Origin of the sequence: Leifsonia shinshuensis (genome assembly GCF_022606355.1) — a bacterium.
In the GTDB taxonomy this organism is placed as follows: Bacteria; Actinomycetota; Actinomycetes; order Actinomycetales; family Microbacteriaceae; genus Leifsonia; species Leifsonia shinshuensis_B.
In genome coordinates this window covers 1303336-1395438 of record NZ_JAHHZQ010000001.1, presented here as the reverse complement: position 1 = coordinate 1395438, position 92103 = coordinate 1303336, and the positions used below count along the sequence as shown (strand labels likewise).

The following is a 92103-nucleotide window of genomic DNA, read 5'->3' as shown; positions in this document are numbered from 1 at the left end:
CGGGGTCGGCTCCGCCTCGATCAGGTACCCATCCGAGTCCTGCGACAGGAGCGCAGTAACCCGCCACGGCTGCCGAATGTCCGGAAGATCGAAGGCTTCGAACTCGTATGACCGCACACAGGACAAGCTTCCGCGCAGCGTCATCCGGTCGCCCACTTCGGGAAGACGACCCTCAGCCGCGTACTGAGTCAGAGCCTTGAATGTCGACGTAGCAAGCACGGTCTCGAATAGCTGATTGAGCTCGCCACCCCTGGACCACTCCACAACTCCGTCATACGATTCATCGCGCCCGTCGGCTGTCCACATCCAACCCAGCCGAACCGCCATGAGAGGTATGTCTACACCTGGCAATGGGTGGGGAATCTCGGCGTCGATGACCACGTCATCCGGAATATGGATCCTCACGCTCACAGGCTCAACTATGTCGGATCAGTAGTGGTAGCGAGTCTGCAGGATGATCACGCAGGCGTCGTCGACCAAGTACACGAGACGGTTCGCTTCGTCGATGCGACGCGACCAGGCTCCGGCCAGCGCATGTTTCAGCGGCTCCGGCTTGCCGACTCCATCGAAAGGATCGTCACGCAGGATGTCTTCGATCAGAAGGTTGATCCGCTTGAGCGTTCGCCGGTCCTGGCCCTGCCAGTAGAGGTAGTCCTCCCAGCCGCCGGCGGTCCAGGCGAGCTTGCGGTCACTCACTGGTCAAGTCGTGCTCGGTGATGTCTCCGGAGCGGGCACTCTCGACGGCGTCGATGAGGCGGCGCGCGTTCTTGGGGGAGCGCAGGAGGTAGGTGGTCTCGAGCAGCGAGTCGTACTCGTCCTTGGACATCAGCACGGCCGAGCCGCGCTTGGAGGTAATCTCGACCTCGGTCTGGTCGAGGTTGACGCGTTCGATCAGGCGGAACAGATCGGCGCGAGCCTCGCTTGCTGTGATGGCCATGATTCCTCCAAGTGGTACAAGATATCGTACCACTGATCAGGGCCGGCGGTCAGGCGGCCGGGCTGCCTGGTGGAGGGTTAGTCACGGGGCTTGGCTGCCCGGGGTTGATGTCGAGACTTGTCCTAGTGCTGCCGACATCCGCTGGCACTCCGCGGCGTTCCGTGCTTCAGTCAGGAACAGTGGCCAGACGCTGGCGAATCGAAAGAGATGAAACGAGAGAGTCAGCAGTTGCCCTGATACGCGACAGTTGACATCAACAGACGGAACGCTCCGCATTTGGTATTGCCCCACCCTCGTCGCCGATTCCTCTAGCCTCTCGATCGCGTCGATCGGAACCGCTGCCCTCCTTCGATAGTTCGTGCTTCCGTCAAACAACTGGATCCCCGTGCGATCGACGACGAGTGTTCGTGTGCCTCGCGACGGAAACCGCACGTGCTTTCCATCGAGTCGGCGCACGAGTTGATGGAGTTGCACCGACAGTCCCGGATCATTTGCGATCTGAGTGATGTATGCCGTGGGATAGGCCCGGCTCAACGCGATGGTTCGGCGTCTGGTGCGAAGTTCCCAGATCGTCAGAACCGCACACAGGAACAGAACGATGATGCCCACGGACCAGAGGAGTGTGGACACGACGAACCACACGTCTCTGTGCTGCGATTCGAGCTTCAGAACGGTCGAGGCTGTCATCAGAGCGACGAAAGCAATCGACCCGGTAAGGGGCAACCAGTTCGTACGACCGTTTCGGGCATCCTTCGGCGCATCGGTCAATCTGGCTCCTTGTCACGAAGTCCTGCCTATGTCTCGGTGACGAGGCTAATCGACGGTAAGGGCCAATGGACGGATTGGCGCTATGGCCGAGACTTCGCTCATCGGACGTGAGTGACTTGAGCTCCTGCCTACTGCTGATCACGCGGTGGACCTAGTGCGGATTGTATGAAGTCGAGCGCAGCTTCAAGTGAGTCACTGTCAAACGACTCGTCCCGGACGTCTCGCAACACGAGCCAGAGTCCTCCGAGGATCTCGCCAGAAGTGCTTCCGCCGTAGAGCGCAGAGTCGAGGGACTGAGCCAGTTTGTCGCGACCAGCCAGACGGAGCTCCTCTCGAAGCGCTCTCACGAATGCGTATAGCTCTTCTAGGCTTTTCATCTTGGGCCGATCCTAGGTGCCGATGGTTGAACGGGTTCTCGGCTGCGTATGCTGACAGCTTGTCCGTTCGGGCCGCGGGCGAGATCCAAAACTCAAACTCCTGCCTGGCTCGTCCTACCGCTGTGCGACAGACAACCCGAGACGAGCCATCGCCTCGTCGTTCTTCCGCGCGCTGCCGAGGCCGACGCGTGCTCTCGTCAGAGTCGGATGGGCAGCCAGGGCTGCGACGTCTTCGGGGTGGAGATGTGGCATGTCGACGAGCCATAGTTCCTCCAAGGCCGGCGCCGTGAGCAACGGGCGAAGGTCAGTTAGTCCCTTCATGGTCTCAAGGTGGATCTTCGTGAGCTTCGTCATCCTGCTGAGATCGGGCAGCGTGCGTACGTTCTTCAGAGCTTGAAGGAACAAGTTCTGGAGGGAGGGTACCTCGGTGATCGGATCAAGATCAGTGAATCCGCGGATCATCCAGAGCTCCAGGTACTGAAGGTTCAGGAACGCCGAAATGCCATCGAGGCTCTTCGTTCCGCCGAGCTTGACCGCAAGAGTTTCCAGCTTGGTCAGCGGGCGGAACAGCGACAGGTCGGTGAGAGTGATGCTGCGAAGACTGAGTTTCGTGACCTCGGTGAGCCCGGCGACGACGGAGAGATCCTTCGAGTGACGTTCTAGATGAAGCCGAACGAGCGACGTGAACCTAGCAAGCGGCTGGAGCGAAAACTGACGCTTCGTCTGTCCTAGCGACAGGCTCGCGAGCTCCGTAGGGAGAAAGTTCAGTCCGTCGATGCTTTCGAGGTTGTAGACGTCCGCCTGGAAGCTGCGCACTGTAGGAAAGTGCTGCAGGAAATCGAGGTCAGTGATGCTGCCGTCGTAAGACCCGTATGCGCGCAAAGTGACTTCCGGATAGCGTCGCAGGAAAGCTGCGAGACGTTTGAATTCGCGGTCGGACAGCAGCGAGTCGAACTGCACGAACTGGCATTCTGGCTTGAGCGGCCGAAGCATCTCGCGCGTCAAGGGAGACGACACTTGGCGGATCGATGGCGAGTCGACGAGGCGCTTCATGTCAGCAGTCTCGTGTGGAACTCGAGCATTTCGTGCCAGCCACGCTCAAGCGGTTGGGCTGAGCTCGTCATCCACGGGCTGGCTTGGTTTCGAGCTGGTTGGCTGAGCAGTGCAATTCGCGTTTGCTAAGCGCTTGCCGGCTCAGGCCCGTCAGTGCCGCGAGCGAATTCCACGCTTCACCGATCTCCCGTAGCTGTGCAATCAAGGTGTCACGCTCCCTGAGGGCCAGGTCCTGTTCATTGCGGAGTCGCTCGATAGCAAGCGAGATCTCGCGCAGTCGTTTGAGGGCGTCGGCGCGCGTGCCCCACTTAGCCTCGAACTCCAACATCGCGTCGGCGGCGTGCCGCTTCGCGGCCTCCCGATCGCGGTCTTCGGCGTGCCGAACGGCGGCGGCGTCGTGTGCTTTCCGCTGCCGAGCGTAAGACGACTCGCGCCGGCTTGCCTTGCCTGATCTACCCCGATTTGCCATGCAACCTGGTTTACACGCGACCCCGGTCATTCATTGGGCTGCCGAACGGCTCCACTTAAAGTGCCTACGTGCATTGCTCTTGGCTTCTATCCTTCTTGCATTGCTCTTGGCTTCTATCCTTCTTGCCCTTGGGTCTCTCTCTTCTATCTCGCCTTGGCTTGTATCTCCGTTTGTTCTTGATCCTGGTCTCTTCTTGGTTCTGGTTTCTCTTCGTTGCCTCGTCGCTCTATTCAGTAGCTTGTGTTCAGATCGCTCGACCCGTCCGATCGAACGCCACCAGGATGTTCGTCAATCGCGCTGCTTCCGAGTTGCTGTGAAGCTGTCGTCGCGATGGGTGTGGCTGATGCCGGCCGAATCGACCTGTTCAGACCAAAGGCGCTTTATTGATCCAGCCGGTCGGCGGTGCGCCACTCGCGCGGATTCCACTCCGGCGAGTAGCCGCCGATGGGACCTGGTTCCAGCCACGGATCATCTGAGCGGATCAAGCACAGAACCCGGTTGCCGAGCAACGCACCCCGCAAAGCGGCACCGCTGATGATGTCCAGAACTGTGACCGCGAGGTCGGGCATCGCTGAATGGAACTGATCGAAGTTGTCGATCACGATGACCAGGCCCGTTTCGTTCTCTGCCCATCCGTAGTCGAGCTCGGCGACGTCGCCGAGACAATCGACCAACGCGTTTAGGTTTCGTCCGTAGTAGTCCGGGAAATGGAGCGCCGTCGAGAACGACTGGTGCATTGCAGCTTCGTCAGCCCACGATCCGGCGTCCAGTCGGACGATCCGATAGCCAGCCGCTTGGAGCGTCCAGGTTGCGTCATCGAGGACGTTCCGCGATCGAAACTTCGAGACGAAACCGTTTTGCACCAGGTTGAACCCGGGCTCCTGGTTGTCCGCTTTCCACACAGCCACGTGAAGAAACGTAGCGCTCGAATGGTCTGACTTCGGGTCTGCCCCGCCCAAGGCATTCTCGCGCGCTGAGAGACCGAGTCAAGGGTGCAGCTCCGCTGCATCGCGGAGCGACACGCAGCGCCCTTGACACGGCCTCTCAACTCGCCATCATCGGGCGTCGGGGCGGACCACGGCTCGGAATCGAGACTCGATGGTGATCAGCGGGATCAGCCGTGCATCAGTAGTGAACCGCCGATGATCATGCTAATGCAGAGCACTACCAGGATCCACGGAGGCACTATCGACCTCGGCTTACCTTGTGCCTCTCGGCGGTCGGCCATCTTGCGGTCGAATTCGTGGGCCCACGGCATCACGAACGCCCACGCGACGAACACAGCAACAATGACGAGTACCCCGATAACCACCGATAGATCCACTCAGACGCCTTTGCCCACTCGTGGTCGCTCAGAACGACCGATCCTTCTCTAGTGGAGGGCAAGCGTGGCAACTCGCTTTCAGCTCCAGCATCAAGGTAGCGGCTGGATTGCCCCGCACACATTTCGAACCGCCCAATGAATCCCATCGAGCGAGGTCTCAAAGCTGCGAGATTCCTCCCAAGGGTCTGGTCTGTGCGCCGAATCCATTGCGTAGCGACAACTTGTAAGTGAAGGGAGCGCGTTCCGACTGGCTCCTCACGCGAGCCTTGCAGTGTCGGCGCGCAGTTGGAGACTCGAGTCTGGGGTGAGGTCGATGGGGAGCATCAGCGCATACGAGACCGTCGCAGGACGGCGCTACCGAGTCCGCTACCGGACGCCGGGACACCAGCAGACCGACAAGCGCGGCTTCCGCACCAAACGCGACGCCGAGCTGTACCTTGCATCGCTGGAACTCGCCAAGGCCCGCGGCGACTATGTACCGGCTGCGCGCGCCGGCGTGAACTTCCAGTCCTGGAGCGAGAAGTGGATCGACTCCCTCGTGCAGGTGAAGCCGAGCACCCTGCAGGGCTACGTCTCGATCACCCGCGGCCGCCTTCAACCGCGATGGGGCTCGACTCCGTTGAATGCGATCACCCACTCGGACATCCAGTCGTGGATCTCGGACGAGAACAGCCGCGTCGGCGCGCGCACCGTCGGCTCATACCATCGCGTCTTCTCGATGATCCTGAAGTACGCGGTCCGGGACGGCCGCCTCGGCCGTAATCCCGCCGACGGCATCCGGCTGCCCCGTATCCGGCCGAAGAAGCACCCGTACCTCACCCATGCCCAGTTGCACGAGCTGGCCGCTCTGTGCGGCTCAGAGGGCCTTGTGGTGCTGTTCCTGGGCTACACCGGCTTGCGCTGGGGAGAGCTCGCGGCGTTGGAGTGCCGGAACGTCGACTTCACCCGTCGACGCGTCCAGGTCGATCGGGCCGTGGTCGAGCTCACTGATGGGCAGCTGGTCTACGGCTCGCCGAAGAACCATCAGCAGCGGAGTGTGCCGTTCCCAAGCTTCCCGTGCGATCAACTGCGGGCGCTCGTCGCATCGAAGAAGTCACGCGACCTGCTCTTCACGTCTCCCTACGGCCGCCTGCTTCGCGTGAACAACTGGAAGCGAAAAGCCTTCGACAAAGCTGCCGACAACCACCCCGACCTGCTGCGCCCGACAGTCCACGACCTTCGCCACACCGCCGCAAGCTTGGCCATCTCGGCCGGCGCGAACGTCAAGGCCGTCCAGCGGATGCTCGGCCACGCCTCCGCAGCGATGACCCTCGATGTCTACGCAGACCTCTTCGACGATGACCTGGATGCCGTTGGGGACGCATTGAGCCGTCTTGGCTCTCCAGAAGTTGTGAGCAAAGTGTGGGCAAATCCCGAAAACGCGGCTTCAGAACCCACCGCCGATGGGCTTGGATCCCTCCGACGCACTGGGTGGGCCCCGTGGGGCTCGAACCCACGACCCGCGGATTAAAAGTCCGATGCTCTACCGACTGAGCTAGAGGCCCTCGCCCTCTAATCTAGCGTGGATTCCGTACCTCCCCGTGCCGGGGCAGAATGGGGGGATGTCTGACCGCTATCACAAGCCGACGCTGTTTCCCGGGGGGATGTTCGAGGCCTTCCTCGGTGGGGATGATCCGGCGCAGATCAGCAAGGTCGCCCACGAGACCGCGCAGGCGCTGCTGGCGCGGGTGCGGGAGGATCCCGATCCGGACATCGTGGATCGGCTGGTCGCCTACACCGACGAGCATGGCATCGACGCGATCGCCGAGCTGTGGTCGCGGTCGAACGCCAAGAGCCTGCCCGGCGCGCTCTGGCGAATCTACCTGCTGCGCTTGCTGATCCGGCAGGACGCGGACGGCACAGCGCTGCTCTACCAGCGCGGCACCGAGGTGATCGCGTCGATCGACCCGGTGGTCGCCGGGGCACCGACGCCCGCGGGGCCGGGGGAGGTCACCGAGCTCGCCGACCGCATCCTCCGCGGGGTGTTCGAGGGGGATTTCGCCGTCGCGCTCGATCGCGCGGCCGCGTTCTGCCGGGTGACCGCCGCCGGTTGCCTCTCCATCGCCGACGATCGCGACCCGCTCGACCCGGAGCGCGCGAGCGAGCTCACCACGCGCGCGCTGCGCTTCACCCGCACCGCGGAGGAGCTGACGGCGTGCGCCCGGCTCTGGCGCAGCGACTCGCTCGACTGAGCCGGTATTCCCCGTTGGCGTTCTCGCGCCGCGAACGCCACGCCGTGAACGCGACCCGCGCCTCCTGTACTATGGACGAAGCCGGACCGCAGTAACCCCGGGCTCCAATACTTGCCGCTTCGAGCGGCCTCGCGCCGAGAGGCGTTCTGCGGTCCGGCTCTTTCGTGCCCGAAGGCACGAGACTCCGCGAAGAGTGGTCTACTGTCGAACTCGACAGCGCCCGACACCAACGCAGCACCGGAGCGGAGAAACAGCACGTGGACGACACCTCGGGCGACGGCTCGCCACCCGACCTCGACGCGCTTCTGCTCGCGACTGCGCGCGGCGACCAGCGTGCGTTCTCGGACTTCTACGACCTGACGGCCCCGCGTGTGCTCGGCCTGGTGCGCCGGCTCGTGATCGACGCCGCGCAGTCGGAGGAGGTCTCCCAGGAGGTCTTCCTCGAAGCGTGGCAATCCGCGGCGCGGTTCGATCCGAATAAGGGACGAGCACTCACCTGGATCCTCACGATGGCCCACCGGCGAGCGGTCGATCGCATCCGGGCGTCCCAGTCCGCCCACGACCGGGACACCGCCGTCGGTATCCGCGACCTGCCGACGGATTTCGACGTGGTGGCCGAAACGGTCGAGGTGCGGGTGGAGCACGAGAGGGTGGAGGTGGCCATGACGAGACTGAGCGACGCGCAACGACAGGCCATCGGACTCGCGTACTACGGAGGCCTGAGCCAGAGCGAGATCGCTGCCGAGCTCGGCATCCCCCTCGGCACAGCCAAAACCCGGTTGCGGGATGCGATGATACGGCTGCGAGACGAGCTGGGGGTGACACGATGACCGACGACGACCGTGGACTCGTCGACCCCGAACGCCTCGGTGCACGCCTCGGCGCCCACAACGAGCAGGAGGCCCGCGAGTTCGAGGAGGTCGCAGCCCAGCTCGCGGCCGCCGCAGAGCCCGTGCAGCCGCCGGCCGAGCTGAAGGCAGCCCTCTTCGCCAAGCTCGACTCCACCCCGCAGCTGCCGGCAGACACCGTTCAGGAGGCCTCAGACCGGCCCCAGAAGCCCGCGCCGGCGCCTGCCGAGCACGTGCCTGCCGAGCACGTGCCCCAGCTGCCGGCCGAACGTCAGACGTCTGCCGAACGTCGCGCCGACCGCCGCTGGTTCCAGCGCCCCGCTGTGATCCTCGCAGCGGCGGCCGCGGCGGTCATCCTCTTCGTCGCCGGCACGTTCTTCGGCGTCGGCCTGGCCGGAACCGACACCTACCAGCACGAACAGGCCACGGCGCTCGCCGCGATCAACGCCGCCCCCGACGCGCAGCGCGCGTCCTCCGCCGTCAGCGGCGGCGGCACGGCGACCCTGGTGTGGTCCGCTCAGCTGGGCCGGTCCGCCGTGATCGCCACCGACCTCCCGAAGCTCGCTGACGACAAGACGTACGAGCTCTGGTACATCAAAGACGGTGCGGCCACTCCGGCCGGCACCATGGACTCGTCCGGCACCGCAGCCTCCTGGCGGGTGCTCGACGGAGCCATGACAGCGGGCGTCACGGTCGGCATGACCGTCGAGCCCGACGGGGGCTCCCCGAAGCCGACGACGCAGCCGATCCTCGCCATCACCCCCACCTGATCGTCCCGACACGGCCTGATCGCCCTGACACGGCCTGATCGCCCTGATACGACGAGAGGCCCACGGGATATCCCGTGGGCCTCTCGTCGTATCAGGGCGATCGATCAACCGAAGCGGCCGGACACGTAGTCCTCGGTGGCCTGGACGGTCGGGTTCGAGAAGATCATGTTGGTGTCGTTGTACTCGATGAGCTTGCCGGGCTTGCCCGTGCCCGCGATGTTGAAGAACGCGGTGCGGTCGGAGACGCGGGAGGCCTGCTGCATGTTGTGGGTGACGATCACGATCGTGTAATCGTTCTTGAGCTCTTCGATGAGGTCCTCGATCGCCAGGGTGGAGATCGGGTCGAGCGCCGAGCAGGGCTCGTCCATCAGCAGCACGTCGGGGGAGACCGCGATGGCGCGCGCGATGCACAGACGCTGCTGCTGGCCGCCGGACAGCCCGGAGCCGGGGAGGTTCAGCCGGTCCTTGACCTCGTTCCAGAGGTTGGCGCCCTGCAGCGACTTCTCGACCAGGTCGTCGCTCTCGCTCTTCGACATCCGGCGGTTGTTGAGCTTGACCCCGGCGAGCACGTTGTCACGGATGCTCATGGTGGGGAACGGGTTGGGCCGCTGGAACACCATCCCGACCTGGCGGCGCACGAGCACCGGGTCGACGCCGCTGCCGTACAGGTTGTTGCCGTCGATCAGCACCTCACCGTCGACGTACGCGCCGGGGATGACCTCGTGCATGCGGTTGAGGGTGCGGAGGAAGGTGGACTTGCCGCAGCCCGACGGCCCGATGAACGCGGTCACGGTGCGGGGCTCGATGGTGAGCGACACACCCTCCACGGCGAGGAACTTGCCGTAGTAGACGTTCAGGTCGTTGACTTCGATGCGCTTGGACACGTTTTTCCTTGTCTGCGTTCTTCGGGTGAGGCGGAGGGGGTCGCGATCAGCGGCCGTACTTGGGGGCGAACGCCTTGGCGATGATGCGCCCGATCAGGTTCAGCAGCATGACGATGATGATCAGGGCGAGCGCACCCGTCCAGGCGCGGTCGATGGAGGCCTGGGCGTGGAGGCCGGCCGCCTGCGTGTACTGCGTGTACACGAACACCGGCAGCGCCATCATCCGGTCCTCGAACGGGTTGTAGTTCATGCTCGTCGTGAAGCCGGCAACGATGAGCAACGGGGCGGTCTCGCCGATCACGCGGGCGATCGCGAGCATCACACCGGTGACGAGTCCGGCGATCGACGTCGGCAGGACGACCTTCACCACGGTCAGCCACTTCGGAACGCCGAGGGCGAGGGAGGCCTCGCGCAGCTCGTTGGGGACGATCCGCAGGATCTCCTCGCTCGAACGCACGACCACCGGGATCATCAGCACCGACAGGGCGATGGCGCCCATGAAGCCGTTGCGGATGGCCGGGCCGAAGATCAGCGCGAACAGGGCGTAGGCGAACAGGCCGGCGACGATCGAGGGAATGCCCGTCATCACGTCCACCAGGAAGGTGATGGCGCGGGCGAGCGGACCACGACCGTATTCGACCAGGTAGATGGAGGTCAGCAGGCCGATCGGCACGGAGATGATCGCGGTGAGTGCGGTGATGATCAGCGTACCGATGATCGCGTGCAGCGCCCCGCCGCCGTCGCCGATCACGTTGCGCATCGACTCGGAGAAGAATGCGACGTCGAAGCGAGCGAGACCCTGGGCGATCACGGTCCAGCCCAGCGAGATCAGCGGCAGCAGCGCGACGATGAAGGCGGTGGCCACGAGCGAGGTGACCAGACGGTCCTTGGCCTTGCGGGCGCCTTCGACCAGGAGCGAGGTCGAGTAGATGGCGACGTCGAAGAGCACCGTGCCGAAGAAGATCGCGCCGACGATGTTGAAGCCCTTGGTGGCTCCGCTGGCGGCGAGCATGGCGAAGACGGCGCAGAGGATGACCCAGGAGACGACGAGCATCACCCACGGGGTCCAGCGCGGCAGCTTGCCAGCGGTGTAGGAGTTGGCGAGCGGGCGGGGTGCCGCGGTCGCGGTCGTGGTGGCGGCCATCAGTTCGCTCCAGAGAAGGCCGCACGGCGGCTGACGATGTAACGGGCGAGCATGTTGATCAGGAGAGTCACCACGAACAGCACCAGGCCCGAGGCGATGAGGGCGTTCACGCCGACGCCGGTGGCCTCCGGGAACTGCAGCGCGATGTTCGCGGCGATCGTGTTGGGGCTCTGCGCCTGCAGTACGGCCCACTTGACGATCAGCGCCGGCGACAGCACCATCGCGATCGCCAGGGTCTCGCCGAGGGCGCGGCCGAGGCCGAGCATCATGGCCGAGACGATGCCGCTGCGGGCGAACGGGAGGACGGCCATGCGGACCATCTCCCACTTGGTCGCGCCGAGCGCGAGCGCGGCCTCCTCGTGGAGGCGCGGGGTCTGCAGGAAGATCTCGCGGCAGATGGCCGTCATGATCGGAATGACCATGACCGCGAGCACGATCGCCGCGGTCAGGATGGTGCGGCCGGTGCCCGAGACCGGCGGCGCGAAGAAGGGGATCCAGCCGAGGTACTGGCCGAGCCAGACGTAGAAGGGCTGCACGAACGACGACAGGGTCGCGATGCCCCAGAGGCCGAAGACGACCGACGGGACGGCCGCGAGGAGGTCGATGATATAGCCGAGGGTCTGCGCCACCCGCCGGGGGGCGTAGTGGGAGATGAAGAGCGCGATCCCGATCGACAGGGGTGTCGCGATGAGGAGCGCGATGATCGCCGCCCAGATGGTGCCGAAGACGAGCGGCCACACCCAGGACCAGAAGTTGGTCGCGTTGTTGGGCAGCTGGCCCGCGCCGGCGAACAGGGCCGGGATGCTCTGGATGATGAGGAACAGCGCCACGGCGGCGAGGGTGGCGAGGATCAGCGACCCGGCGACGACGGTGCTGGTGGAGAAGACGCGGTCGCCGAGGCGGACCTTCGCCTTCGGCCTGATGGCTCCTGCGGTTCCGGCGGTCATTCGTTGCTTTCTCTCATCGGGTTCCCCGGAGGGTGAGGGTGATGCGCCGCTCGGCCCGGACCGTCGTGCGGTCCAGGCCGAGCGGCCGGGGCGTTACTTGATGCTGGCGGCGGCCTTGCTGACCTTCGAGGCCAGGTCGCTCGAGAGCGGAGCCGAGCCGGCCTGGTCGGAAGCGGCCTTCTGGGCGTCGCTGCTGATGATGTAGTCGACGTAGCCCTTGACGAGGTCGGCCTTGGCGGCGTCCTTGTACTCCTGGCACGCGATCACGTACGAGACCAGGACCAGCGGCCAGGCACCCTTGGTGGTGTCCTTGCGGTTGATCTGGATGGCCAGGTCGTTGGTCTCGCGGCCCGAGGCGATCGGCGAGGCGGCGACCACAGCGGCCGCGCCGTCGGCGCTGATCTTCTCGAAGTTGTCGCCCACCTTGAGCTGAGCGATCGAGAGGCCGGCCGAGCCGGACTCGTCGATGTAGGTGATCGAGTTCTTCGCGTTCTTGGTGGCGTCCGCGACACCCGAGGTGCCCTTGGCGGCGTCACCGACCTGGAACGGGAAGGTCTGCGAGGCCGGAGCGGTCCAGACGGTCGGCGCGTTCGCGGCGAGGTAGTCGGTGAAGTTCTGCGTGGTGCCCGAGTCGTCGGAGCGGTGCACGACGGTGATCGGGGCCGACGGGAGCGTCGCGCCCGAGTTCAGGGCCTTGATCTTGGCGTCGTCCCAGGTGGTGATCTTGCCCGAGAAGATGCCGGCGATCGTGTCGGCGTCGAGCTTGAGGTCCTTCACGCCGTCGACGTTGTACGCGATCGCGATCGGGGAGATGTAGACAGGGAGGTCGATGCCCTTGGCGCCCGCGGCGCAGCCCGCGAAGGTGCCGGCGAGCTCTTCGGCCTTCAGAGCGGCGTCGGAGCCGGCGAAGTCCGCCGCGCCCGAGATGAAGCTCTTGCGGCCGGCGCCGGAGCCCTGCGGGTCGTAGTTGACGGTGACCTTCGGGTTGGCCTCCTGGAAGCCCGCGATCCAGACGGTCTGAGCGGCGCCCTGCGCGGACGAGCCGATGCCGTTGAGCGTGCCGGACAGGTTCGACGGCTTGGCCGTGGTGGTCGCCGGGGTGCTGCCCTCGTTCGACGCACAAGCGGTGAGGGAGATGGCGGCGGCGGCGAGGAGTGCCACGGGAACGCCAAGACGCTTCAGTTTCACAGTTGTCCCTTCCGGGGATCAGTAACAACAGGACGGGGTCGGTGCGACCCGCGTGAGACGCTATTCCCGGTGTCTGTCCAGAGTCCCCCGCAGTGGTAAACGGAAGGTAAACAAGGGTTGGCTAGCTGGTATGCCGGCCACTGGCCCTGCGTCACTCGGCGATGCTGATGGGCGTGCCGAGGGGGAGGCCGTCGACGGCCGCGAGTGCCGCCGCGCTCAGCCGGATGCAGCCGTGCGATACCGCTCCGGAGGCGACCTCTTCGTAGTGCACGCCGATGAGCCCGCCGTCTGAGCCGCCGTAGGGCTCGTCTGCTGCGGTGGAGTGCAGCGACGTGAGCTGGATGCGATGGGTCGTCTGCCCCTGGGCGGGGTCGAAATAGCGCGCCTGCAGGTACCCGGTCGTGCCCGTGGGCGTCGGAGTGCCGGGAGCGCCGACTCCGGCGGGAAAGCTCTGCAGCGTCGCACCGCTCGCATCGGTGATCGTGAGGGTCTGCGCTGACAGCGAGAGGACGATGCGGGCAGGAAGGTCGTTCAGCGGCCTCAGCGCCGAGGTCGGCAGCCACGCCGCCGTCTGGGCCGGGGCGACGGTTCCCGCCGGCGCGTGCGACGGGAGCACCTGTCGGCTGGCGGTGAGCACCAGCGACCAGCCGCCTTTCGCGGCGACGGGCACGACGACGGTCGGAGCGCCGAGGAAGTCTCGCGCGGGCACCCGGGCGACCGGCGTGCTGAAGTCGGCGCCGTAGAGGGGTGCATCGGCCGACACCGTGTCGGCGGCGGTGAACCGGAGTTCGGCGGGAGCGGCGAGGAGGCCGGGGATGACCGCGTTGTAGACGGCGGCGGGAAGAGCTGCGATCGCCGCGGGGCCGAGTGCCGGAGGGAGCGGTGGGACCGCTTCCGCGGCGCTCGTCGCGGCCGGCGCGGCCGTTCTGGGCGTCGTCGACGTCGGCGCGGGCTCGGCCGCTGTGCACCCGCTGAGCGTGAGGCCGCCGATCAGGCAGGCTGCGAGCAGGGTTCCGATCACGGACCGCTGTCGGGTGGCGGAGTGCATTGTCCCTCGGAGTGACGGAGTGGGTAGCGGACGGGGAACGGGCATCGGGCGGGCGCGTCGGCGCCCGCCCGATGAGGTGCGCGCCGCGCTCAGCCGGCGACGACCGGCAGGGTGCCGGTCGTGCCAGGAGCCGGAGCCGGGGCGGGCGCGGTGCCGCTGCCGGCGGCGAAGCGAGGCGTGACACCGCCTCCGGCTGCGGCGATGTCGGGGCCGGTGACCGTCACCGAGGTGGTCAGGACCACGCCGGACGTCGCACCGGTGAATGTGAAGGTGATGGTGCCTGCGGTGGCGACCCCTCCGGCGAGGTAGTAGTAGTCGGTGGTGAGGATGCCGCGCACGCCGGCCCGGAGATCGGTGAGGCCGCTCACGGCCGTACCGTTGTACGTGGCGGCCGCGGTCACGACCTCGTTGTCGTCCAACCCCGTGAGACTGAAGGCGAACCCGCTGCCCGGGTCGACCAGGGACGAAGTCGGGAGCGACAGGACGTTGGCGGTGATGCTCGGTGCCCACCGCACGTCGAGAGCGGCCGACGCGGACGCTCCCGCGCCATCGGTGGCCGTGACGTAGTGGTTGTCGTTCACTCCCGCGGCGAACGGGGCCGTCGTGGGTGTGAAGGTGAAGTTCGAGAATGCACCGGCGGCATCGGTGGTCGTGGTCGCCGTACCGAGCGACTGGGTGTGGTTGTAGGTCACGTCGAGCGTGATGGTGGAGCTCGCAGCGAAGCCGCTGCCGCTCACCGTGATGCCGCTGCCCCAGCTGCCCGGATGGTAGACGGCCGGCTGCACCGTGAGCTGCGCGGTCGGAGCAGCGACAGCAGGCGAGGCGCCGACGGCCGCAGCCGCGACGATGCCGATTGTTGCGATGAGCGCGCCGATGCGCGCAGAAAGCTGGCCTTTCATGATTCCCCCCGGAATGACTGGCGTTGATATCGAAGCTCTGGGCTTCGTGGATCTCACCGTAGTGCATCCGGAGCCCGGATCGCATCACGGTTCGGCGTCGTGTCCTGTGGCCCGCTGGGCGGCTCGCGGGGCGGCCGTCAGTCCACGGCCGGGGCGTAGGTCTCGATGGAGACGATTCCGGACGCCGGGTTTGTCGCCGAGAGGTGCACGATCGAGAACCCGCCGGTGTCGAGGTCGGCCGCGTCGCTGAGGTATCCGCCTGGCATGGTGCCGGTGGCGAGGGCGATCTCGCGGAGGATCTCGGGCAGCACCGGCCCGTGGCTGCAGAGCACGGCTGTCTTGCGGGAGCGGACGCGCTTGCCGACCACGCCCCGTACGTCGCCTCTGCCCTCCTCGTAGGCGTCCTGGCTGATGCCGGGCTCTCGGCGCGGCTTGACGCCGGTGGCGGCGGCCAGGGGAGCGACCGTGGCCACGCAGCGCACCGCGTCGCTGGTGATGATGCGTCTCGGCCGCCAGGCGCGCAGGGTGGGCACGTCGCCCGCCGCCTGCTTGACGCCGCGGTCGGTGAGCGGGCGCGACGCGTCGGGACCCTTCCAGCCACCACGCGGTTCTGCTTTGCCGTGGCGCAGCGCGATGAGAGCGAACGTGGAGGTGATTCCCTGCTTCACCAGCGCCTCGAAAGCGTCGAGGATCTCGACGTCGCGCTCGTAGGTGAGGTAGCCGCGTGCCTTCTTGAGCGTGACCCACTCGATCGCCGCGATCTCGGAGTTGGGCACGAACGTCGACTGCGCGATGGCCTGGTCCGTGACCTCCGCGGCCCAGTAGTGGACGATCTTCTCGCGACCGGAGGTCAGCGGGTACGCGGAGATGCCCAGCGGGACTCCGAGGGTGACGGCGAGGCCCGTCTCCTCCAGGATCTCGCGCACAGCGGTCTGTGGGAGCGTTTCGCCCGGGTCGACCTTGCCCTTGGGGATCGTGACGTCGCCGTACTTGGTGCGGTGCACGACCAGCATGACGAGCTTGTCGTCCACGATGCGCCAGCACAGGGCGCCCGCGGCGTAGACGGCGAGGCTCACCGCCTCGTTCCCGTGCGGGTGCTGCGGGGACGGTGGCTGGCTTGCTGCTGCAGCTTGGTCTGGAGGTCGGCGAGCGGCGCGCTGTTCTCGTCGAGGTGGTGCCGGGTCCAGACGCCGTCCTCTGCCAGCGCCCAGGCGGCGGTGCGCTCGTCGAACGCCAGGTCGAAGAGGCGGCCGAGTTCGGCCAGGTGGTCGGGGTCGGCCAGCCGCACCAGGGCCTCCACCCGACGGTCGAGGTTGCGGTGCATCATGTCGGCACTGCCGATGTAGACGTGCGGGTCGCCGTCGTTGACGAACGAGAACACCCGGGAGTGCTCCAGGTAGCGGCCCAGCACCGAGCGGACGCGGATGTTCTCGGACAGACCCGCGCGCCCGGGGACGAGACCGCAGATACCGCGGACCCACAGGTCGACGGGCACACCGGCCTGGCTCGCGCGGTAGAGCGCGTCGATGATCGCCTCGTCGACGATCGAGTTGAGCTTGATCCGGATACCGGACGGCCGGCCGGCCGCAGCATTGGCCGCCTCGGTGTCGATGCGCTTCAGCAGGCCCTTGCGCAGATGCAGCGGGGCGACGAGGAGGCGCTTGAACTTCTTCTCGATCGCGTATCCGGAGAGCTCGTTGAAGAGCCGGGTGAGGTCTTTGCCCACCTGGTCGTCGGCGGTCAGCAGGCCGAGGTCTTCGTAGATGCGCGACGTCTTGGGGTTGTAGTTGCCCGTGCCGATGTGGCTGTAGTGCTTGAGGACGCCCTTCTCTTCCCGGATCACCAGCGCCAGTTTGCAGTGCGTCTTCAGCCCGACCAGCCCGTACACGACGTGGACGCCGGCCTTCTCGAGCTTGCGCGCCCAGGAGATGTTGTTCTGCTCGTCGAACCGCGCTTTGATCTCGACCAGGGCCAGGACCTGCTTGCCGGCTTCGGCCGCGTCGATCAGGGCCTCCACGATGGGGCTGTCGCCCGACGTGCGGTAGAGCGTCTGCTTGATGGCGAGCACGTGCGGATCGGCGGCGGCCTGCTCCAGGAACGCCTGCACGCTCGTCGCGAACGACTCGTAGGGGTGGTGAAGCAGGATGTCTTGGCGCGAGACCGCCGCGAAGACGTCCGGCTTGGCGTTCGGCTCGCTCGGCATCAGCTGCGGCGCCGTGGTGGGGACGTGGTTGGGGTAGTGGAGGTCGGGCCGATCGATCCTGGCGAGGTCGAAGAGGCCGCCGAGGTCGAGAGGGGCGGGGAGGCGGTAGACCTCCTGCTCGGTCACGTCGAGCTCGCGCACCAGCAGGCCGAGGGTCACGTCGTCCATGTCGTCGGTGACCTCGAGCCGGATCGGCGGCCCGAAGCGCCGCCGCAGGAGCTCGCGCTCGAGCGCCTGGATGAGGTTCTCCGTCTCGTCTTCGTCGATCTCGACGTCTTCGTTGCGCGTGACGCGGAAGACGTGGTGGTCGAGGATCTCCATGCCGGGGAAGAGATCGCCCAGGTGGTTGGCGATGAGGTCCTCCAGGCGCAGGAACCGTACCTGCCCGAGACCCTCGCGTGCGTCGATGCGCACGAACCGCGGCAGCATCTGGGGCACCTTGAGGCGGGCGAACTGCTCCTTGCCCGTTCGCGAGTTGCGCACGCGCACCGAGAGGTTGAGCGACAGCCCGGAGATGTACGGGAACGGGTGGGCAGGGTCCACGGCGAGCGGCATGAGCACGGGGAAGATCTGCTGCGAGAAGACTTCGCGCATCTGCACCCTGTCGGCCTCGTCGAGCTCGTCCCACGACGAGACCGTGATGCCGGCCGCTTCGAGAGCGGGCAGCACCAGCTCGCGGTAGGCCTTGGCGTGGCGCACCTGGAGCACGTGCGCCTTCTCGGAGATGTCGGCGAGGACGTCCTGCGGCGCGCGGCCGACGTTCGTGGGGACCGCGAGGCCGGTGGCGATGCGGCGCTTGAGACCGGCGACCCTGACCATGAAGAACTCGTCGAGGTTGCTGGCGAAGATCGCGAGGAAGTTGGCGCGCTCCAGGACCGGCAGCAGCGGGTCCTCCGCCAGCTCGAGCACGCGCTGGTTAAACGCCAGCCAGCTCAGCTCGCGGTCGAGGTAGCGATCGTCGGGCAGCGTCGGATCAGGCTCGTAGATGAAGGGGGCGAAGTCGTCGTCGAAGTCGCTGCCCAGGCTACCGCTCAGCCCGTTGTCGAGTAGGCCGTTCTCCAGTGTGGTGCGCTCGCCGTCCATGCCAACCATCATGGCACCGGACGAGCGGCCGGCGGCACGGGTCTCGGTTAACTGTGGACAAACGGCCATCGCAGCGCACTGTGCAGGACGCTCAGAGACGCGCGTTCATCGCGTCCGTCAGGGATGCACGGACGAGGGAAGCCGATCGTTCTCGTCCTCGTAGACGTTGAAGCGGTAGCCGACGTTGCGCACCGTCCCGATCAGGGACTCGAGGTCGCCGAGCTTCGCGCGCAGCCGCCGAACGTGCACGTCGACCGTGCGCGTTCCGCCGAAGTAGTCGTAGCCCCACACTTCACTCAGGAGCTGTTCGCGGGTGAAGACCCGGGACGGGTGGGTGGCGAAGAAGCGCAGCAGCTCGAACTCCTTGAAGGTCAGGTCGAGCGCCCGTCCGTGCGCCTTCGCCGAATAGCTGGCCTCGTCGATCGTGACGCCGGACGCCTGGATCTTCGTCTGCGAGTGCTCCTGGCTCTGGCGGCCGATCGCCAGCCGGATGCGCGCGTCGACCTCCGCGGGGCCCGCGCTCTCGAGCACGACATCGCTGACCCCCCAATCGGCGCTCACCGCGGTGAGCCCGCCTTCGGTGAGCACGAGCAGCAGCGGAACCGTGACGCCGGTGGTCGTGAGGATCTTGCACAGCGACTTGGCGCTCGCGAGGTCGCGACGGGCGTCGACGAAGATCAGGTCGCACGCGGGAGCGTTGACCAGCGATGCCGGTTCGGCGGGGATCTGACGGGTGCGGTGGCTGAGGAGACCGAGGGCCGGCAGCACCTCCGCGTCGGGCGCGGGGGTGAGGATCAACAGCTGCGCCACCCAGTTCCTCCTCGCCTCTTCGTGCCGCAATGCTACCGGAAACGCTTGCATCCTTCGGATCGAAGACCCTGCGCTGCACCCGGGGGAGCGGGTGACGGCCGGGCAGGGGAGGCGCACGTCTCGACTGCAGGGCACAATGGGGGGATGAGCGAGACGCCGCAGGACCAGGGGTCGCCGGACCCTGGCCCGCTGGGCCCGGCCGCGGCCGCCGGACCGCCGCCGGAGCCGCTGCCGCGGGCCGCCGTCGCGTGGAGCGTCGGATCGGTGTGGGCGCTCGCCCTCGTGCTCGGGATCCTCATCGCGCTGTTGTCGCATCCCGTCCAGTACGCATCGTGGCTCTCACTCGCCCTCGGTGTTTCCGTGATCGCGTCGTTCGGAGCGCAGCTCGCGACGCAGCAGAAGGAGGGCTTCGTCAACCGGCTCGCGACGACGCTCACCGGCAGCTTCGTGATCCTCGGCGTGATCGGCGCGATCCTCGGCGCCATCACGCTCGGGCACTGACACGACCCGGTCGCTGACGAGAACCGACTAGACTGCCGCTATGCTCGTCGCTCTCGAACTCTTCTTCATCGGCCTGCTGGGTCTGGCCACCCTCGCCATCCTCGGTGTCTCGGGCGTGGTGGTCTACAACCTCTTCCGCGGCCAGCGCTAGGCATGATCGAGCTCCCCACCGACCTTCCGGCCGAACTCGTTCCGCTCTCCTGGCTGATCGGGATCTGGGAGGGGAGCGGCGTCGTCGACTATGCCGTCGGCGAGGAGCACACCCAGCTGGAGTTCGGCCAGCGCATCAGCTTCAGCCAGGACGGCCAGGCGTACCTCAACTACTCGGCCACGTCGTGGGTGCTCGACGAGAACCGCACTCCGCTCGCGGCCGAGACCGGTTACTGGCGGCTCAGTCGCACGCTCGTGGAGGGCGACCCGGGCCCCGCGATGCTGCCCGGTCAGGGCGCACGACCCTTCGGCACCCCGCAGGCGGTCGAGACGCTGCGCTCCTCCAGCGGCGGTTTCGACATCGACGTCGCGATCATCCATCCCGACGGCGTCAGCGAGCTCTACCTCGGCCAGGTGAACGGCCCGCGCATCGACCTGGCGACCGACGCCGTCGTGCGCACCGCCGGCGCTAAGGAGTACACCGCAGCGACCCGCCTGTACGGCCTGGTGGAGGGGCATCTGCTCTGGGCCTGGGACATCGCGGCTCTGGGCCAGGAACTCCGCACGCACGCCTCTGCACGTCTCGCCAAGGTCGACTGACGTGTCCGCCTCTCCGTTCCTCGCGCTCCCCGGCGCCGTCGACACCGCAGAGAGCGGCGTTCCCTCGCACTACGGCAGCCCGCTGGCCGAGCAGCGCGCGCTCGTCGACGGCGGAGCGATCGTCGACCTGTCCGACCGTGCGGTCCTCTCGGTCACCGGGCCTGACCGGCTGAGCTGGCTCAACTCGCTGACCAGCCAGTCGCTGCTCGGCCTCCAGCCGGGCGAGTCGTCCGAGACGCTGCTGCTGGACGTCACCGGGCGGGTGGAGCACGCCGTTCGCCTGGTCGAGGACGGCACGGCCGTGTGGCTTCTGGTCGACCGCCCGGAGGCCGCCGGCCTGCTCGCCTGGCTCGACTCGATGCGGTTCATGCTCCGTGTCGAGCTCGCCGACCACACCGAGACGCTGGCGACGATCGGCACCCTCGGCGATCCGCCGCTGCCGCTGGCGGCGCCCCACGGCGTGCCGCTGGTGTGGCACGACCCCTGGCACGCGGTGGCCCCGGGAGGGCACCAGTACGCGACGGGCGATCATCCCGGCGCGGGCTGGAGCTGGAGCGAGCGCGTGGTCCCGCGGGAGGCGCTCGCCTCGATCGTGTCGCGCGTCGAGTCGGGAGAGCTGACGGTCGCGGGCACCCTCGCGGCCGACGCCCTGCGCATCGCCGCCTGGCGGCCGCGTTTCGCGACCGAAGTGGACGAGCGCACGATCCCGCACGAGCTCGACTGGCTGCGCACCGCGGTGCACCTGAGCAAGGGCTGCTACCGGGGGCAGGAGACGGTCGCGAAGGTCCACAACCTCGGGCACCCGCCACGGCGGCTGGTGATGCTGCACCTCGACGGGTCGGAGGGCGTGCATCCCGCTGCGGGCGCGGAGGTCACCCTCGACGGCCGCGTGGTCGGAACCGTCACCTCCTCGGCGCTGCACTACGAGCTCGGCCCGATCGCGCTCGCCGTTGTCAAGCGCGGCACGGACGCGGCCGCCACACTGACCGTCGAGGCCGACGGCACCTTCGTCGCCGCAGCGCAGGAGGTCGTGGTGCCGCCGGAGGCCGGCGCAGAGGCGCACGTCCCGCGGCTGCCGCGGCTGGGCGCCGTCACCCGTACCCCGCGCGCCTGACTGTCGGCAACGGAGGACTCTCGCGCGAGACCCGGGCCGATCTCCTCCGGTAGCTGCCTCGGGCCGGCGTGTCGGGCCGGAAGTGCTCCGCCGGCTACACGGGCGCGACGGCGTCCCACGCGACGGTGAGCTCGCCGAGCCGCCAGCGGGCACGCCCGCCGACGACCGGCCAGCCGGCCTCCCGCATCCCCTGCGCCGCCGCGATCCAGCGCTGCTTCGGGCCGTACGCGCCGAACGGTGCGTGGACGCGCCAGAGCCGGTCGAGGTCCTGGAGGAACACGTGCACGCGTTCGCCGGGCACATTGCGGTGGATGAGCGCCTTGGGCAGCCGCTCGGCCACCACGCTCGGCGCCTCCAGCCCGCGCAACCGGAGCGAGACCGAGAAGGTCTGCGGGCCGGTGGCGTCGAGGGTGACCCAACTGGCGATCCGGCCGATCTCGTCGCACGTGCCCTCGACGAGCGCGCCGCCCAGCTGCAGCCGGCCGAGCATCCGCTCCCAGGCTGCCGCGACCTCCGACTCGTCGTACTGCCGCAGCACGTTGAAGGCGCGGATGACGGCCGCGTGCCGGCCCTCGGGCAGCGGCACCTCGAAGCCGCCGACCCGGAAGTCCACGCGCGCCAGCGGGTCGAAGCCGGTGGCTCCGGCGCGCACGGCGTCGAGCTGGGCGAGCGCGGTCCGCACCCGGCCGGGGTCGATCTCGAGCCCGAGCACCTCGACGTCCCGGCGCACGCGCGCCAGCCGGTGCTGGAGCTCGAACGCCGTCACGCCGCTCGCCCCGTAGCCGAGGTCGACGACGAGCGGATCGCCGGTTCGGCGCAGTGCGGGGAGGGAGGCGATCCAACGATCGACCCGGCGCAGCCGGTTCGTGTTGGTGGTGCCGCGAGTGACCGTGCCGACGGCGCGGGAGGACGTGGGCGGCATATGACAAGATTAATCGCATGCCCGCTCCCTACACTCTGATCCTCCTCCGCCACGGCAACAGCGAGTGGAACCAGCAGAACCTGTTCACCGGCTGGGTCGACGTCCGGCTCAGCGAGCAGGGCGTCGCCGAGGCCAAGCGCGCCGGCGAGCTGCTGGCCGAGTCGGGCCTCGCACCCGACATCCTGTACACGTCGGTCCTCACGCGTGCCATCCAGACCGCCAATTACGCGCTCGACGTGTCGGACCGGCTCTGGATCCCCGTCGAGCGGTCGTGGCGGCTGAACGAGCGCCACTACGGCGCCCTCCAGGGCCTCGACAAGGCCGAGACGCTCGAGAAGTACGGGCCGGAGCAGTTCCAGCTCTGGCGCCGGTCGTTCGACGTGCCGCCGCCGCCGCTGGCCGACGACAGCCAGTGGTCGCAGGCGCACGACCCGCGCTACGCCGGTCTCGGCGACGACCTCCCGCGCACCGAGTGCCTCAAAGACGTCATCGCGCGCATGCTGCCCTATTGGGAGTCCGACATCACGACCAGCCTGGCCGAGGGCAAGACGGTGCTCGTCACCGCACACGGCAACTCGCTGCGCGCGCTGGTGAAGCACCTCGACGGCATCTCGGACGACGAGATCGCCGAGCTCAACATCCCAACCGGCATCCCGCTGGTCTACAAGCTCGACGAGACGTTCGCCCCGATCGAGCCCGCCGTCTACCTCGACCCGGAGGCCGCGGCGGCGGGAGCAGCGGCCGTCGCCGCCCAGGGCAAGAAGTAACGGTCACGACCGACCATTCCTACGTCGTCGTCGCGTTCCTGCCGGAACGCGGCGGCGACGTCGTCGTTCCGGGGGAGTTCGCAGCGGGCGACTGGCCCCTGCACGTCACGATCGTGCCGCCGTTCGAGACCGGCCTCGGCGTGGAGGCCGTGGCCGCCCGCCTGCCGCACGGCCCGCGCGTCCCGATCGTCGCCGGTGCGCGCGCCTCGTTCGGCCATCGCCGCGCCGTGCCCGTGACGCTGATCCGACCGTCGCCCGCGCTGCTCGCGCTGCATCTCGCGTGCGTGGAGGCGCTGGAGGCCGCAGGCGCGGTCATCGCCGATCAGCGGCACATCCGGTCCGGCTATCGCCCGCACGCCTCCGACCAGCGCCTGGGCGCGCTCGCACCCGGCGATCACGCCGCACTGGCCGAGCTCGCGCTCGTCGAGCGCACTCCCGGCGCGCACCGCCGCGTGGCCGCGCGCATCCCACTCAGCTGAACCGTCGAGACGGCGCGAACCCATACGAAAACCGCCGAGGCGGCAGAGAATCTGCCGCCTCGGCGGTCGACGAGAAGCGGGCGAGGGTCAGACGGCGACCTCGGGGGCCCAGTCGCCCGTCGCGAGGTACTGAACCTTCTTGGCGATCGAGACCGCGTGGTCGGCGAAGCGCTCGTGGTACCGGCTCGCGAGGGTCGCGTCGACCGTGTCGACGGCCTGGCCCTTCCAAGTCTCGCCGAGCACCTTGTCGAACACGCTGGCGTGCAGCTCGTCGATGTCGTCGTCGTCGTTGCGGATCTCGTCGGCCAGGCGGATGTCCTGGGTGCGCAGCAGCTCGGCGAGCTTCTCGGCGATCTGCACGTCGAGGCGCCCCATCTCGGCGAACGTCGAGCGGAGGCTCTTGGGCACGACCTTGTCCGGGAAGCGGTAGCGCGCGAGCTGTGCGATGTGCTCGGCCATGTCGCCCATCCGCTCGAGCGAGGCACTGATGCGCAGCGCGCTGACCACGATGCGCAGGTCGCGGGCGACGGGCTGCTGACGGGCGAGGATCTGAATCGACAGCTCGTCCAGCACCACCGTCAGCTCGTCGATGCGGTGGTCGTTGGCGATGACCTCTTCGGCGAGGGACACGTCGGACTCGTTGAACGCCTGCGTAGCGCTGCGGATCGAGCGGACGACCAGCTCGGCGATCTCGACCAGCCGGTCCTGGACTTCGGCCAGCTCCTGCTGGAAAACTTCGCGCATGGGATGGATCCTTCCTGGGCGTGCGCGGGCACGCGGGATACGAGGGTCGGACGACCCCGTGAGCATGCTCGCCTCGGGAGGTTAACGGTTGGTGCCGTCAACCTGAACACTGTCTAACGTACCCGCGAAAACACGCGGTGGAGAGGCGGATCGGTCACGGCGCTCCCGATGTGATCACCTACGCTTTGGGTATGGACTCCGCCTGGTTGGTGCTGCTCTCGCTGGGGCTGGGGCTGGCCGTCGGCGCGGGGTTCGTCTGGATCCTCCACATCGCCGCCCGGCGCGGTGATCACGCGGCCGCGGTCTCCAATCCCGCGGTGCCGGACGGCGTCGACCAAGTGCTCGACGCGATGGAGTCGGCCGGCGTCGTCCTCGACCCGTCCAACAACGTGATCAAGGCTTCTCCCGGGGCGCACGCCATCGGCCTGGTCTGGAACGGGCTGCTGGTGCATCCGCACCTCGTGGAGCTCGTCGACCGCGTGCGGCGCACGGGCGAGCCGGTGACCGAGGAGTGCGAACTCGCGCGCGGACCGTTCGGCGACGCCAACATCCACCTGAGCGTGCGTGTGGCGCGACTGGGCTCGCGTTACATCCTGCTGCTGGCGGAGGACCGCACGGAGTCCTTCCGGCTCGAGTCGGTGCGACGCGACTTCGTCGCCAACATCAGTCACGAGCTGAAGACGCCGATCGGTGCGGTGTCCCTGCTCGCCGAGGCGCTCGACGACGCGTCGGACGACCCGGAGCAGGTGCGACGGTTCGCGCTCCGCCTCAGCGAGGAGGCCTCCCGGCTGGCCCGCATCACGCAGGACATCATCGAGTTGAGCCGGCTGCAGGCCGCCGACGCGCTCGGCGACGCCGAGCAGCTCTCGGCCAAGAAGGTCGTCAGGGCCGCGATCGACCAGAACCGCGTCGCAGCGGAGGCGCGGCAGATCGAGATCGCGATGCGCGGCGAGAAGGATGCCAGCGTCATCGGCAACGAAGCCCTCCTCGTCACCGCCGTGCACAACCTCATCTCGAACGCCATCCAGTACTCGCCGGAGGATTCCCGCGTCGGCATCGGCGTACGCACCGTCGACGGCGTCGTCGAGATCGCGGTGACCGACCAGGGCGAGGGCATTCCGGAGGACGACCTCGACCGCGTCTTCGAACGGTTCTTCCGCGTGGACCAGGCCCGCTCCCGCAACACCGGGGGCACTGGGCTCGGCCTCGCGATCGTCAAGCACGCCGTGCAGAACCACGGCGGCGAGGTCCGGGTCTGGTCCCAGCCCGGGCGTGGCTCCACCTTCACCATCCGGCTGCCGGAGGCGGCCACCGTGCGTCCCCCGATTGGAGAGAACCTGTGACAGCCATCCTGCTCGTCGAGGACGAGGCCGCCCTCAGCGAGCCCCTCGCGTATCTGCTCAAGCGCGAGGGATACGAGGTGACGGTCGCCGAGGACGGACCGACGGCGCTCGCCGAGTTCGACCGCATCGGAGCAGACCTGATCCTGCTCGACCTTATGCTCCCCGGCATCCCCGGAACCGAGGTCTGCCGCGAGATCCGCACGCGGTCGACCGTCCCGATCATCATGCTGACCGCCAAGGACTCGGAAGTCGACATCGTCGTGGGGCTCGAGCTCGGCGCCGACGACTACGTCACCAAGCCGTACTCGTCGCGCGAGCTGCTCGCGCGCATCCGCGCCGTGCTGCGCCGCCGGGTGGACGAGGCCGAATTGGCGGACGACGGCATCCTGGAGGCCGGCACCGTGCGCATGGACGTCGATCGGCACACCGTCGCCGTGAACGGCGGCGAGATCTCCATGCCGCTGAAGGAATTCGAGCTGCTGGAGCTGCTGCTGCGCAACGCGGGGCGGGTGCTGACGCGCGGCCAGCTCATCGATCGCGTCTGGGGCAGCGATTACTTCGGCGACACCAAGACGCTCGACGTGCACATCAAGCGCATCCGGTCGCGCATCGAGGAGAGCCCGTCCGACCCGCAGATGCTGGTCACGGTGCGCGGGCTCGGCTACCGCTTCAACGCCTGACCTGCGGGAACGACGAAGCCGCCCTCGCGATTCGCGAGGGCGGCTTTCGACGTGTTGAGCTCGGTGATCAGCCCTGGCCGGGCAGGATCGCCGGCGGCACCAGCTTCTTGTAGTCGGGGAGCCCGCCGTCGAGGACGGGGACCTGCAGCTTGACGCCCGTCGCGTCGCCGTACTGGAAGTAGACCGGGTAGAGGCTGCCGGGCAGTGCGTCGAACGGCGTCAGGAAGACATTGTTCGACGACGCCGTCTTGGGGTCTTTGCCGACGACCTTGACCTGGCCGGGCTCGACGGTGATCTCGGCCGCGGCGCCGGAGGAACCGGAGGTGATGGCCACCCGGTGGCTCTTGGTGTCGGTGTTGACCAGCGAGACGACGAGGTTGCCCACGGTGCCGCCGGTGCCGTCGGTCACGATGAAGGCGTTGCGCACGTCGATCGCGCCGACGCTGCCGCCGACGCCGTCGCTCGGGTCGTAGTGCTTCGTGGTCGCCTGCGGGGCGATGAGGCCGCACCCGGCCGTGCCGACTGCGACCGCCAGGGCGAGGACGATGGACGCCGCGACGCGAGCTTTCACTGGAATGACCCTCCGAATCGTTCCGCTCGACGGCGCGCTGATGCCCTGTTACGAAGCGGATTTCAGCACGAGTTTACCGTATGCCGACAGGCGTTCCGGCGCCTGCCGGAGGTGCGAGGGCGAACCTTAGCATGTGCCTCGTGTGGTATCCTATTCGTTGCTGAAGGGACAACATATCTATGCTTTTCGAGGTTGGCGAAACCGTCGTTTACCCCCATCACGGTGCTGCAACGATCACCGAGGTCAAGAAAAGAATCATCAAGGGTGAAGAGAAGCTGTACCTCAAGCTCAACGTCACGCAGGGCGATCTGACCATCGAGGTCCCCGCCGAGAACGTCGACCTGGTCGGCGTGCGCGACGTGATCGGCAAGGAGGGCCTCGACCGCGTCTTCGAGGTGCTGCGCGCTCCCTTCACCGAGGAGCCGACCAACTGGTCGCGCCGCTACAAGGCGAACCTCGAGAAGCTGGCGTCGGGCGACGTCATCAAGGTCTCCGAGGTCGTCCGAGACCTGTGGCGCCGCGATCAGGACCGCGGCCTTTCCGCCGGCGAGAAGCGCATGCTGGCCAAGGCCCGGCAGATTCTCATCTCCGAGCTCGCCCTGGCCGAGAAGACCGACGACGAGAAGGCGTCGAGCCTCCTCGACGAGGTGCTCGCCTCGTAGCCCGCGATTCACCCGCTCCGCGATGCATTCGCGTTCGACGGCCCCGCTGCTCCGGCAGCGGGGCCGTCGGCGTAGGGCCGGGCGGTAGTCTCGGGGCATGAGCACCCACAGCGGGCCGCGCGTCGCGGTCGTCGTCGTTGCGGCCGGGTCGGGCACGCGGCTCGGAGCCGAGCTGCCGAAGGCGTTCGTGCGTCTCGACGGCCCGACGCTTCTGGAGCGTTCCCTCTATGCCGTGCGGGGCATGCGACACGCAGCGGACGCGGTGCTGGTCGTGCCCGCCGGCCGCGTCGAGGAGGCATCGGCGATCGCAGTGGCGGTGTTCGGCCGACCCGTGAGCGTCGTGCCGGGCGGAGCGACCAGACAGCAGTCTGTGGCGGCGGGACTCGCGGCGCTCGCCGATGACGTGGAGGTCGTCCTGGTCCACGATGCGGCCCGCGCCCTCACCCCCAGCCGGCTGTTCGACGCGGTCGTGGCCGCCGTGGCCGAGACGGGTCACGGCGTCATTCCGGGCCTCCCGGTGAGCGACACCATCAAGCGCGTCGCCGCCGACGGCACGGTGCACGAGACGGTGGACCGTTCGGCGCTCGCGGCGGTGCAGACGCCGCAAGGCTTCCCCCGCGATCAGCTCCTCGCGGCCTATGCGGCCGCGACGACCGATGAGACCGATGACGCCGGCCTGATCGCGGCCGCCGGCTTCGCGGTCACGGTGGTGCCGGGGGAGGCGCTGGCGTTCAAGATAACGACGCCGCACGACCTCCAGCGCGCACACGACCTCATCGCGCCTCCGTCGCAGCCGACGACGCTGCCGCGTATCGGGCTCGGCACCGACACGCACGCGTTCGACCCGTCTGCAGAGCTCTGGCTCGCCGGCCTGCACTGGCCGGACGAGCCGGGCCTCTCCGGCCACAGCGACGGGGACGCCGCCTGTCACGCCATCGTGGACGCCCTGCTCGGCGCCGCAGGGCTCGGCGACATCGGCGGGATCTTCGGGACGGGCGACCCGCGGTTCGCCGGCGCGCACGGCGAGGTGTTCCTGACCGAGTCGCGTCGGCTGGTCGAGGCGGCAGGCCTCCACATCGGCAATGTGTCCGTGCAGATCATCGGGCAGCGCCCGAAGTTCGCGCCGCGGAGGCGCGAGGCTGAGGAACTCCTGTCCGGCATCCTCGGCGCCCCCGTCTCGATCGCCGCGACCACCACCGACGGCCTCGGCTTCACCGGCCGGAGCGAGGGGATCGCGGTCTTCGCCACCGCACTGCTGCGCTGACGGCGCCCACTCACTACCCTGGCCGGTGGAAGGGATCGCCATGACGCGGGAACAGCAGAGCGCCGCCATCGCGCGGCAGTACATCGAAGCGGTCGGCGCCCACGACCTCGAGACGGTCGGCGGCCTGCTCGCTGATGACCTGTCCGCGATCTTCGCGGGCGCGGCGTTCGGCAGGGACGAGTGGCTGGGCGCGCTGAACCGGCTGCTTCCCGCCCTGGTCCGCAACGACCTCCGCGAGGTCTTCGCCGACGGCGACCGTGCATGCGTGGTCTACGACTTCGTCACGGACACGGCGGCCGGGGCGGTGCCGTGCGTCGAGCTGGTGACCGTGGCGGGCGATGCCATCACGCGGATCGAGCTGATCTTCGACCGGGTGGCGTTCGCGCCGGTCAACGAGGCGCTCGCTCGACGCGCGGCCCCGTAGGCTTAGGCCGTGACTCTGCGACTCTTCGACACCAAGGCCGGGGCCCTCCGCGACTTCATCCCGCTGCGCCCTGGCGCGGTGGGAATGTACGTCTGCGGCCCGACGGTGCAGTCGTCGCCGCACATCGGCCACCTGCGTTCGGCGCTGGTCTACGACCAGCTGCGGCGCTGGCTGGCCTACCGCGGGCTCGACGTGACCCTCGTGCGCAATGTCACCGACATCGACGACAAGATCCTCGTCAACGCGGTCACCGCTCAGGCGCAGGGCGGTTCGGAGGAGTGGTGGGCGCTCGCCTACCGGTTCGAGCTCGAGTTCACGGCCGGCTACACCGCGCTCGGCGTTCAGCCTCCCACCTACGAGCCGCGCGCGACCGCGAGCATCCCGCAGATGCAGGAGCTGATCGGCCGCCTGATCGAGCGCGGCCACGCTTACGTGGCGGGCGACGGCTCCGGTGACGTCTATTTCGATGTGAAGAGCTGGCCCGCGTACGGCGAGCTGACCAGGCAGAGCATCGACAACATGGAGGCCGCGGCCGACGCCGACCCGCGCGCCAAGCGCGACCCGCGCGACTTCGCGCTCTGGAAGGGGCGCAAGAGCGACGAGCCCTCGTCCGCCGCGTTCCCCTCGCCGTGGGGCGAGGGACGCCCGGGCTGGCACATCGAGTGCTCCGCGATGTCGCGCCGCTATCTCGGGCCGGCGTTCGACATCCACGGCGGCGGCCTCGATCTGCGGTTCCCGCACCACGAGAACGAGCTCGCACAGTCCACCGCCGCAGGTGACGGCTTCGCGTCGTACTGGGTGCACAACGGGCTCGTGCATGTCAACGGGCAGAAGATGAGCAAGTCGCTCGGCAACTCCGTCTACGCGGCCGACCTGCTGGGGGCGGCGCGTCCGCTCGTCGTGCGCTACTACCTCGGCTCGGCCCATTACAGGTCGACGATCGACTACCACGACGGGTCGCTCAGCGAGGCGGAGGCGGCGCTGGAGCGCATCTCCGGCTTCTTCGAGCGCGTCGACCGCCGGCTCGCCGGAACCAGGTTCGCCGGCAGCGGCGTGGAGACCGTGCCGGGCGCGTTCGCCGAGGCCATGGACGACGACCTCGCCGTGCCCCAGGCTCTCGCCGTCCTCCACGACACCGTGCGTTCAGGAAACGCGGCGCTGGATGCGGAAGACTTGGAGGCCGCCGCGAGCGCGCGCGGCCACGTGCTGGCGATGACCGAGGTGCTCGGCATCAACCCGTTGTCGCCCCAGTGGCACTCGGCGGGCTCGAGTGCGGCGGAGCACGCGCTCGCAACCCTCGTCGGGCGGCTGCTCGACGACCGGCAGGAGGCGCGCCAGACGCGCGACTTCGCCGCCGCAGACCGCATCCGCGACGAGCTGACCGCCGCGGGAATCAGTATCGAGGACACCCCGACGGGGTCGCATTGGAGTATCGAAGCATGAAGAACTCGGGTGGCAAGCCCCGCGCGGGCGCTGTGAGGAAGAGCAAGAAGGGCGCGCAGGTCGGCACCGGCGGACACGGCCGCAAGGCGCTCGAGGGCCGCGGACCGACGCCGAAGGCGGAGGACCGCGAGTACCACGTCGCCTACAAGAACAAGCAGCTGCGCGAGCGCGCGGCGGCCAAAGCGGAGCAGCGCGGCGGCCGTGACGGCGCACCGCGCGGGGCCTCCGGTGCCGCCCGCCGCGCCAAGAGCGGCGACGAGAGCGAGATCGTCACCGGCCGCAACTCGGTGCTGGAGGCGCTGCGCGCGGCCATCCCGGCCTCCACGCTCTACATCGCGGCCCGGGTCGAGATGGACGACCGGATGAGGGAGATCCTGTCGATCGCCACCGGCCGCGCCATCCCGGTGCTCGAAGTGATGCGTCCGGAGCTCGACCGTCTGGCCGGCCGCGACGCCGTGCACCAGGGCGTCGCGCTCAAGGTGCCGCCGTACGAGTACGCCCACCCGGGCGAGCTGCTCGACCTGACGCTCCGCAAGGGCCAGACCCCGCTGTTCGTCGCCCTGGACGGGATCACCGACCCGCGCAACCTCGGCGCGATCATCCGCTCGACCGCGGCGTTCGGCGGGCAGGGCGTGATCGTCCCGCAGCGCCGCTCGGTCGGGATGACGGCCGCGGCCTGGAAGACTTCCGCGGGCGCTGCTGCACGCACTCCCGTCGCGATGGCCTCCAACCTGACGGCGACGCTCAAGGAGTTCAAGAAGGCCGGTGTCTTCGTGCTCGGCCTCGACGGCGGAGGCGACACGTCGCTCCCGGGGCTGTCGTTCGCCGACCGTCCGGTCGTGATCGTGGTCGGCAGCGAGGGCAAGGGCCTGTCGCGGCTCGTGACCGAGACCTGCGACGCCGTGGTGTCGATCCCGATCTCGGCCACCACCGAGTCGCTGAACGCCGGCATCGCCGCGAGCGTCACGCTCTACGAGATCGCGAAGCTGCGGTCCGAGTCCCAGGCCAGCCGATAGCCCGCGCCCGCCGATAGCCCCCGCCCGCCGATAGCCGCGCGGGAACGCGGGAGGTCGTCCGAGAACCGCCGAGTCCGCAGAGTGTCTGCGGACTCGGCGTTCTGCGTCAGAGCACGTGCGAGAGGAACGTGCGGGTGCGCTGGTGCTGGGGGTCGGCGATCATCCGACGCGGGTCGCCCGACTCGACCACCACACCGCCGTCCATGAAGACGAGCGTGTCGCCGACCTCCCGGGCGAAGCCGATCTCGTGCGTGACGACGACCATGGTCATGCCTGACTGCGCGAGCCCCTTCATCACGTCGAGCACCTCGCCGACCAGCTCGGGGTCGAGCGCGGAGGTCGGCTCGTCGAAGAGCATCAGCTTCGGGTCCATCGCGAGGGCGCGGGCGATCGCCACCCGCTGCTGCTGGCCGCCGGAGAGCTGACCGGGGAAGGCGTTCGCCTTGGCGCCCAAGCCGACCCGGTCGAGCAGTTCGCGGGCGCGGGCGGCGGCCTGCTCCGGCTTCTGCCCGCCCACCATGATCGGGGCGGTGGTCACGTTCTCGAGCACCGAGAGGTGCGGGAACAGGTTGAACCGCTGGAACACCATCCCGATGTCGCGGCGCTGGGCGGCGGCCTCCGCCGGCTTGAGGTCGTGCAGGCGGTCGCCGACCTGGCGGTAGCCGATGAGGGAGCCGTCCACGAGGATGCGGCCGCCGTCGATGCCCTCCAGATGGTTGATGCAGCGCAGGAACGTCGATTTGCCGGAGCCGGACGGTCCGATCACGCACACCACCTCGCCCTGCTGCACGTCGAGGGACACGCCGCGCAGCACATGGTGGTCCCCGTAGGCCTTGTGCACGTCCTCCGCGCGGACCATCGGCCGCGCGGACGCCGTCGTCGCGCTCATCGGTCTGCTCCTTCGGTCGGGGTGGAGGAGGGGGCATCGGCGGCGCCGATCGCGACCGTCTCCGGCATCGGCTCCGGCACGTGGCCTCCGCCGCGCTGGTCGAAGCCGCGGGCGAACCGCCGCTCCAGGAAGTGCTGGCCGATCATCATCAGCGAGGTGAACGCGAGGTACCACACCGAGGCGACGAGCAGCAGCGGGATGGGGTTCAGCGTCTCGGCCGAGATATCGCGCGAGCGGGTGTAGAGGTCGAGGCTGAACGGCACCGCGGTGACCAGCGAGGTGGTCTTGAGCATGGAGATGACCTCGTTGCCGGTCGGCGGGATGATCACGCGCATCGCCTGCGGGAGCACGATCTTGCGCATCATCTGCGACCGGGTGAGGCCGAGCGCCGTCGACGCCTCCTTCTGGCCCTGGTCGACCGAGAGCAGGCCGGCGCGCACGATCTCGGCCATGTACGCCGCCTCGTTGAGGGCGAGGCCGAAGACCGCGATCCAGAACACGTCGAACAGGTCGATGCTCTCGAACACCAGCCAGGGCTGCTGGAACGGGATGCCGATCTCGATGGTCTTGTAGATCGTCGAGAGCAGGCCCCAGAACACGAGCTGCACGTAGACCGGCGTGCCGCGGAAGATCCAGATGAAGACGCCGGAGGCCCACCGCAGGATCGGGTTGGGACTCTGCCGCATGACCGCCAGGAGCACGCCGAGAAGCACCGCGATCGCCATCGAGAGCACTGTGAGGAGCAGGGTGACCCCCGCGGCCTGCACGATGCGGGGATCGAGGAGGTACTGGGCGAACGCCGCCCAGTCGTACGCCTCACGCCGGCCGGCGTCGATGACGAACAGCACGATGGCGAGGACGATCACCACGCCCGCCACCGCCCGCCAGGGGTGCCGGACCGGCGTCGAGCGGATGGCGGGGGCACCGGTCACCGGGTGGAGGCCCGGATCACCGGATCGCCGGCGGCCGGCACCGCGCGTGGCTGTGCCGGCCCCGGGCGCGCTACTCGGTCGCGCCATTGATCTGCATGGTGTCGAGCGCGCCGTTCTCGACGCCCCAGTAGCTGAGGATCTTCGTGTAGCTGCCGTCCTTCTGCAGGGACTGCAGGGCCGCGAGGATCGCCTGGGCGAACTGTCCGCGGTCCTTCTTCACCGGAGTGCCGGAGAGGAGCGAGTCGTAGATCGGCGACGTGACGAGCTTGCCCTTGCTGAGCTTGGCGGCGTAGCCGATGACGGGGGAGTCGGCGACCATCGCGTCGGCGCGGCCGAGCGTGACGGCGGCGGTGGCGTCGTCCTGGGTGTCGTAGCCGAGCTGGTTCGTCTTCGGCTTGCCGGCCGCCTCGCACTTCTTGTCGACCTCCGGCAGGTACACCAGCGGTGCCGAGCCGCCGTTCTGCACGGCGATCTTGAGGCCGCAGACGTCCAGCTCGTTCGTGATCGGCTTCGCGGCGGGCGAGGCGAACTGGTTGCCCGCCGTGAAGAAGTCGACCATGTCGAGCGTCTCCTCGCGCTTCTTCGTGTCGTAGTAGCCGCCGAGGCCCATGTCGTACTTCTGGCCCAGGATGCTCGGGACGATGTTGTCGAACTTCGCGACCCGGTAGTCGGTCTTCACCCCGAGCTTGGCGGCGACGGCGTCGATCAGGTCGATCTCCCAGCCGATGGGGGCGCCGTCCTTGTCCTTGAACTCGTTGGGCGCGTACGTCGGGTCGACGCCGACGACCAGCTTGCCGGCCTTCTGGATGTCGGAGGGCAGCATCGCGGCGGCGGAGCTGTCCGTGCCCAGCTTCAGGTCCGTCAGCGCGGTCTGCCGGTCCGCGCTGCCTGCGGCGCCGCTGGAGCAGCCGGTGAGCACGGCGGCGACGGCGGCCACGGCGAGGACGGTGAGGGTGCGGTTTCTCATGGTGCGTCTCCTTGGGGGTGTGCTGTGCGGGGGAGCGACCGTCAGCTCGCGACGGGGGCGGCCGTGTACACGGACTCCCCGGCGACGAAGGTCTCGATGGTGCGGGTGTCGGCGATGGTGTCCGCGGGGTGGGCGAACGGGTCGCGGTCGACGACGGCCAGGTCGGCCCAGGCGCCCACCGCGATCGACCCGGTCAGGTCGTCGCGGCCGTTGATGCGTGCGGCGCCGCTGGTGTAGGCGCGCAGAGCGTCGGCGAGGCGGAGGCTCTCACTGGGGAGGAATGCCTCCGGGTTGTGGTCGGGGTGCCACTCCGGCAGCCGGCGGTTGACCGCCACATGGATGCCGAGCCACGGGTCGGGGCTCGTGACGGGCCAGTCCGACCCGGCGCAGAGGTGGGCGCCGCTCGCCAGGAGCGAGCCGAACGGGTACTGGGTGGTCGTTCGCTCGGCTCCCAGCAGCGGGACGTTCAGCTCGACCATCTGAGGGTCGTAGCAGGCCCACAGCGCCTGGATGTTCGCGGCGACGCCGAGCGCGGCGAACCGCGGGTGGTCGTCGGGATGCACCACCTGGAGGTGGGCGATGTGGTGGGTGATCCCGCTCGCGCCGTTGGCCGTGCGGGCGGCGGCGACCGCGTCGAGCGCCTCACGCACCCCGCGGTCGCCGATCGCGTGGAAGTGCACCTGGAAGCCGAGGGCGTCGAGCCGGGCCACGTAGTCGGCCAGCAGGTCGGGGTCGACGAACGAGATGCCGTCGTCGTGGGTCTCGCCCGGGCCGCAGCGGTGCACGTACGGCTCGATCATGGCCGCGGTGCGGTTCTCGACGATCCCGTCCTGCATCACCTTGACGGTGCCGACCCGGAACCACTCGCCCTGGAACCGCTCGCGGAGCTCCTGGATGCGCGCGATCTGCTCGGCGCCGCGCTCGCGCTCCCACCAGATGGCTCCGTTCACGCGTGCCTTCAGCGCTCCGTCGTCCATCGCGCGCTGGTAGGCGTCGACGATGCCGGAGGAGTGGTTGCCGTAGTCGCCGATCAGCGCGTCCTGCCATCCGGTGATCCCGAAGGAGTGGAGGTGCCGCTGGGCCTCCAGCAGGCCGGCGTACTGCTCGTCGGCGGTGGGGCTGGGGGCGAGGCGGAGCGCGAGCATCCTGGCTCCCTCGTGCAGCGTCCCCGTGGGCGAGCCGTCGGCGTCGCGCTCGATCCGGCCGTCGACCGGGTCGGGGGTGTCGCGGTCGATGCCCGCACGGCGGAGCGCCTCGGAGTTGACCCATGCGCTGTGGTGGTCGCGGTTGGACATCACGATCGGCCGGTCGGTGCAGATGGCGTCGAGGTCGGCGGCGAGCGGCGCGCCACCGGGGAAGGCGGCCTGCTGCCAGCCTCCGCCGACGATCCACTCGCGGTCGGGGTCGGCTGCCGCGTACGCCGCGATCATGCGCAGGTAGTCCTCGCGCGTCCAGCCGGAGGAGAGGTCGCAGTTCAGGCGCTCGACGCCCGCCTCGACCGGGTGCACGTGGGAGTCGATCAGTCCGGGGAGGAGGAGGCGGCCGGTGAGGTCGACGATCCTGGTGCGCTCGCCGATGCGGCCGGCCACGTCGGCTCCGAGGGCGGCGATGCGCCCTTCGGCGACGCCGACGTCGACGCGCGAGGGGGTGTCGGACACCCCGTCGAACACCATGCCGTCCACGAATGCGAGGTCGAGCTCCTGTGCCACGTGCCACCCGTCTCTTCGTCGCCGCGGCTGTGCGGCGAGGGGGAATCCGTCCGGTCGGATCAAACTCAATCGATTAAGAACTTGATCGATTAATCTGGGACTATACAATGCGATGAAGCCGCGACGCAACGCGGCGGGATGCGGACGAGAGGAGCGCGGATGCCGACCACGACGCTGGCCGACATCGCCGCGCGAGCGGGAATCTCCGTTGCCGCCGCCTCCCTCGCCCTGAACGGCAAGAAGGGCGTGTCGGAGGACACCCGTGCGCGTGTCCTGGCCATCGCCAAGGCCTCCGGCTACCGGATCAACCGGCTGGGTCGCGCGCTGCGCCAGTCCCGCGCCGGCGCGGTCGGGCTCTACCTGCCCGAGTCGGCCGTGCACTTCGGCTACTACACCGAGACCACGCTCGGCCTCACCGAACGGCTGCACGCGGCCGACCTCTCGCTCCTGATCGTCCCCAGCACGCCGACGAGCCCGCGCATCGAGTCCTTCCCGCCCGTGGACGGCTTCATCCTGATCGAGCCGCACGCCGACGACGAGGGCGCCGCGATGATCCTCGGCCAAGACCTGCCCGTGGTGACCGGCGACTCCCCGCCGCCGGGTTTCCCCGACCCGTGGGGGATCGTCGAATCCCCGAACACCCGGACCACCCGGGAGGTGCTCGAACGCTTCACCGACCACGGCGCCGAGGCACCAGGCCTCCTGCTGGTCGAGCAGGTCTCCGCGTGGGCGCAGGAGCTCGAGGCCGCCTATCGTGCCTGGTGCGCGGAACGCGGGCGTGAGCCGCGCGTGCTCCTGACGACCATCCACGAGGAGAACGCGACGCTCGCGCGCCGACTCGCCGAGTGGACGGGCGCCGAGGGCGTCGACGCGATCCTGGTCGGGGCGGACGGGGTCGCGGTCCGCATCGCCGGGCTGCTGCGGACGCTGGGTCTGCGGCCGGGCGCGGACATCAAGCTGGTGTCGGGAGTGGATAGCCTGATCATGGAGTTCCACACTCCGCCGATCACGGCCGTCGACCTCCAACCTCGAGAGTTCGGGCGGGCCTGCGGCGAACTGCTCCTCGAACTGATGGAGCAGGACCGCCCGGTCGAGACCGTGCGCCGCGGCGTGGACGCCGTGCTCCGGGTACGCGACTCCGGGTGACGCGGGCGACGGCGAAGCCCGAGCCGGAGGCCCGGCCGAGCTAGCTGGAGATTCCCGAGGTCGACATGCTGTGCCCCATGACCGCGAAGAACAGCGGGAGCCACGCCAGGAAGAACAGCACGCCGGCGCCGATGCCGACGTAGCCGATGATCAGACCGGCCAACGCCAGCCCCCGGCCGTTCTCACCGGTGCGCTTGATCTGCGCCAGCGCGATGTGGCCGGTGATGACGGCGGCGAGGCTCACGAAGAAGGCGGATACCAGCGAGATGATCGCCAGCACGTTCGTCCGCGGCTCCGGAGCGTAGGCGTACGGATACGGGGAGCCGGGCTGGGCGCCGTACGGCTGCGCGCCGTACTGCGGCTGCCCGCCGTACTGCGGCTGGGTGCCGTAGGGCTGCGGGGCGCCGTACTGCGGCTGCGCGGGCTGCTGCTGCGCCGGGTAGGCGGGCTGTTCGGGATTCGACATGGGGCTCCTCGTTCTGGTTACTCAGAGCGTAGCGGAGCGGCGCTGGGCCAGCGCTGTCGCGACCCCGGGTGCCGTCAGACCTTCGAGCGCCAGTCGTCCTCGTCGTCGTCCTCATCGAGTCCGGCGGCGCTGCGGATCACCGGGATGCTCATCGTCTCGGTGGGCGGTCCGACGACGGTGGCCTCGTCGCGGCGATGACGGAGGATGTCGTTGATGTACGAGGTCAGCGCCTCTGCCAGCGGCACGTCGCGGCCTTCGCGCTGCGACATGAACCAGCGGTGCTCCAGCAGCTGGTGGAAGACCTCGGCGGGCTCCAGCTTGCCCTTGAGCTCGGCCGGGATGGCGCGGACGACCGGCTCGAACACGCGCAGGAGCCACTCGTGGGCCATGGCCTCCTCGTCGAGCCCGCGTTTGCCGAGGGTCGCCGAGTAGGAGTCGAGGTCGTTCAGGAGGCGCCGCGCCTGGTTCTCGCCGGTGTCGAGGCCGGTCAGGCGCAGCAGCCGCCGCTGGTGGTGCCCGGCGTCGACGACCTTCGGCTGGATGCGGACGGTCGTTCCCTCGTCGGAGGTCTTGATCGCGAGCTCCTCGATGTCGAAGCCGAGCTCGTTGAGCCGTTCGACGCGCTGGCTGATCCGCCAGCGCTCCGACGACGAGAACGACTCGCTGCCGGTGAGCTCCTTCCAGAGCGACCGGTACGCGGCGACGATCCCGTTCGACACCTTGATCGGGTCGAGCTCCTCGTCGACACGGCCGCCGGCCTCAAGATCCATCAGCTCGCCTGCGATGTTGACCCGCGCGATCTCGAGGTCGTTCTCGCGCTGCCCGTTGGAGAGGCCGTCGTAGATCTGCCCGGTCTCCGCGTCGACCAGGTAGGCGGCGAACGCGCCGGCGTCACGCCGGAACAACGTGTTGGAGAGCGACACATCGCCCCAGAAGAACCCGACGATGTGGAGCCGCACCAGCAGCACGGCGAGGGCGTCGACGAGACGGGTCGCGGTGTCCGGCCTCAGCGTCTGCGAGAACAGCGCACGGTAGGGGAGGGAGAACTTGAGGTGCCGGGTGACCAGGGCGGCGTTGAGCGGGTCGCCGTTGTCGTCGGTGCGGTTCTTGATGACCGCGACCGGGTCGACGCACGGCACGTCGAGGCGCTGGAGGGTGCGCAGCATCTCGTACTCGCGCTGCGCCATCTCCGCGGTCGTCTCCTTGATGGCGATGACGTATCCCGAGAGGTTCGCGAAGCGCACGAGGTGTCGGCTGATGCCCTTCGGCAACAGCGCGATGTGCTCGTTCGACCACTGCTCCAGCGGGATGTTCCACGGGAGATCGAGAAGCGCGGGATCGACGGTCGCCGCGGTGATGTTGACAGAGCCGGCCATGACAGAGCCTCCAGGAACAGGTGGTGCGGAAACCACTCTGCCGCAGTCCGAGACCGGACTGCGGCAGAGTGAGGAATTGCTCCGGGGACCTTAGTCGACGACCGCGCCGCCGAGGCGCTCGCCCGACTCCGCGTGGAACAGGTGGACGTGGCCCGGCTTCGGGGTGATGTAGACGGTGTCACCGGCGTTCGGGTGCACCCGGCCGTCGACGCGGCCGACGATGTCGGTGCGCTTGCCGTCGACCTCCGAGTGGCCGTAGAGGTAGCCGTCGGCGCCGAGCTCCTCGACGAGGTCGACCGCGACCTTCAGGCCGCCGCTCTCGGAGGTGGAGACGACGACGTCCTCCGGGCGGACACCGATGGTGACCGAGCTGCCGGCGTTGGCGAGCACATCGCGCTCGATCGGAACGACCGAGTTGCCGAACTTGACGCCGCCGTCGGTGACGTCGGCGGTGAACAGGTTCATGGCGGGGGAGCCGATGAAGCCGGCGACGAAGACGTTCCTCGGCTGCGCGTAGAGGTCGCGGGGGGTGCCGACCTGCTGCAGGACGCCGTCCTTGAGGACCGCGATACGGTCGCCCATGGTGAGCGCCTCGGTCTGGTCGTGGGTGACGTAGACCGTGGTGACGCCCAGGCGGCGGGTGAGGGAGGCGATCTGGGTGCGGGTCTGCACGCGGAGCTTGGCGTCGAGGTTGGACAGCGGCTCGTCCATGAGGAACACCTGGGGGGAGCGGACGATCGCGCGGCCCATGGCGACGCGCTGACGCTGACCACCGGAGAGGGCCTTCGGCTTGCGGCCGAGGTAGGGCTCGAGGTCGAGCAGCTTGGCGGCCTCCAGGACGCGGGAGGCGCGCTCCTCCTTGCCGACGCCGGCGATCTTGAGCGCGAAGCCCATGTTCTCGGCGACGGTCATGTGCGGGTAGAGCGCGTAGTTCTGGAACACCATCGCGATGTCGCGGTCCTTCGGGGGCACGTCGGTGACGTTGCGCTCCCCGATGAAGATGTTGCCGTCGTTGACCTCTTCGAGGCCCGCGAGCATGCGCAGCGACGTGGACTTGCCACATCCGGAGGGGCCGACCAGGACGAGGAACTCGCCGTCGGCGATGTCGAGGTCGAGGGCGTCGACCGCGGGGCGGGTGGAACCCGGATAGAGCCGGGTCGCCTTGTCATAAGTGACAGTCGCCATTTTTCTTTTGTCTCCTTCACCGGCAGGTACGTGCCGGACGATCCGTTGTGAATGGAATAGACGTGGCGTCGACGTCCAGGGGCGTCGATGCCACGACCCCCATAGTAAGGCATCCCACGGGCGCGTTGGACCACGCGCCGTCGGAGGCCGCTGGCCCGCGCTCGGGGGGCAGCGTGGAGGTGGTGTTCGGAACTCGGACGGCGTATGTCTGGTCTATTCCCAGACTGCCGGAATACGATCGTCCGGTTGCGTCTAGCTCACGCACGTCCCCGCTGATGCGTTCCCCCGCGCACAGCGCCGCCTACCCCGAGAGCCGATTCGCCAAGATATGAGTTCCATGACCGACCCCGACGAGAGCCGCAGCGGCGACGTCCGCGCGGCTGCCAGGGAGAAAGCCCGACAGCTCCGCACGAGCCAGCAGCGCAAGGACCGCAGGAACAAGACCCTCCTGTCCGGCGGCATCGTGATCGGAGTCCTCGCCATCGCGGCCATCGTCGCCGTGGTGATCATGGGCGCCATCCGCCCGACCGTGCCAGGACCGAAGAACATGGCCAGCGACGGCGTCGTCGTCGGGTCCGGCCTCAAGGTCAAGGCGACCCCGGCGCTCGCCGCCGACGCGAAGCCCATCGCGAGCCCGGCCGATCCGTCGGGCAGCACGGTCGACATCCGCATCTACGCGGACTACCTGTGCAAGCTGTGCGGTCAGTTCCAGCGCACGAACCTCAAGCAGCTGGAGCCGCTCGTGAAGAACGGCGCGGTCACGGTGGAGATGCATCCCGTCGCCATCTACACCAGCCACTCGGCGGGCACCCGCTATTCGCTGCGGGCGGCGAACGCGGCGGCGTGCGTCGCCAACTACTCGCCGGCGGCCTTCTGGGCGTTCAACGAGGCGCTGTTCACGGACCAGCCGGCCGAGGGCGGCCCCGGGCTCACCGACCAAGAGCTCAAGAAGCGCGCCGCGTCCGCCGGCGCCTCCGTGTCGGACGTGAACCCGTGCATCGACGACGGTCGCTTCAAGACCTGGGTCGGCACGGCGAGCGACCGGGCTCTGAGCGGTCCCATCCCGAACTCAGACGTCAAGAAGATGACGAACGCGCTGCTCGTTCTGGTGAACGGCAAGCCCTACACCGGCTCACTCACCAACGCGGACGACTTCAAGGCGTTCGTGCTGCAAGCGCAGGGCGACGAGTACTCGTCGACGTCCACTCCGACCCCCTCGCCGAGCGCGGGCAGCTGACCGCCGTCCCCTAGGATGGTTCGCGACGGGCTCCCGTCGTCGCCGACTTAGCTCAGCTGGTAGAGCACTCGCCTTGTAAGCGAGCGGTCGCGGGTTCGAACCCCGCAGTCGGCTCCGGTTCCCACGCCTCGGGACGGCGCGAATTCGCTCGGAGAGCTACGAAGCCGCGGATCATCCGCCGCCTCGGCTCTCGCCTCGGCTCCCGCCTCAGCCGACGGCGGCGACGAATGCGCGGGAGTAAGTCCAGCGCGGCTGGGCGGTGCCGGAGCACATGTAGGCGGGGACGCCCTGGGCGCACGGCTGGTCACGGGTCAGCTCCCACCAGGAGAGGCCCGCGAGGCCGTTGACCGTGGCGTACCGGCCGACCGTCGTCGCGTCGGCCACGGTGAAGACCTCCCCGGTGTCGTTCAGGCCGACCATCGGCGTGACGGCGATCAGCGCGAGACGCTGAGCGTCGGTCCACGAGCCGTAGGCCGCGACGCTCTTCAGCTGACCTGCGGCCGCGGTGGCCGCGGAGATCGCGGCGGTGCCCATGTTCGTGACGCCTGTGCCGTAGTCCATGGTCATCAGGTTCACCGCCGAGAGCTGGACGCCGGCCGCGGTGAACTCCGAGATCGTGCGCAGCCCGCTGGCCAGCAGGCCGTACGGCATGACGGGCAGGGTCAGGGTGACCTGGAGCGGGTGGCCGGCCGCGGCGCGCTGCTTCTGGAGGGCGGCGACCGCCGCGGCCCTGCGCACATCGGAGGCGGAGTCGGAGACGTCAGCGCCCTCGATGTCGAAGTCGACGCGGTCGAGGCCGAACCGGGTCACGACCGAGCTGTACGCGGAGAGCAGCGCGGCCGGATCCGTGCACACGCGGGCGAGCTCGTCGTTGACCGCTCCGCCGAACGACGCGATCACGCGGCCTCCCTGCGCCTGGAACGCCTGGACGTTCGCCTGGAAATCCTGGCTGCCGCCGATGGTGTACGCGGTGTGGCCCGCCCAGGTCGGGGAGCACGCGCTGGTGCGGTCGGCGACGATGAACGCCGCGGTGACCGCGCGCACCCCGGCGGAGGCCGCGAACGACGACAGGTCGGCGGTCGGCCACAGGCCCAGGTCGACGTAGGGCGCGACCAGGAGACCGGTGGTGCCAGGGGACGGGGTGGGCGTCGGGGTGGGCGTAGGGGTCGGAGTGGGCGTCGGTGTCGGCGTGGGTGTCGTCGCCGCGCCGCCGTTGATCGAGCAGGGCAGGTCGGCGCCGACGACCCGGCAGGAGGTCGGTACGAGGGGCGCCCCCGCCGCCTTCGTCGACGTGAGCCCGAAGGTCGCCGTGGCGCCGGGCGGGAGCGTCCGGGCGTACGCGGGGGCGGTCACGCTGAAGCCGTCGCTCGTGGGGGCGGCCGTGCCGTCCCACAGGCTGACCACGCCATCGGCGGTCGTGAACGCGAGCTGCCACGGGCTGAGGGTGCCGGCGGAGGTGTTGATGACGGCGACGGACGACTGGAAGCCGGCGGTCCACTCCGAGGTGACGGTCCAGGTGACGACGAGGCCCGAGACCGGGGTCGGGGTAGGGGTAGGGGTAGGGGTAGGGGTAGGGGTAGGGGTAGGCGTGGGAGAGGGCGTCGATGTGGGTGTGGGCGCCGGAGGGAGCGTCGGCGTCGCGGTGGGGGTCGGCCTCGGGCCGGCGGCCCCGCCGTTCACGGCGCACGGCAGGACCGTCCCGGCCGGCAGCCCGACGATCGTGCACGAGGTGGGAACGATCGCGGCGGATCCGGCGCGGGTGGCCGTGAGCCCGAACTGAGCAGACCCTCCCGGAGCGAGGGTCGTCGCCCATGACGGCCCGCCTACGGTGAGCGTTCCGTCGGGCGAGGCGACGGACACCGCCGACCAGATGCTGACGAGCGTGTGCGGGAAGGCGAAGCGCACCTGCCAGGGCTTCAGCGTGGTGCCGGTGCCCGCGCCGTTCGTGACCGTGACCGCCGACTGGAAGCCCGTCGTCCACGAGTTCGCGGTCGTCCAGGTGACGTCGACGCGCGGAGTCGCCGCGGCGAGGGCGCCGGAGGCCACGACAGCTCCCGAACCGATCAGAGCGGCGGTGGCGAGCGCGGCCGTGGCCGCCAGCCGCCGCCGTCGGGCCTGACCTCCCCGTCGCCGGAACCGCCCGAGCGCGAGGAGGACGGCATCGGCTGCTCCTCGACCGGACTCCCGGTGGCGAGCGGAACGGGGCGCTGACTCGGGCATGGCACTCCTCACGACCTACGACGGAAGAACGAAGGGAGGTACGTCAGTCGTCACTATCGGCCGGAGGAGGCGATCGGTCAGGGAGAAGTGCCGAGGGCGGTCCTGACCAGGGCGGAGGCGACCGCGAAGGCGCACGCGGTGAACGCCAGCCCGAGCACCGGAACCCACCAGGTGCGACGCCGACTCCACGGGCGACGGGCGAGCGCGACGATCGCGAACCCGAGGGCGGCGATGGTCGCAGCGGGAGTGATCCACGTGGTCGCTTCCAGGAGCGCGTAGTCGCATCCCGTCAGGCTCGCGCTGCAGGCGGCGACGCCCATGTGTTCGAGTACGACGAGGAACGACAGGAAGAGCCCGACGGCGACCAGGATGACAGTGAACGCGATCGTCGCGGCGAGGTCTTCCGGCCCTGCAGGGCGGCGGGTGCGCGTCGGCGGGAGGACCGGGAAGAGTTCGTCGTCTGGTTCGAACATCATGCTGTGGGAAGCGTAGCGGTGGGCCTCCGTCACCTCACGAGTTCACGCGGATGATCTCCTCCTGGTACGGAGCGATCACCGCGCCGGAGATCCGCAGGTCGAGCAGGAGGAACGGCCGCTCGTCCGCGGGGCGTGCCGCCCAGTCGGCGAGAGCCTCCAGGTCGGCGAGCGTGCGCACCACCACGCCCCGGGCCCCGACGGCGGTTCCGAGAGCCGCGAAGTCGACCTCCGGAATGCGCATCGGACCCTGCGCCAGACCCTTCAGGCCGTAGAGGTTCACCTCGGCGCCGTAGGCCGCATCGTTCCAGACCACGGCAAGGCCGCGGCCACCGGCGACGCGCACGGCGGACTCCAGGTCGGCCAGCGCCATCAGGCCCCCGCCGTCCCCGGTCGTGAGCACCACCGTCGACTCCGGATGGGCCAGTGCGGCGCCCGCGACGCTCGGGAAACCGAGACCGATCGACTGGTACGCCGTGCCGACCATGAGCATGCGATCGGGGGAGGCCACCGGCCAGTACATGTTCGCCCAGCCGATGAAGTGGCCGCCGTCGGAGACGACGACCCGGTCGGCGGGGAGCAGCTCGCCGATGCGGGCGGCGGCCGAACGCGGGTCGAGGCGGCCGTCGGCGGCGAGGCCGTCCCCGGCGGGCCGTGCGACGAGGGCGCCGAGGTCGACGGACTCGCGCCAGCCGGACGGCGTCGCGTCGAGCGCGCGCAGCTCCTGCACGAGAGCCTCGGCGACGAGGCGGGCGTCACCGCGCACGTACGCCCCGACCTGCGGGTGGGTGGCCGCCGGAGCGACGTCCACCTGGATGACCCGTGTGCCGGGCGCGAACAGGTCGCCGAACCGCATCGTGAACTGGTTGAGCGAGGCGCCGAACAGCACGGCGACGTCGGCCGTCCGCACGGCCTCCATCGCACGCTCCGCGCCGAAGCCACCGGTGACGCCGAGGTCGTAGCGCGCGTCGGGGAACACGCCGCGACCCAGCGCCGTGCCGGCGGTGAGCGCGCCCGACGCTTCGGCGAGGCGGCCGAGGGCGGCACCGGCGCCCGAGATCCAGGCGCCTCTGCCGGCCAGCAGGAAGGGCCGCTCCGCGTGGGCCAGGGCTGCGGCGGCGTCGGCAATGGCGCCGGCGGCGAACGGTCCGGCAGGTGCGAGCGGCGCCGGCGCGGCGGGCGAGGGCGCCTGCGGCACGGGGCCGGCCTCCCGGGTGGCGACGTCGTAAGGGATCGCGAGGACGGTCGGCACCCGGTAGGTGAGCGCGTGCTCGACGGCGATGACCGTCGTGGCGGCGGCATCGGTGCGGCCCACGGTGTACGTGCGTGCGCCGACAGCGCTGGCGAGCGCGATCTGGTCGACGCCCCACGGTCGCGGCCCGGAGGTGGGCTCGTCGCCGACGACCAGCACCAGGGGGATGTGCGCCTGGCGCGCCTCCGCTAGCGCGGTCAGGGTGTTCGTGAAACCGGCGCCGTAGGTCGCGGTCGCCGCGGCCAGCCGCCCGGAGGCGCGGTGATACGCGTCCGCGGCGACGACGGCGCCGGCCTCGTGGCGCATCGCGGTGTACGAGACGGCCCCGTCCCGCTCCAGGGCGTCGAGGAAGTGGGCGTTGCCGTTGCCCATGACGCCGAAGACCTGGTCGACGTGGTGGGCGAGAGCGGCGGCGACGTGGGCGGAGACGGAGGGCATGACGGTGCCTTTCGAGACGGGAACGGAGGTGCGATGATCCGTATGTGTCTCGCGCGCTGACTGGCGAAGCGCGGCTTCGTGCCCATTTTTCGAGCACCGGGCCGGATGAACGGCCGGACGTCAGCAGTATAGCCGCGAGGCCGGTGTCGAAAACGGCCTCGGCTGTTCGACGTGAAGGTGTTCAGGACATCCGACGAAAGGGACGACATGACCGAGTACCTGATCCTCATCCACGGCGACGAGGACCGCTGGGACGCGATGAGCGACGACGAGCGCGCCGCGATCGACGCCGCTCACCGGGCGTTCAACGAGAAGGCCGTCGGCCGGGTGCGCGCCGCAGGCGAACTGCAGGCGACCTCCAGCGGCACCGCCGTGCGCACGGGGGCGGACGGTGAGCCGCGGTCCACCGACGGGCCGTTCTCCGAGGCGAAGGAGGTCGTCGGCGGGTTCTATCTGATCGAAGGCGACGACCGCGACGAGGTCGTGGCGCTCGCCGCCTCCCTCGCCGAGGCGCGCCAGGGACACGGCGGCATCGAGGTGCGGCCGCTGGTGGGCAGGGGCTGAGCTCATGATGGAGACGGGGATCATCGGCGTGAACACGATCGGCATCCCGGTCGCGGACAAGGACGCCGCTCTGGCGTTCTACCGCGATGCGCTGGGATTCGCGGTCCTGGTGGATGCCCCGCTGCCGACGGGAGGGCGCTGGATCATGCTGGCGCCCTCCGGATCGGCGGTCTCGGTCTCGCTCGTGGTCGCGAGCGACGACGTCCCCGCGGGGGTCGAGACGGGCATCCGGTTCGAGAGCCTCGACGCCGGGCGCACCCACGAGGAGCTGACGCGGCGCGGGGTCGCGGTGGGGGAGCTGCTGCGCTGGCCCGGTGTCCCGGCGATGTTCCAGGCGACCGACCCCGACGGCAACCGTTTCGAGGTGGTCGAGCGGGCGTAGCGGTCGACGGTGCGCCGAAGGGCACGCAAACGCCCCTCAGACCGGGTTTTGGGGGCGTTTGCGTGCCCTTCGGCGTTCGCACGCGGTCGGGACCAGGGCTCAGCGGAAGGCGAGGACGGTGTCGCCCCAGCCGGCGCGGAGGGAGGCGTCGACGTCGGCGACGATGCGGTCGTGCTTGGCGATGACGAGCGACGAGCGCGAGCGGGTGTCGTAGGCCGGCCAGTCCTCTCCAGGTGGCCTTCCGTTGGCGAACTCGGTCCACCTGCGCTGCATCCGCGTCGAGATGCGCTCGGCCGTGCGGCGGCCGCCTAGGCGGAAGGCCGGGCCGGCGCCCGCGTCGAGCGTGCCCCAGACGTAGCCCAGTTCGGCGCCGTGCGCCGCCCCGATCCCCGAGAGGGTCATCACGGGCGTCGAGTGGTCGAAGCGGTACAGGTAGGTCGGCGCGGCCGAGGCGTGGCCCGCCGCCAGCCACACCGTGGGCATCCGGAAGCCGATGTCGCGGGCGATCCCCAGGCCGAGCGCCTTGCGCTTGACCTTCGCGTAGGCGGCGAGGACCTGTTCCCGGCTCGGGGAGGGCAGCTCCGGCTGCTCCTCGCGCATGGTGGCGAACATCTGCGCGATCGCGTCGGCGCCGATCGGCATGAGCGGCGAGTTCATGTAGCGGAACAGCGTCGCCTCGTCGCGGTTGGTGCCGATGATCAGCGGCACGGGGAGGCCGCGGCCCTCGCTTAGCACGGTGATCGGGTGCTCGGGAAGGAGGTCGCCGTCGACCACGGGAGCGAAGGCCAGGGTTCCCGGATACTCGCGCGGCACCGCGTCGTACACCCGCGAAGCCGCCGCGACGATGGCCGCCACGGGGAGCGCGCGCATCTCCTCGAGGGTGGACGCCCCGACCTCCCGGGCGAAGCGGGCGGCGACGGTGGCGGCGCGCGTGCCGCCGTACATGGAGCTCGCCGGCGAGCTCTCGGCGATCGCCCGGTGGAAGAGTCCGGCCGCGCTGGGCGTCGCCAGCAGCGCAGTGACGAGGCCGCCGCCAGCGGACTCGCCGAAGAGGGTCACCCGGTCGGGGTCGCCGCCGAACGCGCGGATGTTGTCCTGCACCCAGCGCAGGGCGAGCAGCACGTCGCGCAGCGCGGGATTGGGTTCGGCGTCCTCCCCGCCGTCGACTGAACGAAGGTCGAGGAACCCGAGCGCGCCCAGCCGGTAGTTGATCGTGACCAGCACGACGTCGCCTGCTGTGACGAGCGACGTCCCGTCGTAGACGGCCTGGCTCGCGGCGCCGAAGGTGTAGGCGCCGCCGTGCAGCCACACCATCACCGGGCGGTCCTCGGCCGCGTCGGAGCGACGCCAGACATTGAGGAAGAGGCAGTCCTCGTCCGTCCGGACGCCGTCGCCGAGCGGCATCACCCTGTTGACGGGCTGCGGTGCCGCCGCGCCGAACGAGGTCGCGCCTGCCGTGCCCTCCCACTCGCGCGCAGCACGGGGCGCCGCCCAGCGCGCCGCACCGGTCGGCGGCTCGCCGTAGCGGATGCCCTTCCAGACGGTCACCCGGCCGTCGTCCCCGCCGGCGACCTCCCCGGAGGTGGTGGAGGCGATGGGGCCGGCGATCATGGTCATGACGCCATCTTCGGGCACCCGCCGCCTCCCGGTCCAGCACGGCGGGAGGCGGCGGGACTGGTCGGCGGGTCGGTCGCGTCAGCGAGTCCCGTCACTCCCAGACCATGAACGGGCGCAGCTCGAGCTGGCCGTTGCGCGCCATCGGGTGACGCGAGGCGATCTCGATCGCCTCGTCGAGGTCGTCGACGTCGAGGATGTCGAAGCCGCAGATGACCTCGGTGGTCTCGGTGAACGGGCCGTCCGTCACGTAGCGCTTGCCGTCCCGGACGCGCACCACCCGGGATTCGGTCTGCGGTGCCAGCACCTCGCCGATGAGACGCTTGCCCGACGCGTCGAGCTCGTCGACCCAGAGGTCGACGTCAGACTCGTCGGACTCGGCGTCGGGCTGGGAGTCGGTGATCACGAACATCATGTACTTCATAGGTCTTTCGGTCCTTTCGAATCGGTGTCGGTTCACTGGGACGTCGAACGGAGCCTCGTCCTCTCGACATTACGGGCGGACCGGATGAGCCGGACGGCCACGACCTCCACCGCCGCGGCGATGACAGCCGCGCCGAGCGGCTCGCTGAACCAGCCGAGGTAGGTCGGAGGCGTCGTAATCCAGAGCAGGGTGTAGCCCGCGAACGCGGCCACGAAGGCGCTCGCCGTGCCGCACACGTGCCGCCACCAGAGCGCCATGCCGGGCCGCGCCCGGGCGAACCAGGCGTAGAGAGCGGCCGCCGCGACGAACCCGACGGCGGCCGCCGCCGGCCCGTACAGGAAGAGCTGCGGGCTGAGCAGCTCGCGCTTGGTGTCGTTCCCCAGCTCGTAGTCGATGATGTGCAGGAAACCGACGCCCGCGCCCGCGAGGACTCCCGTGATCAGGACGACGAGGCGCGCGTCCCTGCCCAGGAGGGGGTGGATGCGTGCGTCCGTCACGCGGCCGACGATACTGCGCGGGTTTCCGACCGTCCAGCATCGGCGCCCAGGCCGCACGAAGTTGGTTAGTGTAGCCTTACCTTACTCATCCCGCCCCGGCTCGGAAGGTTCGACGTGACCGTACTCGCCCCGCCCCTCACGGACCGCCCGGCGTACCGGCCGTATCGGGCACGGGTGTCGGCGCTGCGCAGCCTGAGCCCGGGGTTCCTGCGCGTGAGTCTCACCTGCGCGGAGTTCGAGACGTTCGGCACCGAGCGCCTCGACCAGCGCGTCAAGCTGGTCTTCCCGCTGGCGGACGGCAGCTTCAGCCCGCTCGACGCGGGCGACTGGTACGACCAGTGGCGCGCGCTGCCCGAGCACCGGCGCAACCCGTTCCGCACCTACACGGTGCGCGATGTCTCGCAGGAGGAGTGCCGCGTCGACATCGACTTCGTCGTGCACGGCGACGGCGGCCCTGCGGCCGGTTGGCTGAGCGCCGCGGCCGTCGGGGACGAGCTCGTGGTCATCGGCCCAGACGCGCTCAGCCCGCACACTGGAGTCGGCATCGACTGGAGGCCGGGTACGGCGACGGAGCTGCTGCTCGTCGGCGACGAGACGGCCGCGCCGGCCATCGCCTCCATCCTCGAGGCACTGCCCCCGACCCGTCGCGCCCACGCGTTCATCGAGGTGCCCGCCGAGGCGGATGCCCTGCCGCTCGCGGTCGGCCCGAACGTGGAGGTCACCTGGATCGCACGTGCCGGTGGAGAGCACGGCTGCCACCTGGTGCCCGCCGTGACCGCCTGGCTCGCCGAACGCCCAGAGCTGGTCGCGCGGGCCGCGCCGGACCGGGTGCAGCAGCTGGACGAGGTCGACATCGACCGCGACATCCTCTGGGAGCGCCCCGAACAGGCTGCCGGCGGGTTCTACGCGTGGATCGCGGGGGAGTCCGGGGTCGTCAAGACCCTGCGTCGGCTGCTCGTGCGCGGGCACGGAATCGACCGCGATCGGGTCGCCTTCATGGGCTACTGGCGGTTGGGGCGGGCCGAGCGGGTCTGAGGCCGCGTGCCGCCGGACAGGACGATCGCGGCCGGCCGATCGCGACCGGCCGGGCTTCTCGGACCGGGCGAATCGGGCGGGCTACTCGGCTGGGCTACTCGTCCTTGCGCTCGGTGCCCGCGAAGGTCTCCGGGTAGTTGTCCAGCCACGACCAGTGGCTCACCGGCCAGCTGATCACGAAGGCGCGGCCGACGACATCGCTGAGCGGGACGAAGCCCTTGGTGGGATCGTCCATGTGGTACCGGGAGTCCGCCGAGTTGTAGCGGTTGTCGCCCATCACCCAGACCTTGCCCGCGGGCACGGTGATGTCGAACGGCTTGCCGGAGACCGCCTGCTGACCCGCGGGGAGCAGCACGTAGGGCTCCTTGAGCGGGACCCCGTTGACACTCATCTGGCCGAGCGCGTTGCAGCACGTCACGTGGTCGCCGGGGAGCCCGATCAGTCGCTTGACCAGGTGCTGGTCGCTGTCCGATGCTCCGAGACCGACGAAGTCGAGCACGGCGCCGATGCCCTGCTGGATCGGGTTCCCGGTGCTCGGGGCCGCGGGCGGAAGCCAGCCTCCCGGGTCTTTGAAGACGACGACATCGCCGCGCTGCAGTGGGAAGACCTTGGGCTGCAGCTCGTTGACGATGATCCGGTCGTTGATCTGCAGAGTGTTCTCCATCGACCCGGAGGGGATGTAGAACGACCGCGCGACGAACGTCTTGATCAGGAACGAGACCAGCACGGCCACCACGAAGATGATCACGACATCCCGCAGGAGCGCCTTCCACCCGGTCGTGCGTGTGGAGCGGCGTGGTCGAACGGTCTCGGTGCTGTCGGTCACAAACGTTCACGCTAGCGTGCCGATGCTGTGAGACGCATCCGATCCCCCGCACGAGGGATTGTCCGCGGGCCGCCGGGATGACAGGATGCAGGAACGGGCCGTTCCGGCGCCCGACCGGGGGCTCGCGTGATCATGCGGGACGCGTTGGGACGCTTCAGACTGCTGACACGACGCGAACACCCGCGCCGCGGCGATGGAGGTCGTGCTCTCAGCCCCGCGACCGCGCTTCGCAGCGGGCCATTGCCCGTCCCCGGCTCGCGTGCCGCTCGGCGGGCCGTCGCCCGGCAGGCCGGGCAGGGGCAGTTGCAGCGTGGCCTGGCATACACGGCGGCGGTCGCGTTGGCGGTCGGCCTCGCGCTCGCGCCGCTGCCCGCGACGGCCGATGACTGCTCCGGCGACGGCTGCACCACCTCGACGCCGGCACCGACCTCGGGGCCGACCGAATCACCCGCGCCGACACCCGCGCCGACGCCCACGGTGACGCCCAGCCCGACGCCGACCTCCACGCCGACGCCCACGCCGACGCCCACGGTGACGCCCTGCGCCACCCCCACGCCGTCCCCGAGCCCGTCCTCGACTCCCAGTCCGTCGCCGACACCTGCTCCGACGTCCTGCCCGACCCCGACGCCCACGCCGACCCCGACGCCCACGCGGACACCGACGCCCACACCGACGCCCGCCGACGACGTGCCTCTGCTCGTACCCGACCTCCCCGGCACCAGCGCACAGGTCGACATCGCCGACGCGGAGCAGGCGGCGCAACTCGCCAGTCAGCTGGCCGAAGCGCAGCAGACCCTGGCGGAGGCGACAGACGCCAACCTCGCGGCTCAGCGCGAGCAGCAACAGGCCCGGGCATCGGTAGACGCCCTCGCCGCGCAGGCGAAGGCCGCGAAGAAGCGTGCGGCGGCCTCGGCCGCGTTCGCCACCGCGCTCATCCGGGCCGCGGGCTGGAAGGGCATCACCGACGACCCGCTGGCCGCCGTGCTCGGAACGCACGGAGACCTCCTCGCCAAGCTCGGCGCGGTACAGCGCCTTCGCACGCTGAGCGGCGACCGCGTCGAAGCGCTCCGCGATGCAGCGGCCGACGCCGCGACGGTGAAGTCGCTGAACAGCCAGGCGAAGCACGCCGCCGACACGCTCGCCGGCATCGACGTCGACGCGAGCCGGCAAGCGGTTTCCGACGCGCAGCTCCAGGTGGACACGGCCTCGGCGGCCCTGAACCAGCTGCCGACACTGCTCACCGCCGGCACCGGGTGGCAGGCGCTCATCGTCGATCCGTCAACGATCGCCACCGGGTGGACGCTGCCCGTGCACGGCCCGATGACCGACCCGTTCGGCCCGCGGCCGTCGCGCCCGGCCGGCACCGCGCCCTTCCACCCCGGCGACGACATCGGCGCGGCCTGCGGCACCACGATCGTCGCCGCAGCGGCCGGGGTCGTCGCGCAGGCCGGCCCCAACGGCTCGTACGGCAACTTCGTCCTCATCGACCACGGAGGCGGCGTCGAGACCGCCTACGGACACATCCGCGACGGCGGTATCGGCGTGACCGTCGGCGAGCACGTCGTGGCCGGCCAGCCGATCGCGCAGGTCGGGTCGACCGGCGCCTCCACCGGCTGCCACCTCCACCTCGAAGTGCGGGTGAACGGCGTGCAAATAGATCCGTACCCCTTCCTCGCGGCGCGGGGAGTCATCGTAGGAACGCGGTGACGGGCGTACGGTTCAGGCATGACGGAACTCACGGAGTTGGTGGGCTCATGGATGCGCCGCCAACGCTGGTACTCGACCAAGGCCGTCGAGCCGCGACTGCGACTGCTGGGCTCGTTCGAGCTCGAACGGGCGCCGGAGTCGGCCGACGACGGTTCGCGCATCGTCACCCACTTCTTCTGCGACGACGCCCCGCGCAGCCCGCGGGTCTACCAGGTGCCGCTGGTCGCACGGGTGCAGCGTGACGGCGAGCCGGCGGGGTACGTCGGCGAGGCGGGAGGGCGCCACCTGTACGACGGACCGGCGGAGGAGGCGTATGTCGCGGCGCTCGTCGCGCTGATGACGGGCGCGGGCGACGCGGACGGCGAGCACGCGCGGGCGACCGGTCACACGTTGGGCGGTCGCATTCCGGTGCACTCGTCGCGCAGGCTCTCCGCCGAGCAGTCGAACACCTCCATCGTCGCCGAGATCGCCGACGGGGTGCTGTCGCTGGTGAAGGTCTTCCGCGTCGTCCAGGACGGTGAGAACCCCGACATCTCCACCCTCGCGGCGCTGACCGCCGGCGGATCGGAGCGCACGCCCGCCCTGCTCGGCTGGCTCTCCGGCTCTTGGCCGGCGGCAGACGGCGGTAGGGCGACGGGCGAGCTCGCGCTCATGCAGGACTTCGTGCCGGGGGCCGAGGACGGCTGGGAGCTCGCAGTCAGCGCCGCTGAGCGCGGCGAGGACTTCACCGACCGGGCGTACGCGCTCGGAGCCGGAACGGCGGAGCTGCACCGGCTGATGGCGGGCGTCCTCCCGACGCGGCCGGCGGGGGCGGACGACGTGCGGGCCGCCCTCGACGGAATGTTCCGGAGGCTCACGATCACGACCACGGAGGTGCCGGAGGTCGAGCAACTGCGCGCGGCGATCGCCACGGTCTACGAAGCGGCGGCGGCAGCGCCCCTCCCGGTGCTCCAGCGCATCCACGGCGACCTCCACCTCGGCCAGGTGCTCTACTCGCCCGACCGCGGCTGGCAGTTCATCGACTTCGAGGGCGAGCCGCTGCGACCGCTCGCCGAGCGCGCCCTGCCGGACGCGACGATGCGCGACGTCGCGGGGATGCTCCGCTCGTTCGACTACGTCTCCGGCTCCCTCGCCCAGCGCGAGCCTCCCGTCGATGCGCGGGAATGGGCGGCCGCCGCGCGCGAGGCGTACCTCGAGGGCTACGCGTCCGTCGCGGGCGACGTGCTGCACGAGTTCGCCGATCTGCTGACCGCGTTCGAACTCGACAAGGCGGTGTACGAGATCACCTACGAGGCACGCCATCGACCGAGCTGGATACCGATTCCGCGCGCGGCCGTCGAGCGGCTCCTCGACGACGCGCAGGGGATCGCGCCGCGCGAAGCGGGCGCTTCTTCGCGGTGAGCGCTGCGTTCGTGGCCGGTCGTGTGCCCTGACGCTCGGCCGCGGCGTCCGGCGTGTTACCCGCACGCCGGGCGCCGCGTAGAACGGACATCTTCGAAGCCCATGCCCGTCCTGCGCGCATTGTGCGGCGTGCGGCGGGCTTCGGGCAGACAGAACGCCGGGTCTACCCCACTCGGTCGCAGGGGCCCGGCGCTCGGTCTGGTGGTTCGCTGGTGCGGCTACGCCTTCGCGGGCGCTCCGACGCGGTACTGGGCCCCGCGGTGGTTCTCCGGCAGGCGGTCGCCCGCGCCGTGCAGCTTGTTGCGCAGCGTGCCCTCGACGTACGCGTCCGGGTAGGCACCGCGCTTGCGCAGTTCGGGGATGACGTACTCGACGATGTCCTCGAACGTGCCTGGCGTGATCGCGTAGGCGAGGTTGAAGCCGTCGACGTCGGTCTCCTCCACCCACTCCTGCAGCTGGTCGGCGATGCTGACGGCTCCGCCGACGATGAACGGGCCGAGGCCGCCGATCACTCCGTTGCGGCCGATGTCGCGCACCGTCCACTCGCCGCCCTCGGCGTTCGGTCGCTGGAAGTTGGCGACCGCCGACTGGATGGCGTTGCTCTTGACGTTGCCGATCGGCTCGTCCAGGTCGTACTGCGACAGGTCGACGCCCATCCAGCCCGACATGAACACCAGGGCGCCCTCGTCGTCGGTGTACTGCAGGAAGTCCTCGAACTTGGCCTGAGCCTTCTCGTCGGTCTCGTCGGTGATGATCGTGAGGAGGGTGTAGATGCGTGCCGCGTAGCGGTCGCGTCCCGCGGCCTCCAGAGCGTCGCGCAGCTTGGCCACGGTCTCCTTCAGGCCCTCCTTGGTCGAGGCCGCCACGAAGATCGCCTCGGCGTTCTCTGCCGCGAAGCCGATGCCGCGCTTGGAGGCGCCGGCCTGGTAGATCACCGGCGTGCGCTGGGGGCTCGGCTCGGAGAGGTGGATGCCCGGCACAGTGAAGTGCTTGCCCCGGTGGCCGATCTCGTGCACCTTCGACGGGTCGGTGAAGACGCCCGACTCGCGGTCGCGGATGACGGCGTCGTCCTCCCATGAGCCCTCCCACAGCTTGTAGAGGACCTCGAGGTACTCGTCGGCGTGGTCGTAGCGGTCGTCGTGCTGCAGCTGGTCGTCGTGACCCATGTTGCGCGCGGCCGACGGCAGGTAGCCGGTGACGACGTTCCAGCCGACCCGTCCGTTCGTCAGGTGGTCGAGCGTCGACATGCGGCGCGCGAACGGATACGGGTGCTCGTAGGCGGTACCCGCGGTGACGCCGAAGCCGAGGTTCTCGGTCACGAGCGCCATCGCCGAGACCAGGAGGAGCGGGTCGTTCACCGGCACCTGGGCGCCATGGCGGATGGCGGCCTCGTTGCTGCCGCCGTAGACGTCGTAGGTGCCGAGCACGTCGGCGATGAAGATGCCGTCGAAGGTGCCGCGCTCGAGGAGCTTCGCGAGCTCCGTCCAGTAGGTGAGGTCCTTGTAGCGCCAGGCCTGGTCGTCGGGGTGTCGCCACATTCCGGACGACTGGTGGGCGACGCAGTTCATGTCGAAAGCGTTGAAACGGATCTGCCGGGTCATGCGCTCCAGAATGCATGCGTTGTTCCCGCGCCGCACGCCCCCCGTCACATCCCGTAACGCGCCCGCCCAGCCATCGCTTCCTCACTTTCTCCCGCCTCCACCCGGCGTGTCGCGGGAGAAAGTGAGGAAGCGATGGAGTCAGCGGCCGCGGAAGACCGGGGGTCGCTTCTGCTGGAAGGCGGCGAAGCCCTCGCGGTAGTCGTCGGTGTCGCGGAGGGCGGTCTGCGCCTCGGTCTCGGCCGAGACGGACGACCAGAAGTCGAGCTCGCCGTCGCGGAGGCCCGTGACGATGCGCTTGCTCGCCAGGAACGCCTGCGTCGCCCCGCGCGCGGCGGCGGCCGCCGCCTCCGACACCGCGGCCTCCAACTCACCGGCGGGCAGCGCCCGGCTGAACAGCCCGCCCGCCACGGCTTCCGTTCCGGAGATCAGCCGGCCCGAGTAGATGAGGTCGAGCGCGCGGTGCGGGCCGAGGCGGGAGACCAGCAGCCAGTGGCCTCCCGAGTCGAGGGCGGCGCCGAGCGCGGCGAACGGCGAGCCGACCTTGGCGTCGTCGGCGACGAACACGACGTCCGTGGCGATCAGGAGGCCGAGGCCGACGCCCAGGGCGGCGCCCCGCGCGGCGGCGAAGGTCGGGGCGGGGAAGGCGCTCATCCGCCGCAGCAGCGGCGTCACCAGGCCGTCGAGGTAGCCGGGCACGTCGTCGGTGGCCGGGTCGACGCCGGCGATGTCGCGGCCCGCGCAGAACGACCGGCCCTCGCCGCGCAGGACGAGGGCGCGCACGCCGGCGGCCTCGGCCTCCGCGTAGGCCGCGTCGAGGGCGCGGAGGTCGTCCGGGCCGAGCGCGTTGAGCCGCTCGGGCGCGTTCAGAGTGACGTGCGCGATGCCGTCGTGGATGGTCAGGTCGATCACAGGCCCTCCGCCTTCCGCGTGCTACACGTCATAGTCCACCGCCACCTTGTCCGTCAGCGGATGCGACTGGCAGGTGAGCACATAGCCGGCCTCCAGCTCCTCCGGCTCCAGTGCGTAGTTCTCGGTCATCCGCACGTCGCCGGCGAGCAGCCGGGCGCGACAGGTGCCGCAGACACCGCCGGTGCAGGCGAACGGCACATCGGGTCGCACCCGCAACGCCGCGTTCAGCACGGACTCGTTGGCGTCGACCGGCGTGGTCACCGTCGAGGTCTGCCCGTCGAGGGTGAACTCGATCTCGGCCGTCCTCTCTCCGTCGTGCACGACCACCGGGTGGCCGACGTCGCCGCGCACCTCGCCGGGCTCGCCGGTCGTGAACAGCTCGAAGTGGATGCGCGAGCGCGGCACCTCGTAGGTCTCCAGCACGTCGCGGCAGAGCTGCACGAGCTCGAACGGCCCGCACAGGAACCACTCGTCGACCGTGCTCGGCGGCAGCAGCGCCTCCAGGATCGTGTGCAGCCGCTCCTCGTCGATGCGCCCGGACAGCAGGGGAGCGGTGCGCTGTTCGCGCGACAGCACGTGGTGCAGCGCGAGCCGCGACGGGTAGCGGTCCTTCAGGTCGGCGAGCTCCTCCAGGAACATCACGTCGATAGCCGTGCGGTTCGTGTAAACCAGCGTGAACGAGCTCGTCGGGGAGGCCGCGAGCACGCTCGACGCGAGCGCCATCAGCGGGGTGATGCCCGAGCCGGCGGCGATGCCGGCCACGTGCGTGCCATCGAGCGCGCCGAGGTCGATCGTGAACGTGCCCTGCGGGCTCATGACGTCGATCAGGTCGCCGGCGCGCAGCTCGCTGGTGGCCCAGGTCGAGAACGCGCCGCCCAGGTCGCGCTTGATCGCCACGCTGATCCGGCCGGGCGACGGCGGCCGGCAGATCGAGTAGCTGCGCCGCAGCTCGCGGCCGTCGACGGTCGCACGCAGGGCGACGTGCTGACCCGGCAGGTAGTCGTACTCGCCGTGCAGGCTCTCCGGCACCGCGAAGGTCACCTCGACGCTCGCCGCGGTGAGCGGCCGCACCTCGGCCACCGCGAGCGTGTGGAATCGCGCGCGCGCCATCAGCGGGTCCTCACAGCGCTTTGAAGTGGTCGAAGGGCTCGCCGCACGCGTCGCACACGAAGAGCGCCTTGCACGCGGTCGACCCGAAATGCGAGACCTCGTGCGTCTTCAGAGAGTCGCAGTGCGGGCACTTGACCCCCAGGGTGAGTCGCACCGGCCCGGTGCCGGGAGGCGGCGCGATGCCGTAGTGGCGCAGCGCGGCGCGGCCGTGATCGCTGATCCAGTCGGTCGTCCAGGCCGGGGCGAGCGCGAGGCTGACCCGCACGTCGCCGAAGCCCTCCGCCGCAAGCGCGCGCACGACGTCCTCGCGGATCGCGTCCATCGCGGGACAGCCCGAGTAGGTGGGCGTGAGCACGACCTCCACCCCGCTGTCGGTCACCGTGACGGCCCGCAGCACGCCCAGGTCGTCGATCGTCAGCACGGGGACCTCCGGATCGAGCACCGCCGCTGCGGCCGCCCAGGCCCGCCCCGCCTCCGCGGCGTGGCCGGTCACCAGGTCGCTCCCGGATGGGCGCGGGTCAGCACCTGCATCTCCGCCAGGAGCGGAGCGAGGTACTCGGAGTGCCGCCCCTCGCGGCCCCCGCCCGACGCGGTGAACGTGCCGGGGAGCTCGATCCCGGTCTCGGCCACGACCGGGGCGATGCGCGCGTCGAACGACTCCCGGAGCGTCGACGGCCGGGGCGCGATGCCGTCGAGGCGATCGATCAGCGGCTCGTCGCGGAACAGCTCGCCCACGTACGGCCAGAGGTCGTCGAAGGCGGTGAGCGTTCGGCGGCGCGACTCGTCGGTGCCGAGCGCGAGCCGGAGCACCCACTGGTCGGCGTGGTCGCAGTGGTAGGCGACCTCCTTGACCGCCTTCGCCGCGACCGCGGCGAGCACCGGATCGGCCGAGACACGCAGCCGGTCGTAGAGCTCGAACAGATAGTGGGAGGCGGCGAACTGCCGCACGATCGTGTGCGCGAAGTCGCCGTTCGGCTGCTCGAACAGGTGCGCCGAGCGGAAGTCCTGCTCGTCTCGCCAATAGGCGAGGTCGTCCTCCGAACGGTCGGAGGCCGTGCCCGCGTACCGCAGCAGCGATCTCGCGTGACCGAGCAGGTCGAGGGCGATGTTGGCCAGCGCGACGTCCTCCTCCAGTTCGGGCGCCCGCGAGATCCACCAGCCGAGCCGCTGGGCGAGGATCAGCGAGTCGTCGCCCAGCCACAGCGCGTACTCGGCGACGTCGAGGGAGGCCGCGGCCTCGCTCGCGACGAACTCGGCCGAGAGCGTGACGGCGCTGAGCTCGACGTGGCCGTGCTGGTCGAACTCGTCGGCGTGAGCCGCAGCGGCAGGAGTGGGTGCCGAGGCGTCCGTCACAGGTGCTTCACCCCTTCGCTCTCGGTGTAGTAGGTCGCGTGCCGGAAGTTCTTGCCTTCCGGAGAGGTGAAGAAGGCGTCCTTGGCGTCCGGGTCGCTCGCCGTGACCGCGTCGGAGCGGACCACCCAGATCGAGACACCCTCCCCGCGCCGGGTGTAGAGGTCGCGGGCGTTGCGCACGGCGAGCTCCTCGTCAGGGGCGTGCAGCGAGCCGACATGCACATGGCTGAGGCCGCGCGAGGCACGGACGAAGACCTCCCAGAGCGGCCAGACCTCCGTGCGGTCGGTCATGCCGCGACCTCCTGCGCGCGCGCCGCCTTCGTGGCCGCGTACGCCGCGGCCGCCTCGCGCACCCAGGCGCCGTCCTCGTGCGCCTCGCGGCGGCGCTGCATGCGCTGCGCATTGCACGGACCCTCGCCGGCGATCACGCGCTGCAGCTCGCTCCAGTCGATCGGGCCGAGGTCGTAGGCCTGGCGTTCCTCGTTCCAGCGCAGGTCGGGGTCGGGGAAGGTCACGCCGAGCACCGCGGCCTGCGGCACGAGCATCCCGACGAACCGCTGGCGCAGCTCGTCGTTCGAGAACCGCTTGATCTTCCACGCCATCGAACGTGCAGAGTTGGGAGAGTCGGCGTCGGGAGGCCCGAACATCATCAGGGACGGCCAGTACCAGCGGTCCACGGCGTCCTGCGCCATCCGCTGCTGCTCCGGTGTTCCGCGCATCAGCGTGAGCAGGATCTCGAAGCCCTGGCGCTGGTGGAACGACTCCTCTTTGCAGATGCGCACCATCGCCCGGCCGTAGGGCGCGTACGAGCAGCGGCACAGCGGCACCTGGTTGCAGATCGCGGCGCCGTCGACGAGCCAGCCGATCGCGCCGATGTCGGCCCAGCTGAGCGTCGGGTAGTTGAAGATCGAGGAGTACTTGGCGGCGCCGCTGATGAGCTGCTCCGTCATCTCGTCGCGCGTGATGCCGAGGGTCTGCGTGGCCGAGTACAGGTAGAGGCCGTGGCCGGCTTCGTCTTGCACCTTGGCCATCAGGATGGCCTTGCGCTTGAGGCTCGGGGCGCGGCTGATCCAGTTGGCCTCCGGCTGCATCCCGATGATCTCGGAGTGCGCGTGCTGCGACATCTGCCGGATGAGCGTGCGGCGGTAGGCGTCGGGCATCCAGTCGCGGGGCTCGATGCGCGAGTCGGAGGCGATGAGCTGCTCGAACAGGGCCTCGCCGGGGTCGGTCGCCGGCGTCGTCGTGTCTTCCGTGGTGTTCGTCATCGAACGGGCGCTCCACTCAATACTGACTGATCGTTCGTTCAGTATATGCGTGATCGACCGGTTCATGCCACACTGTGCAAGTGACCGACACCCGGACGGCCGAGCCCCTGCGCCGGGGCCGGCCCGGCTACGACCAGCGCGGCATCCTCCAGGTCGCCGTGGCCGCGTTCAACGAGCACGGCTACGACGCGACCTCCATCGGGATGCTGGCCGAGCGCCTCGGCCTGTCGAAGTCGGCGATCTACCACCATGTCGCCTCCAAGGACGAACTGCTCGCGCTCGCGCTCGACGAAGCCCTCGACGGGCTGGAGGGCGCGCTGCGGGCGGTCGAGGAGGCACCGGGAACGGCCGCCGATCGCCTCGCGCTCGTGCTGCGTGAGGCCGTGCTCGTGCTGGCCGACCGGCTGCCGTACGTCACTCTGCTGCTGCGCGTGCGCGGCAACACGGAGGTCGAACGGGCCGCGCTGCAGCGGCGGAGGGCGTTCGACCACGCCGTCGCGGCGCTCGTCGCCGAGGCTCGCGACGAGGGCGCGCTGCGCGCGGACGCCGACCCGGCGGTCGTCGCCCGTCTGCTCTTCGGGATGATCAACTCCCTCACCGAGTGGTACGACCCCGCCGGCGCGCTGACCCCCGACGACCTCGCCGACACGATCCTCGCGCTCGCGCTCCGCACCCCCGCCTAGCGCAGCCATCGCTTCCTCACTTTCTCCCGCGACTCGCCGGCAGAAGGCGGGAGAAAGTGAGGAAGCGATGGCCGGCTACTCCTTCGCGACGAGCGTCAGCACATCGTAGGAGGCGACGAGCTCGTCGCGCTGGTTCGTGATGCGGGCGTCCCAGCGCACTTCTCCGTAGTCGTCGGTCTCCCGCGGTGTGATCTGCTTGGCCGTGAGGGCGACGCGGATGCTGTCGCCCGGCGACACCGGCGTCAGGAACCGCAGGTTCTCGAGCCCGTAGTTCGCGAGCACCGGCCCGGGAGCCGGGTCGACGAACAGGCCGGCCGCCCACGACACGAGAAGGTAGCCGTGCGCGACGCGTCCGGGGAAGAACGGGTTGGCGGCGGCCGCCTCCTCGTCCATGTGCGCGTAGAAGGTGTCGCCCGTGAACGTCGCGAACGTCTCGATGTCGTCGAGCGTCACCCGACGGGCGCCGGAGAGCACCTGGTCGCCGATGCGGAGGGTCGCGAGCGACTTGCGGAACGGATGCGGGCCGTCGGCCGCAGCCGCGGCACCCGCGTGCCACACACCGGTGACGGCGGTCAGGAGGTCGGGCGAGCCCTGGATGGCCGTGCGCTGCATGTGGTTCAGCACCGCCCGGATGCCGCCGAGCTCCTCGCCGCCGCCGGCGCGGCCCGGGCCGCCGTGCACCAGGTGCGGCACCGGCGAGCCGTGCCCGGTGGAGGTGCGGGCGTCGTCGCGGTCGAGCAGGAGGATGCGGCCGTTGTAGGCGGCCGTTCCGAGCACGAGCTCGCGCGCGAAGCCCGGGTCGTGCGTGGCGGCGCTGGTGACGAGGGAACCGCCGCCGAGCGCCACGAGCTGGGCGGCCTCCGCCGCCGACATGTACGGCAGCACGGCCGCGACCGGCCCGAACGCCTCGACCGTGTGCGCCTCCGGGGTGCGCGCGTCGGCGAAGCGCAGCACGATCGGCGCGACGAACGCGCCCTCCGGCTCGGTGCCGAGGCTGCCGTCGGCGCGGCGGATGCTCGGCTGGTCGAGACCGCCGATGGCCAGCTCGCCGCCCGCCTCCACGAGCCGCGCGACCTGACGCAGCACCTCGGAACGCTGCTCCCGCGACGCGAGCGGACCCATGGTCACGCCTTCGGCCCGCGGGTCGCCGACGACCACCCGCTCCGAGATGCGCGACCGGACCGCCGCGAGCACGTCGTCGACCGCCGCCGCCGGCACGATCGCACGGCGGATGGCCGTGCACTTCTGGCCGGCCTTCGCGGTCAGCTCGACCACGAGCTGCTTCACGTACGCGTCGAACTCCGGCGTGCCGGCGAGCGCGTCCGGGCCGAGCACCGAGGCGTTGATCGAGTCGGTCTCGCTGGTGAACCGCACACCGCCGGTCTGCACGGAGTCGTGCGCACGCAGCCGTTCGGCGGTGGAGGCCGACCCGGTGAAGGCGACCAGGTCGCCCAGCCGCAGGTGGTCGAACAGCCCGGGCACCGCTCCGCAGACCAGCTGCAGCGTGCCGGAGGGCAGGAGGCCGGACTCGACGAGGATGCGCACCATCGCCTCCGCGACGTACGCGGTCGGCGTTGCCGGCTTCGCGAGCGTCGGCATGCCGGCCAGGAACGACGGCGCGAACTTCTCCAGGAGCCCCCACACCGGGAAGTTGAACGCGTTGATCTGCACGGCGACGCCCGGCAGCCGCGTGAAGATGTGCTCGCCGAGGAAGGAACCGTCCTTCGCCAACGGCTCCGGCACGCCGTCGATGACGACCTGGGCGTTCGGCAGCTCGCGGCGGCCCTTGGAGGAGTAGGTGAAGAGGGCGCCGATGCCGCCGTCGACGTCGATCCACGCGTCGGCCCGCGTCGCGCCGGCCCGCGCGGAGAGGTCGTACAGCTCCTGCTTGCGCTCGGTCAGCACCTGCGCCAGCTGCTTGAGCAGCACGGCACGCTGGTGGAAGGTCAGCTCGCCGAGGGAGGCCTGACCGACCGTGCGGGCGTACTCGAGCGCGCCGGCCAGGTCGGCGCCCGCCGCGCTCACGCGGGCGACCAGCTCCCCGGTGGAGGCGTCGCGCACTTCGGCGGCGCCCTCGTCGTCGGCAGGACTCCACCACTGATCGCGCAGGTAGCTGGGCAGACTCATTCGGTACCTCCCGGGAGGACAGGGGCCGGCGGCACGTAGGCTGGTGCCGTGGCCGATGGAGACTGGACGATCGAGCTCGGCGAGCTCGACGAGAAGATGGGCGTGCGCATCCTGGAGCAGTCGGCGCAGCGCGTCGTGGCGACGATGCCGGTGGAGGGCAACCGCCAGTCGTTCGGGCTGCTGCACGGCGGCGCCTCTGTGGCGTTCGCGGAGGCGCTCGGCTCGTGGGCGGCCGTCATCCACGCGGGCCCCGGGCGCAGCGCGGTGGGGTTGGACATCAACGCCACCCACCACCGGTCGGCGCGCAGCGGTCTCGTGACCGGTGTCGCGACGGCGATCCGGCTGGGCCGGACGGTCACCTCGCACGAGGTCGTGGTCACGGACGAAGACGGCAATCGCCTCTGCACCGCCCGCATCACCAACCTCATCGTGGACGCCCCGGATCGCGGCTGACGCCACCACCGCCTTCGCCGGCGGTGCCGCCGGTGCCGCCTGTCTCGTCGCTCCAGTCGTAGAACCCGCGTCCCGACTTGCGGCCGAGCAGGCCGTCGGCCACCATCCTCCGCAGCAGCTCGGGAGGCTCGAACCGCGGCCCGAGTTCGCTCGCGAGGTACTCGGCGATGTCGAGCCTCACGTCCAGGCCGACGATGTCGGTCAGTCGCAGCGGGCCGACGGGGTGCTTGTAGCCGAGGGTCATCGCCGCGTCGATGTCCTCCGGGGAGGCGACGCCCTCCTCCACCATCCGCACGGCCTCCACGCCGAGCAGCACGCCGAGGCGCGACGATGCGAACCCGGGGGAGTCCTGCACGACGACCGGGGTCTTGCCCAGGGCCGCGACCCAGCCGGTCGCCAGGTCGAGGGCGCTCGGAGCCGTCGCCGTCCCGGCCACGACCTCCACGAGGGCGGAGGCCGGCACCGGGTTGAAGAAGTGCATGCCGAGGAAGGCGCCCGGCCGGCGCAGCCCGGACGCGAGCCCGTCGATGGACAGCGACGACGTGTTGCTGGCCAGCACGGCGAGGGGCTCGAGCAGCCCCTCGGCGCGGCGCAGCGCCTCCCGCTTGAGCTCGGGGAGCTCGGGCACGGCCTCCACGACGAGGCCGCAGCCGCGCAGCACATCCCAGTCGACGGTCGTGACGAGGTGGTCGGGTTCGGGTGCGGGCGCGCCGCGGCGGACACTGCCCTCGATCGCGGTCAGCACGCGGTCGCGGGCGGCGGAGGCCGAGTCGGTGTCGCGCTCGACCACGACGACCGGCGTGCCTGCCATCAGGAAGGCGTGCGCGATCCCCGCGCCCATCCGGCCGCCGCCGATCACCCCGACCCGGTCGGGCAGCCTCGCGCTCACCGCCTCCTCCGCTCCAGGAACTCGGTCATCCGTCTGTGCTTCTCGTCCGACTCGAAGAGCACGGCCTGCGCCTCCTGCTCCGCTGCGGGATGGTCGGCGAGCGGCGCGCGCAGCACGCGCTTGGTGTACTGCGTCGCAAGCGGGTCGTTGGCGGCGATCCTGTCGGCCAGGGCGTGCGCTCCCGCCACGAGGTCTCCCGGCTCGAACAGGTCGCTGACCAGGCCGGCGGCGAGCGCCTCCTCGCCGGTGAGCACGCGGCCGGCCATCGTCATCTCCGCCGCGAGCGGGTGGCCGACCAGCTGGGGCAGCCGCCAGAGCGCTCCGGCGGCGGCGATGATCCCGAGGGAGGTCTCCGGGTTGCCGATGCGGAGGCGCGCGGTGCCGATGCGGAAGTCCGCGGCGTAGGCGAGCTCGGCTCCGCCGCCCAGCGCGTAGCCGTCGAGCGCCGCGATGACGGGCATGGGCAGCTCGGCGATGCGGGTGAACACGGTCGCGTTGATGCTGCGGCGCGCGTCGTCGCCGGTGCGCTCCCGCAGCTCGGCGATGTCCGCGCCGGAGGCGAAGACGCCCTCCGTGCCGGTGAGGATGAGCAGGCGCGGCTCGCGTTCGAGGCGCTCGCAGATCGCGTGGAGGTCGTCGACCATCCGCTGGTCGATGGCGTTGCGCCGCTCGGGACGGTCGAGCGTGACGACCAGGCGGTCGGCGAGCTCGGTGACGCGCAGGGTCTCGGTGGTCACAGCGTCTCCGTCTCGGTGCGCTTCTCCGGCTGCGTCGCCGTGCGCGTCTCCGTTCGCCGTGCGCCGCTCGTGCTCACAGCGCCTCCACGATCAGTGCGGCCCCCTGGCCGACGCCGACGCACATCGTCGCCAGGCCGTAGCGGGACTGCTCGCGCTCCATCCGGCCGAGGAGGGTGACCACGATCCGGGTGCCGCTCGACCCGAGCGCGTGACCGAGGGCGATGGCACCGCCGTCGGCGTTGACACATTCCTCGTCGAGTCCGAGCCTGCGCACGCAGGCCAGAGCCTGGGAGGCGAAGGCTTCGTTGAGTTCGACGCTTCCGAGGTCGCCGACCTCCAGCCCGGCCCGCTCGAGCGCCTTGCGCGTCGCCGGCACCGGACCGAGCCCCATCACCTCGGGGGCGACGCCGGCGCTCGCCGCGGCGACGATCCTGGCGCGCGGGCGCAGGCCGTAGCGGCGCACGGCGTCGCCGCTGGCCACCACGATGGCGGACGCGCCATCGTTCAGCGGCGACGAGTTGCCCGCGGTGACGACCGCGCCCCCGGCGACGACGGGACGGAGCGCGGCCAGCGCAGCGGCGTCGGTGTCGCGGCGGATGCTCTCGTCGACCACGACCTCGCCACGTGCAGTGGCGACAGGCGCGATCTCGTCGGCGAACCGACCGGCGTCGGTGGCCGAGGCCGCCCGTCGGTGGCTGCGGAGGGCGAACGCGTCGGCCTCCACACGGGTGATCCCGTCGACGCGGGCGACCTCCTCTGCCGTCTCGGGCATCGTGAACGTGGCCTTGTCTCGGTCGAGGAGTCGCGGGTTGGTGAACCGCCAGCCGATCGACGTGTCGAACTGCGGCCCGGGCTTGGCCCAGGGCTTCTCGGGCTTGGCCTGCACCCAGGGCGCCCGCGTCATCGACTCGACTCCGCCCGCGACGATCAGGTCGGCATCTCCGGCCCGGACCGCCTGCCCGGCGAGCGTGACAGCGCTCAGGCCGGACGCGCACAGCCGGTTGACCGTCGCCCCCGGCACGCTGTCGGGCAGACCGGCGAGCAGGACGGCCATCCGGGCGACGTTGCGGTTGTCCTCACCGGCCTGATTCGCGGCACCGAGGATGACGTCGTCCAGCGCGGCGCCGTCCACCCCGGCCCGCCGCACGGCCTCCCCGACCACGAGCGCGGCGAGGTCGTCGGGCCGGATGCCGGCGAGCGCGCCCCCGTAGCGACCGACGGCCGTGCGGACACCGCCCACGAGGTAGGCCTCGGGCATCGCAGCTCCTTCGAATGCGAATTACCGAACGAACGTTCAGCTAGTAAATAGTTGCAGAACCCTGCCGGTCGGGCAAGCGACGCGAACGCGACGCGAGCTCCGACGACGCGACGACCACCGCCAGGATGGCCACGCCGCACCCGACGGAGGCCGCTGCCGGCAGCCACAGTGCGGCCACCGCCAGCAGCGCGGGCAGGGCGACGGCTGGAACCGCCCAGCGCAGCACCCGTCTCCACGGGTCCCCGTAGCGGCGGGCGATGATCGCGTTCGTCAGGTAGAACAGCGCGATCCCGCCGCCGAGCGACGCAGCCAGAGCGGCGGGCAGCGCGTCGCCCGGGTGCGCGATGGCTTCGGCCAGCGCCCCCGAGATCGCCGTGACACCCGCCAGCAGGAGGAACGGGAGGAACCCGACGGTGTCGCGGATCCCGCGTGCGTCCCCGGCCGCCAACAGCTTCTCGAGCCCGCTGGTCATGGCCTCCACGCCGTAGAGGAAGAAGGACCAGGCGAGGCCGGCCGTCAGCAGGAGCCCAAGGGCCCCGACGACGCCGGCCGCGACCGTCCACGCGTCGCTGACCGCCGCGACGATGCTCAGCACCGATTCGCCCAGCACGATGATGACGAGCAGGCCGAACCGCTCCGAGAGGTGCTCGACGTTCATCCGGTCGAGGGCCAGCGACGACCACGCCCCGGAGGTCACCGTGAGGAGGACCACCTCGATCACGATGGCCAGCGCCCACAGAACAAAGATCGCCGGCGCCGGGAGGGCGATCGAGACCAGCCAGATCACCGCGGTCACGCCGTTGTACGCGAGGATCCGCACCCGCGACGCGGTGCCGCCCGCCCACGACATCCGCACCCAGACCGCGAGCAGCAGCACGCGCAGCAGGGCGTTGCCCGCGGCGAACAGCCAGGCCCGGTCGCCCACCGCTTCCGGAGCCGCCACCGCGAGCGCGCCGACGGCGAACATCGCGATCAGCATGACGATCGACAGCCGCCTGGCGCTCAACTGCGGAGAGACGTCGACCACGAAGGTCAGGTTGACCCACGACCACCACACCGATGCGAACAGGGCGACGAAGATCGCGAGCGTGGCGAACGACGGGTGCACGTGGAGGCCGTGCGCCAACTGCCCGACCAACGCGACGAACACCAGATCGAAGAACAGCTCCATCCAGTGCGCCCGCGACGGATCGCGGTCGCCCGCGACGGGAGGGCGGGGGAGCGAGACGGGGGTCATCGTGGGTGGGGGGAGGCGAGGGTCATCGGGTGTCGACTCCAGGGTTCGCCATAGGGCGAGAGTAGCGAGCACGACCGGATCGCGCACCAGGGTCCCCGCCGTTTGCGGCAAAAGCTGTGTCTCCGGGCGCCAATCGCCACATTTGCCGCAAGTCCGCGACCTCAGCGCAGGTCGTGGTCCTCGAACACCAGCGACGTCTTCGTGTCGCGCACCGACGGGATGCTGGTGAGCTCTTCCAGTACGACGCGGCGGAGGTCCTCGTTGTCGCGGGCGCGCACCAGCAGGATCACGTCGAAGTCGCCGCCGACCAGCGCGAAGTGCTCCACCTCCGGGATGCCCCGCAGTCGTTCGCGCAGGTCGTGCCAGTCGGCCTGCTCGACGCGCATCGTCACGTACGCCGACGACGCCCGGCCCGAGCGGCGGGGGTCGACCTTGGCCGTGAAGCCCGTGATGACGCCCTCGTCGACCAGGCGGGAGACCCGCGCGTAGGCGTTGGCGCGGGAGACGTGCGCGGCCTCCGCGACCGCGGTGATGGAGGCCCGGCCGTCCGCGCGCAGGGCGTCCACGATCCGGGAGTCGATGTCGTCCATGGTGGAAGACAGTTTGGCACCGAAAGGGCACCAGCGCATCCATTCGTCTCGAAACCAGGCAACCGGTGGCAGAGCGGGTCCAGCGAAGTCATCCTGATGATCAGCGACGTCTTTCGAAGGAGAACAGATGCACGCCGACGATCTGATGCCGGGCGACACCCCGCTCCGGCTCATCGACGAGCAGGGCTCGGGCCACCCGCACGAGCACTACGCGTTCCCGTCCACCGAGGTGCTCCGCGACGGCTACGGCCGGCTCGTGCTCGGTCGGCGCCTCAACGACCAGGCCGATGCGCTGGTCCGACAGGGCAGGCTGGCGGTGTACCCGTCGTCGCACGGCCAGGAGGCCTGCGAGGTCGCCGCCGCGATGGTGCTCGACGAGGGCGACTGGCTGTTCCCGACCTATCGCGACTCGGTCGCCGTGGTCAGCCGCGGCGTCGATCCGTTCGAGGCGTTCCTGCTGCTGCGCGGCGACTGGCACTCCGGGTACGACCCGAAGCAGTACCGGGTCGCGCCGCAGGCGACGCCCCTCGCGACCCAGCTGCTGCACGCTGTCGGATTCGCCCACGCGGCCCGGCTGCGCGGCGAGGACACCGTGGTCGTCGCGGTGTGCGGCGACGGCGCCACGAGCGAGGGCGACTTCCACGAGGCGCTCAACTTCGCGGCGGTGTTCCACCTGCCCGTCGTCTTCCTCGTTCAGAACAACGGCTACGCCATCTCTGTCCCGCTCAGCCGTCAGACGGCGGCGCCGAGCCTTGCGCACAAGGGCGTCGGCTACGGGATGCGCGGGCGACTGGTCGACGGCAACGACCTGGCGGCACTGCTCGCCGTGCTGGGTGAAGCGGTGGCCGAGGCGCGGGAGGGGGGAGGCCCGACGCTGGTCGAGGCGATCACGTACCGCATGAAGTCGCACACCAACGCCGATGACGCCACCCGCTATCGCAGCTCGGCGGAGGTCGAGCCGTGGATCGCCCGCGACCCGCTGCTGCGGCTGCGCACCTGGCTGCAGGCGCAGGGCGCTCTGACCGACGAGGCCGACGCCGGGTTCCGCGCAGACGCCGAACGCGTCGCCCTCGACCTGCGGACGCGCATCATGGCCGACGCGGAGCCGCAGCCGCTCGACCTGTTCGCGTACGTCTACGCCGAGCAGACTCCGCAACTGCGCGAGCAGGAGGAGCTGCTGGCGGCCGAGCTCGCCGCCGAGTCCGCATCCCGAACCGCGTCAGCATCCCGGACCGTATCCACCGCCCGCGCCGAGGAGGTCGCCCGATGACGCTCATGCACGACGCACCCGCCGACCACAGCGCCGACCACAGCGCCGGCCACAGCGCCGGCCGCAGTGCCGACAACAGCGCCGCCGACCGCGGACCGGAGGCCACGCCCGCCCCGACCACGATGACCATGGCGCAGGCCCTCAACCGCGCGCTCGCCGACTCCCTCGCGGCCGACCGCGCCGTGCTCGTCTTCGGCGAGGACGTCGGCACGCTCGGCGGCGTCTTCCGCATCACAGACGGCCTCGCAGCGCGCTTCGGCGAGCAGCGCTGCTTCGACACCCCGCTGGCCGAGTCCGGCATCGTCGGCACGGCGGTCGGCATGGCGATGAACGGCCTCCGCCCGGTCGTGGAGATGCAGTTCGACGCGTTCGCGTATCCGGCGTTCGAGCAGATCGTCGACCACGTGGCCAAGATGGGCAACCGCACACGCGGGGCGGTGCGGCTGCCTCTGGTCATCCGCATCCCCTACGCCGGCGGGATCGGAGGTGTCGAGCACCACTCCGACTCGTCGGAGGCCTACTACGCGCACACGCCCGGGCTCACCGTCGTCACACCCTCCACCCCGCAGGACGCCTACGGCCTGCTGCGTGCGGCGATCGCACACCCCGACCCTGTCGTCTTCCTGGAGCCGAAGAAGCTGTACTGGTCGACCGGCGAGGTCGATGTCGCCGCTCCTCTGCCGCGCATCGGCAGCGCCAGGATCGCCCGGCAGGGGACCGACGCGACGTTGATCGCGTACGGGCCGACCGTGCCCGTCGCACTCGCAGCAGCGGAGGCCGCGGACGAGGAGGGCCGCAGTCTCGCCGTGGTCGACGTGCGGACCCTCACCCCCTTCGACGACGAGACCGTCTGCGCCGCGGTGCGGGCGACCGGCCGTGCGGTCGTCGTCGCGGAGGCTCCGGGCTTCGCGAGCGTCGCCGCCGAGATCGCCGCGCGCGTCTCCGAGCGCTGCTTCCACCACCTGGAGGCGCCCGTGCGCCGGGTGACCGGCTTCGACACCCCGTTCGCCCCTCCGAAGCTGGAGCGCTTCTACCTGCCGGGCGTCGACCGGGTGCTCGACGCCGTCGACGACCTGCAGTGGGAGGACGCGTGAACGTCTTCGCGCTGCCCGACCTCGGCGAGGGTCTGACGGATGCCGAACTCGTCCGCTGGCTGGTCGCGGTCGGCGACACCATCGCCGTCGACCAGCCGATCGCCGAAGTGGAGACCGCCAAGTCGGTCGTGGAGGTGCCGTCGCCGTTCGCCGGTGTGGTGGTGGCCTGCCACGGCGAGGAGGGCGAGACCATCCTCGTCGGCTCCCCGCTGCTCGAGGTGGAGGAGCCGGCAGTGGTGGAGGAACCGGCGGAGGAGGAGGTACACGCGCGCGCCCCCGAACCCGTCGCCGCGGGCTCCGGCCAGGTGCTCGTCGGCTACGGCACCACCGACCACGCCACGGCACGGCGGCGCGGGCGGACCGCGGCCCGCAGCGGCACACCCGCCGGCGCCCCGGGCCGCGTCGTCCCGGTCGTCTCGCCGGTCGTGCGCGCCCTCGCCCACACGCACGGCATCGACCTGGCGTCGCTGACCCCGTCCGGTGCCGGCGGCGTCGTGACCCGACGCGACGTGGAGGCCGCGCTCGCCGCGGCGAAGGCCACCGCCCCCGCTGCGCCTCCGACCCGGCCCGTCGCGCCGCCGCGCCCGACGCCGGACGTGCCGGCCTCAGCCGCGCACGGCGTCGATCCCCGCACCGGCCTCCGTGTCGCGGCGGTCACGCCGTTCTCGCGGCTGCGCCGCACCGTCGCCGAGACGATGACGCGCAGCCGCTCCGAGATCCCGGAGGCGACAGTGTGGGTCGACGTCGACGCCACCGAGCTGTGGGAGGCCCGCCGCGCCCTCGGCCGCGCGGGCCGGCCGCCGTCGATGCTCGCGTTCGTCGCGCGCTTCGCGCTGAGCGCCCTCGCCCGGCATCCCGAGCTGGCCGGGCGCGTCACCGCCGCCGGCGACGGCGTCGAGACCTTCGAGGGGGTCAATCTGGGCTTCGCCGCCGACACCCCGCGCGGACTGCTCGTCCCCGTCGTCCGCCGAGCCGACGCCCTGAGCGTCCGCGATCTCGACGCCGAGCTCGGCAGACTGGCAGCCGCCGCGCGGGAGGGTGCACTGCCTCCCGCCGACCTGACCGGTTCGACGTTCACCGTGAATAACTACGGCAGCCTCGGCGTCGACGGCAGCGCAGCGATCATCAACCACCCGGAGGTCGCCATCCTCGGCATCGGACGCGTCATCGAGCGGCCGTGGGTGATCGATGGCGCCGTCGTCGCGCGGCGCGTCGTGCAGCTCAGCCTGGTGTTCGACCACCGGGTCACCGACGGGGGTGTCGCCGCACGCTTCCTCCGCGAGATCGCGGACGCGATCGAGTCGCCGATCTCCTTCCTCGCCGGCGAGGTGCCGGGTACGGTGAGATCATGAGCGACAAGCAGCCCGACGACGGCCGGCGTGGTGCCGACAAGAAGGACGACGACTACGACCTCGACTTCGAGAAGGAGCTCGCGCCCGAGGAGAACATCCCCTGGCTGCCGCACCCGGAGCCCAGCGACGGCGAGGCACCGGCGCCCTGATCCTCTCGGCGCGATCCGCCCGCGGTGAGCGGGCTCGACCTGTCAGGCCCCCGTCGGGTCATCGGCCCCGCCGGGTCGTCCACCCGCCGGGCCATAGGCTTCGCCGGGTCATAGGCTAGGGGGAGTGACCTCCCGTTCCTTCCCCCTCTGGCTCGCGCTCGTCTTCGCCATGCTCTGCGGGGCGGGCATCGCGCTGCAGTCGCGCATCAACGGTGAGCTCGGCAGCCGCCTCGGCGACGGGGTCACCGCCGCCGCCATCTCGTTCGGCTCCGGGCTGCTCATCCTGATCGTCGCGATGGCGATCGCGCCGGTCGGCCGGCGGGGGCTCGGCCGCGTGGTCGCGGCGCTCCGCGGTCGCGAGCTGCCCTGGTGGTACGTGGCCGGCGGGGCGGCGGGAGCCTTCCTCGTGCTGTCGCAGGGCGTGGCCGCCGCGGTTCTCGGGGTCGCGCTGTTCACGGTCTCCGTCGTCGCCGGTCAGACCGTCAGCGGTCTGGTGCTCGATCGCGTCGGCCTGGGGCCTGGCGGCCGGCGCCCGATAACGCCCGCCCGGCTCGCCGGTGCGATCATCGCGCTCGCGGCCGTCACGTGGGCCGTCTCGTCGCAGTTCGGCGGGGGAGTGCCGGTGTGGCTCATGCTGTTTCCGCTGATCGCGGGACTGGGACTGGGGTGGCAGCAGGCCGTCAACGGTCAGGTGCGCGTGGTCGCCGAGAGCGCCCTCACGGCGACCTTCATCAACTTCGCCGTCGGGACGACCGTGCTCCTGGTGCTGATGGCGGTCGACTGGAACGTCCGCGGCCTCCCGAACCCGCTGCCCGCGGAGCCGTGGCTGTACGCGGGCGGGGCGATCGGCTGCGTGTTCATCGCGGCGGCCGCGCTGCTGGTCCGGGTGACCGGCGTCCTGCTGCTCGGTCTGGCGACGGTGGCCGGTCAGCTCGTCACGGCGCTGCTCCTGGACGTCCTCGCGCCAACCTCGACGCGGGCCGTCGCCTTCTCCACGATCGGAGGCACGCTGCTGGCCCTCGTCGCCGTCGCGGTCGCGAGCGTGCGGTGGGGGCGACGCCCTGAGCCGGGGGCGCGCGCCGAGCAGGGCTAGAGCCTCAGTCGAGGACGCTGAGGAAGCGCTCGGGGTCGACCGTCTTGCGGTGCCCCTCCTTGCTGTCCTCCGGCACTCCGCCGACGTAGAGCCAGCCGAGCAGACGCTCGTTCTTGGCGAGGCCGTGCATCCGGTGCACGGCTTTGGAGCGCGTCTGGTGGCCGGTGCGCCAGATGACGCCCCAGCCGGCGTCGTGGAGGAGCAGGCTCAGGGTGTGGGCGACGCCCGAGGCGACGGCGTCCTGCTCCCAGCCCGGCACCTTCTCGCTCTTCGTGCGCACCGAGACGATCGCCAACAGCAGGGATGATCTGAGCGGCTTGGCAGCAAGCTTGTCGGCGGCCTCCCCTGTCACCTTGGCGTCCGTGACGAACGCCCGGCCGAGCCGCACGCGGGCGTCGCCGCGCAGCTCGATGACGCGCCACGGGTGCAGTGCGGAGTGGTCGGCCACGCGTCCGGCGGCGGCGACCAGCGGCAGCAGCTCCTCGTGGCTGGGCGCGGCGGGGGTCACGCGCGAGTACGACCGGCGCGCGGCGACCCGCTCGGCCAGGTCGGTGGTGGCGCGTCCGCTCGCCGGAAGGTCCGTCATCCCGCGTCCGGCGCGAAGTTCAGGGAGATCGAGTTCATGCAGTACCGGTCGCCGGTCGGCGTGCCGAAGCCGTCGGGGAACACGTGGCCGAGGTGCGAGCCGCAGGCGGCGCAGCGCACCTCGGTGCGGACCATTCCCAGGCTGTCGTCTTCGAGCAGCTGCACCGCCTCCGGGCGGATCGACTCGTAGAAGCTCGGCCAGCCGCAACCGCTGTCGAACTTCGTGCCCGACTTGAACAGTTCGGCGCCGCACGCCGCACAGGTGTAGAGGCCGGCGCGCCCCTCGTCGAGCAGCTCGCCCGTCCACGGCCGCTCGGTCCCCGCCTCGCGCAACACGGAGTACTGCTCGGGGCTGAGCTCCCGACGCCACTCGTCGTCCGTCTTGCTGACCCCGTACGTCTGCTGTGCTGCGTCGTCCTGCGGTGCACCCATCGTGCGATCCTTTCGTCGTGGCGTTCCCCAGCCTAAACGCCGCCACCCGCCCCGCTGTTCCGTGTTTCGACTCGCGACGTGCCGCGTCCAAACGGGTAACACTCAGGACGCCGCCCCTAGGATGACTCGCGAGCGCGGGGACGGGCTGACTCGAAGACGGCGAGGGGAGGCGGTGCGTGTGGCGGAAGCCGCTGACCACCGGATCCCCCCGCCCGACGCGGGCGGCCTGACCGACCGTGAGGCCGCCATCCTCGCGTTCGAGCGTCAGTGGTGGCGGCATGCCGGCGCCAAGGAACAGGCGATCCGCGAGGAGTTCGGACTCTCCGCTGCGCGGTACTATCAGCTCCTCGGAGCCCTGATCGACCGCCCAGAGGCGCTCAGGCACGACCCCATGCTGGTCAAGCGCCTGCTCCGGCTGCGCGAGACCCGGCTGGCAGCACGGCGATCCCGGACACTTCGGTCCGGCGACTGACACCGCGAGGAAACCACCCCTAGATGGCAGAGAAGTACCCGAGAGACCGGTTCGACGACATCCCGGACGGCCTCCAGCGCGTCGGCGCGCACCGGGGTCCGCGGCCGAAGGGCCGCGGCTGGATCGCCGTGGCCTGGGCCGCGCTCGCCGTGGTCGTCCTGGTCGGCGCCGGCATCTTCGGTCTCTCGCTGGTGAGCGGTTCCATCTCCTTCCACGGCGCCCCGAACAGCCCGTCTGGAACGCCGACGCCGACGCCCACACCCACCCCGACGATCGCTGCGACGGTCGACCCGTCGCTGTCGGTGAACGTGCTGAACGGGACGACGACCGAGGGCCTCGGCACCAAGGTGAAGGATGTCCTGACCACCGCGGGCTGGAAGGTCGGGGCCGTCGCCAACGCCGACCAGCAGAACCTGACGCAGACGGTCGTGTACTACTCCGACCCGAAGAATCAAGCGGCAGCGCTGGGCGTCGCGGCCTCGCTCCCCGGCGCAACCGTCGAGGCCTCCCAGGCCTTCGCCGACACCGGAGCGGACCTGACCGTCGTCATCGGGAGTGACTACACCGGCTGACCCCGCGTCATCCTGCGGCTGTACGGGGTGTGATCCCTGTGTTTCACGCGTGTTTAAGTTTCGGCGTATTTGGTAACGGAATGGCCAAAAGACTGGCGTTACCTGGCATTACAAGCATTAGGATCGGGAGTCAACGCCAGGCGCTGGACCGGGCGAGCGACACAGCAATGGGAGTAATGCATGGCGAACGGGACCGTGAAGTGGTTCAACGCTGAAAAGGGCTACGGATTCATCACCGTCGAAGGTGGGGGGCAGGACGTCTTCGTTCACTACTCCGCAATCGACATGAACGGCTACAAGGTTCTCGAAGAGGGCCAGCAGGTGCAGTTCGAGGTCGGCTCGGGCAACAAGGGCCCGCAGGCCGAGTCGGTGCGTCCGCTGTAGTACGCAGCGATCGGCAAGACCAGATAGTGGAGAGCGTCGCCCCTCGGGGCGGCGCTCTTCTTTTCGCTCGTCGCGATCCGTCCCGCCATCGAGCTGCACCGCGCTTGCACTCCACGGGCGCGAGTGCCAGAATCGCTTTAGCACTCCATCTGATCGAGTGCTAATAAACGGAATCTTTCGCAGACGTCCGGGAGGGACGAGAAACACATGGCAAAGATCATTGCTTTCGACGAGGACGCCCGTCGCGGCCTCGAGCGCGGCCTCAACATCCTGGCCGACACGGTCAAGGTGACGCTGGGCCCGCGCGGTCGCAACGTCGTCCTCGAGAAGAAGTGGGGCGCCCCCACGATCACGAACGACGGTGTCTCCATCGCGAAGGAGATCGAGCTCGACGACCCGTACGAGAAGATCGGCGCGGAGCTCGTCAAGGAGGTCGCGAAGAAGACCGACGACGTCGCGGGTGACGGCACCACCACCGCGACCGTCCTGGCTCAGGCGCTCGTCAAGGAGGGCCTCCGCAACGTGGCCGCCGGCGCCGACCCGATCACCCTCAAGCGCGGCATCGAGAAGGCCGTCGCTGCGGTCACCGCCGAGCTCGTCGACTCCGCCAAGGAGGTCGAGACCAAGGCCGAGATCGCAGCGACCGCGTCCATCTCCGCCGGCGACACCACCATCGGCGAGATCATCGCCGAGGCCATCGACAAGGTCGGCAAGGAGGGCGTCGTCACCGTCGAGGAGTCGAACACCTTCGGCACCGAGCTCGAGCTGACCGAGGGCATGCGCTTCGACAAGGGCTTCCTGTCGCAGTACTTCGTCACCGACCAGGACCGCCAGGAGGCGGTGTTCGAAGACCCGTACATCCTCATCGCCAACCAGAAGATCTCCTCGATCAAGGACCTGCTCCCGATCGTCGACAAGGTGATCCAGGCCAACAAGCAGCTCCTCATCATCGCCGAGGACGTCGACGGGGAGGCCCTGGCCACCCTGATCGTCAACAAGATCCGCGGCATCTTCAAGTCCGTCGCCGTCAAGGCTCCGGGCTTCGGCGACCGCCGCAAGGCCATGCTGCAGGACATCGCGATCCTCACCGGCGGCCAGGTCATCTCCGAGGAGGTCGGCCTCAAGCTCGAGAACGTCACCCTCGACCTGCTCGGCCAGGCGCGCAAGGTCGTCATCACCAAGGACGAGACCACCATCGTCGAGGGCGCGGGCGACCCCGAGGCCATCGCCGGCCGCGTGGCCCAGATCCGTGGCGAGATCGAGAACACCGACTCGGACTACGACCGCGAGAAGCTCCAGGAGCGCCTCGCCAAGCTCGCGGGCGGCGTCGCCGTCATCAAGGCGGGCGCGGCCACCGAGGTCGAGCTCAAGGAGCGCAAGCACCGCATCGAGGACGCCGTCCGCAACGCGAAGGCCGCCGTCGAGGAGGGCATCGTCGCCGGTGGTGGCGTGGCCCTCATCCAGGCCGGCAAGACCGCGTTCGAGAAGCTGTCGCTCGAGGGCGACGAGGCGACCGGTGCGAACATCGTCAAGGTCGCTATCGAGGCTCCGCTGAAGCAGATCGCGATCAACGCGGGCCTCGAGGCCGGCGTGGTGGTCGCCAAGGTGCGCGAGCTCCCGGTGGGCCACGGCCTCAACGCCGCGACCGGCGAGTACGTCGACATGCTGGCCTCCGGCATCAACGACCCGGTGAAGGTCACCCGCTCGGCGCTGCAGAACGCCGCGTCGATCGCCGGACTCTTCCTCACCACCGAGGCCGTCGTCGCCGACAAGCCCGAGAAGAACCCGGCGCCGGTCGGCGACCCGGGTGCCGGCATGGACTTCTGAGTCCTTCCGACACGACAAGAGGGCGTCTCCCGTTCGCGGGAGGCGCCCTCTTTCGTGTCTGCGGCGAGGATTGCTAGAGTGGTTGTGTGACACGTGACATCTCAGATGTAAAGCCTGCAACGTCGACGGCCGACCGAGGGCCTGCATCGGGCGGCTTCCGCGGTGATCTCGAGGGCCTTCGCGCCGTCGCGGTCGTCCTGGTGGTCGCGTATCACGCTCAGCTGCTCGGCCTGGTGGGCGGCTACGTCGGCGTCGACGTCTTCTATGTGCTCTCCGGGTTCTTCATCACGGGTCTGCTCGTCCGTGAGTTCCGGCGCACCGCGCGGCTGGACCTCGTCGCCTTCTACGTCCGGCGCGGGCGACGCCTGCTCCCGGTCGCAGCCGTCGTCCTCGTCGTCGTCGCCGTGGCCGGGTACCTCATCCTGCCGTTCGTGCAGTGGACCTCGCTGGGCTGGGACATCGTCGCGGCCGGGCTCAACGTCGCGAACTTCCGCTTCGCGGCACAGTCGACCGACTACCTCGCACAGGGGGTGGACCAGTCCGCGGTGCTGCACTTCTGGTCGCTCGGCGTCGAGGAGCAGTTCTATCTGTTCTGGCCGCTGCTCGTCCTCGGCCTGATGGCACTGGGCCGGAAGGGCGCGAAACCGGGTGGCGAGGGTCGCCGCACGACGACGGTGCTCGTAGTCGGGATCGGGACGATCGCGGTGCTGTCACTCCTCGCGAGCGTCATCCTCACCGCGACCGCCCAGTCCTGGGCATTCTTCATGCTGCCGACGCGCGCGTGGGAGCTCGCTGTCGGCGCGCTGATCGCCGTGCTCGCACCCGCGCTCGGGCAGATCCCGCACGCGGCGCGGCGCCTCCTCGCGGTGGTCGGGGTCGTCGGCATCGTCGTCGCAGCGGTCGTGTTCGACGACAGCACGCCGACGCCCGGCATCGCGATGCTCCTGCCGGTGGTCGCCACCGCGGCGGTCATCGTCGGCGGTGATGCGAGGGGCGTCGGCGCGGGGGCGGTGCTGCGGTGGGCTCCGCTGCGGTGGATCGGCCGGTGGAGCTATTCGATCTATCTCTGGCACTGGCCGTTGCTGGTGTTCCCCGCAGCGATTCTCGGCGCGCACATCGGCGAACTCTCCGTGCCTCTCCGAGTCGGGCTCTGCCTGGCGTCGATCGTGGCGGGGATCCTCTCGTACGTGTGCGTGGAGCGCGTGTTCCGCACGCCGAAGGCCTCGCCGGGCCTCTCGCCACGCCGCGGGGCGCGCGTCGGGCTCGCGATAGCGGCCGCCTGCGTCGTCGTCGCGGTCGTGCCCGGAGTCGCACTGATCGCGGTGACGGGCACGAAGGCAGGCGCACCGGTGACCGCCTCCACGCAGGCCCCGGCCGACGGCGACGACGCGGCCCGGCACCTCCGGGAGGGCCTCGCTCTGTCGTCGTTGCCCGCGTCGCTCACGCCGTCGCTCGCTGCCGCGGCCGACGCGCTGCCCGCGACCTACGCGAACGGGTGCCACCTCGAGTTCGCGCACACGGAGTTCGGCGAGTGCGTCTTCGGAGACCAGGGCGCGCGGCGCACCGCCGTCCTGGTCGGCGACTCTCACGCGGCGCAGTGGTTCCCGGCCCTCGATCGCGTCGCAGCGGAGAACGGGTGGCGCCTGGTCTCGCTCACCAAGTCCGCCTGCGCGCCGACGACCGCCCGCCTGCCGCACCCATCCGACTCCGGCCGCGACTACACCGAGTGCGCTGAGGCGCATCGGTCGGTGGTCTCCCGTGTGGCCGAGCTGCGACCGCAGCTGGTCCTCGCCTCGGCGATGGTCTCCCACAAACTGTCCGGGGCGGCGTCGACGGCCTGGTTCTCAGGAGTGACGGACTTCCTCGGGCAATTGAGCGACGCGGGTGCCGAGCAGATCGTCGTGCTGGGCGACACACCGCGGCCCGCAGCGGACGTGCCCTCCTGCGTCGCCAAGAACGTCGACGCGCTCCGCAAGTGCAACGCGTCGGCCGACACGGCCAGCCCCGCCGGGCTGACCGACCGGATGGCGGCCGCGGCCGAGTCGGCTCGGGCCCGATTCGTGGCGACCACGGACTGGATGTGCATCGACGGAGGCTGTCCGGTGGTCGTCGGGAACACGCTGATGTACCGAGACGAGTCGCACATCACACCGGAGGCCGCCGTCTGGAGTTCAGCGCATCTGGCGGGTCTCCTCACGCCTCCCTCGGGCTGATCGCGCGGGCTGTTATCGTCTCGATCGAGGTGGAGCATGAGGACGAGGCGCGTGGCGGCAGTAGCCGCACTGACCGCAGCGCTGCTGTGCCTGACCGGGTGCGATGCGATCGCGGGCTTGGTCGGATCCGGGGGCGCGACGCCGCGCTCGACGCCCCGACCGGTCGTCAGCGCCTCCGCTCCTCCGCTCGACTGTGCCGCCTTCACCGCCGCGCCGCCCGTCGAAGCGCTGCTCGGCGGCGCAGCGCCCCTCGCCGATTCGCCGGCGGATGCACTCACGACTCCGGCGGGCCGTGGGCCGTTCGCGGCGCAGGCCGCCGGGGGAGGCTGGTGCCGCTGGGGTGACGACCCGGCTGAGGCCACCGCGTCGACTTCCGTGCACACCCCGCCCGTACACACCCTTTCGGTGCAGCTCCTCCCGCGTGCGACGGCGATCTGGCAGCGTCTGACCGATCAATACCCCGAATCCGCCGCGATGGGCGCCCACTACGACGGAGGCGAGTCCCGCGGAGGCGAGTGCGCCACGGCGCCGGGCGGTCGCGGGAGCCGCTGTCACACCAACGTGCTGGTCGGAGCGTCCTGGTTGGCCGTGGACGCTGTCAGCGGCACGTCGGTGATCGACGAGAAGGCCTTCCACGCGCTGGTCCAAACGTTCCTGCCGGCCGCCGCAGCGGTCGACGCCCGTTCCGCGACGCCGGGCCCGACCGCCAGTCCGCGGCCGTTGCCGTGCGGCGGCGCCGACTGGCTGAACCCCGTGGCCGGGGCGTTCGGCCCGCAGACCGTCACGACGCTGGAACCCGGCGAGAGCTTCGGGTTGGCTACGGCGCTCCTCGACGTCCCCGGTTCGGTCACGTGTGCGTACCGCACGGGCGGCGACGGCGCGTCGGGCTACCTCGGCACGGTGTCCGTGCTCCGTGATGCCGCCGACGCCTACGCGACCTATCACTCGGTCGTGGTGGACCGCGACCCGGATGCAAGCGGCGGCACGATCGAGAGCGGCGGCAAGCAGTTCGCGACTCTGGTCCGCACCACCGCCGCTTCGGGTTCGACGCCGGCGGAGACCGTCGTCGACGCGCTGGTCGGCGACGCGTGGATCCAGTTCGCGGCACAGGCCGGCTCCGACGACCAGGCGGCCGCGGTGGTCCAATGGGTCGCCGGTCGCCTCTGACGGGCGCGGCTGGGCACACCGTGCGGCGGCTCTAGGCTGTCGGGATGGAGAGCCAGCGCCCCGTAGCGATCGTCACCGGTGGTTCGCGAGGCATCGGAGCGGCCATCGTCCGGCGCCTGGCCCGCGCGGGATACGACCTGGTCGTCACCTACCGCTCGGACGAGACCGCGGCGGAACAGGTGGCGGCGTCTGTCGCGAGCACGGGCTCGCGGGTGGAGCTGGTCCGCGCCGACCTCGCGACGGACCTCGGCATCCAGGCCCCTTTCGACGTCGCGGCAGAGCGGTTCGGGCGCCTGGACGCCCTGGTCAACAACGCGGGGATCAGCACGCGCTACGCGCCCTTGGCCGACACCCCGGCAGCCGAGGTGCGGCGAACGATCGAGGTCGACTTCGTCGCGGCCGTGCTCGGTGCGCGACTCGCCGTCCGGGAGTTCCGACGACTCGGCACCGGCGGCGTGATCGTGAACATCACCTCGGGTGCCGCGACGCTCGGCAGCCCGGGCGAGTACACCCACTACGCCGCGGCGAAGGCGGGGCTGGACGCGTTCACGATGGGGCTGGGCAAGGAGGTCGGTCCGCACGGCATCCGCGTCGTCGCCGTCGCCCCCGGCCTGGTGGACACCGACCTGCACTCGACCACCGGCGACGCGGGTCGCGTCGAGCGGATGGCCCCGGGCATCCCGTTGCAGCGCGCGGCCGATCCGGACGAGATCGCCGCCGCGGTCGAGTGGCTGCTCGGCCCGGACGCGGGCTACGTCACGGCCACGACGTTGCGGGTCGCCGGCGGGCGGTGATCCGGCGACGGCCCGGTGCCCCAGCACCGTCGGTCAGCCGGTGACGCCCGTAGCCTCCACCGCGCGCGCAGAGTCGGCCAGCGGCAACGACACCCGGAAGGTCGCGCCGCCGCCGTCGGTCTCCACGACCTCCACCGTGCCGTGGTGGGCCGACACGATCGACGACACGATCGCCAGGCCGAGCCCGCTGCCGCCGGTCTCGCGGGCGCGGGAGGTGTCGGCGCGCCAGAAGCGCTGGAAGATCTTGTCGCGGATCTGCGGCGGGATGCCGTCGCCGTGGTCGCGGACCTCCAGCACCGCACGATTGGCGCGGTGGTCGACCTGCACCGCGATCTCGATCGGGCTGTCCTCCGGGGTGTAGCGCAGCGCGTTGCCCATCAGGTTGGTGACGACCTGACGGAGCTTGTTCTCCTCGGCCATGACGACCGCGGGCTCCGCAGGCGGCGCGGCGAGGGCGACGCGCTCGGCCGTCGTCACCGGGATCGGTCCAGTGGAGCCGCGGCGACCGCGGCTGCCGCGGCGGAGGCGGGCCAGTGCCGACCCCGCGAACGCGATCGGACCCGTGGCATTGGCCGGTCGGGCCTCGTCGGGGATCGTGTACGGCACGGTGTCCACGCCGGGCTCCTCCGGATCCGCCGCAACCGGCGGCACCGGCGCCCGCACCGGGCTCGGCGTGAGCACGGTGACCACCCGGCCGGGGGAGCCGGCCATCGCGTCCATCGCCGCGTCGCGTGCGATCCGCACGAGGTCGACCGGGTGCAGGTCGAGCGGCTTGGTCTCGTCGAGGCGCGCCAGCTCGAGCAGGTCTTCGACCAGGAGGCCCATGCGGATGGCCTCCTTCTCGATGCGGTCCATCGCCTGTGCGACGTCTTCGGGAGTCTGCAGCGCGCCCATCCGGTACAGCTCGGCGTAGCCGCGCACCGACACCAGCGGTGTGCGCAGCTCGTGGGAGGCGTCACCGACGAACCGGCGCATCTGGTCGATGGTGCGTGCGCGGTCGTTGAACGCGCGGTCGATGCGGTTCAGCATGGTGTTGAGGGAGCGGTTCAGCCGCCCGACCTCGGTGTTCGGCGTCGCGCCGCCGAGGCGCTGGCTGAAGTCGCCGTCCGCGATCGCCGCCGCCGTCTGCTCTACTTCGCGCAAGGGCGAGAACGTCGTGGTCACCAGCATCCGGGTGAGGCCGGCGCCGACGATGATCACGATGACGCCGAACAGGAGGAAGATCGCCAGGAAGGCCGCCATCACCGTGTCGATCTGGCTGGTCGTGGTGGCGACGATCACGGTCGCGAGCTCGCCGGTGCCGGCGAACGTCTGCGTCGTGACCAGGGCGCGGTACGACGTCCTGCCGTCGTTGCTGTACAGCGAGTAGCCGCCGACCGGCATCGTCTTGGCCTCGGAGAGGGTGAGGCTGGTGGGGATCGCCGGCCGGTGGGCGTACGGGATGTTCGCCCAGTTCGTCTTGACCAGCTTGCCGTTGGAGTCGTACAGCGCCGCGAAGTAGTCCGACGGGCTGGAGTCGGTCGCGATCTTGTCCTTGTCCGACGACGATCCGTACAGATACGTGTTGACGTACGTGGCACCCGATGCCGCCGAGAGCTGCGCGTCGAGCTGCTCGAGCAGCACCGGCTTCAGCATCGCCATGGTGCCGATGCCGGTCACGAGCAGCCCGAGCGTCAGCATGAGCACGGTCACCCCGGTGATCTTCGTGCGCAGGGAGATCGCGTTCCAGCGGTCGAGCAGGCGTGAGTGCATCAGGCCGTCAGTCTATGCAGGGGTAGCTGTGCCGCGGATGTGGGCGCTGGTCACGCCTTCGCGGCCTTGAGCATGTAGCCGAATCCGCGCTTGGTCTGGATGAGCGGCTCGCTGGAGTGCGCATCCACCTTGCGGCGCAGGTACGAGATGTAGGACTCCACGATGCCGGCGTCGCCGTTGAAATCGTACTCCCAGACGTGATCGAGGATCTGCGCCTTCGACAGCACGCGGTTGGGGTTGAGCATCAGGTAGCGCAGCAGCTTGAACTCGGTCGGGCTGAGCTCGATCGGGGTGTCTCCCACGTAGACCTCGTGGGTGTCCTGGTCCATCGTGAGCTCGCCGGCGCGGATCACCGCGTCTTCATCGGCCTGCATCGTGCGGCGCAGGATGGCCTTGATGCGGGCCACGATCTCGTCGAGGCTGAACGGTTTGGTGACGTAGTCGTCGCCGCCGACCGTCAGACCGGTGATCTTGTCCTCGGTGTCGTCCTTGGCGGTGAGGAACAGGATCGGCGCGGTGTAGCCCGCGCCGCGGAGTCGCTTGGTGACGCCGAACCCGTTCATGTCCGGGAGCATGACGTCGAGGATGATGAGGTCTGGCTCCTCTTCGAGGACCGCGGAGATCGCCTGCGCGCCGTTGCCGACCGCGCGCACGGCGAAGCCGGCGAAACGGAGGCTGGTGGTGAGGAGATCGCGGATGTTCGGCTCGTCGTCGACGATGAGAATGCGGGGTCCTGCGTTCATGCGAAACAGTATCTGCGCGTCTGCTGAATTCTGCCTGTGAGCCGACGGTGCGCAGTGCGTGTGCCGACGGTGCGCGGTGCGTGCGAGGGGCTGGCGCGGGCAGTGTGAACAGTGGATGCTGAAGGGACCAGCGATCGGAGCAGCCATGTCCCATCCCACCGTGGTCATCGCCGGAGCAGGCTTGGCCGGAGCCACGACCGCCGTCGAGCTGCGCGAGCGTGGGTTTGCCGGCCGCATCCTGCTGTTGGGCGCAGAGGCGCACCACCCGTACATCCGGCCTCCGCTCTCCAAGGAGTTCCTGAAAGGCGAGGCGCCGTTCGCGGACGCAGCGGTGAGACCGGACAGCTGGTACGCGGAGAACGAGGTGGAGTTCCTGCCCGAGTCGGAGGCCGGCTCGTTCGACCCGGGCGCGCACGAGCTCTTCGTCTCCGGCGGCGCCAGGATCACCTATGACAGCCTCGTGCTGGCCACCGGCGCGTCGCCGCGCCCGCTCGGCGTTCCGGGCAGCGGTCACGGCGCCGTCTTCTCCCTGAGAACAATCGAGGATTCGCAGTGGCTGCGCTCCGCCCTGGAGGTCGGCGGCCGCCGGGTGGTGATCGTCGGCACCGGCTGGATCGGCATGGAGGTCGCCGCGGCCGCACGCAGCTACGGCAACGAGGTCACCGTGGTCGGGAGGTCCGCGGTCCCGCTCGGGTCGGCGATCGGCCCGGAGCTGGGGCACGTCTTCGAGACGCTGCACCGCGACAACGGAGTGGCCTTCCGCAACGACGCGCACGTGGTCGCCGTCGAGGGCGGCGACGAGCAGGCCGTCGTGCTGGCGACAGGGGAGCGCATCCCGGCCGATGTCGTGGTCGCGGGCGTCGGCGCGTCGCCGAACACGATCGTCGCCGAGCGCTCGGGCCTCGCCCTCGACGATGGCGTACCCACCGACCAGGGGATGCGCACCGTCGTCGAGGACGTCTACGCGGTCGGCGACGTCGCGAACCCGCTGCTCCCGGCCATCGGCCGGAGGCTGCGCAACGAGCACTGGGCCAACGCGATCGCCGGTGGCACGGTCGCCGCGCGAGCGATCGTCGGGGAGGACGCGAGCTACGACGACATCCCGTACTTCTACTCGGACCAATACGATCTGGGGATGGAGTATTCGGGCTATGCGCCGTTGGCGACCGGAGCGGACGTCGTGTTCCGCGGCGATGTGGGCGCACGCGAGTTCATAGCGTTCTGGCTGCGCGACGACCGGGTGGTCGCCGGCATGAACGTCAATGTGTGGGACGTCCAGGAGCAGATCCAGCGCCTGGTCCGTGCCGGGGAACCCGTCGACCGCCGACGGCTCGCCGACGAGGGCGTCGACCTTGCCGCCCTCTGATCTCCCCGGAACCGACCTCGCGATGTACCTCCCCCCGCTCCGCATCCCCGTGCGCACGATCGGTGCACGCACGTTCGACTTCTCGCGGCGGGTGGCCGTGATGGCGGTGGTGAACCGCACGCCGGACTCCTTCTTCGACCAGGGGCGCACCTTCGCGCTCGATGCCGCCGTCGCCGCGTGCTTCGCAGCGGTCGAGGCCGGCGCCGACTGGGTGGACATCGGCGGCGCGCCCTTCGCCCCTGGGGCTCCGATCCCGGCGGGCGAGGAGGCCGATCGCGTCGTGCCCGTCGTGGCCCAGCTGCGCGCCGGCTCCGATGCGGTCATCTCGGTGGACACGTTCCACGCGGCCGTCGCCCGGGAGGCGATCGCGGCGGGGGCGACCGTCATCAACGACACCACAGGGCTCAGCGACCCGGACCTGGCGCGCGTGGTCGCCGACAGCGACGCGACCCTCGTGCTCACCCACAGCCTCGCGACGCCGCGCACCTTCTACCCGCGCCCCGCGTACGACGACATCGCCGGCGAGATCGCCGCCTTCCTGCTCGAACGGGTCGAGCGCGCGAACGCCGCCGGGGTGCCGGAGGAGCGGATCATCCTCGACCCGGGCCACGACCTGAACAAGAACACCCTCCAGTCGCTCGAGCTGACCCGCCGGCTCTCCGAGATCGCCGACCTCGGCTATCCCACCCTCGCCGCGGTCTCCAACAAGGACTTCATCGGCGAGACGCTCGACGCGCCGCGCAACGAGCGCCGGGACGGGTCGATCGCCGCCGCCGTCGTCGCGATCGTCAACGGGGCCCGCATCATCCGTATGCACGACGTGGCCGGTTCGGTCGCCGCGGCGCGCATGACGGAGGCCATCCTCGGGCTCCGCGAGCCCGCGTATCTCAAGCACAACATGGGCGACGTCAATGACTGAGGCCGCGATCGACGTGATCCTCCCGCTCCCGGCCGAGGAGGGAATCAGCGACGCCCGGATCGCCGAGCTGTACGGCGCGGGCGTCGAGCCGAACTGGGTCCGCATGAACTTCGTCTCCAGCGTCGACGGCGCCGCCACCCGCCAAGGACTCTCCGGCGGCCTCTCGGATGACGCCGATCACCGGGTCTTCGACATCCTGCGCCGCCTGTGCGACGTGGTGCTCGTCGGCGCGGGGACCGTGCGAGCCGAGGGCTACGGCGCCATGCGCGTCGACGAGGTCTCCCAGCGCGCCAGGCGGTCGGCCGGAATGACCGCCCACCCCGTCTTCGCGATCGTCTCGGCGAGCCTCGACCTCGACACCGCGAGCCCGATCTTCCGGGACGCGCCCGAGCGCCCGATCGTGGTCACGACCGGGCTCTCCCGGGCGGACGCGAGGGAGGCCCTCTCCGAGGTGGCCGACGTGGTCGTGTGCGGCGAGGAGCGCGTGGAGCCGCGCCGGCTGGTGGAGACCCTGGTCGCCCGCGGGCTGACACGCATCCACGGCGAGGGCGGCCCGCATCTGTTCGGCGACTTCATCGCGGCGGGTGCCGTCGACGAGCTCTGCCTGACGGTCGGTCCGACTCTGGAGGGTGGCGTCGCCTCGCGCATCTCCGCGGGCGCTGCGCCGATCCTCCCGGTCGGCATGCGGCTCGCCCACGTCCTCCGGGCCGGCGACACCCTGCTGCTGCGGTACGTGCGGCGCGCGTGAGCCCGTGGAGCTGGACGGCTGGGCCAACCGGACGTCCCGTCGCCGAGGGGCACCCAACCGCCCCTAAAAGCGCGTTTTCGGGGCGCCTACGTGCCCCTCGGCCCCACCCCTATGCCGCCGCGAGGGCGTGCGCGTCGAGGATCGTGTACGAGTAGCCCTGCTCGGCGAGGAAGCGCTGCCGGTTCTGCGCGAAGTCCTGGTCGACAGTGTCGCGCGAGACGAGGGTGTAGAAGTTCGCCGAGAGACCCGACTGCTTCGGCCGCAGCAGCCGGCCCAGCCGCTGGGCCTCCTCCTGGCGTGAGCCGTACGAACCGGAGACCTGGATCGCGACCGTCGCCTCCGGGAGGTCGACCGAGAAGTTGGCGACCTTGCTGACCACCAGCACCGGCGTGGTCCCGTCGCGGAACTCCTGATAGAGCCGCTCGCGCTCGTCCACAGGGGTCGCGCCGGTGAGCTGCGGAGCGCCGAGTGCCTCGGCGAGCTCGTCGATCTGGTCGAGGTACTGGCCGATCACCAGGATGCGCTCGCCCGCGTGCCGGTCGACGAGCTGCTGCACGACCTCCAGCTTGGCGGGTGCGGTCGCGGCCAGCCGGTACCGTTCGTCGTCCGCCGCAGCCGCATAGCTGAGCCGGTCGGAGGCGGGGAGGTCGATGCGCACCTCGAAGCACGCGGCGGGGGAGATGAAGCCCTGCGACTCGATCTCCTTCCACGGCGCATCGAAGCGCTTGGGACCGATCAGGCTGAAGACGTCGCCTTCGCGGCCGTCCTCGCGCACGAGGGTGGCCGTCAGGCCGAGGCGGCGCCGTGCCTGCAGCTCCGCCGTGAGCTTGAACACCGGGGCGGGCAGCAGGTGCACCTCGTCATAGACCACGAGGCCCCAGTCCAGCGCGTCGAGCAGGGCGAGGTGGGCGTACTCGCCCTTCCGCTTCGCCGTGAGGATCTGGTAGGTCGCGATCGTGACCGGCTTGACCTCCTTCACCTGGCCCGAGTACTCGCCGATCTCCTCCGCGGTGAGCGACGTGCGCTTGAGCAGCTCGTCGCGCCACTGCCGGGCCGACACGGTGTTGGTCACGAGGATCAGCGTCGTGGTCTTGGCCGTCGCCATCGCGCCGGCGCCGACCAGGGTCTTCCCGGCGCCGCACGGCAGGACCACGACGCCCGAGCCGCCGTCGAAGAAGTTGGAGACGGCCTTGCGCTGGTAGTCGCGCAGCGCCCAGCCGCTCTCGTCGAGGTCGATCGGGTGCGGGGTGCCCGGGGTGTAGCCCGCGAGATCCTCAGCGGGCCAGCCGAGCTTCACGAGCTCCTGCTTGAGCTGCCCGCGCGCCCAGGCCTCCACCGTGAAGGTGGTCTCGTCGCGCCGCTCGACCAGCAGCGGCGCGATGCGCTTCGCGGTCGCGACCTCCAGCAGCACCGGCCGGTCGGCGGACCGCAGCAGCAGCGTGCCGTCGTCGTCGCGCTCGATCACCAGCCGGCCGTAGCGGCCGACCGTCTCCGAGACGTCGACTGTGACGGTCTGCGGGATCGGGAACTTGGAGTACTTCTCCAGCGTCCCCAGCATGTCCTCGGCGGTGTGCCCGGCCGCGCGCGCGTTCCACAGCCCCAGCCGCGTGATGCGGTACGTGTGGATGTGCTCTGGGGCGCGCTCCAGCTCGGCGAAGACGGCGAGGTCGTGGCGGGCGTCCTCTGCCGCGGGATGCGCGACCTCGAGCAGGACGGTGCGGTCGCTCTGGACGATCAGGGGGCCATCGGACATGACCGCTCAGTCTACGCTGCGCAGACCCTTGACGCTGGAGAGCGGCAGGGTCCGCTCGATGTCGGCGGCGCGGTCTCGGCCCCTGAGCCGCCCTCCGCCGATGCCGGTCGGCTCGAGCAGATAGTCGACCAGCCGCCCGTCGGGCATCGCCACCTGGACGATCACGGTCTGCCGGGCGCGCACCGCCTGATCGAGCTGGCGGGCGAGCCATTGCTCCGCGGTGTCCTCGTCCGCTGCGTCCTCCTGCCGCAGGCGGGCGACCAGCTCGGCGGCGGGGTCGCGCGACTCCGCGACGGAACGCTCGGCGATGACACGGCGTTGCGGCGTGACGACGGCGCCGGAGGCGTTCTCCGCGACGACGGGATAGCGGGCGTCGCTCAGCGCCCAGAACACCACGTCGCGCGGGAAGCGGCTCGACAGCGTCGTGTCGTCGACGCGCAGCAGTCGCAGGGACGACAGCGCCTGGTCGACCGCGATCGTCCCGAGAAGCATCGCGTCGTCGGAGCGCACCAGCGCGTGCCCGTCGTCCGCCGCCCGCACGCGCACGCGGCCGTGCCGCGCGACCGCCTCGGCGATGAGGTAGTCGAGCGGCTGGGGCACGCCGGTGAGGGAGACGGCGGCGAGGAACTCGTGGATGCTCGCCGCCGTCTCGCCGGCCGTCACCGCCCGATCGACGGAGGCGGCGGAGAACCGGAACGTGGAGGCGAGAGCGCGGCTCTCGAGGTCCGCCATCGTGCGCAGCCGCGATTCGACCTCAGGAGCGAGCGGGCCGGGGGAGATCACCGTCAGATCGTGCTGGAGGTAGACCTTCGAGACCTCGGCGGGGAAGTGCGCGACCATCGCCTCCGTCGCAGCGGCCGGTCCGGACTCGAGAAGGGCCGTGCCCGCGCCGCTCGGCAGCCGGCGGGCGGTGAGCCCCAGGAACTCGGCTTCGGCGACGCGTTCGGCGATGCGCTCCTGCGCCTCTGCGGCCGAGGCCGGGTACAGCCAGGCGATGTGCGCGCGCAGGCCGTCGTCCCACGGTGTCCTGCTCCTCGCCGCGAACAGGGTCGACAGATCGCCGGGGAGGCTGTCGAGCCAGGCGGCCGCGAGCGCCCGCCAGCGGTCGGGTGTCGTCGCGTGCTGCCAGGCCGCCGCCTGCGCCGTGGGCAGCCACACGCCGTCGGAGACGGCCGCCAGACCTGCACGGTCGGCGACGTCGAGGATCGTCGGGACCGTACCGGACTCGACGGCCAGCGCCTCCGCCAGCCGTTTGGCCGCCGGCAGCGCGAGCCCGCCCTTCTGCAGCTCCCGGGCTCCTTCGCGGCCGAGCTCCGCGAGCAGTTCCGAGACGCTCGCCACCGCTTCGAACGCGCGCTCGGCCGCCAGCCGGTCGATGGCGGGCAGCTCGTCCTCCGTCGTCGCGACAGGGACGGGGGGAGGCGCGGTGGCGAGCACGGCGTCGGGGCGGGGGAGGCCGCGCTGCGGACCGGAGTCGAGCAGGGCGGTGACGGCCTCGTACGGGGCCGCGCCCCCGTCGGTGCCTCCGTCCGCTGGGTGGACGAGCAGGAGACGGCTGAGGGTCGCGAGCGTCGCGGCCGCGCGGCGGGCGTCCGTTCCGGCGGTGGCCGGGTGTTCGGCGAGACGTTCGGCCAGCCGTTCGGCGGACCGCGGGTCGCTCTCGCGGCCCAGCACGATCAGCGCCGCGAGCTGGAGGCGGTCGAGGGGCGCGATGGCCCGGACGAGGTTGTCCGGGTCGAGGAGCGCCTCCGCGAGGTCGAAGAAGTCGGAGATGCCCGCTCGGCGCACCGGGCGGGCGCGCAGGGCTGCGACGAGCTCGTCGTCCGGCAGTGCGCGGAGCCGCGCTGCCAGAGCGAGCGTCGTCGTCATCACGCCGGTCCGGCGTGCCGCGTCAGCGCCGGCCCTTGGGCTTGGACTTCGGCTTCGCGGCGGCGAGCGCTGCGGCCTCCGCCTCGGCTTTGGCTGCCGTTCTACGTTGCCGCACGCTGAGGATGATCACGACGATGATCAGCACGAAGGCGACAGGGAAGGCGACGAGCGGGAACACGATCACTGCGGGCCAGAGACCGACGCCCGAGCCCTGCTGCGGCATCGCACCGGCCGCACCGCCGATGAGCATGGCCGCGAAGCAGACCAGGGAGACCACGACCAGGGCCGCTGCGATGAACGCGAGGGTCCGCTGAGCGCGGGAAACGGGAGGCGGGGTCTGCTGGGTCACGAAATCAAGGATAATTGAGGTTGGTCATTCGATCCCCCATGTGAAGTGAGGTTCCCATGCCTACCGGCAAGGTCAAGTTCTACGACGACGAGAAAGGCTTCGGCTTCATCAGCTCCGATGACGGCCAGGAGGTCTTCTTGCACGCCTCGGCGCTGCCCGCAGGCGCGGTGGTGAAGGCGGGATCCCGACTCGAGTTCGGCATCGCCGACGGCAAGCGCGGCGCCCAGGCGCTCTCTGTGCGCGTGCTCGAGGCGCCTCCGAGCCTGGTGAAGATGAAGCGCAAGTCGGCCGACGACATGGCGATCATCGTCGAAGACCTCGTGAAGCTGCTCGATGGCATCGGCGCCAATCTGCGCCGCGGAAAATACCCGGACAAGGCGCACGGCGCCAAGATCGCGGCGGTGCTGCGCCGGGTTGCGGACGATCTGGATGCCTGACGACGCGGGGGTGCTCGACGACGCCGGGATGCCTGACGACGTGAGTGGCGAGACGTCGGTCGGCGGCGGCGACGACGTCGCCCAGGGTCTCGACGACACGCGGATCGGTGACGTGAGCGACCTCGTCGCGGCCGTCCCGCTCGCGCGGG

The 92103-nt window shown here is 70.3% G+C and carries 95 protein-coding genes and 2 tRNA genes (1 of these 97 only partly in view); 43 read left to right on the top strand and 54 right to left on the bottom strand.

Features of this window, described 5'->3' with window-relative positions; genetic code table 11:
- The 7 genes from KNO15_RS06755 to KNO15_RS06725 form a co-directional block, all read right to left on the bottom strand.
- Positions 1 to 411, bottom strand: a 411-nt coding sequence (locus KNO15_RS06755; RefSeq protein ID WP_241702639.1) for a hypothetical protein, incomplete at its 3' end; no start/stop codon positions are given.
- Positions 412 to 429: 18 nt separating this feature from the next.
- Positions 430 to 696: a Txe/YoeB family addiction module toxin gene (locus tag KNO15_RS06750; RefSeq protein ID WP_241702638.1), complete on the bottom strand. Its 267-nt coding sequence runs from the start codon at positions 694 to 696 to the stop codon at positions 430 to 432.
- Positions 689 to 937 (bottom strand): type II toxin-antitoxin system Phd/YefM family antitoxin, encoded by a 249-nt coding sequence (locus KNO15_RS06745; protein ID WP_241702637.1) that lies wholly within the window; start codon positions 935 to 937, stop codon positions 689 to 691. The genes KNO15_RS06750 and KNO15_RS06745 overlap by 8 nt, the downstream gene beginning before the upstream one ends.
- Before the next feature lie 81 nt (positions 938 to 1018).
- Complete coding sequence (locus tag KNO15_RS06740) at positions 1019 to 1705, bottom strand: hypothetical protein (RefSeq protein WP_241702636.1); 687 nt, start codon at positions 1703 to 1705, stop codon at positions 1019 to 1021.
- Positions 1706 to 2196: 491 nt separating this feature from the next.
- Positions 2197 to 3135 (bottom strand): hypothetical protein, encoded by a 939-nt coding sequence (locus KNO15_RS06735; protein WP_241702635.1) that lies wholly within the window; start codon positions 3133 to 3135, stop codon positions 2197 to 2199.
- A gap of 67 nt (positions 3136 to 3202) precedes the next feature.
- Positions 3203 to 3604, bottom strand: coding sequence for a hypothetical protein (locus KNO15_RS06730; protein WP_241702634.1), 402 nt, complete (start codon positions 3602 to 3604; stop codon positions 3203 to 3205).
- Between the two features lie 380 nt (positions 3605 to 3984).
- Complete coding sequence (locus KNO15_RS06725) at positions 3985 to 4512, bottom strand: barstar family protein (RefSeq protein WP_241702633.1); 528 nt, start codon at positions 4510 to 4512, stop codon at positions 3985 to 3987.
- A gap of 729 nt (positions 4513 to 5241) precedes the next feature.
- On the opposite strand from KNO15_RS06725, the gene KNO15_RS06720 reads away from it, so the two are divergent.
- Positions 5242 to 6438 (top strand): tyrosine-type recombinase/integrase, encoded by a 1197-nt coding sequence (locus tag KNO15_RS06720; protein WP_241702709.1) that lies wholly within the window; start codon positions 5242 to 5244, stop codon positions 6436 to 6438.
- Here KNO15_RS06720 and KNO15_RS06715 read toward each other — a convergent pair.
- Positions 6400 to 6472, bottom strand: a tRNA-Lys gene (locus KNO15_RS06715). The two genes, KNO15_RS06720 and KNO15_RS06715, sit on opposite strands and share 39 nt — an antisense overlap.
- Before the next feature lie 57 nt (positions 6473 to 6529).
- On the opposite strand from KNO15_RS06715, the gene KNO15_RS06710 reads away from it, so the two are divergent.
- From KNO15_RS06710 to KNO15_RS06700, 3 genes are all read left to right on the top strand, one after another.
- Complete coding sequence (locus KNO15_RS06710; protein ID WP_241702632.1) at positions 6530 to 7159, top strand: DNA-directed RNA polymerase subunit beta; 630 nt, start codon at positions 6530 to 6532, stop codon at positions 7157 to 7159.
- 257 nt (positions 7160 to 7416) lie between these two features.
- Complete coding sequence (gene sigK / locus KNO15_RS06705; RefSeq protein WP_241702631.1) at positions 7417 to 7989, top strand: ECF RNA polymerase sigma factor SigK; 573 nt, start codon at positions 7417 to 7419, stop codon at positions 7987 to 7989.
- Positions 7986 to 8777 (top strand): anti-sigma factor, encoded by a 792-nt coding sequence (locus KNO15_RS06700; RefSeq protein ID WP_241702630.1) that lies wholly within the window; start codon positions 7986 to 7988, stop codon positions 8775 to 8777. Before sigK ends, KNO15_RS06700 begins: the two co-directional genes overlap by 4 nt.
- 104 nt (positions 8778 to 8881) lie before the next feature.
- Here KNO15_RS06700 and pstB read toward each other — a convergent pair whose 3' ends face one another.
- The 9 genes from pstB to KNO15_RS06655 all read right to left on the bottom strand — a co-directional run bounded on the left by pstB (position 8882) and on the right by KNO15_RS06655 (position 18983).
- A complete protein-coding gene (gene pstB, locus KNO15_RS06695; protein ID WP_241702629.1) occupies positions 8882 to 9661 on the bottom strand; it encodes a phosphate ABC transporter ATP-binding protein PstB in 780 nt (259 codons plus the stop codon).
- Between the two features lie 46 nt (positions 9662 to 9707).
- On the bottom strand, positions 9708 to 10805 hold the full coding sequence (gene pstA / locus KNO15_RS06690) for a phosphate ABC transporter permease PstA (protein WP_241702628.1): 1098 nt from the start codon (positions 10803 to 10805) through the stop codon (positions 9708 to 9710).
- Positions 10805 to 11752 carry a phosphate ABC transporter permease subunit PstC gene (gene pstC, locus KNO15_RS06685; protein WP_241702627.1) on the bottom strand — a complete coding sequence of 316 codons (948 nt, stop codon included), beginning with the start codon at positions 11750 to 11752 and terminating at the stop codon, positions 10805 to 10807. The genes pstA and pstC overlap by 1 nt, the downstream gene beginning before the upstream one ends.
- Positions 11753 to 11845: 93 nt before the next feature.
- On the bottom strand, positions 11846 to 12940 hold the full coding sequence (pstS, locus tag KNO15_RS06680; protein WP_241702626.1) for a phosphate ABC transporter substrate-binding protein PstS: 1095 nt from the start codon (positions 12938 to 12940) through the stop codon (positions 11846 to 11848).
- Between the two features lie 151 nt (positions 12941 to 13091).
- A complete protein-coding gene (locus KNO15_RS06675; RefSeq protein WP_241702625.1) occupies positions 13092 to 13988 on the bottom strand; it encodes a L,D-transpeptidase in 897 nt (298 codons plus the stop codon).
- Positions 13989 to 14077: 89 nt separating this feature from the next.
- Complete coding sequence (locus tag KNO15_RS06670) at positions 14078 to 14887, bottom strand: hypothetical protein (RefSeq protein ID WP_241702624.1); 810 nt, start codon at positions 14885 to 14887, stop codon at positions 14078 to 14080.
- Between the two features lie 137 nt (positions 14888 to 15024).
- A complete protein-coding gene (locus KNO15_RS06665) occupies positions 15025 to 15963 on the bottom strand; it encodes an NUDIX hydrolase (RefSeq protein ID WP_241702623.1) in 939 nt (312 codons plus the stop codon).
- A complete protein-coding gene (locus KNO15_RS06660; protein ID WP_241702622.1) occupies positions 15960 to 18173 on the bottom strand; it encodes an RNA degradosome polyphosphate kinase in 2214 nt (737 codons plus the stop codon). Before KNO15_RS06660 ends, KNO15_RS06665 begins: the two co-directional genes overlap by 4 nt.
- 117 nt (positions 18174 to 18290) lie before the next feature.
- Positions 18291 to 18983, bottom strand: coding sequence for a response regulator transcription factor (locus KNO15_RS06655; RefSeq protein WP_241702621.1), 693 nt, complete (start codon positions 18981 to 18983; stop codon positions 18291 to 18293).
- Positions 18984 to 19127: 144 nt separating this feature from the next.
- On the opposite strand from KNO15_RS06655, the gene KNO15_RS06650 reads away from it, so the two are divergent.
- The 3 genes from KNO15_RS06650 (at position 19128) to ygfZ (ending at position 21348) form a co-directional block, all read left to right on the top strand.
- Positions 19128 to 19484, top strand: a complete 357-nt coding sequence (locus KNO15_RS06650; protein WP_241702620.1) for a hypothetical protein — start codon at positions 19128 to 19130, stop codon at positions 19482 to 19484.
- A 153-nt stretch (positions 19485 to 19637) separates the two neighbouring features.
- Positions 19638 to 20234, top strand: coding sequence for an FABP family protein (locus KNO15_RS06645; protein ID WP_241702619.1), 597 nt, complete (start codon positions 19638 to 19640; stop codon positions 20232 to 20234).
- Position 20235: 1 nt separating this feature from the next.
- Positions 20236 to 21348 (top strand): CAF17-like 4Fe-4S cluster assembly/insertion protein YgfZ, encoded by a 1113-nt coding sequence (ygfZ, locus tag KNO15_RS06640; protein WP_241702618.1) that lies wholly within the window; start codon positions 20236 to 20238, stop codon positions 21346 to 21348.
- 94 nt (positions 21349 to 21442) lie between these two features.
- On the opposite strand, the gene KNO15_RS06635 is transcribed toward ygfZ, so the two are convergent.
- Positions 21443 to 22270 carry a class I SAM-dependent methyltransferase gene (locus tag KNO15_RS06635; RefSeq protein ID WP_241702617.1) on the bottom strand — a complete coding sequence of 276 codons (828 nt, stop codon included), beginning with the start codon at positions 22268 to 22270 and terminating at the stop codon, positions 21443 to 21445.
- Between the two features lie 17 nt (positions 22271 to 22287).
- On the opposite strand from KNO15_RS06635, the gene KNO15_RS06630 reads away from it, so the two are divergent.
- On the top strand, positions 22288 to 23037 hold the full coding sequence (locus KNO15_RS06630) for a phosphoglyceromutase (RefSeq protein ID WP_241702616.1): 750 nt from the start codon (positions 22288 to 22290) through the stop codon (positions 23035 to 23037).
- A gap of 38 nt (positions 23038 to 23075) precedes the next feature.
- Entirely contained in the window at positions 23076 to 23516 is a 441-nt protein-coding gene (locus KNO15_RS06625) for a 2'-5' RNA ligase family protein (protein ID WP_242599377.1), read from the top strand.
- Between the two features lie 87 nt (positions 23517 to 23603).
- Here the strand turns inward: KNO15_RS06625 and phoU are convergent, their stop codons facing one another.
- Entirely contained in the window at positions 23604 to 24260 is a 657-nt protein-coding gene (gene phoU, locus KNO15_RS06620) for a phosphate signaling complex protein PhoU (protein ID WP_241702614.1), read from the bottom strand.
- A 191-nt stretch (positions 24261 to 24451) separates the two neighbouring features.
- On the opposite strand from phoU, the gene KNO15_RS06615 reads away from it, so the two are divergent.
- Entirely contained in the window at positions 24452 to 25603 is a 1152-nt protein-coding gene (locus tag KNO15_RS06615) for a sensor histidine kinase (RefSeq protein WP_241702613.1), read from the top strand.
- Positions 25600 to 26283, top strand: a complete 684-nt coding sequence (locus tag KNO15_RS06610) for a response regulator transcription factor (protein WP_241702612.1) — start codon at positions 25600 to 25602, stop codon at positions 26281 to 26283. The genes KNO15_RS06615 and KNO15_RS06610 overlap by 4 nt, the downstream gene beginning before the upstream one ends.
- Before the next feature lie 67 nt (positions 26284 to 26350).
- Here KNO15_RS06610 and KNO15_RS06605 read toward each other — a convergent pair whose 3' ends face one another.
- A complete protein-coding gene (locus tag KNO15_RS06605) occupies positions 26351 to 26854 on the bottom strand; it encodes a hypothetical protein (RefSeq protein ID WP_241702611.1) in 504 nt (167 codons plus the stop codon).
- 179 nt (positions 26855 to 27033) lie between these two features.
- On the opposite strand from KNO15_RS06605, the gene KNO15_RS06600 reads away from it, so the two are divergent.
- The 5 genes from KNO15_RS06600 (at position 27034) to rlmB (ending at position 31663) form a co-directional block, all read left to right on the top strand.
- Complete coding sequence (locus KNO15_RS06600) at positions 27034 to 27516, top strand: CarD family transcriptional regulator (protein WP_021763858.1); 483 nt, start codon at positions 27034 to 27036, stop codon at positions 27514 to 27516.
- Positions 27517 to 27613: 97 nt separating this feature from the next.
- Positions 27614 to 28780: a 2-C-methyl-D-erythritol 4-phosphate cytidylyltransferase gene (ispD, locus tag KNO15_RS06595; protein WP_241702610.1), complete on the top strand. Its 1167-nt coding sequence runs from the start codon at positions 27614 to 27616 to the stop codon at positions 28778 to 28780.
- 40 nt (positions 28781 to 28820) lie between these two features.
- On the top strand, positions 28821 to 29204 hold the full coding sequence (locus tag KNO15_RS06590; RefSeq protein ID WP_241702609.1) for a nuclear transport factor 2 family protein: 384 nt from the start codon (positions 28821 to 28823) through the stop codon (positions 29202 to 29204).
- A 9-nt stretch (positions 29205 to 29213) separates the two neighbouring features.
- On the top strand, positions 29214 to 30647 hold the full coding sequence (cysS, locus tag KNO15_RS06585; RefSeq protein WP_241702608.1) for a cysteine--tRNA ligase: 1434 nt from the start codon (positions 29214 to 29216) through the stop codon (positions 30645 to 30647).
- A complete protein-coding gene (gene rlmB / locus KNO15_RS06580; RefSeq protein WP_241702607.1) occupies positions 30644 to 31663 on the top strand; it encodes a 23S rRNA (guanosine(2251)-2'-O)-methyltransferase RlmB in 1020 nt (339 codons plus the stop codon). The genes cysS and rlmB overlap by 4 nt, the downstream gene beginning before the upstream one ends.
- Before the next feature lie 106 nt (positions 31664 to 31769).
- Here rlmB and KNO15_RS06575 read toward each other — a convergent pair whose 3' ends face one another.
- The 4 genes from KNO15_RS06575 to KNO15_RS06560 are packed head-to-tail and all read right to left on the bottom strand — an operon-like array spanning position 31770 to position 36160.
- On the bottom strand, positions 31770 to 32552 hold the full coding sequence (locus tag KNO15_RS06575; protein ID WP_278046468.1) for an amino acid ABC transporter ATP-binding protein: 783 nt from the start codon (positions 32550 to 32552) through the stop codon (positions 31770 to 31772).
- Positions 32549 to 33571, bottom strand: coding sequence for an amino acid ABC transporter permease (locus KNO15_RS06570; RefSeq protein ID WP_241702606.1), 1023 nt, complete (start codon positions 33569 to 33571; stop codon positions 32549 to 32551). Before KNO15_RS06570 ends, KNO15_RS06575 begins: the two co-directional genes overlap by 4 nt.
- A complete protein-coding gene (locus KNO15_RS06565) occupies positions 33555 to 34451 on the bottom strand; it encodes an ABC transporter substrate-binding protein (RefSeq protein ID WP_241702605.1) in 897 nt (298 codons plus the stop codon). Before KNO15_RS06565 ends, KNO15_RS06570 begins: the two co-directional genes overlap by 17 nt.
- A 41-nt stretch (positions 34452 to 34492) precedes the next feature.
- Positions 34493 to 36160: an amidohydrolase gene (locus KNO15_RS06560; RefSeq protein WP_241702604.1), complete on the bottom strand. Its 1668-nt coding sequence runs from the start codon at positions 36158 to 36160 to the stop codon at positions 34493 to 34495.
- 159 nt (positions 36161 to 36319) lie between these two features.
- Between KNO15_RS06560 and KNO15_RS06555 the strand changes: the two genes are divergently transcribed.
- Positions 36320 to 37306 carry a LacI family DNA-binding transcriptional regulator gene (locus KNO15_RS06555; protein WP_241702603.1) on the top strand — a complete coding sequence of 329 codons (987 nt, stop codon included), beginning with the start codon at positions 36320 to 36322 and terminating at the stop codon, positions 37304 to 37306.
- A gap of 40 nt (positions 37307 to 37346) precedes the next feature.
- Here the strand turns inward: KNO15_RS06555 and KNO15_RS06550 are convergent, their stop codons facing one another.
- From KNO15_RS06550 to KNO15_RS06540, 3 genes are all read right to left on the bottom strand, one after another.
- Positions 37347 to 37772, bottom strand: a complete 426-nt coding sequence (locus tag KNO15_RS06550) for a DUF4190 domain-containing protein (protein ID WP_241702602.1) — start codon at positions 37770 to 37772, stop codon at positions 37347 to 37349.
- A gap of 74 nt (positions 37773 to 37846) precedes the next feature.
- Positions 37847 to 39148: a DUF4032 domain-containing protein gene (locus KNO15_RS06545; protein ID WP_241702601.1), complete on the bottom strand. Its 1302-nt coding sequence runs from the start codon at positions 39146 to 39148 to the stop codon at positions 37847 to 37849.
- A 90-nt stretch (positions 39149 to 39238) separates the two neighbouring features.
- A complete protein-coding gene (locus KNO15_RS06540) occupies positions 39239 to 40333 on the bottom strand; it encodes an ABC transporter ATP-binding protein (RefSeq protein ID WP_241702600.1) in 1095 nt (364 codons plus the stop codon).
- 337 nt (positions 40334 to 40670) lie between these two features.
- Between KNO15_RS06540 and KNO15_RS06535 the strand changes: the two genes are divergently transcribed.
- Together KNO15_RS06535 and KNO15_RS06530 are read left to right on the top strand one after the other, a co-directional pair.
- Positions 40671 to 41570: a DsbA family protein gene (locus tag KNO15_RS06535; RefSeq protein WP_241702599.1), complete on the top strand. Its 900-nt coding sequence runs from the start codon at positions 40671 to 40673 to the stop codon at positions 41568 to 41570.
- Positions 41571 to 41611: 41 nt separating this feature from the next.
- Positions 41612 to 41684, top strand: a tRNA-Thr gene (locus KNO15_RS06530).
- A gap of 93 nt (positions 41685 to 41777) precedes the next feature.
- Here KNO15_RS06530 and KNO15_RS06525 read toward each other — a convergent pair.
- From KNO15_RS06525 to KNO15_RS06515, 3 genes are all read right to left on the bottom strand, one after another.
- Positions 41778 to 43790: a cellulose binding domain-containing protein gene (locus KNO15_RS06525; protein WP_241702598.1), complete on the bottom strand. Its 2013-nt coding sequence runs from the start codon at positions 43788 to 43790 to the stop codon at positions 41778 to 41780.
- Between the two features lie 77 nt (positions 43791 to 43867).
- Positions 43868 to 44266 (bottom strand): hypothetical protein, encoded by a 399-nt coding sequence (locus KNO15_RS06520; RefSeq protein ID WP_241702597.1) that lies wholly within the window; start codon positions 44264 to 44266, stop codon positions 43868 to 43870.
- A gap of 34 nt (positions 44267 to 44300) precedes the next feature.
- Positions 44301 to 45953 (bottom strand): thiamine pyrophosphate-binding protein, encoded by a 1653-nt coding sequence (locus KNO15_RS06515; RefSeq protein ID WP_241702596.1) that lies wholly within the window; start codon positions 45951 to 45953, stop codon positions 44301 to 44303.
- Between the two features lie 207 nt (positions 45954 to 46160).
- On the opposite strand from KNO15_RS06515, the gene KNO15_RS06510 reads away from it, so the two are divergent.
- Both KNO15_RS06510 and KNO15_RS06505 read left to right on the top strand, forming a co-directional pair.
- On the top strand, positions 46161 to 46517 hold the full coding sequence (locus KNO15_RS06510) for a YciI family protein (protein ID WP_241702595.1): 357 nt from the start codon (positions 46161 to 46163) through the stop codon (positions 46515 to 46517).
- 4 nt (positions 46518 to 46521) lie between these two features.
- Positions 46522 to 46899: a VOC family protein gene (locus KNO15_RS06505; RefSeq protein ID WP_241702594.1), complete on the top strand. Its 378-nt coding sequence runs from the start codon at positions 46522 to 46524 to the stop codon at positions 46897 to 46899.
- A gap of 99 nt (positions 46900 to 46998) precedes the next feature.
- On the opposite strand, the gene KNO15_RS06500 is transcribed toward KNO15_RS06505, so the two are convergent.
- The 3 genes from KNO15_RS06500 to KNO15_RS06490 form a co-directional block, all read right to left on the bottom strand.
- The gene (locus KNO15_RS06500; RefSeq protein WP_241702593.1) at positions 46999 to 48516 is read right to left on the bottom strand and encodes a carboxylesterase/lipase family protein; all 1518 of its coding nucleotides are present in this window, start codon (positions 48514 to 48516) and stop codon (positions 46999 to 47001) included.
- A 91-nt stretch (positions 48517 to 48607) separates the two neighbouring features.
- On the bottom strand, positions 48608 to 48937 hold the full coding sequence (locus KNO15_RS06495) for a YciI family protein (RefSeq protein WP_241702592.1): 330 nt from the start codon (positions 48935 to 48937) through the stop codon (positions 48608 to 48610).
- A gap of 32 nt (positions 48938 to 48969) precedes the next feature.
- On the bottom strand, positions 48970 to 49434 hold the full coding sequence (locus KNO15_RS06490; RefSeq protein WP_241702591.1) for a hypothetical protein: 465 nt from the start codon (positions 49432 to 49434) through the stop codon (positions 48970 to 48972).
- Between the two features lie 114 nt (positions 49435 to 49548).
- Here KNO15_RS06490 and KNO15_RS06485 point away from each other — a divergent pair, with 114 nt between their 5' ends.
- Positions 49549 to 50469 carry a siderophore-interacting protein gene (locus KNO15_RS06485; protein ID WP_241702590.1) on the top strand — a complete coding sequence of 307 codons (921 nt, stop codon included), beginning with the start codon at positions 49549 to 49551 and terminating at the stop codon, positions 50467 to 50469.
- A 94-nt stretch (positions 50470 to 50563) separates the two neighbouring features.
- Here the strand turns inward: KNO15_RS06485 and lepB are convergent, their stop codons facing one another.
- Positions 50564 to 51295, bottom strand: coding sequence for a signal peptidase I (gene lepB / locus KNO15_RS06480; RefSeq protein WP_241702589.1), 732 nt, complete (start codon positions 51293 to 51295; stop codon positions 50564 to 50566).
- Between the two features lie 303 nt (positions 51296 to 51598).
- Here lepB and KNO15_RS06475 point away from each other — a divergent pair, with 303 nt between their 5' ends.
- Both KNO15_RS06475 and KNO15_RS06470 read left to right on the top strand, forming a co-directional pair.
- Complete coding sequence (locus tag KNO15_RS06475; protein WP_241702588.1) at positions 51599 to 53002, top strand: M23 family metallopeptidase; 1404 nt, start codon at positions 51599 to 51601, stop codon at positions 53000 to 53002.
- 18 nt (positions 53003 to 53020) lie between these two features.
- A complete protein-coding gene (locus KNO15_RS06470; RefSeq protein ID WP_241702587.1) occupies positions 53021 to 54403 on the top strand; it encodes a maltokinase N-terminal cap-like domain-containing protein in 1383 nt (460 codons plus the stop codon).
- A gap of 218 nt (positions 54404 to 54621) precedes the next feature.
- Here the strand turns inward: KNO15_RS06470 and KNO15_RS06465 are convergent, their stop codons facing one another.
- The 7 genes from KNO15_RS06465 to paaA form a co-directional block, all read right to left on the bottom strand.
- A complete protein-coding gene (locus tag KNO15_RS06465) occupies positions 54622 to 56004 on the bottom strand; it encodes an LLM class flavin-dependent oxidoreductase (RefSeq protein ID WP_241702586.1) in 1383 nt (460 codons plus the stop codon).
- 138 nt (positions 56005 to 56142) lie between these two features.
- Positions 56143 to 56913: an enoyl-CoA hydratase/isomerase family protein gene (locus KNO15_RS06460; protein WP_241702585.1), complete on the bottom strand. Its 771-nt coding sequence runs from the start codon at positions 56911 to 56913 to the stop codon at positions 56143 to 56145.
- A gap of 21 nt (positions 56914 to 56934) precedes the next feature.
- Positions 56935 to 58023: a 1,2-phenylacetyl-CoA epoxidase subunit PaaE gene (gene paaE / locus KNO15_RS06455; protein WP_241702584.1), complete on the bottom strand. Its 1089-nt coding sequence runs from the start codon at positions 58021 to 58023 to the stop codon at positions 56935 to 56937.
- A 10-nt stretch (positions 58024 to 58033) separates the two neighbouring features.
- The gene (paaD, locus tag KNO15_RS06450; RefSeq protein WP_241702707.1) at positions 58034 to 58519 is read right to left on the bottom strand and encodes a 1,2-phenylacetyl-CoA epoxidase subunit PaaD; all 486 of its coding nucleotides are present in this window, start codon (positions 58517 to 58519) and stop codon (positions 58034 to 58036) included.
- Positions 58513 to 59376 (bottom strand): 1,2-phenylacetyl-CoA epoxidase subunit PaaC, encoded by an 864-nt coding sequence (paaC, locus tag KNO15_RS06445; protein WP_241702583.1) that lies wholly within the window; start codon positions 59374 to 59376, stop codon positions 58513 to 58515. Before paaC ends, paaD begins: the two co-directional genes overlap by 7 nt.
- Complete coding sequence (paaB, locus tag KNO15_RS06440) at positions 59373 to 59666, bottom strand: 1,2-phenylacetyl-CoA epoxidase subunit PaaB (protein ID WP_241702582.1); 294 nt, start codon at positions 59664 to 59666, stop codon at positions 59373 to 59375. The genes paaC and paaB overlap by 4 nt, the downstream gene beginning before the upstream one ends.
- Complete coding sequence (gene paaA, locus KNO15_RS06435) at positions 59663 to 60640, bottom strand: 1,2-phenylacetyl-CoA epoxidase subunit PaaA (RefSeq protein WP_241702581.1); 978 nt, start codon at positions 60638 to 60640, stop codon at positions 59663 to 59665. Before paaA ends, paaB begins: the two co-directional genes overlap by 4 nt.
- A gap of 80 nt (positions 60641 to 60720) precedes the next feature.
- On the opposite strand from paaA, the gene KNO15_RS06430 reads away from it, so the two are divergent.
- Positions 60721 to 61323 (top strand): TetR/AcrR family transcriptional regulator, encoded by a 603-nt coding sequence (locus KNO15_RS06430; protein WP_241702580.1) that lies wholly within the window; start codon positions 60721 to 60723, stop codon positions 61321 to 61323.
- 75 nt (positions 61324 to 61398) lie between these two features.
- Here KNO15_RS06430 and paaZ read toward each other — a convergent pair whose 3' ends face one another.
- Positions 61399 to 63450 (bottom strand): phenylacetic acid degradation bifunctional protein PaaZ, encoded by a 2052-nt coding sequence (gene paaZ / locus KNO15_RS06425; RefSeq protein ID WP_241702579.1) that lies wholly within the window; start codon positions 63448 to 63450, stop codon positions 61399 to 61401.
- Between the two features lie 48 nt (positions 63451 to 63498).
- Between paaZ and KNO15_RS06420 the strand changes: the two genes are divergently transcribed.
- Complete coding sequence (locus KNO15_RS06420) at positions 63499 to 63903, top strand: PaaI family thioesterase (RefSeq protein WP_241702578.1); 405 nt, start codon at positions 63499 to 63501, stop codon at positions 63901 to 63903.
- Here the strand turns inward: KNO15_RS06420 and KNO15_RS06415 are convergent.
- The 5 genes from KNO15_RS06415 to KNO15_RS06395 form a co-directional block, all read right to left on the bottom strand.
- Complete coding sequence (locus tag KNO15_RS06415) at positions 63875 to 64744, bottom strand: 3-hydroxyacyl-CoA dehydrogenase family protein (protein WP_241702706.1); 870 nt, start codon at positions 64742 to 64744, stop codon at positions 63875 to 63877. The two genes, KNO15_RS06420 and KNO15_RS06415, sit on opposite strands and share 29 nt — an antisense overlap.
- Before the next feature lie 44 nt (positions 64745 to 64788).
- A complete protein-coding gene (locus tag KNO15_RS06410; protein WP_241702577.1) occupies positions 64789 to 65529 on the bottom strand; it encodes an enoyl-CoA hydratase/isomerase family protein in 741 nt (246 codons plus the stop codon).
- Positions 65530 to 65602: 73 nt separating this feature from the next.
- Complete coding sequence (locus KNO15_RS06405) at positions 65603 to 66787, bottom strand: thiolase family protein (protein ID WP_241702576.1); 1185 nt, start codon at positions 66785 to 66787, stop codon at positions 65603 to 65605.
- 40 nt (positions 66788 to 66827) lie between these two features.
- Complete coding sequence (locus KNO15_RS06400) at positions 66828 to 68024, bottom strand: low temperature requirement protein A (protein ID WP_241702575.1); 1197 nt, start codon at positions 68022 to 68024, stop codon at positions 66828 to 66830.
- 161 nt (positions 68025 to 68185) lie between these two features.
- Complete coding sequence (locus KNO15_RS06395; protein WP_241702574.1) at positions 68186 to 68614, bottom strand: Lrp/AsnC family transcriptional regulator; 429 nt, start codon at positions 68612 to 68614, stop codon at positions 68186 to 68188.
- 127 nt (positions 68615 to 68741) lie between these two features.
- On the opposite strand from KNO15_RS06395, the gene pdhA reads away from it, so the two are divergent.
- The 5 genes from pdhA to KNO15_RS23295 all read left to right on the top strand — a co-directional run bounded on the left by pdhA (position 68742) and on the right by KNO15_RS23295 (position 73572).
- A complete protein-coding gene (gene pdhA, locus KNO15_RS06390; RefSeq protein ID WP_241702573.1) occupies positions 68742 to 69884 on the top strand; it encodes a pyruvate dehydrogenase (acetyl-transferring) E1 component subunit alpha in 1143 nt (380 codons plus the stop codon).
- A gap of 122 nt (positions 69885 to 70006) precedes the next feature.
- Complete coding sequence (locus KNO15_RS06385; protein ID WP_241702705.1) at positions 70007 to 70978, top strand: alpha-ketoacid dehydrogenase subunit beta; 972 nt, start codon at positions 70007 to 70009, stop codon at positions 70976 to 70978.
- Entirely contained in the window at positions 70975 to 72330 is a 1356-nt protein-coding gene (locus tag KNO15_RS06380; protein WP_241702572.1) for a dihydrolipoamide acetyltransferase family protein, read from the top strand. Before KNO15_RS06385 ends, KNO15_RS06380 begins: the two co-directional genes overlap by 4 nt.
- A complete protein-coding gene (locus tag KNO15_RS06375; RefSeq protein ID WP_241702571.1) occupies positions 72327 to 72479 on the top strand; it encodes a hypothetical protein in 153 nt (50 codons plus the stop codon). The genes KNO15_RS06380 and KNO15_RS06375 overlap by 4 nt, the downstream gene beginning before the upstream one ends.
- A 124-nt stretch (positions 72480 to 72603) precedes the next feature.
- Positions 72604 to 73572, top strand: a complete 969-nt coding sequence (locus KNO15_RS23295; protein ID WP_241702570.1) for a DMT family transporter — start codon at positions 72604 to 72606, stop codon at positions 73570 to 73572.
- A 4-nt stretch (positions 73573 to 73576) separates the two neighbouring features.
- Here KNO15_RS23295 and KNO15_RS06365 read toward each other — a convergent pair whose 3' ends face one another.
- Together KNO15_RS06365 and msrB are read right to left on the bottom strand one after the other, a co-directional pair.
- A complete protein-coding gene (locus KNO15_RS06365) occupies positions 73577 to 74158 on the bottom strand; it encodes a nitroreductase family protein (protein WP_241702569.1) in 582 nt (193 codons plus the stop codon).
- On the bottom strand, positions 74155 to 74589 hold the full coding sequence (msrB, locus tag KNO15_RS06360; RefSeq protein WP_241702568.1) for a peptide-methionine (R)-S-oxide reductase MsrB: 435 nt from the start codon (positions 74587 to 74589) through the stop codon (positions 74155 to 74157). The genes KNO15_RS06365 and msrB overlap by 4 nt, the downstream gene beginning before the upstream one ends.
- A gap of 172 nt (positions 74590 to 74761) precedes the next feature.
- Between msrB and KNO15_RS06355 the strand changes: the two genes are divergently transcribed.
- The 7 genes from KNO15_RS06355 (at position 74762) to KNO15_RS06325 (ending at position 82018) form a co-directional block, all read left to right on the top strand.
- On the top strand, positions 74762 to 75061 hold the full coding sequence (locus KNO15_RS06355; RefSeq protein ID WP_241702567.1) for a DUF3263 domain-containing protein: 300 nt from the start codon (positions 74762 to 74764) through the stop codon (positions 75059 to 75061).
- Positions 75062 to 75084: 23 nt separating this feature from the next.
- The gene (locus KNO15_RS06350) at positions 75085 to 75633 is read left to right on the top strand and encodes a LytR C-terminal domain-containing protein (RefSeq protein ID WP_241702566.1); all 549 of its coding nucleotides are present in this window, start codon (positions 75085 to 75087) and stop codon (positions 75631 to 75633) included.
- Between the two features lie 180 nt (positions 75634 to 75813).
- Positions 75814 to 76017 carry a cold-shock protein gene (locus KNO15_RS06345; RefSeq protein ID WP_055914585.1) on the top strand — a complete coding sequence of 68 codons (204 nt, stop codon included), beginning with the start codon at positions 75814 to 75816 and terminating at the stop codon, positions 76015 to 76017.
- 207 nt (positions 76018 to 76224) lie between these two features.
- Positions 76225 to 77844 carry a chaperonin GroEL gene (gene groL / locus KNO15_RS06340; protein WP_241702565.1) on the top strand — a complete coding sequence of 540 codons (1620 nt, stop codon included), beginning with the start codon at positions 76225 to 76227 and terminating at the stop codon, positions 77842 to 77844.
- An 86-nt stretch (positions 77845 to 77930) separates the two neighbouring features.
- Positions 77931 to 80057 (top strand): acyltransferase family protein, encoded by a 2127-nt coding sequence (locus tag KNO15_RS23290; RefSeq protein WP_241702564.1) that lies wholly within the window; start codon positions 77931 to 77933, stop codon positions 80055 to 80057.
- 51 nt (positions 80058 to 80108) lie between these two features.
- Positions 80109 to 81224 (top strand): hypothetical protein, encoded by a 1116-nt coding sequence (locus tag KNO15_RS06330; RefSeq protein WP_241702563.1) that lies wholly within the window; start codon positions 80109 to 80111, stop codon positions 81222 to 81224.
- Positions 81225 to 81268: 44 nt separating this feature from the next.
- A complete protein-coding gene (locus KNO15_RS06325) occupies positions 81269 to 82018 on the top strand; it encodes an SDR family NAD(P)-dependent oxidoreductase (RefSeq protein WP_241702562.1) in 750 nt (249 codons plus the stop codon).
- 33 nt (positions 82019 to 82051) lie between these two features.
- Here KNO15_RS06325 and KNO15_RS06320 read toward each other — a convergent pair whose 3' ends face one another.
- Both KNO15_RS06320 and KNO15_RS06315 read right to left on the bottom strand, forming a co-directional pair.
- Positions 82052 to 83770 carry a sensor histidine kinase gene (locus tag KNO15_RS06320; RefSeq protein WP_241702561.1) on the bottom strand — a complete coding sequence of 573 codons (1719 nt, stop codon included), beginning with the start codon at positions 83768 to 83770 and terminating at the stop codon, positions 82052 to 82054.
- Positions 83771 to 83820: 50 nt separating this feature from the next.
- Positions 83821 to 84513, bottom strand: coding sequence for a response regulator transcription factor (locus KNO15_RS06315; RefSeq protein WP_179605211.1), 693 nt, complete (start codon positions 84511 to 84513; stop codon positions 83821 to 83823).
- 145 nt (positions 84514 to 84658) lie between these two features.
- Here KNO15_RS06315 and KNO15_RS06310 point away from each other — a divergent pair, with 145 nt between their 5' ends.
- The 3 genes from KNO15_RS06310 to KNO15_RS06300 are packed head-to-tail and all read left to right on the top strand — an operon-like array spanning position 84659 to position 87546.
- Complete coding sequence (locus KNO15_RS06310) at positions 84659 to 85879, top strand: NAD(P)/FAD-dependent oxidoreductase (RefSeq protein WP_241702560.1); 1221 nt, start codon at positions 84659 to 84661, stop codon at positions 85877 to 85879.
- Between the two features lie 22 nt (positions 85880 to 85901).
- On the top strand, positions 85902 to 86798 hold the full coding sequence (gene folP, locus KNO15_RS06305; RefSeq protein ID WP_241702704.1) for a dihydropteroate synthase: 897 nt from the start codon (positions 85902 to 85904) through the stop codon (positions 86796 to 86798).
- The gene (locus tag KNO15_RS06300; protein ID WP_241702559.1) at positions 86791 to 87546 is read left to right on the top strand and encodes a pyrimidine reductase family protein; all 756 of its coding nucleotides are present in this window, start codon (positions 86791 to 86793) and stop codon (positions 87544 to 87546) included. The genes folP and KNO15_RS06300 overlap by 8 nt, the downstream gene beginning before the upstream one ends.
- A 109-nt stretch (positions 87547 to 87655) precedes the next feature.
- On the opposite strand, the gene KNO15_RS06295 is transcribed toward KNO15_RS06300, so the two are convergent.
- The 3 genes from KNO15_RS06295 to KNO15_RS06285 are packed head-to-tail and all read right to left on the bottom strand — an operon-like array spanning position 87656 to position 91517.
- Complete coding sequence (locus KNO15_RS06295) at positions 87656 to 89299, bottom strand: DNA repair helicase XPB (RefSeq protein ID WP_241702558.1); 1644 nt, start codon at positions 89297 to 89299, stop codon at positions 87656 to 87658.
- A 6-nt stretch (positions 89300 to 89305) separates the two neighbouring features.
- Positions 89306 to 91168 (bottom strand): helicase-associated domain-containing protein, encoded by a 1863-nt coding sequence (locus KNO15_RS06290; RefSeq protein ID WP_241702557.1) that lies wholly within the window; start codon positions 91166 to 91168, stop codon positions 89306 to 89308.
- A 22-nt stretch (positions 91169 to 91190) separates the two neighbouring features.
- A complete protein-coding gene (locus KNO15_RS06285) occupies positions 91191 to 91517 on the bottom strand; it encodes a hypothetical protein (RefSeq protein WP_241702556.1) in 327 nt (108 codons plus the stop codon).
- A gap of 56 nt (positions 91518 to 91573) precedes the next feature.
- Between KNO15_RS06285 and KNO15_RS06280 the strand changes: the two genes are divergently transcribed.
- Both KNO15_RS06280 and KNO15_RS06275 read left to right on the top strand, forming a co-directional pair.
- A complete protein-coding gene (locus tag KNO15_RS06280) occupies positions 91574 to 91954 on the top strand; it encodes a cold-shock protein (protein WP_055914617.1) in 381 nt (126 codons plus the stop codon).
- Positions 91947 to 92103, top strand: partial view of a DUF3027 domain-containing protein gene (locus KNO15_RS06275; RefSeq protein WP_241702555.1) — the 5' portion only. The gene runs 626 nt beyond the window's last position; 157 of the gene's 783 nt are visible here — the first part of the coding sequence; its start codon is at positions 91947 to 91949; its stop codon lies off the right edge, out of view. The genes KNO15_RS06280 and KNO15_RS06275 overlap by 8 nt, the downstream gene beginning before the upstream one ends.

Excerpts from the sequence above, each read along its gene's own strand:
- KNO15_RS06745 (WP_241702637.1), bottom strand. The coding sequence starts at position 937 with ATGGCCATCACAGCAAGCGAGGCTCGCGCCGATCTGTTCCGCCTGATC.
- KNO15_RS06735 (WP_241702635.1), bottom strand. The coding sequence starts at position 3,135 with ATGAAGCGCCTCGTCGACTCGCCATCGATCCGCCAAGTGTCGTCTCCC.
- KNO15_RS06730 (WP_241702634.1), bottom strand. The coding sequence starts at position 3,604 with ATGGCAAATCGGGGTAGATCAGGCAAGGCAAGCCGGCGCGAGTCGTCT.
- KNO15_RS06720 (WP_241702709.1), top strand. The coding sequence starts at position 5,242 with ATGGGGAGCATCAGCGCATACGAGACCGTCGCAGGACGGCGCTACCGA.
- KNO15_RS06710 (WP_241702632.1), top strand. The coding sequence starts at position 6,530 with ATGTCTGACCGCTATCACAAGCCGACGCTGTTTCCCGGGGGGATGTTC.
- KNO15_RS06700 (WP_241702630.1), top strand. The coding sequence starts at position 7,986 with ATGACCGACGACGACCGTGGACTCGTCGACCCCGAACGCCTCGGTGCA.
- pstA (WP_241702628.1), bottom strand. The coding sequence starts at position 10,805 with ATGGCCGCCACCACGACCGCGACCGCGGCACCCCGCCCGCTCGCCAAC.
- pstC (WP_241702627.1), bottom strand. The coding sequence starts at position 11,752 with ATGACCGCCGGAACCGCAGGAGCCATCAGGCCGAAGGCGAAGGTCCGC.
- KNO15_RS06675 (WP_241702625.1), bottom strand. The coding sequence starts at position 13,988 with ATGCACTCCGCCACCCGACAGCGGTCCGTGATCGGAACCCTGCTCGCA.
- KNO15_RS06670 (WP_241702624.1), bottom strand. The coding sequence starts at position 14,887 with ATGAAAGGCCAGCTTTCTGCGCGCATCGGCGCGCTCATCGCAACAATC.
- KNO15_RS06660 (WP_241702622.1), bottom strand. The coding sequence starts at position 18,173 with ATGGACGGCGAGCGCACCACACTGGAGAACGGCCTACTCGACAACGGG.
- KNO15_RS06650 (WP_241702620.1), top strand. The coding sequence starts at position 19,128 with ATGAGCGAGACGCCGCAGGACCAGGGGTCGCCGGACCCTGGCCCGCTG.
- KNO15_RS06645 (WP_241702619.1), top strand. The coding sequence starts at position 19,638 with ATGATCGAGCTCCCCACCGACCTTCCGGCCGAACTCGTTCCGCTCTCC.
- KNO15_RS06635 (WP_241702617.1), bottom strand. The coding sequence starts at position 22,270 with ATGCCGCCCACGTCCTCCCGCGCCGTCGGCACGGTCACTCGCGGCACC.
- KNO15_RS06630 (WP_241702616.1), top strand. The coding sequence starts at position 22,288 with ATGCCCGCTCCCTACACTCTGATCCTCCTCCGCCACGGCAACAGCGAG.
- phoU (WP_241702614.1), bottom strand. The coding sequence starts at position 24,260 with ATGCGCGAAGTTTTCCAGCAGGAGCTGGCCGAAGTCCAGGACCGGCTG.
- KNO15_RS06615 (WP_241702613.1), top strand. The coding sequence starts at position 24,452 with ATGGACTCCGCCTGGTTGGTGCTGCTCTCGCTGGGGCTGGGGCTGGCC.
- KNO15_RS06600 (WP_021763858.1), top strand. The coding sequence starts at position 27,034 with ATGCTTTTCGAGGTTGGCGAAACCGTCGTTTACCCCCATCACGGTGCT.
- ispD (WP_241702610.1), top strand. The coding sequence starts at position 27,614 with ATGAGCACCCACAGCGGGCCGCGCGTCGCGGTCGTCGTCGTTGCGGCC.
- KNO15_RS06590 (WP_241702609.1), top strand. The coding sequence starts at position 28,821 with ATGACGCGGGAACAGCAGAGCGCCGCCATCGCGCGGCAGTACATCGAA.
- rlmB (WP_241702607.1), top strand. The coding sequence starts at position 30,644 with ATGAAGAACTCGGGTGGCAAGCCCCGCGCGGGCGCTGTGAGGAAGAGC.
- KNO15_RS06575 (WP_278046468.1), bottom strand. The coding sequence starts at position 32,552 with ATGAGCGCGACGACGGCGTCCGCGCGGCCGATGGTCCGCGCGGAGGAC.
- KNO15_RS06570 (WP_241702606.1), bottom strand. The coding sequence starts at position 33,571 with ATGGCGCGACCGAGTAGCGCGCCCGGGGCCGGCACAGCCACGCGCGGT.
- KNO15_RS06565 (WP_241702605.1), bottom strand. The coding sequence starts at position 34,451 with ATGAGAAACCGCACCCTCACCGTCCTCGCCGTGGCCGCCGTCGCCGCC.
- KNO15_RS06555 (WP_241702603.1), top strand. The coding sequence starts at position 36,320 with ATGCCGACCACGACGCTGGCCGACATCGCCGCGCGAGCGGGAATCTCC.
- KNO15_RS06550 (WP_241702602.1), bottom strand. The coding sequence starts at position 37,772 with ATGTCGAATCCCGAACAGCCCGCCTACCCGGCGCAGCAGCAGCCCGCG.
- KNO15_RS06545 (WP_241702601.1), bottom strand. The coding sequence starts at position 39,148 with ATGGCCGGCTCTGTCAACATCACCGCGGCGACCGTCGATCCCGCGCTT.
- KNO15_RS06540 (WP_241702600.1), bottom strand. The coding sequence starts at position 40,333 with ATGGCGACTGTCACTTATGACAAGGCGACCCGGCTCTATCCGGGTTCC.
- KNO15_RS06535 (WP_241702599.1), top strand. The coding sequence starts at position 40,671 with ATGACCGACCCCGACGAGAGCCGCAGCGGCGACGTCCGCGCGGCTGCC.
- KNO15_RS06525 (WP_241702598.1), bottom strand. The coding sequence starts at position 43,790 with ATGCCCGAGTCAGCGCCCCGTTCCGCTCGCCACCGGGAGTCCGGTCGA.
- KNO15_RS06520 (WP_241702597.1), bottom strand. The coding sequence starts at position 44,266 with ATGATGTTCGAACCAGACGACGAACTCTTCCCGGTCCTCCCGCCGACG.
- KNO15_RS06515 (WP_241702596.1), bottom strand. The coding sequence starts at position 45,953 with ATGCCCTCCGTCTCCGCCCACGTCGCCGCCGCTCTCGCCCACCACGTC.
- KNO15_RS06510 (WP_241702595.1), top strand. The coding sequence starts at position 46,161 with ATGACCGAGTACCTGATCCTCATCCACGGCGACGAGGACCGCTGGGAC.
- KNO15_RS06505 (WP_241702594.1), top strand. The coding sequence starts at position 46,522 with ATGATGGAGACGGGGATCATCGGCGTGAACACGATCGGCATCCCGGTC.
- KNO15_RS06500 (WP_241702593.1), bottom strand. The coding sequence starts at position 48,516 with ATGACCATGATCGCCGGCCCCATCGCCTCCACCACCTCCGGGGAGGTC.
- KNO15_RS06495 (WP_241702592.1), bottom strand. The coding sequence starts at position 48,937 with ATGAAGTACATGATGTTCGTGATCACCGACTCCCAGCCCGACGCCGAG.
- KNO15_RS06470 (WP_241702587.1), top strand. The coding sequence starts at position 53,021 with ATGACGGAACTCACGGAGTTGGTGGGCTCATGGATGCGCCGCCAACGC.
- KNO15_RS06465 (WP_241702586.1), bottom strand. The coding sequence starts at position 56,004 with ATGACCCGGCAGATCCGTTTCAACGCTTTCGACATGAACTGCGTCGCC.
- paaE (WP_241702584.1), bottom strand. The coding sequence starts at position 58,023 with ATGGCGCGCGCGCGATTCCACACGCTCGCGGTGGCCGAGGTGCGGCCG.
- paaB (WP_241702582.1), bottom strand. The coding sequence starts at position 59,666 with ATGACCGACCGCACGGAGGTCTGGCCGCTCTGGGAGGTCTTCGTCCGT.
- paaA (WP_241702581.1), bottom strand. The coding sequence starts at position 60,640 with ATGACGAACACCACGGAAGACACGACGACGCCGGCGACCGACCCCGGC.
- paaZ (WP_241702579.1), bottom strand. The coding sequence starts at position 63,450 with ATGAGTCTGCCCAGCTACCTGCGCGATCAGTGGTGGAGTCCTGCCGAC.
- KNO15_RS06415 (WP_241702706.1), bottom strand. The coding sequence starts at position 64,744 with ATGGGCGCGGGGATCGCGCACGCCTTCCTGATGGCAGGCACGCCGGTC.
- KNO15_RS06405 (WP_241702576.1), bottom strand. The coding sequence starts at position 66,787 with ATGCCCGAGGCCTACCTCGTGGGCGGTGTCCGCACGGCCGTCGGTCGC.
- KNO15_RS06400 (WP_241702575.1), bottom strand. The coding sequence starts at position 68,024 with ATGACCCCCGTCTCGCTCCCCCGCCCTCCCGTCGCGGGCGACCGCGAT.
- KNO15_RS06395 (WP_241702574.1), bottom strand. The coding sequence starts at position 68,614 with ATGGACGACATCGACTCCCGGATCGTGGACGCCCTGCGCGCGGACGGC.
- pdhA (WP_241702573.1), top strand. The coding sequence starts at position 68,742 with ATGCACGCCGACGATCTGATGCCGGGCGACACCCCGCTCCGGCTCATC.
- KNO15_RS06385 (WP_241702705.1), top strand. The coding sequence starts at position 70,007 with ATGACCATGGCGCAGGCCCTCAACCGCGCGCTCGCCGACTCCCTCGCG.
- KNO15_RS06375 (WP_241702571.1), top strand. The coding sequence starts at position 72,327 with ATGAGCGACAAGCAGCCCGACGACGGCCGGCGTGGTGCCGACAAGAAG.
- KNO15_RS06365 (WP_241702569.1), bottom strand. The coding sequence starts at position 74,158 with ATGACGGACCTTCCGGCGAGCGGACGCGCCACCACCGACCTGGCCGAG.
- msrB (WP_241702568.1), bottom strand. The coding sequence starts at position 74,589 with ATGGGTGCACCGCAGGACGACGCAGCACAGCAGACGTACGGGGTCAGC.
- KNO15_RS06350 (WP_241702566.1), top strand. The coding sequence starts at position 75,085 with ATGGCAGAGAAGTACCCGAGAGACCGGTTCGACGACATCCCGGACGGC.
- KNO15_RS06345 (WP_055914585.1), top strand. The coding sequence starts at position 75,814 with ATGGCGAACGGGACCGTGAAGTGGTTCAACGCTGAAAAGGGCTACGGA.
- groL (WP_241702565.1), top strand. The coding sequence starts at position 76,225 with ATGGCAAAGATCATTGCTTTCGACGAGGACGCCCGTCGCGGCCTCGAG.
- KNO15_RS06325 (WP_241702562.1), top strand. The coding sequence starts at position 81,269 with ATGGAGAGCCAGCGCCCCGTAGCGATCGTCACCGGTGGTTCGCGAGGC.
- KNO15_RS06320 (WP_241702561.1), bottom strand. The coding sequence starts at position 83,770 with ATGCACTCACGCCTGCTCGACCGCTGGAACGCGATCTCCCTGCGCACG.
- KNO15_RS06315 (WP_179605211.1), bottom strand. The coding sequence starts at position 84,513 with ATGAACGCAGGACCCCGCATTCTCATCGTCGACGACGAGCCGAACATC.
- KNO15_RS06310 (WP_241702560.1), top strand. The coding sequence starts at position 84,659 with ATGTCCCATCCCACCGTGGTCATCGCCGGAGCAGGCTTGGCCGGAGCC.
- folP (WP_241702704.1), top strand. The coding sequence starts at position 85,902 with ATGTACCTCCCCCCGCTCCGCATCCCCGTGCGCACGATCGGTGCACGC.
- KNO15_RS06300 (WP_241702559.1), top strand. The coding sequence starts at position 86,791 with ATGACTGAGGCCGCGATCGACGTGATCCTCCCGCTCCCGGCCGAGGAG.
- KNO15_RS06295 (WP_241702558.1), bottom strand. The coding sequence starts at position 89,299 with ATGTCCGATGGCCCCCTGATCGTCCAGAGCGACCGCACCGTCCTGCTC.
- KNO15_RS06290 (WP_241702557.1), bottom strand. The coding sequence starts at position 91,168 with ATGACGACGACGCTCGCTCTGGCAGCGCGGCTCCGCGCACTGCCGGAC.
- KNO15_RS06280 (WP_055914617.1), top strand. The coding sequence starts at position 91,574 with ATGCCTACCGGCAAGGTCAAGTTCTACGACGACGAGAAAGGCTTCGGC.